Source organism: Paenibacillus sp. J31R120 (genome assembly GCF_056269225.1).
This window is the reverse complement of sequence record NZ_JBWDNN010000003.1, coordinates 511,022-626,364: the sequence shown is the minus strand read 5'-3', so window position 1 is coordinate 626,364 and position 115,343 is coordinate 511,022. Positions and strand designations below refer to the sequence as shown.

The 115,343-nt window shown below is 52.3% G+C and carries 115 protein-coding genes, 1 other RNA gene and 1 other annotated feature (2 of these 117 running past the window's edge); of the genes, 95 read left to right on the top strand and 21 right to left on the bottom strand.

Annotated features, from left to right (window positions below; translation table 11 throughout):
- A protein-coding gene (locus tag AC0YNW_RS15470) for an exonuclease domain-containing protein (protein WP_475832689.1) crosses the window boundary here: on the top strand, positions 1-104 show its final stretch. Its footprint begins 631 nt before the window's first position; 104 of the gene's 735 nt are visible here — the last part of the coding sequence; its start codon lies off the left edge, out of view; its stop codon occupies positions 102-104.
- Here AC0YNW_RS15470 and AC0YNW_RS15465 read toward each other — a convergent pair.
- A complete protein-coding gene (locus AC0YNW_RS15465) occupies positions 90-521 on the bottom strand; it encodes a M67 family metallopeptidase (RefSeq protein ID WP_475832688.1) in 432 nt (143 codons plus the stop codon). The genes AC0YNW_RS15470 and AC0YNW_RS15465 overlap by 15 nt on opposite strands.
- A 69-nt stretch (positions 522-590) precedes the next feature.
- Positions 591-1,805, bottom strand: a complete 1,215-nt coding sequence (locus AC0YNW_RS15460) for an MFS transporter (protein WP_475832687.1) — start codon at positions 1,803-1,805, stop codon at positions 591-593.
- Between the two features lie 105 nt (positions 1,806-1,910).
- Between AC0YNW_RS15460 and AC0YNW_RS15455 the strand changes: the two genes are divergently transcribed.
- Positions 1,911-2,471 carry a TlpA family protein disulfide reductase gene (locus AC0YNW_RS15455; RefSeq protein ID WP_475832686.1) on the top strand — a complete coding sequence of 187 codons (561 nt, stop codon included), beginning with the start codon at positions 1,911-1,913 and terminating at the stop codon, positions 2,469-2,471.
- A gap of 55 nt (positions 2,472-2,526) precedes the next feature.
- Here AC0YNW_RS15455 and cimA read toward each other — a convergent pair whose 3' ends face one another.
- Complete coding sequence (gene cimA, locus AC0YNW_RS15450) at positions 2,527-4,140, bottom strand: citramalate synthase (RefSeq protein WP_387474208.1); 1,614 nt, start codon at positions 4,138-4,140, stop codon at positions 2,527-2,529.
- Positions 4,141-4,516: 376 nt separating this feature from the next.
- Here cimA and AC0YNW_RS15445 point away from each other — a divergent pair, with 376 nt between their 5' ends.
- The 3 genes from AC0YNW_RS15445 to AC0YNW_RS15435 all read left to right on the top strand — a co-directional run bounded on the left by AC0YNW_RS15445 (position 4,517) and on the right by AC0YNW_RS15435 (position 7,670).
- On the top strand, positions 4,517-5,803 hold the full coding sequence (locus tag AC0YNW_RS15445; protein WP_475832685.1) for a DNA polymerase IV: 1,287 nt from the start codon (positions 4,517-4,519) through the stop codon (positions 5,801-5,803).
- A gap of 78 nt (positions 5,804-5,881) precedes the next feature.
- The gene (locus AC0YNW_RS15440) at positions 5,882-6,124 is read left to right on the top strand and encodes a ferredoxin (protein WP_119799274.1); all 243 of its coding nucleotides are present in this window, start codon (positions 5,882-5,884) and stop codon (positions 6,122-6,124) included.
- Between the two features lie 163 nt (positions 6,125-6,287).
- Positions 6,288-7,670, top strand: a complete 1,383-nt coding sequence (locus AC0YNW_RS15435) for a L,D-transpeptidase (RefSeq protein WP_475832684.1) — start codon at positions 6,288-6,290, stop codon at positions 7,668-7,670.
- 7 nt (positions 7,671-7,677) lie between these two features.
- Here AC0YNW_RS15435 and AC0YNW_RS15430 read toward each other — a convergent pair whose 3' ends face one another.
- A complete protein-coding gene (locus tag AC0YNW_RS15430; protein ID WP_387474201.1) occupies positions 7,678-7,818 on the bottom strand; it encodes a hypothetical protein in 141 nt (46 codons plus the stop codon).
- A 190-nt stretch (positions 7,819-8,008) separates the two neighbouring features.
- Here AC0YNW_RS15430 and AC0YNW_RS15425 point away from each other — a divergent pair, with 190 nt between their 5' ends.
- Together AC0YNW_RS15425 and yjbM are read left to right on the top strand one after the other, a co-directional pair.
- The gene (locus AC0YNW_RS15425; protein WP_475832683.1) at positions 8,009-9,106 is read left to right on the top strand and encodes a quinone-dependent dihydroorotate dehydrogenase; all 1,098 of its coding nucleotides are present in this window, start codon (positions 8,009-8,011) and stop codon (positions 9,104-9,106) included.
- A gap of 17 nt (positions 9,107-9,123) precedes the next feature.
- Positions 9,124-9,930, top strand: a complete 807-nt coding sequence (gene yjbM, locus AC0YNW_RS15420) for a GTP diphosphokinase (RefSeq protein WP_475832682.1) — start codon at positions 9,124-9,126, stop codon at positions 9,928-9,930.
- 108 nt (positions 9,931-10,038) lie between these two features.
- Here yjbM and AC0YNW_RS15415 read toward each other — a convergent pair whose 3' ends face one another.
- Together AC0YNW_RS15415 and AC0YNW_RS15410 are read right to left on the bottom strand one after the other, a co-directional pair.
- Positions 10,039-10,575, bottom strand: a complete 537-nt coding sequence (locus AC0YNW_RS15415; RefSeq protein ID WP_475832704.1) for a PCYCGC motif-containing (lipo)protein — start codon at positions 10,573-10,575, stop codon at positions 10,039-10,041.
- Entirely contained in the window at positions 10,575-11,099 is a 525-nt protein-coding gene (locus tag AC0YNW_RS15410) for a thioredoxin family protein (protein ID WP_475832681.1), read from the bottom strand. The genes AC0YNW_RS15415 and AC0YNW_RS15410 overlap by 1 nt, the downstream gene beginning before the upstream one ends.
- 431 nt (positions 11,100-11,530) lie before the next feature.
- On the opposite strand from AC0YNW_RS15410, the gene AC0YNW_RS15405 reads away from it, so the two are divergent.
- The gene (locus AC0YNW_RS15405; RefSeq protein WP_475832680.1) at positions 11,531-12,328 is read left to right on the top strand and encodes a pseudouridine synthase; all 798 of its coding nucleotides are present in this window, start codon (positions 11,531-11,533) and stop codon (positions 12,326-12,328) included.
- 56 nt (positions 12,329-12,384) lie between these two features.
- Positions 12,385-13,188 (top strand): Cof-type HAD-IIB family hydrolase, encoded by an 804-nt coding sequence (locus AC0YNW_RS15400; protein WP_475832679.1) that lies wholly within the window; start codon positions 12,385-12,387, stop codon positions 13,186-13,188.
- 151 nt (positions 13,189-13,339) lie between these two features.
- Here AC0YNW_RS15400 and AC0YNW_RS15395 read toward each other — a convergent pair whose 3' ends face one another.
- A complete protein-coding gene (locus AC0YNW_RS15395) occupies positions 13,340-13,429 on the bottom strand; it encodes a sporulation protein YjcZ (RefSeq protein ID WP_116045057.1) in 90 nt (29 codons plus the stop codon).
- A gap of 417 nt (positions 13,430-13,846) precedes the next feature.
- Between AC0YNW_RS15395 and murA the strand changes: the two genes are divergently transcribed.
- Positions 13,847-15,136, top strand: a complete 1,290-nt coding sequence (gene murA / locus AC0YNW_RS15390) for a UDP-N-acetylglucosamine 1-carboxyvinyltransferase (RefSeq protein WP_475832678.1) — start codon at positions 13,847-13,849, stop codon at positions 15,134-15,136.
- A 28-nt stretch (positions 15,137-15,164) separates the two neighbouring features.
- Entirely contained in the window at positions 15,165-15,830 is a 666-nt protein-coding gene (locus AC0YNW_RS15385) for an HAD family hydrolase (RefSeq protein ID WP_475832677.1), read from the top strand.
- Positions 15,831-15,881: 51 nt separating this feature from the next.
- Here the strand turns inward: AC0YNW_RS15385 and AC0YNW_RS15380 are convergent, their stop codons facing one another.
- Entirely contained in the window at positions 15,882-17,474 is a 1,593-nt protein-coding gene (locus tag AC0YNW_RS15380; RefSeq protein ID WP_475832676.1) for a DEAD/DEAH box helicase, read from the bottom strand.
- Positions 17,475-17,593: 119 nt separating this feature from the next.
- Here AC0YNW_RS15380 and AC0YNW_RS15375 point away from each other — a divergent pair, with 119 nt between their 5' ends.
- From AC0YNW_RS15375 to leuS, 7 genes are all read left to right on the top strand, one after another.
- Positions 17,594-17,794, top strand: coding sequence for a YwbE family protein (locus AC0YNW_RS15375; RefSeq protein WP_475832675.1), 201 nt, complete (start codon positions 17,594-17,596; stop codon positions 17,792-17,794).
- Positions 17,795-17,847: 53 nt separating this feature from the next.
- Positions 17,848-18,192, top strand: coding sequence for a hypothetical protein (locus tag AC0YNW_RS15370; RefSeq protein WP_475832674.1), 345 nt, complete (start codon positions 17,848-17,850; stop codon positions 18,190-18,192).
- Positions 18,182-18,937: a GNAT family N-acetyltransferase gene (locus tag AC0YNW_RS15365; RefSeq protein WP_475832673.1), complete on the top strand. Its 756-nt coding sequence runs from the start codon at positions 18,182-18,184 to the stop codon at positions 18,935-18,937. Before AC0YNW_RS15370 ends, AC0YNW_RS15365 begins: the two co-directional genes overlap by 11 nt.
- A 3-nt stretch (positions 18,938-18,940) precedes the next feature.
- The gene (locus tag AC0YNW_RS15360; protein WP_475832672.1) at positions 18,941-19,183 is read left to right on the top strand and encodes a hypothetical protein; all 243 of its coding nucleotides are present in this window, start codon (positions 18,941-18,943) and stop codon (positions 19,181-19,183) included.
- Positions 19,161-19,502, top strand: coding sequence for a hypothetical protein (locus tag AC0YNW_RS15355; protein WP_475832671.1), 342 nt, complete (start codon positions 19,161-19,163; stop codon positions 19,500-19,502). The genes AC0YNW_RS15360 and AC0YNW_RS15355 overlap by 23 nt, the downstream gene beginning before the upstream one ends.
- Positions 19,503-19,833: 331 nt before the next feature.
- Complete coding sequence (locus tag AC0YNW_RS15350) at positions 19,834-20,238, top strand: hypothetical protein (RefSeq protein ID WP_475832670.1); 405 nt, start codon at positions 19,834-19,836, stop codon at positions 20,236-20,238.
- A gap of 84 nt (positions 20,239-20,322) precedes the next feature.
- Positions 20,323-20,559 (top strand) — a binding site (T-box leader).
- 59 nt (positions 20,560-20,618) lie between these two features.
- Positions 20,619-23,057 carry a leucine--tRNA ligase gene (gene leuS / locus AC0YNW_RS15345; RefSeq protein ID WP_475832669.1) on the top strand — a complete coding sequence of 813 codons (2,439 nt, stop codon included), beginning with the start codon at positions 20,619-20,621 and terminating at the stop codon, positions 23,055-23,057.
- 52 nt (positions 23,058-23,109) lie between these two features.
- On the opposite strand, the gene comER is transcribed toward leuS, so the two are convergent.
- A complete protein-coding gene (gene comER / locus AC0YNW_RS15340) occupies positions 23,110-23,949 on the bottom strand; it encodes a late competence protein ComER (RefSeq protein WP_475832668.1) in 840 nt (279 codons plus the stop codon).
- Positions 23,950-24,061: 112 nt separating this feature from the next.
- Here comER and AC0YNW_RS15335 point away from each other — a divergent pair, with 112 nt between their 5' ends.
- From AC0YNW_RS15335 to holA, 7 genes are all read left to right on the top strand, one after another.
- Positions 24,062-24,622, top strand: a complete 561-nt coding sequence (locus AC0YNW_RS15335) for a ComEA family DNA-binding protein (protein WP_475832667.1) — start codon at positions 24,062-24,064, stop codon at positions 24,620-24,622.
- Positions 24,623-24,692: 70 nt separating this feature from the next.
- Entirely contained in the window at positions 24,693-25,988 is a 1,296-nt protein-coding gene (locus tag AC0YNW_RS15330; RefSeq protein WP_387474166.1) for a homocysteine synthase, read from the top strand.
- A gap of 121 nt (positions 25,989-26,109) precedes the next feature.
- Entirely contained in the window at positions 26,110-26,640 is a 531-nt protein-coding gene (locus AC0YNW_RS15325) for a deoxycytidylate deaminase (RefSeq protein ID WP_387474164.1), read from the top strand.
- A 132-nt stretch (positions 26,641-26,772) separates the two neighbouring features.
- Entirely contained in the window at positions 26,773-29,400 is a 2,628-nt protein-coding gene (locus AC0YNW_RS15320; RefSeq protein WP_475832666.1) for a ComEC/Rec2 family competence protein, read from the top strand.
- A 213-nt stretch (positions 29,401-29,613) separates the two neighbouring features.
- Complete coding sequence (locus tag AC0YNW_RS15315) at positions 29,614-30,162, top strand: RNA polymerase sigma factor (RefSeq protein WP_116045041.1); 549 nt, start codon at positions 29,614-29,616, stop codon at positions 30,160-30,162.
- On the top strand, positions 30,159-31,148 hold the full coding sequence (locus AC0YNW_RS15310) for an anti-sigma factor (RefSeq protein WP_475832665.1): 990 nt from the start codon (positions 30,159-30,161) through the stop codon (positions 31,146-31,148). Before AC0YNW_RS15315 ends, AC0YNW_RS15310 begins: the two co-directional genes overlap by 4 nt.
- Positions 31,149-31,357: 209 nt before the next feature.
- Complete coding sequence (holA, locus tag AC0YNW_RS15305; RefSeq protein WP_475832664.1) at positions 31,358-32,392, top strand: DNA polymerase III subunit delta; 1,035 nt, start codon at positions 31,358-31,360, stop codon at positions 32,390-32,392.
- A gap of 134 nt (positions 32,393-32,526) precedes the next feature.
- Here the strand turns inward: holA and rpsT are convergent, their stop codons facing one another.
- Positions 32,527-32,799, bottom strand: coding sequence for a 30S ribosomal protein S20 (rpsT, locus tag AC0YNW_RS15300; protein ID WP_387474155.1), 273 nt, complete (start codon positions 32,797-32,799; stop codon positions 32,527-32,529).
- A 267-nt stretch (positions 32,800-33,066) separates the two neighbouring features.
- Here rpsT and gpr point away from each other — a divergent pair, with 267 nt between their 5' ends.
- From gpr to AC0YNW_RS15215, 17 genes are all read left to right on the top strand, one after another.
- A complete protein-coding gene (gpr, locus tag AC0YNW_RS15295) occupies positions 33,067-34,008 on the top strand; it encodes a GPR endopeptidase (protein WP_387474284.1) in 942 nt (313 codons plus the stop codon).
- Between the two features lie 228 nt (positions 34,009-34,236).
- Positions 34,237-35,457, top strand: a complete 1,221-nt coding sequence (gene spoIIP / locus AC0YNW_RS15290; RefSeq protein WP_475832663.1) for a stage II sporulation protein P — start codon at positions 34,237-34,239, stop codon at positions 35,455-35,457.
- A 6-nt stretch (positions 35,458-35,463) separates the two neighbouring features.
- The gene (locus AC0YNW_RS15285) at positions 35,464-35,850 is read left to right on the top strand and encodes a hypothetical protein (protein WP_475832662.1); all 387 of its coding nucleotides are present in this window, start codon (positions 35,464-35,466) and stop codon (positions 35,848-35,850) included.
- Between the two features lie 79 nt (positions 35,851-35,929).
- Positions 35,930-37,747, top strand: a complete 1,818-nt coding sequence (gene lepA / locus AC0YNW_RS15280) for a translation elongation factor 4 (RefSeq protein WP_475832661.1) — start codon at positions 35,930-35,932, stop codon at positions 37,745-37,747.
- 75 nt (positions 37,748-37,822) lie between these two features.
- Positions 37,823-38,995: a radical SAM family heme chaperone HemW gene (hemW, locus tag AC0YNW_RS15275; protein WP_475832660.1), complete on the top strand. Its 1,173-nt coding sequence runs from the start codon at positions 37,823-37,825 to the stop codon at positions 38,993-38,995.
- Positions 38,996-39,085: 90 nt separating this feature from the next.
- Positions 39,086-39,556: an N-acetyltransferase gene (locus AC0YNW_RS15270; RefSeq protein WP_387474145.1), complete on the top strand. Its 471-nt coding sequence runs from the start codon at positions 39,086-39,088 to the stop codon at positions 39,554-39,556.
- 205 nt (positions 39,557-39,761) lie between these two features.
- Positions 39,762-40,787, top strand: a complete 1,026-nt coding sequence (hrcA, locus tag AC0YNW_RS15265; RefSeq protein ID WP_387474143.1) for a heat-inducible transcriptional repressor HrcA — start codon at positions 39,762-39,764, stop codon at positions 40,785-40,787.
- Positions 40,788-40,854: 67 nt separating this feature from the next.
- Entirely contained in the window at positions 40,855-41,424 is a 570-nt protein-coding gene (grpE, locus tag AC0YNW_RS15260) for a nucleotide exchange factor GrpE (protein ID WP_475832659.1), read from the top strand.
- A 246-nt stretch (positions 41,425-41,670) separates the two neighbouring features.
- Positions 41,671-43,515, top strand: coding sequence for a molecular chaperone DnaK (dnaK, locus tag AC0YNW_RS15255; protein WP_475832658.1), 1,845 nt, complete (start codon positions 41,671-41,673; stop codon positions 43,513-43,515).
- A gap of 92 nt (positions 43,516-43,607) precedes the next feature.
- Complete coding sequence (dnaJ, locus tag AC0YNW_RS15250; protein ID WP_475832657.1) at positions 43,608-44,735, top strand: molecular chaperone DnaJ; 1,128 nt, start codon at positions 43,608-43,610, stop codon at positions 44,733-44,735.
- 97 nt (positions 44,736-44,832) lie between these two features.
- A complete protein-coding gene (locus AC0YNW_RS15245) occupies positions 44,833-44,991 on the top strand; it encodes a YfhD family protein (protein WP_475832656.1) in 159 nt (52 codons plus the stop codon).
- Positions 44,992-44,993: 2 nt separating this feature from the next.
- Entirely contained in the window at positions 44,994-45,203 is a 210-nt protein-coding gene (locus tag AC0YNW_RS15240) for a hypothetical protein (protein WP_475832655.1), read from the top strand.
- Positions 45,204-45,320: 117 nt separating this feature from the next.
- Complete coding sequence (gene prmA, locus AC0YNW_RS15235; RefSeq protein WP_475832654.1) at positions 45,321-46,310, top strand: 50S ribosomal protein L11 methyltransferase; 990 nt, start codon at positions 45,321-45,323, stop codon at positions 46,308-46,310.
- Positions 46,311-47,033: a site-2 protease family protein gene (locus tag AC0YNW_RS15230; protein ID WP_475832653.1), complete on the top strand. Its 723-nt coding sequence runs from the start codon at positions 46,311-46,313 to the stop codon at positions 47,031-47,033.
- A 17-nt stretch (positions 47,034-47,050) separates the two neighbouring features.
- Positions 47,051-47,845, top strand: a complete 795-nt coding sequence (locus AC0YNW_RS15225; protein WP_475832652.1) for an RsmE family RNA methyltransferase — start codon at positions 47,051-47,053, stop codon at positions 47,843-47,845.
- A gap of 5 nt (positions 47,846-47,850) precedes the next feature.
- A complete protein-coding gene (gene mtaB / locus AC0YNW_RS15220; RefSeq protein WP_475832651.1) occupies positions 47,851-49,242 on the top strand; it encodes a tRNA (N(6)-L-threonylcarbamoyladenosine(37)-C(2))-methylthiotransferase MtaB in 1,392 nt (463 codons plus the stop codon).
- A 109-nt stretch (positions 49,243-49,351) separates the two neighbouring features.
- A complete protein-coding gene (locus AC0YNW_RS15215; RefSeq protein ID WP_387474123.1) occupies positions 49,352-49,783 on the top strand; it encodes an NUDIX hydrolase in 432 nt (143 codons plus the stop codon).
- 16 nt (positions 49,784-49,799) lie between these two features.
- Here AC0YNW_RS15215 and AC0YNW_RS15210 read toward each other — a convergent pair whose 3' ends face one another.
- Positions 49,800-50,780 (bottom strand): Na/Pi cotransporter family protein, encoded by a 981-nt coding sequence (locus tag AC0YNW_RS15210; RefSeq protein ID WP_475832650.1) that lies wholly within the window; start codon positions 50,778-50,780, stop codon positions 49,800-49,802.
- Positions 50,781-50,882: 102 nt separating this feature from the next.
- Here AC0YNW_RS15210 and AC0YNW_RS15205 point away from each other — a divergent pair, with 102 nt between their 5' ends.
- The 31 genes from AC0YNW_RS15205 (at position 50,883) to rnpB (ending at position 84,491) form a co-directional block, all read left to right on the top strand.
- On the top strand, positions 50,883-52,253 hold the full coding sequence (locus tag AC0YNW_RS15205; RefSeq protein ID WP_475832649.1) for a class I SAM-dependent rRNA methyltransferase: 1,371 nt from the start codon (positions 50,883-50,885) through the stop codon (positions 52,251-52,253).
- 39 nt (positions 52,254-52,292) lie between these two features.
- Positions 52,293-55,802 carry a helicase-exonuclease AddAB subunit AddB gene (gene addB, locus AC0YNW_RS15200; RefSeq protein WP_475832648.1) on the top strand — a complete coding sequence of 1,170 codons (3,510 nt, stop codon included), beginning with the start codon at positions 52,293-52,295 and terminating at the stop codon, positions 55,800-55,802.
- 4 nt (positions 55,803-55,806) lie between these two features.
- Positions 55,807-59,679: a helicase-exonuclease AddAB subunit AddA gene (gene addA / locus AC0YNW_RS15195; RefSeq protein ID WP_475832647.1), complete on the top strand. Its 3,873-nt coding sequence runs from the start codon at positions 55,807-55,809 to the stop codon at positions 59,677-59,679.
- A 42-nt stretch (positions 59,680-59,721) separates the two neighbouring features.
- A complete protein-coding gene (locus tag AC0YNW_RS15190) occupies positions 59,722-60,336 on the top strand; it encodes a hypothetical protein (protein WP_475832646.1) in 615 nt (204 codons plus the stop codon).
- Between the two features lie 70 nt (positions 60,337-60,406).
- Complete coding sequence (locus AC0YNW_RS15185) at positions 60,407-60,697, top strand: hypothetical protein (RefSeq protein WP_387474111.1); 291 nt, start codon at positions 60,407-60,409, stop codon at positions 60,695-60,697.
- A 121-nt stretch (positions 60,698-60,818) separates the two neighbouring features.
- A complete protein-coding gene (locus tag AC0YNW_RS15180; RefSeq protein WP_475832645.1) occupies positions 60,819-61,163 on the top strand; it encodes a histidine triad nucleotide-binding protein in 345 nt (114 codons plus the stop codon).
- 95 nt (positions 61,164-61,258) lie between these two features.
- Entirely contained in the window at positions 61,259-61,432 is a 174-nt protein-coding gene (gene rpsU, locus AC0YNW_RS15175) for a 30S ribosomal protein S21 (protein ID WP_005547957.1), read from the top strand.
- Positions 61,433-61,447: 15 nt separating this feature from the next.
- Complete coding sequence (locus AC0YNW_RS15170; protein WP_119799364.1) at positions 61,448-61,891, top strand: GatB/YqeY domain-containing protein; 444 nt, start codon at positions 61,448-61,450, stop codon at positions 61,889-61,891.
- A 116-nt stretch (positions 61,892-62,007) separates the two neighbouring features.
- Positions 62,008-63,411, top strand: a complete 1,404-nt coding sequence (locus tag AC0YNW_RS15165; RefSeq protein WP_475832644.1) for an NfeD family protein — start codon at positions 62,008-62,010, stop codon at positions 63,409-63,411.
- A gap of 38 nt (positions 63,412-63,449) precedes the next feature.
- Positions 63,450-64,451, top strand: coding sequence for a flotillin-like protein FloA (gene floA, locus AC0YNW_RS15160; RefSeq protein ID WP_387474104.1), 1,002 nt, complete (start codon positions 63,450-63,452; stop codon positions 64,449-64,451).
- 56 nt (positions 64,452-64,507) lie between these two features.
- The gene (locus AC0YNW_RS15155; protein WP_475832643.1) at positions 64,508-65,011 is read left to right on the top strand and encodes a hypothetical protein; all 504 of its coding nucleotides are present in this window, start codon (positions 64,508-64,510) and stop codon (positions 65,009-65,011) included.
- A gap of 416 nt (positions 65,012-65,427) precedes the next feature.
- Positions 65,428-65,706, top strand: a complete 279-nt coding sequence (gene yqfC, locus AC0YNW_RS15150) for a sporulation protein YqfC (RefSeq protein WP_387474100.1) — start codon at positions 65,428-65,430, stop codon at positions 65,704-65,706.
- Between the two features lie 19 nt (positions 65,707-65,725).
- Complete coding sequence (gene yqfD / locus AC0YNW_RS15145; RefSeq protein WP_475832642.1) at positions 65,726-66,919, top strand: sporulation protein YqfD; 1,194 nt, start codon at positions 65,726-65,728, stop codon at positions 66,917-66,919.
- A gap of 6 nt (positions 66,920-66,925) precedes the next feature.
- Positions 66,926-67,897 carry a PhoH family protein gene (locus AC0YNW_RS15140; RefSeq protein WP_387474282.1) on the top strand — a complete coding sequence of 324 codons (972 nt, stop codon included), beginning with the start codon at positions 66,926-66,928 and terminating at the stop codon, positions 67,895-67,897.
- Positions 67,898-67,914: 17 nt separating this feature from the next.
- Positions 67,915-70,161 (top strand): HD family phosphohydrolase, encoded by a 2,247-nt coding sequence (locus tag AC0YNW_RS15135; RefSeq protein ID WP_387474096.1) that lies wholly within the window; start codon positions 67,915-67,917, stop codon positions 70,159-70,161.
- Position 70,162: 1 nt separating this feature from the next.
- Positions 70,163-70,660 (top strand): rRNA maturation RNase YbeY, encoded by a 498-nt coding sequence (ybeY, locus tag AC0YNW_RS15130; protein ID WP_119799377.1) that lies wholly within the window; start codon positions 70,163-70,165, stop codon positions 70,658-70,660.
- Positions 70,660-71,025 carry a diacylglycerol kinase family protein gene (locus AC0YNW_RS15125; protein ID WP_387474092.1) on the top strand — a complete coding sequence of 122 codons (366 nt, stop codon included), beginning with the start codon at positions 70,660-70,662 and terminating at the stop codon, positions 71,023-71,025. The genes ybeY and AC0YNW_RS15125 overlap by 1 nt, the downstream gene beginning before the upstream one ends.
- A 19-nt stretch (positions 71,026-71,044) precedes the next feature.
- Positions 71,045-71,488 (top strand): cytidine deaminase, encoded by a 444-nt coding sequence (cdd, locus tag AC0YNW_RS15120; protein WP_475832641.1) that lies wholly within the window; start codon positions 71,045-71,047, stop codon positions 71,486-71,488.
- Positions 71,485-72,408, top strand: a complete 924-nt coding sequence (gene era / locus AC0YNW_RS15115; RefSeq protein ID WP_475832640.1) for a GTPase Era — start codon at positions 71,485-71,487, stop codon at positions 72,406-72,408. The genes cdd and era overlap by 4 nt, the downstream gene beginning before the upstream one ends.
- A gap of 90 nt (positions 72,409-72,498) precedes the next feature.
- Complete coding sequence (locus tag AC0YNW_RS15110) at positions 72,499-72,648, top strand: YqzL family protein (RefSeq protein ID WP_387474086.1); 150 nt, start codon at positions 72,499-72,501, stop codon at positions 72,646-72,648.
- Between the two features lie 56 nt (positions 72,649-72,704).
- Positions 72,705-73,448 (top strand): DNA repair protein RecO, encoded by a 744-nt coding sequence (gene recO, locus AC0YNW_RS15105; protein ID WP_475832639.1) that lies wholly within the window; start codon positions 72,705-72,707, stop codon positions 73,446-73,448.
- A gap of 332 nt (positions 73,449-73,780) precedes the next feature.
- Positions 73,781-74,659, top strand: a complete 879-nt coding sequence (gene glyQ, locus AC0YNW_RS15100) for a glycine--tRNA ligase subunit alpha (RefSeq protein ID WP_387474082.1) — start codon at positions 73,781-73,783, stop codon at positions 74,657-74,659.
- Position 74,660: 1 nt separating this feature from the next.
- A complete protein-coding gene (glyS, locus tag AC0YNW_RS15095; RefSeq protein ID WP_475832638.1) occupies positions 74,661-76,742 on the top strand; it encodes a glycine--tRNA ligase subunit beta in 2,082 nt (693 codons plus the stop codon).
- Between the two features lie 40 nt (positions 76,743-76,782).
- Positions 76,783-77,604 carry a pyruvate, water dikinase regulatory protein gene (locus AC0YNW_RS15090; RefSeq protein WP_387474078.1) on the top strand — a complete coding sequence of 274 codons (822 nt, stop codon included), beginning with the start codon at positions 76,783-76,785 and terminating at the stop codon, positions 77,602-77,604.
- A gap of 91 nt (positions 77,605-77,695) precedes the next feature.
- Positions 77,696-78,163, top strand: coding sequence for a YaiI/YqxD family protein (locus AC0YNW_RS15085; RefSeq protein ID WP_387474076.1), 468 nt, complete (start codon positions 77,696-77,698; stop codon positions 78,161-78,163).
- A gap of 65 nt (positions 78,164-78,228) precedes the next feature.
- Positions 78,229-80,058 (top strand): DNA primase, encoded by a 1,830-nt coding sequence (gene dnaG, locus AC0YNW_RS15080; protein ID WP_387474074.1) that lies wholly within the window; start codon positions 78,229-78,231, stop codon positions 80,056-80,058.
- A 35-nt stretch (positions 80,059-80,093) separates the two neighbouring features.
- Positions 80,094-81,227 carry an RNA polymerase sigma factor RpoD gene (gene rpoD, locus AC0YNW_RS15075; RefSeq protein ID WP_387474072.1) on the top strand — a complete coding sequence of 378 codons (1,134 nt, stop codon included), beginning with the start codon at positions 80,094-80,096 and terminating at the stop codon, positions 81,225-81,227.
- Between the two features lie 85 nt (positions 81,228-81,312).
- Positions 81,313-82,149 carry a hypothetical protein gene (locus tag AC0YNW_RS15070; RefSeq protein ID WP_475832637.1) on the top strand — a complete coding sequence of 279 codons (837 nt, stop codon included), beginning with the start codon at positions 81,313-81,315 and terminating at the stop codon, positions 82,147-82,149.
- Positions 82,149-82,922: a tRNA (adenine(22)-N(1))-methyltransferase gene (locus AC0YNW_RS15065; RefSeq protein ID WP_475832636.1), complete on the top strand. Its 774-nt coding sequence runs from the start codon at positions 82,149-82,151 to the stop codon at positions 82,920-82,922. Before AC0YNW_RS15070 ends, AC0YNW_RS15065 begins: the two co-directional genes overlap by 1 nt.
- Positions 82,898-84,019 (top strand): Nif3-like dinuclear metal center hexameric protein, encoded by a 1,122-nt coding sequence (locus AC0YNW_RS15060; protein ID WP_475832635.1) that lies wholly within the window; start codon positions 82,898-82,900, stop codon positions 84,017-84,019. Before AC0YNW_RS15065 ends, AC0YNW_RS15060 begins: the two co-directional genes overlap by 25 nt.
- A 67-nt stretch (positions 84,020-84,086) precedes the next feature.
- Positions 84,087-84,491: RNase P RNA component class A (gene rnpB / locus AC0YNW_RS15055), an RNA gene on the top strand.
- 79 nt (positions 84,492-84,570) lie between these two features.
- Here the strand turns inward: rnpB and AC0YNW_RS15050 are convergent.
- Positions 84,571-86,421: a S8 family peptidase gene (locus AC0YNW_RS15050; protein ID WP_475832634.1), complete on the bottom strand. Its 1,851-nt coding sequence runs from the start codon at positions 86,419-86,421 to the stop codon at positions 84,571-84,573.
- A 184-nt stretch (positions 86,422-86,605) separates the two neighbouring features.
- Between AC0YNW_RS15050 and AC0YNW_RS15045 the strand changes: the two genes are divergently transcribed.
- The 6 genes from AC0YNW_RS15045 (at position 86,606) to helD (ending at position 93,399) form a co-directional block, all read left to right on the top strand.
- A complete protein-coding gene (locus AC0YNW_RS15045) occupies positions 86,606-87,106 on the top strand; it encodes a YpuI family protein (protein ID WP_387474062.1) in 501 nt (166 codons plus the stop codon).
- A 54-nt stretch (positions 87,107-87,160) separates the two neighbouring features.
- The gene (locus AC0YNW_RS15040; RefSeq protein ID WP_387474060.1) at positions 87,161-87,373 is read left to right on the top strand and encodes a DUF1540 domain-containing protein; all 213 of its coding nucleotides are present in this window, start codon (positions 87,161-87,163) and stop codon (positions 87,371-87,373) included.
- Between the two features lie 5 nt (positions 87,374-87,378).
- Positions 87,379-87,804 carry a hypothetical protein gene (locus tag AC0YNW_RS15035; RefSeq protein ID WP_387474058.1) on the top strand — a complete coding sequence of 142 codons (426 nt, stop codon included), beginning with the start codon at positions 87,379-87,381 and terminating at the stop codon, positions 87,802-87,804.
- Positions 87,805-87,939: 135 nt separating this feature from the next.
- On the top strand, positions 87,940-88,731 hold the full coding sequence (locus AC0YNW_RS15030; RefSeq protein ID WP_475832633.1) for an ABC transporter ATP-binding protein: 792 nt from the start codon (positions 87,940-87,942) through the stop codon (positions 88,729-88,731).
- Positions 88,719-91,097, top strand: a complete 2,379-nt coding sequence (locus AC0YNW_RS15025) for an alpha/beta hydrolase family protein (RefSeq protein WP_475832632.1) — start codon at positions 88,719-88,721, stop codon at positions 91,095-91,097. Before AC0YNW_RS15030 ends, AC0YNW_RS15025 begins: the two co-directional genes overlap by 13 nt.
- Positions 91,078-93,399, top strand: coding sequence for an RNA polymerase recycling motor HelD (gene helD, locus AC0YNW_RS15020; protein ID WP_475832631.1), 2,322 nt, complete (start codon positions 91,078-91,080; stop codon positions 93,397-93,399). The genes AC0YNW_RS15025 and helD overlap by 20 nt, the downstream gene beginning before the upstream one ends.
- A gap of 8 nt (positions 93,400-93,407) precedes the next feature.
- Here the strand turns inward: helD and AC0YNW_RS15015 are convergent, their stop codons facing one another.
- Entirely contained in the window at positions 93,408-94,304 is an 897-nt protein-coding gene (locus AC0YNW_RS15015; protein ID WP_475832630.1) for a helix-turn-helix domain-containing protein, read from the bottom strand.
- 684 nt (positions 94,305-94,988) lie between these two features.
- On the opposite strand from AC0YNW_RS15015, the gene glgB reads away from it, so the two are divergent.
- The 5 genes from glgB (at position 94,989) to AC0YNW_RS14990 (ending at position 102,670) form a co-directional block, all read left to right on the top strand.
- Positions 94,989-96,896 carry a 1,4-alpha-glucan branching protein GlgB gene (gene glgB, locus AC0YNW_RS15010; RefSeq protein WP_475832629.1) on the top strand — a complete coding sequence of 636 codons (1,908 nt, stop codon included), beginning with the start codon at positions 94,989-94,991 and terminating at the stop codon, positions 96,894-96,896.
- 18 nt (positions 96,897-96,914) lie between these two features.
- Entirely contained in the window at positions 96,915-98,081 is a 1,167-nt protein-coding gene (locus tag AC0YNW_RS15005) for a glucose-1-phosphate adenylyltransferase (RefSeq protein ID WP_387474046.1), read from the top strand.
- Complete coding sequence (gene glgD / locus AC0YNW_RS15000) at positions 98,078-99,190, top strand: glucose-1-phosphate adenylyltransferase subunit GlgD (RefSeq protein WP_475832628.1); 1,113 nt, start codon at positions 98,078-98,080, stop codon at positions 99,188-99,190. Before AC0YNW_RS15005 ends, glgD begins: the two co-directional genes overlap by 4 nt.
- 73 nt (positions 99,191-99,263) lie before the next feature.
- Entirely contained in the window at positions 99,264-100,727 is a 1,464-nt protein-coding gene (gene glgA / locus AC0YNW_RS14995) for a glycogen synthase GlgA (RefSeq protein ID WP_475832627.1), read from the top strand.
- Positions 100,709-102,670: a glycoside hydrolase family 15 protein gene (locus AC0YNW_RS14990; protein WP_475832626.1), complete on the top strand. Its 1,962-nt coding sequence runs from the start codon at positions 100,709-100,711 to the stop codon at positions 102,668-102,670. The genes glgA and AC0YNW_RS14990 overlap by 19 nt, the downstream gene beginning before the upstream one ends.
- 51 nt (positions 102,671-102,721) lie before the next feature.
- Here AC0YNW_RS14990 and AC0YNW_RS14985 read toward each other — a convergent pair whose 3' ends face one another.
- Genes AC0YNW_RS14985 through AC0YNW_RS14965 form a run of 5 tightly spaced genes read right to left on the bottom strand, consistent with a single transcriptional unit; the run spans position 102,722 to position 104,585 of the window.
- Positions 102,722-103,183: a spore germination protein GerPE gene (locus tag AC0YNW_RS14985; RefSeq protein ID WP_475832625.1), complete on the bottom strand. Its 462-nt coding sequence runs from the start codon at positions 103,181-103,183 to the stop codon at positions 102,722-102,724.
- Positions 103,167-103,391: a hypothetical protein gene (locus tag AC0YNW_RS14980; RefSeq protein WP_475832624.1), complete on the bottom strand. Its 225-nt coding sequence runs from the start codon at positions 103,389-103,391 to the stop codon at positions 103,167-103,169. Before AC0YNW_RS14980 ends, AC0YNW_RS14985 begins: the two co-directional genes overlap by 17 nt.
- A 2-nt stretch (positions 103,392-103,393) precedes the next feature.
- Entirely contained in the window at positions 103,394-104,116 is a 723-nt protein-coding gene (gene gerPC / locus AC0YNW_RS14975; RefSeq protein ID WP_475832623.1) for a spore germination protein GerPC, read from the bottom strand.
- Between the two features lie 38 nt (positions 104,117-104,154).
- Positions 104,155-104,355 (bottom strand): spore germination protein GerPB, encoded by a 201-nt coding sequence (locus tag AC0YNW_RS14970; protein ID WP_116044940.1) that lies wholly within the window; start codon positions 104,353-104,355, stop codon positions 104,155-104,157.
- Positions 104,352-104,585: a spore germination protein gene (locus AC0YNW_RS14965; protein ID WP_119799427.1), complete on the bottom strand. Its 234-nt coding sequence runs from the start codon at positions 104,583-104,585 to the stop codon at positions 104,352-104,354. The genes AC0YNW_RS14970 and AC0YNW_RS14965 overlap by 4 nt, the downstream gene beginning before the upstream one ends.
- Positions 104,586-104,718: 133 nt before the next feature.
- Here AC0YNW_RS14965 and AC0YNW_RS14960 point away from each other — a divergent pair, with 133 nt between their 5' ends.
- The 10 genes from AC0YNW_RS14960 (at position 104,719) to AC0YNW_RS14915 (ending at position 112,664) form a co-directional block, all read left to right on the top strand.
- On the top strand, positions 104,719-105,147 hold the full coding sequence (locus tag AC0YNW_RS14960; RefSeq protein ID WP_475832622.1) for an Hsp20/alpha crystallin family protein: 429 nt from the start codon (positions 104,719-104,721) through the stop codon (positions 105,145-105,147).
- Positions 105,148-105,311: 164 nt separating this feature from the next.
- Positions 105,312-105,512 (top strand): hypothetical protein, encoded by a 201-nt coding sequence (locus AC0YNW_RS14955; protein ID WP_387474031.1) that lies wholly within the window; start codon positions 105,312-105,314, stop codon positions 105,510-105,512.
- Positions 105,513-105,551: 39 nt separating this feature from the next.
- Positions 105,552-105,776, top strand: coding sequence for a hypothetical protein (locus AC0YNW_RS14950; protein WP_387474029.1), 225 nt, complete (start codon positions 105,552-105,554; stop codon positions 105,774-105,776).
- Between the two features lie 75 nt (positions 105,777-105,851).
- Positions 105,852-106,289, top strand: coding sequence for a Fur family transcriptional regulator (locus AC0YNW_RS14945; RefSeq protein ID WP_387474027.1), 438 nt, complete (start codon positions 105,852-105,854; stop codon positions 106,287-106,289).
- Between the two features lie 17 nt (positions 106,290-106,306).
- On the top strand, positions 106,307-106,552 hold the full coding sequence (gene yidD / locus AC0YNW_RS14940) for a membrane protein insertion efficiency factor YidD (protein WP_475832621.1): 246 nt from the start codon (positions 106,307-106,309) through the stop codon (positions 106,550-106,552).
- A gap of 428 nt (positions 106,553-106,980) precedes the next feature.
- Positions 106,981-108,966: a methionine--tRNA ligase gene (gene metG, locus AC0YNW_RS14935; protein ID WP_475832620.1), complete on the top strand. Its 1,986-nt coding sequence runs from the start codon at positions 106,981-106,983 to the stop codon at positions 108,964-108,966.
- Between the two features lie 195 nt (positions 108,967-109,161).
- Positions 109,162-110,235 carry a metal ABC transporter solute-binding protein, Zn/Mn family gene (locus AC0YNW_RS14930; protein WP_475832619.1) on the top strand — a complete coding sequence of 358 codons (1,074 nt, stop codon included), beginning with the start codon at positions 109,162-109,164 and terminating at the stop codon, positions 110,233-110,235.
- 163 nt (positions 110,236-110,398) lie between these two features.
- Positions 110,399-111,124, top strand: a complete 726-nt coding sequence (locus tag AC0YNW_RS14925; protein ID WP_475832703.1) for a metal ABC transporter ATP-binding protein — start codon at positions 110,399-110,401, stop codon at positions 111,122-111,124.
- Entirely contained in the window at positions 111,108-111,914 is an 807-nt protein-coding gene (locus AC0YNW_RS14920) for a metal ABC transporter permease (RefSeq protein WP_387474278.1), read from the top strand. Before AC0YNW_RS14925 ends, AC0YNW_RS14920 begins: the two co-directional genes overlap by 17 nt.
- Before the next feature lie 36 nt (positions 111,915-111,950).
- A complete protein-coding gene (locus AC0YNW_RS14915) occupies positions 111,951-112,664 on the top strand; it encodes a cytochrome c biogenesis CcdA family protein (protein WP_387474017.1) in 714 nt (237 codons plus the stop codon).
- A 3-nt stretch (positions 112,665-112,667) separates the two neighbouring features.
- Here the strand turns inward: AC0YNW_RS14915 and splB are convergent, their stop codons facing one another.
- Positions 112,668-113,738 carry a spore photoproduct lyase gene (gene splB / locus AC0YNW_RS14910; RefSeq protein ID WP_475832618.1) on the bottom strand — a complete coding sequence of 357 codons (1,071 nt, stop codon included), beginning with the start codon at positions 113,736-113,738 and terminating at the stop codon, positions 112,668-112,670.
- A 226-nt stretch (positions 113,739-113,964) separates the two neighbouring features.
- Here splB and mntR point away from each other — a divergent pair, with 226 nt between their 5' ends.
- Positions 113,965-114,387 (top strand): transcriptional regulator MntR, encoded by a 423-nt coding sequence (mntR, locus tag AC0YNW_RS14905; RefSeq protein WP_387474013.1) that lies wholly within the window; start codon positions 113,965-113,967, stop codon positions 114,385-114,387.
- A 64-nt stretch (positions 114,388-114,451) separates the two neighbouring features.
- Here the strand turns inward: mntR and AC0YNW_RS14900 are convergent, their stop codons facing one another.
- Together AC0YNW_RS14900 and AC0YNW_RS14895 are read right to left on the bottom strand one after the other, a co-directional pair.
- Positions 114,452-114,769: a hypothetical protein gene (locus tag AC0YNW_RS14900; RefSeq protein ID WP_387474011.1), complete on the bottom strand. Its 318-nt coding sequence runs from the start codon at positions 114,767-114,769 to the stop codon at positions 114,452-114,454.
- A gap of 16 nt (positions 114,770-114,785) precedes the next feature.
- Positions 114,786-115,343: the 3' portion of a DUF1385 domain-containing protein gene (locus AC0YNW_RS14895; RefSeq protein ID WP_475832617.1), read on the bottom strand. It continues 411 nt past the right edge of the window; only the last 558 of its 969 coding nucleotides appear in the window; its start codon lies beyond the right edge, outside the window; it ends in the stop codon at positions 114,786-114,788.

Sequence of the window (115,343 nt, the reverse complement as noted above, 5' to 3'; positions counted from 1 at the left end):
ATTCACTCATGACCGCCCAGCTATGGCATGTCTATCTGCGGCGCATTGTCGAGCGGAATATTGTAACGCTAGGCGATATGTACGCTTATTTAAGCAAGCACTAACGGAATCGGCATGAACCTGCCGCCCCGCATCCGGTAAGGCTGGGTTACGGGACTGCCCGTCTCCTGCAAGGAGACGATCCAATACGTTATGCCTGCATGAGATGTAAAGCCGGCATAGTCGTGAATGGACGGCAGCGCTAATGAATGAGGATGGGAATGAAAGAAACCGACAAGCTGCTGTCGGTTTTTTTGTATGCCAAAAAACGTATGGGTCCACTCGGCGGGATGGAAGGCGAAGGAAACCTCAGGCTGCTTATGAACGTTCTGAATCGGCAAGACAATGTCGATCGATTCGGAAGTTTCGCTGCGCGCAAGCACACCGCATGCTTCATGGGGATAGGAGCGTGCGCATACCGCCAACAGCTGTTCATAAGCATCGACCGTGATTTTGGCATCAGGATACGTTAGCTTTGACATCTTAACACCTCGGTTCTACAATGATTCGTCACATGGATTTCTTCTATTGTATTATACCGATGGAGGAGCTTACCGTGAAGAAGAGGTCTTTGCTTGTGGTTGGCCGGGTCGAACAAATCGGGCAACGCCGAACAGGACGATAGCGCTTAGTATGGTAAGGGAGATGAACAGCCAAGTCACAGATCGGTCGGCAGCCCAGCTTAATAGAGGCGGACCGGCGGCAACGCCTAGGAAGCGCAAGCTATTGTACAAGGAGGTCACCATGCCGCGATGAGACTGGTCTACAGCTCCTGTAATCAGCGTATTAAGACAAGGAAGCAGCAGCCCCGTACCGACACTGCTAAGCGTAATGAAGCTGATCAGCGCGATGAATGCGGCATGCCATATGGAAGCGGCTATTAATGAAACCGTGACGACGGATAATCCGATTAGCATTAATTTGCGCATCAGCTCTTTATTTTTTTTGATCACTCGACCTGTTGTGTATGCGGTGATGACCAGCCCCAGCAATGGAATGGCCAGCACGCCGCCTTTGGCTACCCCATCAATGGATAAAGGCGGCTTCTCCATCATGTCGGACAGATAGAACAGCATGCCGAACAGGATAAAGAGGCCGAGCGATCCTGCCAAATAAGCCGTAATGAGCCATTTGCCATTGTTTCGGAAAATCTTGGCCATCCCTTGCAAATACTCCCCAAGCGGAACGTTCTTTCCTTTATGATCGGGCTCCTGAATGAGCCATAGCACAGCGGCAAAGGCAGCGGCGCAGAAGATCGGGAATGCGAAGAATGGAGCATACCATGACCAGAGGCCAAGAAGTGAGCCGAGAATGGGACTGATTACTTTGCCGAAGCCGTTCGAAGCTTCGATCAGTCCAAGCGCTTCGCTTTCCTCGCCATCCTTATACAGGTCGCCAACAAGCGCCATAGCGATCGGAGCAGTGCCTGCCGCGGCCATGCCCTGGATGATCCTTGCGACGACAAGTGTCGGGTAGGAATGCCACACCGCTCCAAATCCGGCGAGTATGCCGGCAGCACCGTAGACGGCTAGCGCGGGAAGGATGACCGTCTTGCGCTTCATTCGATCAGACAAATAACCGATGATAGGTATGAACAGCCCTGCAGATACCGAAAATAGTGTAATAACGAGGCTGGATTGCAGCTCGCTGATATTCATTGCTTTGGCCATATCCGGCAGGATAGGGACAAGCATGGAATTGCCAAGCACGAGCACAAGCGGTACGCTGGCGAAAGCCGCGTATTGCAGCCATTTGGACCTAGCCATAGTTAACCTCCGGTTGAATCAGGAATGGTGACGGTTTTATGGCTAATTTGCCCCCTGTATTGAGCTTCCATACGACGCATGATACGATGGAGGCAATTGTGTACAATGAATGAATTGGAAGCGAAGGGATGCCACATGAGAAAAGTTGCAGCATTAATGATTATCGCTATATTTTTCGCGGGCTTGGCCGTTTATCAATATAATCAGGATGATGCATCGGAAGCCTCGTCATCTCCCGATTTCAAGCCTAAAGCGGGCTTCGTGGCCGAAGCGTTCGAGCTGCCTGATCTGGAAGATAAGGCCATTGAGATCGGCGGCAAAAACGACAAGCTCATCTTTGTTAACTTCTGGGCGTCATGGTGCGGACCTTGCGAATTGGAGGCTCCTGACTTGCAGAAGCTTCATGAGAATTACGGGGATCGGATGATTCTGTATGGGGTGAACGCCACCAAGTATGACAAGGAGCGCGCAGCTCGTAAGTTTGTGGACGACCATGACTTTACGTTCCCGATTCTGATGGATCGTCCCGGTGATGTGACGAAGCAATATAAAGTAACGACGTTCCCGACAAGCTTCCTGATTGATGCAGACGGCGTCATCCGTGAGCGGATCAATGGCGTCATTACGTACGAGGAATGGGAGCGCCTTATTCAGAAATGGATATAAAAAAGCTGTCTCTACGGTTGCCGCAAGGCATCCGGGAGACAGCTTTTTTGCTTGCTTAATGATTGACTAAGCCTAACCGTTCGTGGGTACCTGGCAATCCGTGACCGACTTTGTCCATGCTTAGCAGCGCATAGCGGATACTGCCGAGCAGTGCTTCCCAGCTGGCTTCAATGACATTGCTGGAGACGCCCACCGTACTCCATGTATTGTCCAGTCCCGTCGATTCCACCAACACCCGTACCTTGGCCGCCGTTGCGTCCTTCTCATCAATGACGCGCACCTTATAATCGGACAGATGGATCTGCTCGATTTTCGGGTAAAACTGTACAAGCGCCTTGCGCAGCGCATTGTCGAGCGCATTGACAGGACCGTTGCCTTCGGCTGCCGTGTAGACTTGCTGGCCGTCCACGTTGATCTTGACGATCGCCTCGGAGATCATGACGCCGTTGGACTTTTCCATATGCATTTTGAACGATTCGACCGTAAAGATTTCCTTCATATCCGTGAAGGCTTCGCGTAGCAGAAGCTCAAGCGACGCGTCTGCGCCTTCGAATTGGTAACCTTGATGCTCCAGTTCTTTGATCTGGTCGATGATTTGCTTTGTCTTGTCATTGTTTGTATTCACATCAAGGCCAAGCTCGTGGGCTTTGGAGATGATGTTACTTTGACCGGCGAGCTCCGATACAAGAATGCGCTGCTTGTTGCCAACCAGCTCAGGCTGGATATGCTCGTAGGTTTTGGAGTCCTTCATAATCGCCGATACATGGATGCCGCCCTTGTGTGCGAATGCCGCATTGCCGACATAAGCCTGGCCGACAGGCATATGGACATTGGCGATCTCACTTACATAGCGCGCCGTATTTGTCAGTGTGCGCAGCTTCTCTTCCGGAAGGCAGTTATAGCCCATCTTGATCTGCAAATTCGGAATGATGGAGCAAAGGTTGGCATTGCCGCAGCGCTCGCCATAACCGTTGATGGTACCCTGTACCTGACGTGCGCCCGCTTGTACGGCGGAGAGTGTATTCGCAACCGCAAGCTCGCAATCATTATGGGTATGGATGCCGATCGAGGCTGTAAGCTCCGATCTGACACGCGAGACGATCTCATGAATCTCGCTCGGCAGTGTACCGCCATTAGTATCGCACAACACGAGCCAGTCCGCTCCTGCATCCTGCGCTTTGCGCAGAGCCGCCAGTGCATATTCCGGATTATGCTTGTAGCCGTCGAAGAAATGCTCCGCATCATACATGGCTTCCATGCCGTTCCGCTTCAGGAACGCGAAGGAATCGTAGATCATCGCAAGATTCTCTTCAAGCGTCGTCTGCAGGGCCGTATGCACGTGAAAATCCCATGCCTTGCCGACCAGCGTCGCAGCAGGCACGCCTGACTCCACAATACGCAGCAAGCTGGCATCCTGCTCTGCAGCCGAATGTTTGCGGCGCGTGCTGCCGAAAGCGGTAATGCGCGCATTCAGGTTCAGCGACTTTACGCGTTGAAAAAACTCGATATCCTTGCTGTTGCTTCCCGGATTCCCGCCTTCAATATACTGAACGCCCAGCGCGTCTAGCTTTAGGGCAATTTTCAATTTGTCGTCTGCGGACAGGCTGATGCCTTCTCCTTGCGTTCCGTCACGCAGCGTCGTGTCAAAGATCGAGATGTTAGCGGACATTTCTGATGACGCCTCCTTCACTGATAGCCAATACAAATCATAATTTATTATTATAACACTTTATCTATTTAAAGTAGAGGGGGAAAGTTATTTTTTTCACGGAGTTCTTCGCATTGACTTACCTCTATATCAATTATATGCTGGAGGAAAGGGGAACGGATATACGCATTTTTCTTTTTTAGAGGTAGTTCAAAAAGTCCATTTTTGATCACGAAGGGGATCAGGAAGTCTACTCGACATCGAATATGGCATTCAGCCGGAACTTACGGTGCTCAAGTGGCTTCCACTACGCTCCTTATTTCCTGGCTTCATCCCATCTTCTCGGTGCTGAAAACCGGACTTTTTGAACACGCACTTATAGGTGAGGTAGAGAGCCATGAGCGATGTGAAGGATCACTATCCGGTCAATGGGCGGGTCATTATCCACTTGGATATGAACGCGTTTTATTGTTCTGTGCATGAAGCGGAAGAGCCGGAATATTATAAGGATAAGCCTACTGCTGTATCCGGCAGCGTGGAGCAGCGCAAAGGAATTATCGTAACCTGCTCCTATGCCGCCAGGAAGAAGGGCATCAAGACGGGAATGGCCGTCAAGCAGGCAATGCGCATATGCCCGGAGCTCCTGCTGATCAAGCCGGACTTCAATCTATACCGAAAGTATTCTCACGGGTTCATGAGTATTGCCCGGCAGTTCACGCCGCTCGTAGAGCCAGTATCGATTGATGAGTGTTATATGGATATTACGGGCTCCAAGCTGCTTGGAACGCCTATGGAAATCGCGGAATCCCTTCAAAGCCGGATCAGGTCGGAATGGCAATTGCCTTGCTCCATCGGGCTTGCGCCTAATAAGCTGCTTGCCAAGATGGCATCGGATATGAAGAAGCCGATGGGACTGACCGTTCTGCGCTTGCGCGATGTCCCGAATATGCTGTGGGATAAGCCATGCGGCACCCTGTTCGGCATAGGAGGCAAGACAGCCGACAAGCTGTCGAAGATGAATATTCAGACGATCGGTCAGCTGGCGAATACGGAGGAAGCGCTGCTGATCAAGCAATTTGGCGTTATGGGCGCCTGGATGAAGTCTGCCGCTCACGGGATCGATCATTCCATTGTTAACCCCAATCGCGAGCAAAGCAAGTCCATCGGGCATACAACAACGCTGCCGAGCGATCTGACGGAGCAGGATGATGTTTTTCGCGTGCTGCTTAATCTTTCGGATCAGACGGCCCGAAGGCTTAGACGCCAGAAGCTAGTAGCCTCTACCGTTCAAATTACCATTCGCCGTCCCGACATGTCCACCATTACAAGGTCCCATACGATAAGCGCTCCTACGCAATCGACGGAGGAGATCAACAAGGAAGCCCGCAAGCTGTTCCAGCGGCATTGGAAGCTTGGAGACCCGATCCGCCTGCTGGGTGTCACGCTGCAGAACCTGGCTCCGGCAGATGAAACGGCCGTTCAACTGGATTTGTTCAGCTATGAGGAACAGCCCCGGAAGGAGGCTTTGACCAAGGCGATGGACGCTCTTCGCGACAGATTCGGCGAGGACGCAGTATTGACTGCGGGCATGCTGGGTGACGATCCGTCGACCCTGATCCGAAACAAGCGAATTCGGGGCACGTCCTTGCAAAAAGACGATACTTTGTTATATATTGATGAGTGAGGAACCACGCTTTAAGGCATCATACACACAGAAAGCGAACGGATTTATTCCGTATATTATAAGGAGGGAATGTAGACCATGGCTAAATTTACATGGGTAGAGAAAGATACTTGCATCGCGTGCGGAGCGTGCGGAGCGACTGCACCGGATATTTATGATTACGATGACGAGGGGATTGCGGAAGTCATCTTCCAGAATGACGGGAACACAGGAAACACTGAAATTCCTGAAGATATGTACGACGACCTGCAAGATGCATGCGACGGTTGTCCGACGGATTCCATCAAAATCGCCGACGAGCCGTTCAACGCTCCGGGCTAATGATATAGCCATCATAAGTTAACAACAAGCTCCCTCAAGACCGCGTGGACGGATCGAGGGGGCTTTTTTGATGCGTTTTCCACCTTACCGGAAGATTGATATCGATGATTTCGCATCCCCTGCCGATATACTTGATAGAGAAGAGCAGGCGGAGGGATTATAGATGGAAAAGCTGGAGGACATTATCTATCTGAAGCAATTCGTAAAACAGCATCCCGACAACAAGATGGGATGGTACTTGCTCGGGAAACATTATTTGCAAGCGGGCAAGGAAAGCAAAGCGAACTATTGCTTCATTCAGGCAGGCGATATATATGAAGCTTTCGAGCAGGAGACGCATCCGCTGGCGGAGCAGCAGCTGGAGGAGCTGAAGGAATGGAACAAGCAGCAGAAGAAAAAGAGGCTGGTTTGGAAAATCGTATTGGCAGCCATTCCGCTGTTATTGATTGCCTTGCTGCTGCCGCTTAATCCTTTCTGGCATAAGGAGCCTCAGGATACTGCGCCCGCTCCGGCAGATAAGAACGCGCCAGGTCTAGGCGTCGTATTCGTGCCTCAGAAGGAGGGCAAACCGATCGGTTATGCCATGAACGCTATTGTGGCTGCCGGCGGAGCGGCTCCAAAGCAGTCGCTGGCGGTACGTCTGGAAGAGAAGGAGGGCTGGAGACAATGGAACGGCCATTCCCGCTTCCTCTTGTCCTCAACCAAGGAAGCAAGCGGCAACCGCGCTGCATTATCCATGCTGGACCGCGATTCATGCGTATGCGAGCCGGGAGATACTAGCGGTGTCAAAAAGCTGTTCGCGAAATGGCGCGAGGAGCAAGAAATGCACTGGACGCTGGCTAGCGGCATTCATCAGTATTACCGCCTGTACGGGAAGTGGCCGCAGAAGCTTGACGACCTGATCCGGCCTTATCCGCATAATGTATTGTCTGGAGAAGGCGAAGGCATGAAGGAATGGTTCCCTTATGTTCTGGCGAAACTAAAGGATAAGCAGACATCTAATGGAAAGGCTGAGCAGGGCAGTGACGGGCAAGGCTCCAGCAATAAAGAGGCTCAGCCAGGCAACGCTATCGGCACTAACGGCATCTATCAGCAAGATTGGAGCAAGCCGCTGGAAATTGTGATCGACGTCTCCAACTACCGGCTTGCCGTCGTACAGGACAAGATGGTCGTTCGCAGTTACGAGGTGGGGCTTGGAGGCGAGAGGACGCCGGAGGGGAATTTCTACATCAGTGAGAAAGTAAGAGATCCCAATGGTACGGATGACGGCATGTTCGGCAGCAGAGGCATGACATTGTCGGGGACGCTGTACGCCATCCATGGAACGGATGAACCGGACAGCATTGGCAAGGACGAGTCGCTTGGCTGCATACGAATGAAGACAGCCGACGTTGAGGAGCTGTTCGACATGGTGCCTCTTGGAACAGCGGTGAAAATTAAAAACGGGACGCTCCCGTCAGATGCGAAGCCGCCAGCAGAAAGATTCAAGCTGGAGCCGCAGCAGAACGAGACCAATCCCGCCAAGGTGTATCAATGGTTGACGTAAACAAAGCTTACGAAGTGAGAATAAGAAGTGCGGCGATGGCAACGACTACGACTCCTACGATGCAGGCGATCCAGACCAACGCCTTCTTGTTCACTTCCTCCTTCGGTTTTGCTTTCAATGTGGCTGGCTTTCTTTTGGGTGCGCCCATTTTCAAATCAACCTTTCTATATCTGATTTCTGTGTCTTATCATATGCATATATTGTAATCGTTTTCGTCCAAAGCCGCAATACAACTTGGCCAATTGAAGCTTGCGCCTCCTTGCGCGAGCTCTTTTCTTTTTGCTCTAAAAGGGATAAACTGTTCGTTAGAGCATACATAGCGGAACGGAGTGAAAGCTTTGCTTTATTCATCGATTCTTAAACCCATTTTTTTCAAAATGGACCCGGAGAAGGCCCATCATCTAGTTATTGACGGCATGGCTGCAGGGAGCAAGATTCCCGGCATGACCGGCATTATGAACGCCATGTATGGCGTATCGGAGTCTCCTGAGCTGAGAACTGAGCTGTTCGGGCTGCAATTCCCTCATCCGATCGGGCTTGCAGCCGGACTGGACAAGAACGGCAAGGCGCCGGACGGATTCTCCAGCATCGGCTTCGGCTTTGCTGAGGTAGGCACAGTGACGCCCAAAGGACAATCCGGCAATGAGCTGCCGCGGCTGTTCCGGCTTCCGCCGGATGAAGCTTTGGTTAATCGGATGGGCTTTAACAATGAAGGCGCGGCGGCAATGGCGGCATCGCTGGCGAAACGCAAAATCCACCGCGTTCCCATCGCCGTCAATATCGGTAAAAACAAGGTGACGCCGAACGAGCTTGCGCATGAGGACTATCAAGCTTGTATTCGTGCACTCTATGATTATGGCGACTTCTTTGTGGTGAACATCAGTTCGCCGAATACGCAGGGCTTGCGAGATTTGCAGCACGGGGACGAGCTGAAGAAGCTGCTCGCTGCCGTTATGGACGAGGTGTCGGCGCAGGCGGGAGCGCGCAGACAGAAGCCGAAGAGCGTACTCGTCAAGATCGCGCCGGACATGTCGGAGGACCAACTGGAACATACCGTAGCGACGATCATGGAGAGCCATGTATCAGGCATAATCGCTACGAATACGACGTTGTCCCGTGAAGGGCTGGCTCATGCTAACGCGAAGGAATCGGGCGGCCTTAGCGGCTTGCCGCTAAAGGAGCGCTCCACGGAAGTCATCCGGTCCGTCTATCGCCAGACAGATGGGAAGCTGCCCATTATTGGTTCCGGCGGCATTTTTACTGCGCAGGACGCATACGATAAAATTCGCGCAGGAGCTTCGTTGGTAGAGATTTATACAGCATTAATCTATAAGGGTCCGGGCGTGTTGCGCGAGCTGACAAGCGGACTGAAAGAATGTTTGCGCAAGGACGGCTACCGTCATATTGCCGAAGCAGTGGGCGCAGATCATCGTTAGAAACAGGAGGCGGCCGGATGGACGGACGAGACTGGAGTCTATTTTTACAGCCTTACGAACAAGCAGTAGAGGAACTGAAAGTTAAATTCAAGACGATGCGCATGGAGCTGAAGCTAAGGGAAGCTTATGCCCCGATCGAATTCGTGACGGGACGGGTGAAGCGCGTATCAAGCATCTTGGAGAAAGCAAGGCGGCTGGGTGTCGCCTCGGATCAGCTGGATACGGGGATTGAAGATATAGCGGGCATTCGAATTATGTGCCAGTTCGTCGATGATATTCGGCGCGTGGCGGAATTGATCCGCAACCGCAAGGACCTTCAGCTTGTATATGAGAAGGATTATATTACAAACTTTAAGGATAGCGGATATCGAAGCTACCATATGATCGTGAAGTACCCGGTGCAAACTGCGCTGGGTTCGATGGACGTACTGGCGGAAATCCAGATACGGACACTCGCGATGAATTTCTGGGCGACGATCGAGCATTCCCTTCATTATAAATTCAAGGAAAGCTTGCCTGACGAAGTTCGCATCCGGCTTAAGAAAGCGGCAGAAGCCGCCTTCCAGCTGGATACCGAGATGACAAGCATCCGCAAGGAGATACTTGATGCGCAGACGGAGTTCGAGGAGCAGTCCAATGTCGTCTCGCGCGTGCTGAACGGCATTCAAGACCTGTACTTCTATCATCGCATCCGCGAAGCGGCTCAGTTCCAAATGAAATTTAATGAGCTGTTCGAGCATGAGGATTATGCCGGGTTGTCCGGCCTTGCCGGGGACATCAATCAGTCCATCGCAAAGGCGAAGAAGAACAGCGCCAGTGAATAAACACGCAGCATGAAGAAACCTCCGGCACTGCCGCATCGGGCGGCAGTGCCGGAGGTTTCTTGTTCGCTTGGGTATCGTAAGCAATGACTGTGCCGAAGGCTGGCAAAACTAGCTGGACGATTTCTTCGGTTGATAGTTGTCGTTAATATACTTCAGAATTTCCTCATCCGTCTTGCCTTGCTTGCTTAAGGCGATGACTTCCTCCATCTCTTTCTTGCAGATGCCGCAGCCTGTGCTATGATCCGTCCAGGTTACGCTGCCGTCATCTGCGGGATGCTCCGCCCAATAACAGCGCAGCAGCGAATCATGAGGCTCATCGAACTCGGTTCCTTGCATGCAGCCGCAATAACAAGGGATGCCGCTCAGCATATGCATGTGGCTGTGAACTTCGGAGTAGAGGTCCTTGGTCAGCTTGGTATGTGTTTTCAGAAAACCGGGCAGTGTCGTGACGGATGAAGTTGTCTCCCACATCTCCGATCCATGAAGATGCGCCTTGCCTTTGTCGTCGCTGGTGCCGCAAGCGGCCAGCAGCGTAATCAGGGCAAATCCTAATAGCAAAGCATACATGACGGATCTAGCAGTTCGGTTTTGGTCTGAGTTGTCTGCTTCGTTAGGCTCGGAAGATTGTACTCCGCTCCTTCTCATCACTGCGCATCAGCTCCCGCGTGTTTGGTGAAGAACGCTTTGAAATCATCAAGCGTATGTCCGACGGTCGTGCCTTCCTCGCGAAGACCGCCTTCCAGCCGGTCCACTTCTACGCCGTCTTTGTAATAAAGCAATGTTGGCGTAGATTCGACATTCAACCTCGTGCCGTATTCGTTGAACTCCAGCAGGTTGAACATCGGCATTTCAATTCCCATATCGTTTACGATAGGCATGATCTGAGGAGTCGTGTTCAGACAGTATTTGCAAGTCGAGGAAAAGGCATATACGAAGAAGTCTTCCTTGCTGTCAATCTTATTATCCATTTCTGCAGGCAATATGATATTCTGATAGTTAGGATTGTCCAGAAGCGAGCGTGTTGCGGGATTTAATTCGGAAGCGGGCATGCCGTAAAGCTTATTGTCTTTCTCCAGATTGCCTAAGACAAAGATAGACCCGAATAGAATGATGACAATACCGATGTAAACATAAATCATACTTACTTTTTTCTTTTTCTTCTTCATCATTTTAACCTCCGCTTTCGTTGTAATGGTCATGATATAGCAGGTCGTTCATGACTCACTTACTTTTTATTATATACCAAAGCGGAGTAGGTTTGTACATGCAGGATGTCCTAATGGACTGAGCGGGAGGAAAGGCGCAGAATGGGCAATATACCGGCAAAGTTTCTAGCAAAAATGCAAAATTTGCTTCAGGATGAATATGACAATTTTATGTCTTCCTTTGAAGCGCCGAACGGCTCGTGAGCTAGGAGCCGAGGCAGCGGACAGAATTGAAGGCACGGTAAGATGATGCCCTCATCTGCTGGAAGGAGAGGGGCATTACGACGCGGTGCTGCGCAAATGGGATCTGTGTGGATAGATTCCGCTCGGCTGAGGGAAATATATGGGCGGCATGCTGAAGAACGAGCTGTCGGCCGGATGGAGGCAACTGTAGAATGGCAGAGAAATTACGGATAGACAAGCTGCTTGCGCATATGGGCTTCGGTACGAGAAGCGAGATCAAGAGGGCGGTCAAACAGGGGAAAGTGGCGGTTGACGGGAAGGTCGTAAAGGACAGCGGGCTTATTGTTACACCAGACGAGCATACCGTCACCTATGACGGGGAGACCGTTGTCTATCGGGATGTTATTTATTTGATGCTGAACAAGCCTCAGGGAGTCATCTCGGCAACGGAGGATGGAAGAGAGCGGACTGTCATTGATCTGCTGGCCCCTGAAGACCGACTGCTGAATCCGTTCCCTGTCGGACGGCTGGATAAGGACACAGTAGGATTGCTGCTGCTGACCAATGACGGAGGGCTTGCACATGAGCTGCTCTCGCCACGCAAGCATGTGGACAAGACTTATGAAGCGCTTGTTCTCGGGAATGTGAACGAAGATGATGTGAAGGCATTCCAAGAGGGCGTTACGCTGGATGATGGATATGTGACACTGCCGGCGGAGCTGCAGGTGCTGAATCGCTCGCTGTCCCCTCGTCCGGAGGGATCAACTGCTGATTCATCGGGAGATCAATCTTCTCCTGTCCATTCGCTTATTCGACTCACAATCCGGGAGGGCAAGTTTCATCAGGTCAAACGAATGTTCGAAGCAGTGGGCAAAAAGGTGCTGACCTTAAAACGGGTGTCCATGGGCCCTTTAATGCTGGATGAATATTTGCCTGAGGGACATTACCGGGAGCTGACGGAGGATGAAGTTGAACAGTTGAAGGCTCATCGCGGCAGCGGCAAGAAATGACGGACTGTCATAGGCGTTAAATAGAGAATAAAAAAGAGAATGGGAGCGGTGATGAGATGAAACTGGGTTATGATTTGATCGCGCTTGATGTGGATGGAACGCTGCTTACGGATGATCATAACTTGCTGGAAGAAGTCAAGGAAGCGGTTCAGGAGGCGGCGCAAGCCGGAGCAGATATCGTGCTGTGCACAGGGCGGGGGCCGATGGGAACTTTCCCGGTACTGACGGAACTGGAGCTTAGCGGCATTCTGATCACCCATAATGGCGCGGCAACAATTCGATCGGAGGACCGTGAGGTTTTGTTTCAATATGATATTGACAGCGGAGAACTAATGGATATCCTTGACTACTGCAGGGTGAATCGCATTCATTTTGACTTGAGCACAACATTCGACATGTATGTGGAGGCTGTAACCGAAGAAGTCATGAAAATGTATGAGCATCATCAAGTGGAGCCCATTATGGGCAGCTTTGCTGAACGATTCCCGGATGGCATGGTCAAGATAACGCTGTTCGGATCGAAAGAGCAAATGGATCTTACCCAGACGTATTGGGAAAAGAGAAAGTCAAGTTTGCAATTCATCCGCAGCGGCGACTTTTTTATCGATGTGCAGAGCCCCAGCTCCAGCAAAGGGGTTGCATTGAAGCAATTGGCCGAAGTGAAAGGCATCGATCGAGCGAAAATATTAGCTATCGGCAATTATTATAATGATATATCGATGCTTGAATATGCCGGACTCGGCATTGCAATGAGCAATTCTCCGGAATCGGTGAAACAAGCGGCTGATCAGATCGCCGGTTCCAATAATGAAGGCGGGGTCGCAGCAGCGATCCGGCAATACGCCTGGCAACAAGGATAACCGCACAAGCTTGACAGCAAAAAAGGACGACTCGGCCCTGGCGGAGTCGTCCTTTTTTTCATGCTATGACATATGGAGAGTGCGATATGCAGCAAGCTTTTGGTTGCGGCACAATCCGCTCCTTCGTCTTAACAGATGCTAGGTTCGTTTATTACAGGAATACTCTCGTAATGATGACGAGCAGAATAAACAGAACCAGGATTACACCTGTCGTCGTGTAGCCTCCATACACACCGGACATGCCAATTCCTCCTAGACTGTAGTTACCGATAGGCGGGCCTGCAGGCGCTTGGTAGGGGCTTCCCCCACAATCGGTATACTGTATGGTATGCAATCCGGATCGTTTGGCTTGGACGGCTGTCTAGCAGATTTTGTATTTTGGAAGGGCTGCTAGGGACTGGCAGCCAGGGGTCATAAAGCAGCAGGGACAAGTATGAAAAAAAGTTCATAAAGAAAAGCGGGAGGATAGATTGACAATCATGAAACAAAATGAATAATATTGAAAGGATACCATGGGCCATTTATTATTTTTAAATATAAAAGAGCTACTATTTATCATACATCATATCGCATGTGAAGGCGTTCAGCTTTAATCGCCAGTTGGGATTGCGACATATCAGTTCAGACTATATCTACTTATTGCGGAGGTACGAAATTCATGAACGTTATTCAAGTGGAACGCTCTCCCGGGCTGCGCGGTTCGGTCAAAATTCCAGGCTCCAAAAACAGCTCGCTGGCTCTGCTGGCAGCAGCCTGCTTAACAGACGAGACAGTTATTCTGCACAATATCCCTGATATTGCTGATTACCGGGTGATTCGGGAAATTACAGCTGAGATCGGCATCTCCATGCAAGTGACGGGAGCGGGTACGGTAGTGATTAATCCCGCGGGCATTCGTCATGCCAAGATTGACCCGGTTAAGTCGGCGACATTCAGAACTGCCTATTATTTCATCGGCGCCTTGATTAGCCGTTGCGGAAGCGTATCCGTCGGCTATCCAGGCGGCGATGACTTCGGAGATCGTCCAATTGATCAGCACATCAAGGCATTAAAGGCTCTTGGCGCCGAGCTCTCCTTCTATGAAAAGCATTATGAAGCCAGCGCCCGTGTATTAAATGGAGCCGATATCTACTTTGACACCATTACGTCTGGAGCTACGATTAACGCTATGCTGGTAGCGGTGCGGGCCAAAGGCTCCACGGTGCTGCGAAATGCGGCGAAGGACCCAGAGGTGGTTGATACCGCTCAGCTGCTCATCGCGATGGGAGCGCGTATATCGGGAGCGGGTACGGACACGATCCGTATTGAAGGCGTTCGGTATTTGCACGGTTGTACGTACACGGCGGTGCCTGACCGGCTGATTGCGGGTTCTTTCCTCATCGCCGCCGGCGTAACAGGCGGCATGATAACAGTTGAAGATGTTATACCGGAGCATCTGGGCTCGACGCTTGCCAAGCTGAGGGAAATCGGCGTCCAGATTGAGACGAATAGTGATTCGATCACTGCGTACGGAGAAGGTCCACTGCGGGCGACTCGTGTGCGGACGGGGATGTACCCCGGGTTTCCAACGGATTTGCAACAGCCGCTGACTGCGCTTATGGCACAGGCGCCAGGCAAAAGCATCGTGACAGACAAAATTTATCCCAAACGGTTCGCACATGTGCAACAGTTGAAACGGATGGGGGCCGATATCGAGCTTCGCGCCGGTTCTGCATTTATCAAGGGTGGCATGCCGCTGCGAGGTAACCTGGTTCATGCATCCGATATTCGGGCAGGCATCTGCTTGCTGCTCGCAGGATTGGCTGCTGAAGGCACCACTCGGATAACGGGGGTCTATCATTTTGAACGCGGCTATGAGAATATTGTGGATTCTTTCCGTTCGCTTGGCGCGAAGCTGGAAGTTCGCGAAGCCCATGAAGCCGATATTGAATTGCCGCAAGTCAATTAACGGTTGAGACCAAGTCAGGGGGCCTTTGATGGGGGCTGTTTCGTGCATTTTGTTCGATTTGGACGGTACGCTGCAAGATAGCGAGAAGCTTGCGACGGAAGCGCAACGGTTCGGTTTCCGCTCTGTCCTGGAGCGGGAAGCAATGGAGGAAGAGCTGAGTCAGCTGAAAGGCAAGCCAGTCGCAAAAGTAATCGGTATTCTGTTCCCGGAGTATGGCACTCAGATCTTCGAACATGCAGTTCGCTATTACGATGCCAATTGCACGACTATCACGTTATACAGGGGCGTGCGGGATATGCTGGAGTCGCTGTCGGAGGCAGGGTATCCGATGGGGATTGTTTCATCCAAAAGGAAGGCCTATGTCCTGAGAGAGCTGGAGGCGAACGGTCTGCTTTCGTTTTTTGACTGCATAGTAGGTCAAGAGGATACCGGTGAGCATAAGCCGAAGCCAGCCCCTTTGCTGCTGGCCGCAGAGAAGATGGGTGTTCCCGTGGAAACATGCTTCTACATAGGCGATCAGGTTAGCGATATTCTGGCGGCTTCATCTGCTGGTATGGCAAGCTGCGCTACACTGTGGGGAGAGGGCGAGCGCAAGCTGCTTGAGCAAGCCCAGCCCGATTATGTGTTCGAGACGCCGGAAGAGCTTGTCTTGCATTTGCTGAGCGCGAACGACCTGCTGAATTCAGCAGGTTAACTTCATCACAAGAAACCCAGTCCGATGATCATCGGACTGGGTTTTTTTGAATTATCGTTTGCCGCGGCCGCCGGAGCGACTGCTAGAACGACCACTGCTATTTGGCTTGCCTTGCCCGCCTTGTTGTCCGAAGCTGCGTCCGCCGGAGCGCCCGCCGGCTTGCTGGCCTCTTGGGCTCTTCCCGCTAGTTGGCGCAGAACGCTTGGACCCGCGTTCAGAGGAACGTCCGCCTTCCCGGCGATTCCCCCCCTCACGCTGTTTGCTGCGCGTGCTTCCAGAATCGTCTGCTGTCGTCCACGGGTTGCCGTCGGCTTGAGCCGCTGCCGGTTTGCCGCCTCGCGGATTCGGTTTCACGGAGCCGCGACGGCCTTCACGTTGTCCGTTCTGGTCGCTTCCGCGTCTGTCCCGGTCGCTTCCCCGTCCGCCGCTTCGGCTTGACGGTCGGCCGGAGTCTTTGCTTCTGCCTTCTCTGTTTCGGCTGTTCTTGTCACTGCTTCGCTCCGTTCGGCGAACAGACGACAATTCGCCTTCTTGGTCAATCGCGCGATGTTCAAGGCGGGCATTGATACTCTTCTCAATCGCCGCTAATTTGGAAACGTCATAAGGCGTAGCGAGTGTGACAGCCATCCCATTGTGTCCGGCGCGGCCGGTTCTGCCGATTCGGTGAATATAGCTTTCGCCGTCAAGCGGCATGTCGTAATTGTAGACATGCGTCACGCCTTCGACGTCAAGGCCGCGCGCAGCGACGTCCGTCGCAACAAGCACTTGCAGACGCGCATCACGGAATCGCTTCATGACTTGCTCGCGCTTCGCTTGCGTCAAATCGCCGTGAAGCTCGTCCGATACGATGCCTACATCTTGCAACGCTTCGTTCAGCTTCTTGGCGCGAATCTTGGTTCTGCAGAAGATAACGGCCAAATAAGGGCGATGCTGCTCCAGCAGATGGATTAGCGCACGCTGCTTCCCGCGGTCGGTTGTATCCACGACAAGCTGCTTGATGCTGTCAAGCGTAATGTTGGCGCTGCGAATCTGTACATCCTCGGGCGCATTCATATATTCGGAAGCGAGTCTGCGAATCGCGTCCGGCATCGTAGCGGAGAACAGCATTGTCTGGCGGGCTCTCGGTGTCTGCGTAATGATGCTCTCTACCTCGGGAAGGAATCCCATATGCAGCATCTGATCCGCTTCGTCCAGCACCAGCATCGACAGCTTGCCCAGACTGACAGTACCGCGAGTCATATGGTCAATCAGACGACCAGGTGTCGCGACCACAATATGGGGAGCGCGCTGGAGCTTGCGAATTTGGGCATCAACATCTTGTCCGCCGTAAGCAGCCAGGACATTGGCGCCGATGGCCGGGGCCAGCTTCTTCATCTCGGCCGTAATTTGAATAGCCAATTCCCGTGTCGGAGTTAGAATTAGCGCTTGAACCTGCTCTTTATTTACGTTGATCCGCTCCAGAATGGGCAAGGCGAAGGCCAGTGTCTTGCCTGTGCCTGTCTGAGCTTGCGCGATCACATCTTTGCCGTTCATAAGCAGCGGTATAGTCTGCCGCTGTACAGGGGTCGGCTCGCTGATGCCAGCCTGTTTCAATAAGTCGTTCAGCTCCCGGGATACGCCGAGTGCTTGGAATGCGTTAGCCATGCGATAAGTTCCTCATTTCATGTCATATGATGCTAAGTATAACAGTTGCGGGGAACATGTGCATCTTCCAAATGCATATGCTATGCTTATAGCCATCATCAACGAAGAGGAATGAGAACATGCAGACATCAGGAACCAACCGCTCTATGATCAAGCCGGGACTGGAAGTACATATTGTGCTGAAACAAGATCAGCGGACCGGAAAGCTGACCAGAGGCGTTGTGAAAGACATCTTGACCAATTCTCCGCAGCATCCGCACGGCATTAAAGTAAGGCTGCAGGACGGAGCAGTCGGCCGCGTTAAGGAGATTTTGTCGTAATTCAATGGGTTTAAAGATCATGGGCTTAGCGGCAGGCAAGGAGGAGCGGCTTTATGGCATTCGGCATTACCCGCGTCGAGATGAAAGCATGGAAGGCGAGCGTATCGCGGGGGGAGATCGCCTTTTTGACTCATTATTGGCTGGACGACCGCTTTCCTGACGTACGAACCGTTACGAAAGTAGGCTGCTCGGATCTGGACAAGCTGGCCGATTGGTGCAGGGAGAACGGCTTGAACCCAATGTATATACATAAGCGGGCGGAATACCCTCACTTTGATCTGTTAGGGTATAAGCAGGCCGAGATCCTGACGAAAGAGAAACGTTACGACCAGTTGGAGCGATTCCGCATCCCTCCCTGCGAAGCGAGCAAGAGGGGAGAAGGAGATATTGGAAGATAGAGAACAGAGTGACAAACGGATAGAGGAAATGAGCCTGAACGGCTGGCCAGCCCTGCAGACGGTTCTGTACGATGGCTGGCTGCTTCGCTTTGCCGACGGCTACACCAAGCGATCCAACTCCGTTCAGCCCCTCTATGGATACAGCGGCAATCTGGATGAGCAAATCAACCGTTGCGAAGAGCTGTACCGTGCTCAAGGTCAGCCGACTGTTTTTAAAATAACGCCCTTTGCAGAGCCAGCGCATTTGGACGCGAGACTGGAGGAGCTTGGGTATGAACGGATTGATCAAACGCAGGTCAAGACGGCTTCAATCGTTGATCTACCTGTACCTAGACAGGGGGATGGATTTCACTGCTGGCCGGAATTGACGGATGAATGGCTGGATGCCATTGCTCGTTTCCAGGGTCTCAGCGACTGCCAAAAGGAAACGACACGGCGCATGCTGGCCGGACATCCCTTGCGAAGGGCTTTTGGTCTGTACAAACGTGAAGAGGTTCCGGTTGCAGCGGGATTGGTCGTGCTGGAGGACGGATACGCCGGATTATACGATATCGTAACGGACCCCACCGAGCGCGGGCGCGGTTATGGCGAGCGGCTGACCCGTGGTTTGCTGGGATGGGCGAGGGGACAGGGCGTCAGGATGTCCTATCTGCTTGTGGTGAAAAATAATACGGCAGCGAATCGACTATATGACAAGCTGGGATTCATGACGCGATATGACTATTGGTACCGTGTAAAGAAATAAAGCATGCTTAACAGTAATAGTCAGTCAGGTGAGCGCAAGCGCATCAGCAGCCTGAAGTCATCGGGGAAATCCGGAGGGCCGGCATGGCTGCTTGTATTAAGCATTATTCTGGTGGCGCTCGTATTGCGAGCCCCCATTACAGCGGTTGGACCGATTATTGACCAAATCCGTCTGTCGATCCTCAATACTGGCAGGCAAAAGAGCGAGCCAACGGGGGCTCGTCATGCTCACCTCCAGCCTGTTTAGCATGGGGTATCTTATTTTGCTTTTGGGCAATCAATCCTGGGTGTTCCTCAGTATGATCATTCTCGGGCTTGGTATAGGCGGAGGTTTTGGTCTTGGGTTAATGTTATTTGCGCTGTGCGCAAGCACTACGGAACAAGCCGCGGAGCTGTCCGGTATGGCGCAAGCAGTTGGATATCTGCTGGCTGCAAACGGTCCCCTATTATTCGGCCTTATTCATGATTGGACTGGGAGCTGGAATGTGCCGCTCTTGCTTATTATCGGTATCTCGGTTGTATACGGCTTGCTTGGATTATCGGCAGGGGCTGATCGCAAGGTCTGATGAAGACAGTCGAGATGAGATCGAAAAGAGATTGCATGTTGAGGTTCCCTTCGGGGGACCTTTTTTTTATGGACTAAGAAGGGGTGGATGGACAGCAGTTCAGATTGAAAAAATGAGACATGGTATGCAACCTGCAGGAGGTTGGACGCGTTAGAAAGATAGAAGTAGATGGAGATTCATGGAAAGCAAGTCATGAAGTTCGCAGATGAACGCCGGGAAGCATTCCGTGTAGTAGCCTATTGGATCATGAAGGCAGTGGCGGATGAAGAAGACGAATGAATATACTGACAGGTATCTTGATGCAAGCATTCGGTGTAAAGGAGCTATGAGTATGACACGTACCATTATCATATTAGCCGGAGCAGTATCGATTGCAGCAGGTTTGGCTTACATTGGAACGTCTTGGCTTGCCGCTGACTTTCTGGGATCAGAAGCGGGTTCGGAACGAGAGACTGTCCGGTTCTGGAGTATGTGCTCCATCGTCATCGGGGTCTTACTGCTGGGATTGATGGCTGCTCGCCGCTGGATGAAGGAAGGACTCAATGACGGCTTGCTTATTGTGGCACTTGCGGCGATTTTCCTTATTCAGATACCACCGTTCGGATTGTGGATGCTGGGCTTTATTGCGAGCGGTTATACGGCCATCTTAGGAATACTTATGCACGGTGCGCTTATGGCCATGGTATGCTTGACGTTTGTCTCAAACAGAAGGAGCTTGGCCAGAGAGACCGCTTGATATCGAATTATGAGCTGCAAGACCGATGTAGCTTGACATGCAAGAGCGGGGACTTATATAATCGGTAGTAATTGTTTGACTTATATCATGGCGTTGAAGAGGAACAGTACAGGCGTTGCATTGGATTAGAGAGCCGGCGGTTGGTGGAAGCCGGACCATGTGCGCAGGGAAGCTCGCCTCGGAGCCGAACGGGCAACCTTCAGGAAGCTGAAGGCAAGTCGTTCCGAATCGTCCGCGTTAGGGACGTCAAGTGAGCTAGGGCAGGGCATGCCTGATGCTAACTAGGGTGGTACCACGGGAGAATATCCTCTCGTCCCTAGCGTTAATCCGCTGGGGGCGGGAGGTTTTTATGTTTTTAAGACGATTAGGAGGAAGTACGAATGACTCAGGAACAGCAACGACACGGCTACAATCCGCTTGCGATTGAGCCGAAATGGCAGCAATACTGGGACGCGAACAAGTCGTTCCAAACAAAGGAAGAACCAGGGAAGCCGAAGTTCTATGCTCTGGATATGTTCCCGTATCCTTCGGGAGCGGGTCTTCATGTAGGCCATCCGGAAGGTTATACGGCTACCGATATCGTATCGCGCTATAAGCGAATGAAGGGGTACAATGTGCTTCATCCGATGGGGTGGGACGCATTCGGCTTGCCGGCTGAGCAGCATGCTCTGGACACTGGCCAGCATCCTAGAGATATTACGTTCAAAAATATTGACAATTTCCGCCGTCAGATCAAATCGCTGGGCTTCTCCTACGATTGGGATCGCGAATTCAGCACGACGGACCCGGATTATTATAAATGGACGCAATGGATTTTTATCCAGCTGTACAAGCGCGGTCTGGCATATGTAGCAGAAGTGCCTGTCAACTGGTGTCCAGCGCTTGGCACTGTACTTGCGAATGAAGAAGTGATTGATGGCAAGAGCGAGCGCGGCGGTCATCCAGTCGTCCGCAAGCCGATGCGTCAATGGATTCTGAAAATTACTGAATACGCAGATCGTTTGCTGGACGATCTGGAAGAGCTGGATTGGTCCGAGAGCATTAAGGATATGCAGCGCAACTGGATCGGTAAGTCGACGGGCGCGGAAGTAACGTTCGACATTGACGGGCATGAGGGCTCGCTGGTTGTCTTTACGACACGCCCGGACACGCTGTTCGGCGCAACTTATTGCGTGCTGGCGCCAGAGCATGAGCTGGTTGCCGCGATTACAACAGCCCAACAGAAAGCGGCGGTAGAGGCTTATCAGGAAGCGGCAGCCCGCAAGAGCGATCTGGAGCGTACGGATCTGGCGAAGGACAAGACGGGCGTCTTCACGGGTGCGTATGCGATTAATCCGGTCAACGGCGCTAAGACGCCAATCTGGATTGCCGATTATGTGCTTGCCGGTTATGGTACGGGCGCCATTATGGCGGTTCCGGGCCACGATGCGAGAGACTGGGAGTTCGCGAAGCAATTCGATCTGCCGATTATCGAGGTAGTGGCAGGCGGAGACATAACCGAGGAAGCCTATGCGGGTGACGGTGCGCATGTGAACTCTGATTTCCTGAACGGACTGAATAACGAAGAAGCGATCAAAGCGATCATCGGACGTCTGGAAGAGACGGGCAAGGGCAAGGCGAAGGTAACCTATCGCTTGCGCGACTGGCTGTTCAGCCGCCAGCGCTACTGGGGAGAGCCGATTCCGATCCTCCATCTGGAAGACGGCACGATGAAGCCGGTACCGGAAGATCAATTGCCGCTGCTGCTGCCGGATGTGGATGCAATCAAGCCTTCCGGCACGGGAGAGTCACCGCTGGCGAACGTGACCGAATGGGTCAACACCGTTGATCCGGAGACGGGCATGAAGGCTCGCCGGGAGACGAATACGATGCCTCAATGGGCAGGAAGCTGCTGGTATTATCTGCGCTTCATCGATCCGAAGAACGACAAGGAGATTTGCTCGCCGGAGAAGCAGAAGGAATGGCTGCCGGTAGACTTGTACATCGGCGGCGCGGAGCATGCCGTACTGCATCTTCTGTACGCGCGCTTCTGGCATAAGGTGCTGTACGATCTGGGCGTCGTTCATACGAAGGAGCCGTTCCAGAAGCTGGTGAACCAAGGCATGATTCTCGGCATGAACAATGAGAAGATGTCCAAGTCGCGCGGCAATGTCATCAATCCGGACGATATCGTGAACGAGTTCGGCGCGGATACCCTGCGGATGTACGAGATGTTCATGGGGCCGCTCGAAGCAACGAAGCCTTGGAATACGAATGGCGTGGAAGGCACCTACCGCTTCCTGGCTCGTGTATGGCGCCTGTTCGTGAATGAAGACGGAACAATCAGTTCCAAGATTGGCGACGGCGAGACGACCGATGCATTCAAGCGCACATGGCATCGTTCCATTAAAAAAATTACGGATGATTACGAGAACCTGCGCTTCAATACCGTAATCAGCCAACTGATGATCTTTGTGAACGAAGCGTATAAGACAGACGTGCTGCCTCGCGAAGCGATGGCGCAGTTCGTGCAGATGCTGTCTCCAATCGCACCGCATATCGCGGAAGAGCTGTGGGAGAAGCTTGGTCAGGAAGGAACGATCAGCTATGCGGCTTGGCCAACCTATGAGGAAGCATGGACGGTCGATCAGGAAGTGGAGATCGTTGTACAAGTGAACGGCAAAATCGTCGAACGTATATCGATTGCCGCGGATACGAACGAAGCAGACATGGAGTCGCTTGCGAAGGGTCTGGAGAAAGTGCAGGAGCTGATCGCAGGCAAGACGGTTCGCAAGGTAGTCGCAGTCAAAGGCAAGCTAGTTAATATTGTAGCCAACTAATCGAATCAAACTCGCAACCCAAAGAGGTGAGCGGGCTTTAGCTGAAGAACAGCTATTGTCCGTTCACCTCTTCGCCGTAAAATGCGGTAGAAACCTTTACGAGGTCTTCATTGAATTTGGCATGCGTCGTCCGAATAAGGCTGTTGAAGATGCCATCCGTCTCCCTCCGCAGCAGATTGAGCGCCTTCGCTGTGATGCCGCCGGGGACTGCGACGCGTTCCTGAATTTCTTCCGGGGTCATGCGCCCTTCGGTCAGCAGCAGCCCGGTGCCGAGCAGCATATTGCCCGCAACCTGCAGGGCAACGCTACGTGGGATGCCCGTCTCCTCTACCGCGGCATCGATAAATTGCTGCAGCAAAAAGGCCATGAATGCCGGACCGCAGCTGGACAGGTCGGAGACAATGCGCGTGTAATCCTCTTCGATGCGCAGCGGTTCACTAATATGGGAGAACAACGACTCCAGACGCTTTTTATCCTTTTCGCCCATGGTTTCGCCGTAGATGCATAGAGAGGCTCCGCTCCACACCAAATTGGTAATGCTGGGTATGATCTTAGCTACTTTACAGTCCAGCTCTCCCTCTAGATGGGAGACGAGAACCGGGCTGGTAATGGACACGATAATCTGTTCGGGCTGGATGAGCGGCTTGATGTCTTGGACGACATGGATGAATTCATGCGGCTTGACGCACAGGAAGACAATGTCGCTGCCGCGAGCCGCCTCCGCGTTCGTATATTCGGCTCTGATGCCGGGATACCGGTCCGCTATCGCCTGCGCTTTGGCATACGTGCGATTGCTGATGGCGATGTCTGCGGGCGCCAGGGCCCCGGAAGCGACAAACGCTTCAATTAGCAACGTTCCCATCGAGCCCGTTCCGATAAATCCTACATTCATACTAAGCCCTCCTATACCGATTACGCGTAATGTATGTTCTTGTATTCTATTCCGCAAGACTTGTTCCTTATGTCATCAATTACCATATTAATTGCCGAAAGGAGAAATTGCGATGTCGATTCGAATGATGGGACGGGAAGCCAGACGGATGAACAGGCTTCTGGCGGCTGCCTGCGTGGCGGGGGCTTTGCTGCTTATCGCGGCAGGCTTGATGGACGGCGCGCCAAAGCCTGAAGGAGAGTGGGTGCCACTTAATGAAGCGGTTCAGGTCTCCCTCGATACCTTGAACGGGAACGGCAATCCAGGAGATTCAGCGGATTCACCCGTACATATAGAGCAGTCGCGGGAGCAGCCAACAGGAGAAGGAGTAGGAGCGGTCAGTCTGGAGGTCGGGGCGAAGGAGCCGGATCATCAGGTATCCGAGATGGCGCCGTCCCAAGCGGCAGTACCTGTCATGACGAGCAGGGATGAGCTTGGCAGGCTGGATTTGAACCGCGCGTCGGCGGGAGAACTGGTGGAGCTGAAGGGGATTGGACCGTCCAAGGCGCAGGCGATTACAGAGGATCGGGAACGGAACGGAACGTTTGCAAGCGTAGATGATCTGATCCGCGTAAAGGGGATTGGGGAGAAGCTTTTGGCCGGGATCAAAGAAAGCGTTGTCGCCCGTCCATGAATGTGAGAGAATGGAAACGACACAGTCATATTTTACTAGATTTCGAAAACAATCGAGGAGGATTTTAAAGATGACAGAGGAAAGAAAATTCTCGCTAGAAACGCTATCCGTCCACGGAGGCCAAACCATCGACCCTACGACGCTATCACGCGCCGTGCCGATCTACCAGACGACTTCGTACGGATTCAAAGATACGGATCATGCGGCTAACCTGTTCTCGCTGCAGGAATTCGGCAATATCTATACCCGCATCATGAACCCCACGTCCGATGTGCTCGAGAAACGCGTAGCGGAGCTGGAAGGAGCGCCTGCAGCACTCGCGGTAGCTTCTGGCCAAGCGGCTATTACCTACGCCATTCTGAATATTGCGGGTTCTGGTGATGAGATTGTATCAGCAACCAGCCTGTACGGCGGTACCTACAACCTGTTCTCTACCACGCTGCCGAAGCTGGGCATTACGGTGAAATTCGTTGATCCGTCGAATCCGGAGAACTTCCGCAACGCTATCACGGACAAGACCAAAGCTGTATTCGCAGAAACCATCGGCAATCCGAAGGGCGATGTTATCGATCTGGAAGCTGTAGCCGCTATTGCTCATGAGAATGGTGTGCCTTTCATCGTCGACAACACATTCCCAAGCCCTTACCTGTGCCGTCCGATTGAGCACGGCGCAGATATCGTCGTTCATTCGGCAACCAAATTCATCGGCGGTCACGGCACTTCCATTGGCGGTGTCATCGTTGATGGCGGCAAATTCGACTGGAAGGCGAGCGGCAGATTCCCTGGACTTACGGAGCCGGACCCAAGCTATCATGGCGTAGTCTACACGGATGCGGTAGGACCTATCGCTTATATTATCAAAGCACGCGTGCAATTGCTGCGTGACATGGGGGCGGCATTGTCGCCATTCAACTCCTTCTTGCTGCTGCAAGGTTTGGAGACCCTGCACTTGCGCATGGAGCGCCATAGCTCGAACGCGCTTGCGGTTGCCGAGTTTTTGGAAGCGCATGAAGCGGTGGAATGGGTCAATTACCCTGGCCTGAAGAGCCATGCGTCGTATGAGCTGGCCCAAAAATATTTGCCGGATGGAAGCGGCGCGATCCTGACCTTCAGCATTAAAGGCGGCGTGGAAGCGGGCAAAAAGCTGATCAACGCTGTTAAGCTGTTCTCGCACTTGGCGAACGTGGGCGATTCCAAGTCTCTCATTATCCATCCTGCAAGCACGACTCATCAGCAGCTGTCGGCTGATGAGCAAGTGGCAGCCGGTGTGGCTCCAGGGATGGTTCGTCTGTCGGTCGGCACGGAAGGCATTCGCGATATCTTGGGAGATCTGGAGCAGGCGATTGCGGCAAGCCAACAAGGCTAATACCGCTTGGGACTGGCATCGGTGCTGACTTAGGATTACAATAGAATCACTAGTAAAGAACGAAGCGGGCATGTCCGTATCATCTGAGAATACGATAACAGCCAGAGACGGGGAGGAAACGATGACCTCAGCAACAAATGATGCCATCCGCAAGGATTGGGACACTTATTTCATGGATATCGCTTATATGGTATCGACGCGTTCGCGTTGTCCGCGCAGGCATGTCGGAGCGGTGCTTGTGCAAGGAAAGAAGCTGCTCGGAACGGCGTACAACGGAGCCCCGATGGGCGCGCATGATTGTTTGGAAGCAGGCTGTATGATCTCGGAAGAGGTCGAGGTGAACGTGGTGAACGGAGCCGAGCAGGTCGTGCGCAAGCAGCGCTGCATTCGTACCATTCATGCAGAGCAGAATTTGCTGCTCTTCACGGACAGGGCGGATCGCGAAGGCTCTGTCGTCTATGTCACCGACCAGCCCTGCTGGACATGTGCCAATATGCTGGCGAACAGCGGTGTAGAAGAAATCGTCTACCATCGCGGTTATCCGAAGGATAGTGAAAAGGTGTATGCGTTAATGGCTCAGCAGGGCATCGCGTTCCGGCAGGTGGAGAATTATACGCCGCCAGCCCAAGCAGGAATGGAAGTAACGCAATAAGCGGTACGACGGATGCAGCTTAGCTGCAAGCCTTTATAGGAAGATGTATCGTGAGGAGGAACCTCCAATCGCATGAAGTCATGCGGCTGGAGGTTCTTTTTTTATTTTCGGCGCAGGGGGGTTCGTGAAGGGATGGCTATGAATAGAAGGCCGCTTGTATGGTTTTCTTTAACTTTTGTGCTTGGCAGCTGCGCAGCTGCCGGACTCGGCTGGCGCGGCACGCTGTATGCGGGAGGGGCGGCGTTCCTGCTGGCGGTTGCCGCTGTAATTGGCAGGCAGGCGAGCAAAGGGCTGGCGATCATTTGTCTGCTCGGATTTTGTGTGGCTGCTGGCGAGCGGCTGTGGGCGGATTCACGCAATGTGACGGAGCTGCAGGAGCTGCTGGCGGTTGCTGAGTCGGATGGACCAAGAGCAGCCTACAGCGTCCGCGTAAGCGGCACAATCATTTCTGCGGTCGAGGTGGATGGAGACCGAGCGCAATTCCGCTTGGAGGCTGCGGCCATCCAAGTGGCAGATGAAGAACCGCTCATTATGCGCGGCGAGCGGCTTATGGTTCAGCTTCGGCTCGCAGCGCAGCCGGAGCAAGCGATCGCCGCGGCTTGGCAGCGCGGCGATCAAGTGCGCATCGACGGCGAGCTGTCGCAGCCGGCGACGGCAACCAATAGCGGCGGCTTCGACTATCGCCGCTACCTCAGCAGCCAGGGCATCCACTGGCTGTTGAAGAGTAAAGGCGCAGCCGCCCTCGCCGTAGAGGCTCCAGCGGCCGAAGCCCTCTCCGCGGCCGCCATATATGGCCGCGTCGACGCCGCGCGCGCTTGGCTGGGCGCGCGGCTGGACTTCATGTATCCGGCAGAGCAAGCCGGCTACATGAAGGGGCTCGTCCTCGGCATCCGCGAGGACCTCGACCCCGAGCAATTCAACCAATTCGCTCGTCTCGGCTTGACGCATATATTGGCAATATCGGGCCTGCATGTCGGCGTGTTCATGTACGCCTTGACTAGCATACTCAAGATGCTGCGTCAGCCGCGCGAGCGCATCTTGCTCATCTTGATGACGGCTGTTCCTTTCTATGTGCTGCTGACGGGAGCGTCGCCCTCGGTGCTGAGAGCGGGACTAATGGCTATGCTTGGCCTGGTTGCTGCCCGGATGGGCAAGCTGAAGGACGGCTTGCATTTGATCGCGGCGGCAGCAGTCGTCCTGCTGCTCTTCAATCCTTATTTTCTCAATGATGTCAGCTTCCAGCTGTCCTTTATCGTTACCTTGGGCCTCATTATCGGAGTGCCGCCATTCAGGCGCGCCCTGCCGAGATGGCGGCGGGGAGGCTGGGTATTGGATCTGATTGCGGTCACGGTGGTCGCCCAATTGGTATCCTTTCCGGTTACCATCTATTACTTTAACCAGTTCAATCTGCTGTCTCTTCTGGCGAACTTTGTGCTTGTTCCATTCATTAGCATGATCGTGATGCCGGCAGGGGCGGCTGCGCTAGTATTGTCGATGCTATGGCCCTGGGGCGCCAAGTTAATCGCGAATGTATCCGTCATTGCCAACGATGGATCATTTGCCATTATTGAATGGCTGGCCGATCAAGCCCTGTTCAGGCAGGTATGGGGAACACCGCCTTTATGGTGGGTGGTGGTCTGGTTATTGCTGATGGGAGTGGCTTTTCGAAGGCTGGGCAGAGGGGATGCGAGCATGGAGCAAGGGCGGCTTTCGGCAGCGGATTCGGAACACAGTGAGGAGACGGCTCCTATACAGGCGGAGGAAACTAAGCATTTCGGGGATGTAAAACCTTATCTTAGTGACTCTACAATTATGGAAACACGCAACCGTCTCAGCGTGTATAAGCCGCTGATCCTTCATGCGCTTGTTGCGATGCTGCTCCTTGTCTATGCTTATATGCCCGATGCGTTCGACGGGACGGCGACAGTCAGTTTTCTGGACGTTGGACAGGGGGATGCCGCGCTTATTCGTACCGCAAGCGGCAAGCATATTCTCGTCGACGGAGGCGGAGCGCTTTCGTTCCGCAAGCCTGGCGAGGAGTGGAGGAGTCGCAGCGATCCGTTTGAGGTCGGAAGCAAGGTGCTGGTTCCTTTATTAAGAGACCGAGGGGTTCATCGCATTGATTTGTTGATTCTCTCGCATATGGACACGGATCATATAAAAGGGTTGATAGCGGTCATTAAGGAGATTCCCGTCACCCGAATATGGTGGAACGGCACTCTGAGATCATCGGAAGATTCAAGCCGGCTAATGGAAGCGGCGCTTCGAGCCGATATTCCACTGTACGCTCCGATAGCGGGCGAGAGTTGGTCGCTTGACAAAGAGACTCGTCTGGACGTATTATGGCCGGCGGAACGCATGTCTGACATTCCCGTAATAAAAGATCAGAATGAGCTTAGCCTCGTTGTCGCCGTACAGCTTTACGACAGCCGGTTCCTGTTTACAGGCGACATCTCTACCCGGACGGAGAGTGCGATCGTCCGAATGACGAGAGAACGGATTCTTGTACCCCAAGAGCCAATCGATATGATGAAGGTTGCCCATCATGGCAGCCGTCATTCCACGGGCAACGAATGGCTGGCATACTGGCGTCCGTCCGGTGCGGTGGCTTCAGTGGGCGCCACCAATACATACGGCCATCCTCATCCAGATGTGCTGGGACGTCTGGAAGCGGCAGGAGTTGTATTATGGAGGACAGATACCGGCGGGGAAGCGAGATTCCGGGTAAGCAGCAAGGGGATATCGGCGTTCCAAAAATGAATAGCTATACGGATATCTATTAATTTGGTATTCTTTAATGTGGAGTTCTCTATTTTATTAAGAGAAGGGGCTCTGATTGCACATTTCCACAAAAAAAGACAAAATGATATAAATCCATGATTTTTATTAAAAAAATAAAAAATTCGTTTTAACGACCTGCAACATTTAACGCAACCCGTCCGTCAGTAAGGTTGCAAGAGAGGAGGATCCTTCGTGGTTGAGCCCGGCCTTATTAAAGCCGCCCAATCGGGAGATCGAGACGCTTTAATTACTCTGTTGCGTGAGATTGAAACCCATGTTTATCGGACAGCCTATTATATATTAAATAACGAGCAAGACGCGATGGATGCATCGCAAGAGGCATTAATCCGCATCTATACGAAGATCGGCTCTTATGAAGAGAAGGCGCAGTTCAAGACATGGATACAGCGCATTGTAACTAACATATGCATTGACAAGTTTAGACGAAGCAAGCCTACGGTATCTATCGATGAGCATGAGATGGTATTCCGGGAGAAGCAGAACGTGGAGGACGAGGTATTATCCGCGTATGCCCTTCAGGATATTCGAAGTGCCATCGACAAGCTCCCGGAGCACCACCGTACGGTTGTCGTGCTTCGCTACTTGCAGGATTTCTCGTATAACGAAATTGCGGATTCGCTTGACCTGCCGCTTAATACGGTAAAGTCTTACTTGTTCAGGGCTAGGCAACAGCTGCAATCTTTACTCCATGATTATCAGAAAGGTGGTGTCCGGGGATGAATTGTCAAGAGGTGATGGAACTCATGCAAAGACAGCTAGATGACGATCTCAGTGACGCCGAACTGGAGGTCTTGATGAACCATACAAGACAATGTCCGGACTGTGCAGCCATGTTCGAGCGGATGAAGCAGTTATCTGCAGATCTCACTGCCTTGCCCAAGGTAACGCCCAGCTACAGCCTCGTGGATGCGATTATGCCCGAGCTGGAGAGGCTTGATCGTCTTGCCGCCAGCGCTGCGTCTCTCGCAGAACCATCATCCGTCATACCAGCGAGAGCCGCTGCTGAGCCGCGCCGCATGCCGCGCAAGAGACGCTGGACCACTTGGAGCGCTATTGGGAGTGTCGTCGCAGCGGGTGTTGTGGCCGGATTTTTTATCTTGAACGATCCTGCTGCGATCAACGACAATGCTGGAGGCAAATTGTCCTATTCGGCGGATATGCCTGCGGATTCGGAGGGAGCAACTGCGAATTTGTTCAGGCAGACAGATACGATATCAGGACAGTCTGAAATTGAATTCAGAGCCAATGAAAAAGAATCGGCACAAGGGCTGGCTGCCGAGGGGGATCACAATCCTGAAGCCGGCGGCGACGTGAGCGTCAGCGGAACGGATGTCACTGTTACCGGAAAAGGCATCGTGGCGGACAAGACGGAAGTTGTCGACCAATCTGGTACTCCAATAGAAGCTCCTGGCGAATCCGACGTTCAGAAGGAAGATCATCCTGGTCTGGGCATTGTCGCTGCCAACGCGTTCCCTTCGCCGGACGGTCGCTATGTAGCGCTGCTGGATCAGCATGCCATTTCAATTGTGTCAGCAGATGACAACAAGACGGTAATGCAGACATCCCGCAAGAACGGACAGCATACCGGGATTGCATGGTCCGATGACAGCAGCCAGCTTACGTATGAGGTGCAATTGGATCGGGGAGCTGCTGAGAAATACGTCATTGAGGCTTTGAACTGGAAGGAAAAAAAAGCAACGCATTAATTGGTGGATTCGCGCACATCCGGCCGTGATCTGCCGTATGATAGAGCAAGAGTTCAGTCTGCGACGTTACCGCGACGTCGTTAGACCATTCGCTTAGGCAGTGCCATGGAGCTGCCGGCGGGTGTTAATATAAAGACAAAGGGATGGCCAATCGATGGCTCATCCCTTTGTTGCCGTTCATTACATCATTGAAGTGGGGGAGCAAACGCATGGATGTAAAGGAAGCCGTCAAAGAAATCAAGTCCGGCAAGTTCAAGCCGGTTTATGTGCTATACGGCAAGGACCGATACCGGATGGAGCAATTCATTGGAGCGCTGACCAATGCGATGTTCCAAAGCGACGAGAGAGAAATGGGCGTCATGAAGTACGATACGTCAGAGACGCCACTGGAGGAAGCCGTTATTGAGGCGGAGTCTCCGCCATTCTTCCTGGAGCGAAAGCTGGTGCTTGTGCGAGATGCGTCGGTTATGGCAGCTGGAGGCAAGGAAAATGCGAAGCTGGAGCATCGTCCGGAGTCGTTGCTGCGCTATATCGAGTTCCCGCTTGAGACTAGCGTTATCGTTTTTGCCGTATATGCGGATAAGCTTGATGAAAGACGCAAGCTGGTCAAGGCGCTAAAGGACCGCAAAGCGCTGATCGCATTCCCCGAGCTGGATACGCCGGAGCTGATGCGCTGGATGATACGCAGGGCGTCGGAGCAGCATCGCCAATTGACGGAAGGAGCGGCGGAGCTGCTTCTATCCCGGGTCGGCGTCAATATGGGACAGCTTGCCCAAGAAGTGGACAAGCTCTGTCTGCATGCCGGTGAGGGCGGCGTTATCGAAAGAGAGACAGCCGCTATGCTTACTGCGGCTACGGTGGAAGAGGATGTGTTCGCACTGGTAGATGCCATTGCAGAGCTGCGGATCGGCAAAGCGCTTGAGCTGTACCGCCAGCTGCTTATTCGCCGGGAGGAGCCGATCAAGATCGCGGCCTTAATCGCCAGGCAGCTGCGCATCATGCTGCAGATTAAGGAGCTGGAGCAGCATCATTATTCCCCGCAGCAGATGGCCGGTCAATTGGGCCTGCATCCTTATGCGGTCAAGCTTGCAGCCGAGAAGAGCCGCAAATTCAAAACAGCTACGCTCGGACGCTTGCTGTCATCCTTGGCTGATCTGGATTACGGCATGAAGACAGGGACCATTGACAAGACGTTCGGTCTGGAGATGTACCTGCTGTCCTTAAGCGCGGATAAAGGGGCTTAGGTTCGAGCCCCTCCGAATCTGTAAGGGGACGTGACGTAACCAATCGAGAGGACAGTCAACTAACAGAATGGACATGCAAAAAGGCTTCGCCCTCTAAGAGAAGGCGAAGCCTATTGTTGTCTTGTTGAATGAGCTTACGCTTGAGCGGACAATGCGTTCAGGCGTTTAGCAAGACGGGATTTTTTGCGGGAAGCCGCATTTTTATGGATCAGGCCTTTCGTTACTGCTTTGTCCAATTTTTTCGAAGCTGTGATCAGAGCCGCTTTAGCAGCATCTACATCAGTGCCAGCGATCGCTTGGTCAGCAGTTTTAACGGCCGAACGAAGTGCGGATTTTTGGGATGCGTTCAAAGCGCGACGTTTCTCGCTTGTTTTTACGCGTTTAATCGCGGATTTAATGTTTGGCATGGATTTCACCTCCTACATGGTTCTGTGCAGAACTACAACACAACTTAAAATATATTATCATGCGACTGCCCAAAAAGCAATAGTAACCAATATGCCGAACATGGGGCGGAGCAAGGAGTTGCACTATGCAATACAAGTATGAAATTACGCCAGCTGCGAACAATAACGGGAGATTGTACATATGAAGGGAGAATCGTGGCTGTGGAGAAAGATCTTGATTTGCAGAAATTCAATGTAAGAACTGATTTGGCGCTGGAAGCCAAGGAGATGGCAGAGCTTCCCGGTTCCGGACCGATCCCGGGCATTCATTCCGATACGACGGAGGATGACGGCATCACGATTACGACGCTGCATGTGCAGAATGAGCAGGGCTCGCAAGCGATCGGCAAGATGATCGGGCAATACATTACCCTTGAGGTACCAGGATTGCGAGAAGGCGATACAAAGCTGCAAGATCGGGTGGCAACGCAATTTGCCAAGCACTTCGAGACGTTCCTGCAGCGGCTGAATATCTCCAAAGACTCCCGTGTACTAATTGTTGGTCTGGGCAATTGGAATGTAACGCCTGACGCGCTTGGGCCGCTGGTTGTCGAGAATGTGATGGTCACCAGGCATTTCTTCGAATTAATGCCGGATCAGGTTGCGCCAGGCTATCGCTCTGTCAGCGCAGTTGCGCCGGGCGTGCTAGGCATTACTGGCATAGAGTCAAGCGAGATTGTGCAGGGCATTGTCGACCGCTCAAAGCCTGATCTGATCATTGCGATTGACGCGCTGGCCTCGAAAGCCATTGAACGCGTCAATACGACCATCCAGATTGCCGACACCGGCATTCATCCCGGCTCGGGCATCGGGAACAAGCGTAAAGGGCTCACCCGTGACATATTAGGCGTGCCTGTCATTGCAATCGGGGTGCCGACTGTCGTCTATGCTTCAACGATTGTAAACAATACGTTCGAAATGATGAAGTCGCATCTGGAGAATCAGAAGGGCGATACGAATCAAATTTTTGGTCTCATGAACCAGATGGACGAGCACGAGCGGCTTCAGCTTGTTCGGGAGGTGCTGAGCCCGATCGGTCACGATCTGCTGGTCACGCCGAAGGAAGTGGATCAATTCATCGAGGATATCGCCAACATTATTGCAAGCGGACTTAACGCATCGCTGCATGATGCTGTGGATACGGATAATGTAGCTGCATACACCCATTAACGTTGTTCGTCCAGGTGTGATATTAGGGTTGTCGGAGCGAAGCGGATGCGAATGAAGCATCCGCTTCGTTTTTTTATGCTGGAATTATAAGGCGGAATCTCCTGTGAAGATTCTATGACCTAGCAGCATAGAAATCTATTGGTTCTATGAATCCTGCTTGTCTCATAGATTGATAGTAGATTAGAGCGGCATAACTATCGCGTCAGCGGATAATAGGAGGTACACAAAATGATGAATCGCAAACCAGAGTGGCTGAATCAAATGGGTGATCGCACAAAAATGAAGCATCTGCTTGTCACGGGGAGAGCCTTCTCCTTTTTATCATTGAGCTCCATGATTTTTTTTATTGTGTTAGGTGCAGCGGGTATTCTTCATCAGCAATCGACGAGCTCGCCTATCCATTCGATGAAAGGATTCTCAGCTGCGGTTTCGAGCGGTTTTTTCGGGGATATGATGGAGATGGAGATGCCTGCATTCCATAGCGGCCTGGAATCGGACTCATTCACGAACAGGGAGATCAGCACATTCCTGATGCGCACGCTGACGAGCATTAATCCGAACGATCCGTCAGGTGTCCTTTCTGCGGAGCTGCCCGGTATGCATAATGATTCCTTCCTCATTCGGAGGGGAGTAGGGACCGATACGAACAATGGTCCGCAGGATCATCTTCCTATTATCGATCCTGCAAGCGGCGCTCATGAAGACGACGAACCGCCTCTAGCGACAGAAGGACCTGAGGAAGAGCCTTCGCCAGAACCGGAGCAGTCGCCTGATCCAAAGCCGCCGGCTCCATCGGACAAGCCTGATACCGGCAAAAGCAAAGTAGCCTTTATCTACCACACCCATAATCGCGAATCATGGCTGCCGGAGCTGGAGAAGGACACGAAGGACGTCAGCTCCACGACGAAAAACATAACACTGGTAGGAAAGCGGCTGGCAGATAAGCTTGAGGAGGAAGGCATAGGCGCTCTGCACTCCGATACGGATTATCCTTCAACCGTCAAAGGCTTTAATTATGCTTACAGCTACAAATATTCCAAAAAAACGGTGAAAGAAGCGATGGCCAGCAGCGGCGATCTCAAGCTGTTCTTCGATCTTCACCGGGACTCGCAAAAACGCAAATATACGACAACCGAGATTGAAGGAACAAGCTATGCGCAAGTTTATTTTGTCATCGGCAATAAAAATCCGAATTGGAAAGAAAACGAAGCTTTTGCAACCAAGATTCATAATGCACTCGAGAAAAAGTATCCCGGTATTTCTAGGGGAATATGGGGGAAAACTACGGGTAATGCGGAGTATAACCAATCGTTGGCTCCTGAAAGCGCACTGATCGAAATCGGCGGAATCGAGAATACGCTTGAGGAATGCTACCGGACAGCAGATGCTTTGGCGGAAGTGATCTCATCGATCTATTGGGATGCGGAGAAAGTATCGGGAAAGGAGTAGACGGCCATGAAAGGTAACGCTTGGAAGTGGCTTGCGATCGGAGGCGCGATTGCGTTGCTGGTCATGTTCGGACTTGAGATGTCGAATACGGGGATTGAGCGCATCTACGGCCCGATCGACGGCGAGGAGTATACAGTCGGATCCGGCACGGCTGAATATGTAACGGAGACGGACAAGCGAATTGCCGAGCTGGAGCGGGAGCTTGAAGAAATCCGGCGTATCGCATACGGCAACGGTTATGAGGGAGAGGGAACACGCTTGCCGGGCATGCCAAGCGAGAATGGCCAGCCGGCTGTCAACAAGCTTGCCGATTCGACATCCGGTCTGCTGCAATCAGCATCCAGCAAGGGCATTCGCTTTGTTGTGGGTCTGTTCGACGGCTGGATGAACTAAACCTTCATTGCTGACATTCCTTCGAACTGGTATAATAGGAGGAATGATTGGAATTATTGGAATGTGTGGGGGCTCAAGCATGACTGACGTTCGTGACCGGCAGAAGAAAATAAGAAATTTTTCCATTATCGCTCATATTGACCATGGCAAGTCAACGCTTGCGGACCGGATATTGGAATTTACCGGAGCATTAAGCTCTAGAGAAATGCAGGCGCAGGTTCTGGACAAGATGGATCTGGAGCGTGAACGTGGCATTACGATCAAGCTTCAGGCGGTTCGTCTCAGCTACCGTGCCGACGATGGCGAGGAATATTTGCTCAATCTGATTGACACGCCTGGGCATGTCGACTTTACATACGAAGTGTCACGAAGCATGGCTGCATGCGAAGGTGCGCTTCTCGTAGTTGACGCAGCGCAAGGGATTGAAGCCCAGACGCTGGCCAACGTATATCTGGCGCTCGACAATAATCTCGAAGTGCTGCCCGTCATTAACAAGATCGACCTTCCGAGCGCCGAGCCGGATCGGGTGAAGCAAGAGATCGAAGATGTGATTGGACTGGACGCAAGCGATGCAGTACACGCTTCGGCCAAAGCCGGTATCGGCATTAAAGAAATATTGGAGCAAGTCGTAACAAAGGTGCCCGCACCTAACGGCGATCCGGACCAGCCTTTGAAGGCACTTATATTCGATTCTCACTATGATGCATACAAAGGCGTAATTGTCTATGTCCGCGTCGTTGACGGGCACATCCGCGCAGGCAAGAAGATCAGATTTATGGCGACGGGGGCAGAGTTCGAAGTCATCGAGGTAGGTGTGTTCAAGCCGAGCATGACAATTGTAGACGAACTGTCCGTTGGGGACGTTGGTTTTGTTGTCGCAGGCATCAAGAACGTGAAGGATACACGCGTAGGCGATACGGTGACCGATGCGAAGCGTCCGGCGCCTGAGCCGCTTCCAGGCTATCGCCGGATCAATCCGATGGTTTACTGCGGTCTCTATCCGATTGAGACGCAGGACTACAATGACCTTCGGGATGCGCTTGAGAAGCTCGAGCTGAACGACGCATCACTCCGTTACGAGCCGGAGTCTTCCACGGCACTCGGCTTCGGATTCCGCTGCGGATTCCTCGGACTGCTGCATATGGAGATTATCCAGGAACGCATCGAGCGTGAGTTCAATATCCCGCTCATCACTACCGCGCCAAGCGTTATCTATAAAGTTACGTTGACGAACGGCGATACGATGGATATCGATAACCCGTCCAACTACCCGGAATCGGGCAAGCTGGATTATGTGGAGGAGCCGTACGTAAAGGCTTCCATCATCGTGCCGAACGATTATGTAGGCACAATCATGGAGCTTTGCCAAGGCAAACGCGGCGACTTCATCAATATGGAGTATCTGGATGCGAACCGTGTCACGATTACGTACGATATGCCGCTGTCGGAGATCGTATATGACTTTTTCGACCAATTGAAGTCCAGAACAAAAGGTTATGCTTCATTCGACTATGAGCTGTCGGGTTACCGCAAGTCGAGCCTCGTGAAGATGGACATCATGCTGAACAGCGAGCAAGTCGATGCCTTGTCGGTTATCGTTCACCGGGATAAGGCTTATCATCGCGGACGGCTAATTTGTGAGAAGATGAAGGAGCTTATTCCGCGCCAGATGTTCGAGGTGCCGGTACAGGCATCCATTGGCACCAAGGTTATCGCGCGCGAAACCGTCAAGGCGATGCGCAAAAACGTTCTTGCCAAGTGTTATGGCGGCGATATCAGCCGGAAGCGCAAGCTGCTTGAGAAGCAGAAGGAAGGCAAGAAGCGGATGAAGCAGGTAGGCAGCGTCGAGGTTCCGCAAGAAGCATTTATGGCGGTTCTGAAAATCGACGAAGATTAAACGATACGTTAAATACGTTCACGGGGGAGAGCGAACGCTCTCCTTCGTTTTTTGTAGAAGGAAGGAGAGAGCAGGATGAACAGATTGCAAGCGGCTCCGAAGGCGCTTTATATACACATTCCTTTCTGTACGAACAAATGTCATTATTGCGATTTTACCTCTTATATTCTGAAGGGACAGCCTGTCGATCAATACCTGGATGCGCTGGAGGAGGAGATGAAGCGAACGGTAGCTTCGCTTCCGCCGGAGCGCATTGAGACGGTGTTCGTAGGCGGAGGCACGCCGACCGTATTGACTCCTCCGCAGATGGAGCGGTTTTTGCAAGCGGTGTTCAAGCATTTCCCTATTGCGGATGATGCAGAAGTGACGATGGAGGCCAATCCGGGTACAACGGATCTCGAAAAGCTTCAGGCGATGCGCAGCGGCGGTGTGAACAGGATCAGCTTTGGGGTCCAATCCTTTGACAATGGGTTGCTGGAGCGAATCGGCAGAATCCATAATGTGGACGATGTCTATCTTAGCTTGGACAATGCGCGCAAAGCGGGGTTCGATAATTTGTCGATCGACCTCATGTTTGGCTTGCCGGGACAGACGCTGGAGCATCTGTCCGACAGTGTAGACCGTGCGATGGCGCTTGGTTTGCCACACTATTCGCTGTACAGCCTGAAGGTGGAAGAGAACACGCTGTTCCATAAGCTGTATGAGCGTAACGAGCTCCCGCTGCCTCCTGAGGAAGAGGAGTTCAACATGTTTCTTCTATTAATGAAGAAGCTGAAGGAAAACGGCTACCGCCATTACGAGATCAGTAACTTTGCCAAGCCGGGTTACGAGAGCCGGCATAATTCCACGTACTGGCGCAATGAGCCTTATTACGGGCTTGGCGCTGGAGCCCATGGCTACGCCCGGGGAACACGACATGTCAATCTGAAGGGCGTACAGCCTTATATTGAGGCTAACCGCGAACGATTGCCGCGGCTTGAGGTGTACGATATTCCGGAAGCTGAAGCGATGGAAGACTTTATGATGGTTGGCTTAAGGCTGCTTGAAGGGGTTAAGACGTCCAAGTTTGCAGAGCAATTCCCGGGACACAAGCTGGAGGAACGCTTTGGTCCAATCATCCATAAACTGCTTGGCAGCAAGCTGCTGGAACGACTGGAGATGGATGGCGATACCGTGTATCGACTGACTGATCAGGGTGTTCTACTGGGCAATGAAGTGTTCGGCGCCTTTATTACCGTAGAGGGATAAATTCCGCTTGTGTATTAATACGTTTTGATGTATATTTATTCATATTCAAAACGAACATTGAATCGGGAACATGCGGGGGTGGAGGCAGTTATGCAAGCAGTGGAAGTGTTATGCAGGACAGCAACGACGGATGATGTGGAGACGTTATATCAATTAATTCAGGGTTATGCCGACAAGGGTGTTATGCTGCCTCGATCACGCGAAGTTCTGGCCCATTTAGTAGATACATTCGTGGTAGCGGAAATAGGCAAAGAGGTTGTCGGCTGTGGGGCGCTTACCAAGCTTGGCGACAACTTGGTGGAGATCCGGTCGCTAGGCATTACGGATGGATACAAGAGCCTTGGTATCGGCAGCAAGCTGGTCGATAAGCTGCTGGAGCAAGCCAAAGAACAAGGCATTACGAAAGTAATGGCGCTGACGTATGCCGTGCCTTTCTTCGAACGGAACGGATTTCAGATTGTGGAGAAAGAAATTTTTCCGGAGAAGGTATGGAGAGATTGCGTGAACTGCCCGAAACAGCATGCATGCGACGAGATTGCTGTACTCAGGGAATTGGCGTAAACGTACTGAAATCATGGAATGATTGAATAATCGATTCTATAAAAAATAAAGTTCAATTGAAAATGTTAGCTGAAAAATACCGAACCGACTTGACAATGACAAAGCTGGTTTGGTATTTTTGTATTAGTGATTAGCACTCATTGGAGTTGAGTGCTAACGATGGGTCAACAGAGGGATAGTGGATTACAAACGGGGAGGAATTGGAATGCTTACGGATCGACAACGTATGATATTGCATGCCATCGTAGATGATTATATTCGTTCGGCTGAACCTGTTGGTTCGCGAAGCATATCCAAGCGTGGCGACGTCGCGTTCAGTCCGGCTACAATCCGGAATGAAATGGCGGACCTGGAGGAGCTGGGTTTCCTGGAGCAGCCCCATACGTCCGCAGGCCGAGTGCCTTCCACCAAAGGCTATCGCTATTATGTTGATCATTTGATTCAGCTTAAGGAAATGAAGGAAGATGATCTTGGCTTTGTGCGGTCATTCGTCACAGAGAAAATGAGCCAGATGGAGCAGGTCATTCAGCAAGCAGCGACTGTCCTGTCGAGCTTGACCAACTACACGTCGATCCTGCTCGGACCGGAGCTGTTCCATACGTCTTTGAAGCATTTTGGGCTAGTTCCACTTAATGCGTCGTCTGCAGTTGCAATTATCGTAACTAATACAGGCCATGTGGAGAATCGTACCATAACGGTTCCGCCGGAGCTGAATATGGACGATATGCAGAAGGTCGTCAACATTCTGAATACAAAGCTGGTCGGCGTACCGCTTGTTCGTCTCAAGGCGAAGCTGTATAGCGAGGTCGGTCAGGAGCTGGAGCGTCATGTCGATCATTATGAAAGCTTGATCAGCGTGCTGGACAGCGCGCTTCAGAACGATGACGAGCAGCGCGTATTCATGAGCGGCGCGACGAATATGCTGACTCAGCCCGAATTCAAGGATGTCGACAAGGTGAAGACGATCCTGGATTTGCTGGATGAGACGCCCACCATTATGAAAATGTTCTCTTCTCTCCCTTCCGGAATACAAGTGAGGATCGGAACAGAAAATGACCATAAGGCAATCAGCGATTGCAGCTTGATTACGGCAACGTATTCCATTGATGGGGAATCGCTTGGCACAATCGGCATCTTGGGCCCCACACGAATGGAGTATGGCAAAGTGATAAGCATGCTTGACTTAATATCCAAAGATATGAGCGTCTTGCTTAGCCGGTGGTATAGATAAGATCCATGGAATTGCTTAGTGGATTTTCTTTGCTGCAAGAAGGCAATTTTATGAGGAGGTGAAACAAATGAGTGCAAAAGAAACACATAACGAAACAACGGATACCGTATTAGACGAGGCTGTTGAAACTCAGAATGGGGCCGAGGAAAGCGCTCAGACGGAAGAAGCGAACACAGAGGGGACAGAGGACCCGCGTTACGCTGAACTGGAGAAGCAAGCCGAGGAATCGCAACAGCGTTACTTACGCGTACAAGCGGACTTTGACAACTTCCGCCGCCGCACAATGAAAGAAAAAGAAGAACTGGCACAATACGCATCTATGAAGCTGATCGAGCAACTGCTTCCGGTTGTAGATAACTTCGAACGCGCGATTGCCGCATCCAGCGCCAATAGTGATTATGAATCGTTAGCTAAAGGCGTGGATATGATATTCCGCCAGCTTAGCCAAACGCTGGATTCGGAAGGTTTGAAGCCGATTAATGCGGTAGGCGAGCCGTTCAATCCGGAATTCCACCAAGCGATCATGCAGGTGGAAAGCGATGAGTATGAAGAAGGCATCGTCGTAGAAGAAGTACAGAAGGGCTATATGCTCAAGGAGAAAGTGCTTCGTCCTGCGATGGTTAAAGTTAGCGGCTAACGAGCTGCGACGCTATAGATGAAGAATTCAAAACTTTAAGTTAATGCTTACGAAGTAAGTTTGCTTCACACCGCTAATCGCGGCTCCAATCACAAAACTTTAGAAGATGCTTACGAAGTAAGCTTTGCTTTAACCCGCTAATCGCGGCTCCAATCACAAAACTTTAGATGATGCTTACGAAGCAAGTTTGCTTCAATAAACGAAATATTCGTTTATAAAATCACAAACTTTTTAGGAGGATAAACCATGAGCAAAGTTATCGGTATTGACCTGGGTACTACGAACTCTTGCGTAGCCGTTATGGAAGGCGGCGAAGCAGTTGTTATTCCAAATCCGGAAGGCAACCGTACGACGCCGTCCGTTGTCGGCTTCAAGAAAGACGGAGAGCGCGTTGTCGGCGAGACGGCAAAACGCCAGGCGATCACGAATCCAGATCGCACAATCATCTCGATCAAACGCCATATGGGTACCAACCATAAGGAGAAAATCGACGATAAAGAATTTACGCCGCAAGAAATTTCGGCAATTGTACTGCAAAAGCTGAAAGCTGACGCTGAAGCCTATTTGGGTCAGACGGTTACACAAGCGGTTATTACGGTTCCGGCTTACTTCAACGACAGCCAACGTCAAGCGACAAAAGATGCGGGCAAAATCGCTGGTCTTGAAGTTCTGCGTATCGTCAACGAACCAACTGCTGCAGCGCTTGCATATGGTATGGAGAAATCCGAAGACCAAACGATTCTTGTCTATGACCTTGGCGGCGGCACATTCGACGTGTCCATTCTGGAACTGGGCGACGGCTTCTTCGAAGTAAAAGCGACTAGCGGCGACAACAAGCTGGGTGGCGACGACTTCGACCAAGTCATCATTGATTACCTGGCAGCTGAATTCAAGAAAGATCAAGGCATCGACCTTTCCAAAGATAAAGCAGCTGTACAGCGTCTAAAAGATGCGGCTGAGAAAGCGAAAAAAGAGCTTTCTGGCGTTATGACTTCTACTATTTCTTTGCCGTTCATCACGATGGTTGACGGGGTGCCTCAGCACTTGGAGATGAACCTGACTCGTGCAAAATTCGAAGAATTGTCCGCGGCTCTCGTAGAGCGCACGCTGGGCCCGACTCGTCAGGCTTTGAGCGATGCCGGCATGACTGCAAATGACATCGATAGAATCGTACTTGTAGGCGGTTCGACTCGTATTCCAGCTGTACAAGAAGCCGTGAAGAAACTTACAGGCAAAGATCCGCATAAAGGCGTTAACCCTGATGAAGTGGTTGCCCTTGGCGCAGCTGTTCAAGCTGGCGTATTGACTGGTGATGTGAAGGATGTCGTTCTCCTTGATGTAACGCCTCTATCGCTCGGAATCGAGACAGCAGGCGGTGTGTTCACGAAGATGATCGACCGCAATACGACCATTCCGACAAGCAAATCGCAAGTGTTCTCCACTTATGCTGACAATCAGCCAGGTGTTGAGATTCACGTCTTGCAAGGCGAGCGCTCCATGGCGGCAGGCAACAAAACGCTTGGTCGCTTCACACTCAGCGATATTCCGCCAGCACCGCGCGGCGTGCCTCAAATCGAAGTCACATTCGATATTGATGCGAACGGTATCGTTAACGTATCTGCTCTGGATAAGGGCACTGGCAAGAGCCAAAAAATCACAATCACATCTTCAGGCGGCTTGAGCGAAGCCGATATTGAACAAATGATGAAGGACGCCGAGCTGAATGCAGAAGATGACCGCAAGCGCAAAGAGCTAGTTGAAGCGAAAAACGCGGCGGATCAACTCGTGTATTCCACGGATAAAACGTTGAAGGACCTTGGCGACAAAGTGGATGCTTCCGAGATCGAAAAAGCGAACGCGGCGAAAGAAAAAGTAACAGCAGCGCTTGCTACGGATGATCTGGAGCAAATCAATGCGGCTACTGCCGAGCTGACGGAAATCGTACAGCAGCTGTCTGTTAAGCTGTATGAGCAAGCTTCTCAAGAAGCAGGCGCAGATCAAGGCGCGCCTGAAGGCGATGCAGCGGGTACAAGAGGCAAGGACAATGTAGTTGACGCAGACTACGAAGTTGTCGACGATAACAAGAAGTAAGAACAACTGGCGAGGGGTCAAAGAGGGGCTTGCCCTGTCTTTGACCTCCTTTCGTGCGTCAATACAATAAATGGTAGCGGGGGTGAGATCGGATGGCTAACAAACGCGATTATTATGAAGTGCTGGGTGTCGGCAAGGATGCCTCCGCGGAAGATATTAAGAAATCATACCGCAAGCTTGCCAGGCAATATCATCCCGATGTGAACAAGGCGGATGATGCAGAAACGAAGTTCAAGGAAGTGAAGGAAGCGTATGACGTGCTGAGCGACGACGGCAAACGGTCGACCTATGACCAGTATGGACATGTCGATCCGAACCAAGGCATGGGTGGAGCAGGCGGCGCGGATTTTGGCGGCTTTGGCGATATCTTCGATATGTTCTTTGGCGGAGGCGGCGGGCGCCGCGATCCGAATGCGCCGCAGCGCGGCAACGATCTTCAATATACGATGACGGTGGAATTCAAGGAAGCCGTCTTCGGCAAGGAAACAGAGATTACGATTCCGAGAACGGAATCTTGCGATACTTGTCACGGCTCCGGCGCCAAACCAGGCACGAAACCTGAGACATGCTCGACATGTCGGGGAAGCGGACAACAAGAGGTTGTGCAAAATACGCCATTCGGCAGGATGGTCAACCGCCGGGCGTGTACGAATTGTTCCGGTACGGGACGCATTATCCGCGACAAATGCGGAACTTGTCATGGCGCAGGGAAAGTCAAAAAGCAACGGCGTATTAAAGTCAACATTCCTGCTGGTGTGGATGACGGTGCGCAAATCCGCATGTCCGGCGAAGGTGAAGGCGGCCTCAGAGGCGGACCAGCGGGTGATCTGTACATTGTGCTTCGTGTGAAGTCCCATGAGTTCTTCGAGCGCGAGGGCGATGATATTTATTGCGAAGTGCCGCTGACGTTCGTTCAAGCTGCGTTGGGTGATGAGATCGAGATTCCTACGCTGACAGAGAAGGTTAAGCTGAAGATTCCTGCCGGCACTCAGACGGGTACGTACTTCAGGCTTAAGGGCAAAGGCGTGCCGAAGCTTAGGGGTTATGGGACGGGCGATCAGCACGTCAAGGTAACGATTGTAACGCCTACTAGTCTGACCGATGATCAGAAGGATTTGCTTCGTCAGTTTGCCGGATTGTCCGGTGAATCGACTAGCGAGCAAGGCGAACATCATGAGTCGATTTTCGATAAAATGAAAAAGGCGTTCCGCGGCGAATAGCGCGGAACGTTTTTTTGTGCATAGATTCACTTCCGGCCACGCATGCTAAAGCGGTGAAAAACGAAATCGCATAATGGATGAGAAGGAGTGATTCAGCATGACCAATGAACAAAATGAGCTGGAAAATGTTAATTTCGGCCAGCTGCCTACCGGTAAAAACGAAGATGTGGAATTCTCGGAGGAGCTTGCCGACGAAGCGGACCGTAAGGCCCAGCAGCGTGCGAAGGAAGCGGACGAGCGGGCGCAGGAGCTATAAACATGTCAACTGTAGAAATTCATGCATCATTCCAAGACGAGCAGTCTGCCATGGAGGCGTTACATAAGCTGCAGGCGCTTCGTGTTGTCGACGTAGACGGCCTGTATGCGCAAGGGCGCCTTACTGCAACGATCGAGGATACGTTAGCGGACCGTGCAATAAGGTTGATCGAACAAGTTGGCGGGAGCATAACGTCAGGGCAGCAAGATTGACTAAATGGAGAAATGACGCAAGAAGCAGACCGCTTTTTGCGTCATTTTTTTGTGCATCGCCCTGAGATTGGTGTACAATAGAGGATAGGCATTTTTGATATTTGGGAGGCATTACATATGAAATGGCATGAAATCACAATAGGTACAACTGAAGAAGCGACGGAGATGATCTCTAACTTCTTGCATGAAATGGGAGCGGGAGGCGTATCGATCGAGGAGTCCGGCACTTTGAACAAGCCGCGCGACACGTCCCTGGGACAATGGTACGAGCTGCCGCTTAACGATATTCCGGAAGGCCAGGCAGTAATTAAAGGATATTTCCCTGAAGGAACAGATACAGTTGAACTGATTGCCGCCCTTAAGCCAAGGGTTGAGGAACTGAAAGAATTCGATATTGATACAGGCGTTGTGACATATGAAGCCATTGAAGTGGACGATGAGGACTGGGCTACGGCTTGGAAGCAATACTTCAAGCCGCTTCGGGTATCGGATACGTTGACAATCAAGCCTACTTGGGAAGAGTACGAGGCCGGAGAAGGAGAACGGATTATCGAGCTTGATCCCGGCATGGCTTTCGGTACGGGCACGCATCCGACGACCGCGCTATGTTTGCAGACGCTGGAATCCGTCGTCAAGGGCGGCGAAGAAATGATCGATGTCGGAACTGGTTCCGGCATTCTCGCAATTGGAGCATGCCGTTTAGGTGTGAAGGGTGTGCTTGCACTTGATCTGGACCCGGTTGCGGTATCCAGTGCGACAGAAAACGTACGTCTGAACAGCTTGTCCGATCAAGTGGAAGTCAAGCTTAGCGATTTGCTTGGCGTACTGAAGGCCGGCGAAGCTGCTTCCGATGGAGCCAGCGGGTTGCGCGTGACTGTACCGGTCGATCTGGTCGTAGCCAACATACTGGCCGAGATTATCCTGCTCTTCATCGACGATGTCTATCAATCGCTGAAGCCGGGCGGAATCTATATTGCTTCTGGAGTGTACAAAAATAAAGAGACGGATGTGGAGGAAGGCTTGATCGCTTCCGGCTTCCGCATCGTCGAAAAACGCCGCGACGAGGACTGGATTGCCTTTGTTGCGGAAAAACCGCAGGAGGGATAAATGGAGCGATTTTTATGGTTTCCCCTTGAAGACCTGCCGTTTATAGTGATCGTGCTTATGCTCGTATTTACAGTCCATGAGTTCGCACATGCTTACAGTGCATACAAATTCGGGGATGATACGGCCTACAAGGAAGGCAGAGTAACGCTTAACCCCATGGTGCATCTGGACTTGTTTGGCTCTATCCTGCTTCTGGTGGCCGGTTTCGGCTGGGCCAAGCCGGTGCCCGTCAACACAAGCAAGTTCAAAAATCGCCGCTTAATGAGCATCATCGTCTCGGCCGTTGGTCCGCTCAGCAATTTGCTGATGGCCTTTGTCGGGATGTTGATTTTCTACATTTTGCATGAAACAGGTCTGCTGTATTCCGCTTCGCATGGCGTATATATGGCGCTTGTCCATTTCTTTTGGTATTTAATTATTATTAACTTGCTTTTGTTCGTCTTTAACTTTATTCCGCTGCCTCCGCTAGACGGCTACCGCATTGTAGCCGAATTGCTGCCGATGCGCATTCGTTACAAGATCGAACAAAATATTCATTGGGCGATGATTATCTTTTTGCTGTTTGTTTTCATTCCGCCGCTGCGCGCGGTGACGCTCGATCCGATTTTGAGCCTGCAAGGGCCGATTTTCTTAGGACTCATTAATTTCTTTGACGGCATCTTCTCGCCGCTTAATTGGTATGACATTGCAATGGATTTCAGTGGTCAAAACATGCTAAGATGAAGGATGGATTTACGTCTATGCAACGATATTTTGTAGCGCCGGAGCAGTTCAGGGACGGCGTCATTACGATAACGGGCGAGGACGCCCATCATGCAGCGCGGGTTATGCGCATGAAGGCGGATGACCAATTGATCGCATGCGACGGCTCCGGCCGTTCGGCTCTTGCGGTTGTGCGCGAGGCAACTCCCCAGGAAGTGAAAGCGGAAGTGCTGGAGCTGCTTGCTCCGGACAGCGAGCCGGCATGGGCAGTCACGATCGCCCAGAGCTTGCCTAAGGGCGACAAGATGGAGCTGGTGATTCAGAAAGGGACGGAGATTGGAGCGGTTGCGTTCCTTCCGTTCGAATCAGAGCGGATGATCGTCCAGTACGATGCCAAGAAGGAAGCGAAGCGGCTGGAGCGCTGGAGCAAGATCGCGAAGGAAGCTGCGGAGCAGTCGCATCGTCACCGCATTCCGTCTATCCTGCCGCTTGCAAGCTGGAAGAAGCTGCTTGCTGGCATCCCGGAATACGATCTGGCTCTGTTTTGCTATGAGCGCGAAGGTGATCGCGCGCATGGACAGGGCATTGGAGACGTTGTCCGGGCATGGAAGCGGGAGCGTGAAGAGGAAACGGAATCCGCAAGCGGAAAGGAGCCTTCGATCCTGCTGATCGTCGGTTCCGAAGGCGGCTTCACAGAGCGCGAAGCGGAGGAGGCGCAGGCGGCCGGGGCAAGATTGGCCGGACTGGGCAAGCGAATATTAAGGACGGAGACGGCGGGGCTGGTTGGCTTGACCTGCCTGCTATATGAATCTGGAGAAATGGGAGGAGCGTGACCACTATGCCAACAGTCGCGTTTTATACACTGGGCTGCAAAGTAAACTTCTACGATACGGAAGCGATTTGGCAGTTATTCAAAAATGAGGGATACGAGCAGGTTGATTTTGAGACGACCACGGCGGACGTCTATTTGATCAATACATGCACCGTTACGAATACAGGAGACAAGAAGAGCCGTCAAATTATCCGGAGAGCGATCAGACGCAATCCGGACGCAATTATTGCGGTAACAGGCTGCTACGCGCAGACATCTCCTGCAGAAATTATGGCTATTGAGGGTGTCGATCTTGTCATTGGCACGCAAGACCGGGACAAGATTATGACGTTCGTGAAGCAAATTCAGGATGACCGCAAGCCGGTCAATGCCGTGCGCAATATTATGAAGACACGCAGTTTCGAGGAGCTGGATGTGCCGGATTTTGCGGAACGCACGCGTGCCTTCCTGAAAATTCAAGAAGGCTGCAACAACTTCTGTACGTTCTGCATCATTCCGTGGTCGCGCGGCCTGTCGCGCAGCCGTGAGCCACAGAGCGTGCTTGAGCAAGCGAAGGCGCTTGTGGCTGCGGGCTATAAGGAGATCGTTCTGACGGGCATTCATACCGGCGGATATGGCGACGAAATGGAAAATTACAATTTGACGAGCTTGCTATGGGATCTGGACAAAATCGAAGGTTTGGAGCGTATTCGGATCAGCTCGATCGAAGCGAGCCAGATTGACGACGCCATGATTGAAGTGCTGAACCGTTCCAGCAAAATGTGCCGTCATCTGCATATTCCGCTTCAAGCAGGAGAGAATTCCGTGCTTAAGCGGATGCGCCGGAAATATACAACGGAGCAATTCGCCGAGAAGATTAAGCGCCTGCATGAGGCGATGCCGGGCGTTGCCATTACGACGGACGTCATTGTCGGATTCCCGGGCGAGACGGATGAGATGTTCGAAGAGGGCTTCCGTTTCATGGAGGAGCTGAAATTCGCAGAGATGCATGTCTTCCCTTACTCCAAGAGAACAGGTACGCCAGCAGCACGCATGGACGACCAGGTGGATGAAGAAGTCAAAAACGAGCGCGTCCACAAACTGATCGATCTGTCCGAGAAGATGCAGCTGGAGTATGCGCAGCAATATGTCGGCACTGTGCTGGACGTGATTCCGGAGCGCGAATACAAAGGCGCGCCTGGCGAAGGTCTTGTCATGGGCTATACAGACAATTACCTGCAAGTCATCTTCGACGGCACGGAGGAGATGATCGGACAGCTATGCCGCGTGAAAGTAACGGAAGCGGGAGTGAATGAGTGCCGCGGCCAGTTCTTGCGCGTATTGGATTCCAGACTGACTTCTCAGGAGCAGGAGACGGAATCCTTTGTCTATGAGCGTCCAGAGGCGCTGCGAGCTTAACGATGAGATTATAGCGGGATTCCCTATTCTTTTTACGTTAGAGGGTGAAAAGATGAAGGAATCCTTTGCTGCATATACTAATGCGTAAATGTTGCTAGGGGGAATAGACATGTTGGAAATTTCAGCGGGTGGAGTCGTGTTCCGCCACAATGAGCAAGGACTGCTCCAAATTCAGCTCATTCAGGACCGTTACGGCAAAGTGTCGCTTCCGAAGGGCAAGATGGAAGCAGGCGAGACGGTAGAGCAGACCGCTCTCCGGGAGATTGCCGAAGAAACCGGGCTGGAAGGCAAAATCGTCGCCCCGATCGACCAAATCAAATACCAGTACGAGCATGCCGAATACGGTACAGTGAACAAAGAAGTTCATTATTATCTTGTCGAAGCAGTTGGCGGCAAGCATCAGGCGCAGGTGGAGGAAATTCGCGGCGTCGATTGGTTCGAGCCGATGGAAGCATGGCGCCGCCAAAAGCAATCCGGCTATGACAACAATCACCGGATTGTGGCAGGCGCACTGCAGCTTCTTGGATTGTCCGTCCATTGACCGCTGAGCTACCCGTTTAACGAAGCTCAATCGTATCGAGACGACGCCATGCCCTCATATAGCACAGCGGAAGTGCCAGCACGGAGCAAGCGATGTTGAAGATCGTTTGGGCATGTGCAATCTGCGAGGCTGGAGAATGAGACAGCCAGTCGGATACAGCGGTCAGCTCGCTGATAAGCGGCAGGAACAGAAGCGCACCGCCTATGTTCAGAATCGTATGGGCATAAGCAACGTATTGTCCGGATCTGGAGCCGCCGATGGAGGCGAGCAGTGCGGTTACGCATGTACCGATATTGGCTCCAAGTACAAGGGCAACGCCCAGCTCCGGCGGCATGGCGCCGATGGTGACGAAACCCATCACGAGCCCGATGACGGCGGCGCTGCTATGAATAGCGGCGGTCAATATGGCTCCGGCGGCCAGTCCCCACCATACGCCGGTGACGGCTTTATCGATGAACCAGTCGAACATGGCGCTTTCTTGAACGGCCGGTCCGATCGTCTGCATAAGCGTTAAGCCGGCCAGCAGCAGCCCGAATCCGCATACTGCGACAGCGGCAGAACGAACCGGCTCCAGCCAGCGCGGATTGCCAAGCCGCGGCCAAATTCTCACTTCGCCTAATAGCGCAGTGAGGAGCCATACGGCAATGGAAGCCGTCAGCAGCGGGGTAGACAGCGACTGAATATTGAGGCCGATCAGCTCCGTTGTTAGACAAGTGCCGATGTTGGTGCCCAGAATTATGCCTAGCGTACGCGGGAATGAGAGAAGTCCGGCGTTTACGAGGCCGATAGAGATGACAGTGACGGCGGTGCTGCTCTGTAAAAACGCGGTCGATACGGTACCGACTGCAAGACCGTGCAGCGGTGTTTTGGTCGTACGCTGCAGCGCTTGAGAGAGATAGGGGCCTGCAAGCCGGTGCAGGGCAAGCTCCATCAGCTTCATGCCGCACATAAAGACGGCAAAACCGAGCAGCACAGGTACGACAATGGATTGAATCATGTCCAGGCTCTCCTTCTGCATGCTGAGAATTGATATAGTTATGGTTATGCCGCAAGCGAGACAGGCATGACAAGCCTTATACATAGAGAGGACGACTGAACGGTGAAAGAGCAAGCTAGAATCGTGCTGAACAAGGCGCGTAAAAAAAGAATCGAGCAAGGCCATCCTTGGGTGTTCGCAAGCGAGATTGACAAGCTGGAAGGGGAGGCCCAAGCTGGCGGCCTGGTTCATGTTGTGAACCATCAGGGTCGGTACTTGGCTACGGGCTATTGGAATCCCCGTTCTCAGATTACGGTGCGAATCGTCTCTTATGATCCGCTGGAAGTGATGGATCAAGCTTTCTTCGTCGAGAAGCTGCAACGATGCAAAGAGCATCGTGAGCGGTTCGTGGCGGATCGCGATTGCCGGCTTGTATACGGAGAGGCGGATCAGCTGCCTGGCCTCATCGTTGATCGCTTCGGCGAAGTGCTTGTGGTCCAGTTGTTGACGCTGGGGATGGATGCCGTTCGAGAGGCCCTCATTGCTGCGCTTGTTGAGGTGTTTGATCCCAAGGGGATCTATGAACGAAGCGATGTTAGCGTTCGCGGCCTGGAAGGTCTGGAAGAGCGGAAGGGTGTCTTGTACGGAGAGTGCCCGCCTATTATCGAGATCGAAGAGAACGGCTTGAAGCTTGAGGTCGATATCGTGGAAGGACAGAAAACCGGTTACTTCTTCGATCAGAGAGAGAATCGGGCTTCCATTGCGCCGCTTATGAAGGGCTGGGGCGCCAGAAGCGGCATCAAGCTTGCGGAAGATCCGAGCGGCGGAGATGCTCTTGTGCCTGTGAATGCGAATGGCAAGACCGTATCATTCCCTTATTGGGATGGCGCGACGGTTCTGGAGTGTTTTGCCCATACAGGCAGCTTCACGCTTCATGCCTGCCAATACGGAGCCAAAAAGGTAACTTGTCTGGATGTATCGCAGCATGCGATTGACACTGCGAAGCGCAATGTGGAGAGAAACGGATTCACTGATCGCGTAGAGTTCGTCGTAGCGGATGCATTTCAATATTTGAGAGAGCAGGCGAAAGGACTGGAGGAGCGGAAGCTGCGTGCGTCAGGCGGCGTCGACACATCGAAGAAGCTGGAGCAGACCGCCCGCACATGGGATGTCGTTATTCTGGACCCGCCTGCCTTCGCCAAGACAAGAAATGCGGTAGCCGGTGCTTGCAGAGGATATAAGGATATTAATTTGCAAGGCTTGAAGCTTGTGAATGAGGGGGGCTATCTGGTGACGGCAAGCTGCTCGTACCACATGCGCCCGGACTTGTTCCTGGAGACGATTCACGAAGCGGCGATTGATGCAGGCAAGATTCTGCGCCTCGTCGAATGGAGGGCTGCGGGGAAAGATCATCCTCAGCTGCTTGGCGTTGATGAAGGTCATTATTTGAAATTTGCGATTTTCGAAGTGAGAAGCAGATCGGCTGCGAAGTAGAACGAGCCGCAGGCTCGGGAAGACAAGGGAGGAGAGCATATGCCGCTAAGACTGATTATTGGACGAGCCGGTACCGGCAAGACAACCTATTGTCAGGATGAGATAAGAGAGCAGCTGCGGGGAGAGCCGGACGGCCCTCCGCTCATTATGCTCGTTCCCGAGCAAGCGACGTTCCAGAGCGAATATACCTTGCTTCGCAGCGGAGAATTGCGGGGTTCGCTCAGAGCCCAAGCGTTAAGCTTCCGAAGGCTTGCTTTCCGGGTCATGCAAGAAACAGGCGGCACGGCTCTCGTGCCGATCGGCGATACGGGGAAATCAATGCTCCTGTATAAAATCGTTCATCGTCTATCCTCCAGGCTGCAGCTCTACCAGAGCGGTGCTGAGCAAGCGGGGTTCATCGAGAGGCTGTCCGAGCTTCTCACAGAGTGGAAGCGCTACGGTGTAGATGCGGAAGGCTTGCGCAAGCTGGACGTCGGCCTGAGTGGCGAAGAGCGCCAAGAGGGTCTTCTGGACCGCAAGCTGCATGATCTGTCGTTGATTTATGAAGAGATGGAAGCCAGTCTTGCCGGCCGCTACGTGGACGCTGAGGACTATTTGGCTTATTTGTCGCACAGCTATTCTGAAGCTCCCTCCATGAAGGATGCTTGCCTGTGGGTGGACGGCTTCCACGGATTTACGCCAACGGAGTACGAAGCGCTTGGTACCTTGATGAAGCATGCCAAGCAAGTGAATGTCACGCTTACGCTGGACCGCCATTACGGCGCCGGCGAGCGGCCGCATGAGCTTGATCTGTTTCATCCTGCAGCGGAGACGTGTATCAGGCTGATGGAGCTGGCGGAAGCCCATGGCATCGAGGTCCTTCCGGTATTGGATATGAATGGGGGAGGCAGCATTCCGCATCGCTTCAGCGAAAGTCCCTTGCTGGCTCACCTGGAGAAGCATTACGACAAGCGGGTGCCCATGCTAAGCGGCCGCCAGAGCACTCCCGCTGGCGACGGGATCAGGCTCTTGTCTGCTTCAGGCAGAAGAGCGGAGGTCGAGGCGGTAGCCCGCGATATCAGGTCACGCGCGCGAAACCAAGGCTTGCGCTGGAGAGAAATTGCCATTCTTACCCGCAATTCGGACGATTATGCCGATTATTTGTCGCTCATATTGGACGATTACGGGATCCCTCATTTTGTCGATCAGAAGGAACAGGCTCATCACCATCCGCTGGTGGAGTTTATGCGTTCCGCGCTGGAAACGGTGTTAAACGGATGGCATTACGATGCTGTATTTCGCTGCGTCAAAACCGAGATGCTGTTCCCGATGGACGGAAGCTTGCCACGAGACTGGTTCGACAGACTGGAAAATTATGTGTTGGCCGCGGGAATTGACGGATGGAAGTGGCTGGACGCAAGGAGTTGGAAGCCAATAGCGTCTCTCTCGCTCGAGGAAGAAGATGAGATGGAGACGAAGGTATCGGCTAAAGCGCAGCAGGAGTTCGATATTGCGACAGCTGCGAGAGACGCTATCACTCCTCTGCTGAAGAGATTCGAGGAGGAGATTCGCAGAGCTTCAAGCATACGAGAGATGTGTGAGGCGTTGTACAAGCTGCTGGAACACTGTGATGCAGCAGACCGCCTGGAGCGCTGGAGCCGTGAGGATATGGAGCGTGGCAATGCCCAGCGCGGACGGGCTCACAGACAGCTGTGGGACAGCGTGATGGTCCTGCTTGATCAGCTTGTTGAACTGGCGGGAGACGAGAAGGTATCTCCGGAGCTGTTCGCCGGCATGGTCGAGGCAGGGCTTGACAGCTTGAAGCTGGCAGCCGTGCCGCCTGCGCTTGACCAGGTGCTGGTCGGCTCCATGGACCGGACCCGGTCAGGGCGGATACGGGCTTGTTACGTGCTGGGAGCCAATGATGGCATTATGCCTATGCGAGTTAATGAGGACGGCATCTTGACCGAGGCTGAGCGCGATACGCTTGTTGCGGAAGGCATGGAGATGGCGCCTAGCGTGCGCAGAAGGCTGCTGGATGAGAGATTTATGATCTATAACGCTCTGACTACGCCTAGCGACTTGCTATGGATTAGCTGGGCCGAGGCTGATGAAGAGGGCAAAAGCCTGCTGCCTTCCGAGATCATCCGGAATATTCGGAGCTTATTCCCCGGCTTGCCGACGCGCGGAATCGGGACAGAGCCGTCTGAGAGCATGCCTGCTGAGGAGCAGAAAGAATATGTGCAGCATCCCGGCCGCACTTTGACCCATCTGATTGCCGCGCTTAGAAGCTGGCAGCAAGGCGGAAGGATCGCTCCGTTCTGGTGGGATATGTACAACTGGTATGTCGCACGGCCGGAGTGGCAGCCGAAGCTGCAGCTCTTATCCGGATCGCTGACCTATCATAACCGGGAGAGCAGCTTGCCGGTAACCTTGGCGAGGGAATTGTATGGCGAGCGGATGACCGTTAGCGTCTCTCGAATGGAGCGATTCGTCTCTTGTCCGTTCCAGCACTTTGCCATCCATGGCCTCAAGCTTCGGGAGCGGAAGCTGTATCGGCTGGAGGCGCCTGATGTTGGCCAGCTGTTCCACGCTGCGCTCAGCAAGCTGGCAAGCTCGCTTGGCGGCAACTGGGGCAAGCTTACCCGGGAAGATGTAAAGCTTGCGGCTGCAAAAACGGTGGATGAGATTGCGCCCAAGCTGCAATCCCAGATTCTGCTGAGCAGCGGCAGATTCCAATTCATCGCCCGCAAGCTGAAGGAAATTGTAGCTCAGGCCGCGGTTATTCTCGGCGAGCATGCGAAGCGGGCTCACTTCCAGCCGGTCGCCACGGAGCTGGACTTCGGTCCTGGGGGCACGTTGCCTTCCTTGGTGCTGCCCCTGCCGGATGGAACGGAGATGGAGGTTGTCGGCCGGATTGACCGCGTCGATGCTGCGGAGACGGAAGAGGGGCTGCTTCTGCGCGTGCTGGATTATAAGTCCAGCGCCACGACGCTTAAGCTGGAGGAAGTGGTGCATGGCCTGTCGCTGCAAATGCTTACCTATCTGGATGTATTGATTACGCATGCCGAAGGCTGGTTAGGCCAGCCTGCGTCTCCAGCAGGTGTCTTGTACTTTCATGTGCATAACCCCTTGCTCGCCCTATCGAACGGCTTGTCAGCCGAGGAAGTGCCGAATCAGATCTTGAAGCGCTATAAAACAAAAGGGCTGTTAACGGCTGACGCCGAGGTAGCCCGGCTGATGGACGGGGAACTGGATGCCGGTTATTCGGATTTGCTTCCGGTTGCGCTGAAGCGGGACGGCAGCTTCTATAGCAGCTCATCCGTTGTGACGCCTGATCAATGGACGACGCTGAGGCGGTCTGTCCGTGGCATGATCAGCCGAATTGGCGGAACGATTATGGAGGGTGACGTCTCGATTGAGCCATACCGCCTGGGGGCGAAATCGCCATGCCAGTTTTGCGATTATAAGGCTGTCTGCCAATTCGATCCGCTATTCCAAGGCAATGACTACAAAAAACTGACGAAATCGTCCAGAGAGGACGCTTGGCGCCAGCTTGAGGGGGTGTAAGACGATGACTATGCAGCGCGCGCCGAAGCCGGCGGATAGCACATGGACGGATGACCAGTGGGAAGCCATTGTGACGGGCGGCAGGAATGTGCTGGTCGCAGCTGCGGCGGGCTCCGGCAAAACAGCGGTGCTCGTGGAGCGCATTATTCGCAAAATATCGCTCAGCACGGACGTCGACCGGCTGCTGGTCGCTACCTTTACGAAAGCGGCTGCCGCAGAGATGAAGGACCGTATTCGCCAGGCGCTGGAGAAGCGGCTGGCAGCGGACCCAGAGAACGAGCATCTCCGAAGGCAGCTGGCATTAATGGGCCGCGCCTCCATTACAACGCTCCACTCCTTCTGTCTGGATGTCATTCGTCGTTATTATCCGCTTATCGGACTTGATCCCGGCTTTCGGATTGCGAATGAAACCGAAAGCGAGCTGATGCGTCTTGACGTCCTGGACGAGCTGTTCGAGCATCGGTACAGCGGTGAAGCGGAGGGCAGCGGCGACTTTCTGACGCTGGCGGACCGTTACGGAGGAGAACGCGGAGATGAGCCGCTGTATCAGCTTGTACAGGGGCTGTATGACTTCGCCCAAAGCCATCCCTGGCCCGAGCTGTGGCTATCCCAGACTGCTGGCGCCTTCGAGGCTGAATCCCTGGATGAACTGGAAGCAAGCGATTGGATTGCCAGCTTGAAAGAAGACGCTTTGCTTGGTCTCGATGGCGCGATTGCCCAGCTGCGGCAAGCGCTGGAGCTGGCGAATCGACCTGCCGGTCCTGCTCCATACGCTGGTGCGCTGGAGGAAGATTTGCTCATGGTGCAGGGGCTCCGGGACACGGTGCAGACAACCGGCTGGCGCTACTGGGCGGCTCCGTTCAGGGCGGCGGCGTTCGGGAAACTGAAAGCGGTGCGTGGCGATGATTACGACAAGTCGCTTCAGGAGCAGACGAAAGAGCTGCGGGAAAATGCAAAGAAGTTGGTGAGCGGACTTGCGAATGAACTATTCGGTCGCGATGCAGAGCAGTTTCTGGAGGAGCTTGCGGCGTTGGCGCCGCTTATGCGCACGCTCTCCGATCTAGTCATAGATTTCGGCAGAAGGTACGAATCTGCGAAGCGGGCGAAGGGCCTTCTTGATTTCGGCGACCTGGAGCATTATTGCCTGCGCATTCTTCGAGATGCGACTTCCACTCCAGAGCAAATCGTGCCGTCCGTCGCGGCTCTGGACTATCAGCAGATGTTCGACGAAATTCTGCTGGACGAATACCAGGACACCAATATGGTGCAGGAGGCGATCGTTTCCTTAATCGAACGTCCCGGCAGCGGCAACCGGTTCATGGTAGGAGATGTGAAGCAGAGTATTTATCGATTCCGTCTGGCGGAGCCAAATTTATTTCTGGCCAAATACAAAGCCTATCGCACGCAATCCAATTTAAAAGAGCAGCATGATTCCGCAAGTTCCTCAGGGCAAAGAATCGATCTCGCACGTAACTTCCGGAGCCGACGTGAAGTGGTCGACGGTGTAAATGGGGTATTTCGCGGCATCATGAGAGAGAACGTCGCCGAGATGGACTACGATGACAGAGCGGAGCTTATCGCAGGAGCCGCATACCCTGAACCGGAGAAGCCAGGCAGTTGCAATATTCAATTCGCTGTGCTGGACCGCGGATCGGGCGTAGCCGATGATGGGATTTTGGGGGAAGACGAATCTTTTGGCGAAGAACAAGAGGACGCGTTGCAGCGGGCGGAGGAACTGGCAGAGCTGAATGTCGCCCAGCTTGAAGCAAGATGGATCGCCGGACAGCTCAGTGAGCTGGTGGGCAGCGGGTACCAGGTCTATGACGGGAAAAGCGGCAGCTACCGACCGATGGAGTGGAGAGATGTCGTCATTTTGCTGCGGGCGACGAAGCAGTGGTCTCCGATTCTGATCGAGGAACTGCAGGCTAAAGAAATTCCAGCCTACGCGGAGCTGAGCAGCGGATACTTCGAAGCGACGGAAGTGGAGACGATGCTGTCGATTCTGCGCGTCATTGACAACCCGCATCAGGATATTCCGCTGGCGGCGACGCTTCGTTCTCCGGTGTTCTCCATGACGGCCGAGGAATTGGCCCGTATCCGCATCCAATCCGTCAATGCCAGCTACTACGATGCGCTATTGCATGCGGCGGGCAGCGAGAGCATGCCGGAGAGCGCCAGACTGAAGCTTGCGAGATTTCTGGAGCGACTGGAAGGGTGGAGATCGGAGGCGAGGCAAGGATCGCTGGCAGACCTGCTTTGGCGCATTTACCGCGATACCGGCTATTATGATTTTGTCGGCGGGCTGCCGGGCGGTACGCAAAGGCAGGCGAATCTAAGGGCGCTTCACGACCGTGCCAGGCAGTATGAATCGACGTCCTTCCGCGGACTGTTCCGCTTCCTCCGGTTTATCGAGCGGATGCGGGAGAGCGGCGGCGATCTGGGAACCGCTCGCGCAGCAAGCGAAGGCGAGGACGTTGTCCGCATCATGTCGATTCATAAGAGCAAAGGCCTGGAGTTTCCGGTAGTTTTTGTCGCGGGTATGGGTAAGCTCTTCAATCAGCAGGATACGCGAACATCGTTTCTGAAGCACAAGGAGCTGGGCTTTGGTCCCCGCTACGTCGATTCTGAGCTGCGGATCAGCTATCCTACCCTGCCGTTTCTGGCCATCAGAAAGAAGCTGAAGATGGAGCTTCTGGCGGAAGAGATGCGGATTCTTTACGTGGCGCTGACCAGACCGAAGGAGAAAATGTTTCTGGTTGGAACGGTATCCGATTCGGTTAAAGCGATGAATCGCTGGTTATCCGCTTTGGATGAGTCGGGACAAGTTACGGACTATCATGTCGCTTCGGCGCGGTCTTATCTGGATTGGGTAGGTCCGCTCGTGGTGCGGAAGCTGGCGGCTGAGACGGAAGGGAGTCCGGCTGAGCTGGCGGCCCGGACTGTATCGATCGGTATCGATCAATGGGAAAGCGGGATTGTGCCTGCTGTCCTGCTTGGCAGCGAAGCTGCGGCTGCTCTGGAGGAAGAGCTTGCAGAGGAGCCTGGAATCAGTCAGCTGCGCATGGAGGCGATTGAATCGCTTGCGCTCATTGAGGATACGGAAGTTGACACAGAGCTTCGTGCTCGCATGGAATGGACCTATCCGCATCAGGTGTCGCAAGGCATAGCGGCAAAAACCTCCGTTACCGAAATGAAAAGGCTGCATGCAGAGCCTCTGGAGGACGCTGAGACGCTTGAAGCGGTCCAGGAAGTCTCAAGCATGCAAGAGGCTAATCGCATGCCAGGAGACGAGAGAGACGGTGCAGGAGGCTATACGCTGCGTCTGCGCAGGCCTTCCTTTATGGAGGAGAAGTCGTTGACTGCGGCGGAGAAAGGCTCCGTTCATCATTTGCTCATGCAGCATGTCCCGGCGGCAGGCACGGTGGACAAGAGCGTCATCGAGGCGACGCTCGCGGCGATGGTGGCGAAGCGGCTGCTGACCGTGAAGCAGGCGGAAGTGATCGATGCAGATACGATCCTTGGTTTCTATGAGAGCGAGCTTGGCCAGCGTCTCGTTCGGGCTGACTGGGTCAGAAGGGAAGTTCCGTTCAGCTGCATGTTCCCCGCCAGCCGGGTTTATGGCAAGCATGACAGCGAACTGGACGACGAGCCGATTCTGATTCAAGGCGTGATTGACTGTCTGTTCGAAGACGAAGACGGCATTACGCTGCTTGATTACAAGACGGATCGTGTCTATAGGAAGGATTGGGAGCGGGCAGCGGAACGGCATCGCTTCCAGCTGGAATTGTATGCCGAGGCGATCGAGGCGGTGCTGAAGCGAAAGGTAGACGAAAAATATGTTTATTTCTTTGACGGCTCCACGGTAATCAAGCTGTAATACGGACCGAAAGCTGTCAACGTTAATTCGGGAGGGAGAAGCTTGGAACAGCAACAAAACGGCAAGCGCTCTTGGGCGCTGCCCATCACGCTCGTCTTACTCGTCTTTAGCTTAATGGGCAACATCTTGCTTTATACCAAACACATCGAGCATACGCGGGGCGATATCGTACGTACCGGAGAAATGATCTTCCAAGGGTTTAAAGAGGGGCAGGAGCAGCTTGCCCATTGGAGTGCGTACATGGAGGAGATCCAGCAGCACGCAGACACAGAGCCGGGATTGGCCCGACTGGCAGCCAAGTATTTCAACATCAGCGTGGACCGAGAGCAGGCGGGATTGGCCGTTCTGATGGCGCAAGCGGCTGAAATTGATTCCGCGGCATACAGTCATGCTTCCGAGACTTACGATGCCTATGAGGAGAAGCTAAAGGCGATGCTGCAGGGCATTGGGGCGGGCAGCGGAGCATTGTCAGAAGCCGAGCGTGCAGCAGTGAGCGAAGCACAGTCGTCCTTTGTTAACCTCACCGAGCTGATGTCCGCGTTCCACTATGCGATGGAGGGCGACCGCAACTCAATGGTCCGTCTGACGGGCGGCCATGATTGGATTGATATTGCCTCAGAGCTTCAGAAGGCGCTTAAGGACTACGCCGGGTCTTAAAAAAATCATGGCCTGCTTAGTAGCCATTCGCCTACCGCTGCATAGGATGTTGTAACGGAGGCTGATGACAATGAGCAATGTCAATCAACATTTGACACATAACAAAAATGTTTGCGAGAAACATCTTAACCGCTATGTGGTGATTCAAACTAACGACGGCCAATATCATGACGGAATCGTGGAAAGCGTAGATGAGGAAAACGTGTATCTGGCGGTTCCATTCTGTCCGGGGGACGAAAGAGCGTTTTTCCCTTATGGCGGTTACGGCTACGGCGGATTCTACCCTCGCAGGCGCTTTTACCGCAGAGGATTTCCGCTTGGAGGCTTGCTTGCTCTTTCTTTATTGCCGTTTTTTATCTAGTAAATATCCGTACGATTTGCGCCGAACATGGGATTGCCCATGTTCGGCGTTCTTGCATTGGACTAGCGCTCATTTTTTTTGTATGATAGTAGGTAGGAAATGGTGAGGAGGTAGAAGAAAAATGGACTGCATTTTCTGTAAAATCGTTGAAGGTTCCATCCCGTCGACAAAAGTGTTCGAAAACGACAGTGTGCTGGCGTTCCAGGATATTCAGCCGGCGGCTCCCGTACATATATTGATTATCCCGAAAAAACATATTCCGACGATGAACGATGTCGCGGATGAGGATAACGAATTGATCGGAGAGCTGTTTGCCGTTGCCAGGCAAATCGCCAAGGAGCAAGGCATTGCGGAGGCGGGCTACCGCCTGATTAACAACGTGAACAGCGATGGCGGGCAAGTCGTCTACCACCTGCATATCCACTTGCTGGGCGGTAAGAAGCTTGGCGCATTAATTGCAACCTAACGGAAGTTGACACTGGGTTTTAGTTTACTTTATAATGAAGTTTGATAAACCGTGTTATAGCTCTGGACGGTCTGTTTCGGAGGGAGGGAAAACTGGTGTCTGAAACTAAAGTTCGCAAAAACGAAACTATTGATGCTGCGCTTCGCCGCTTTAAACGTTCCATCGCTAAAGACGGTGTGCTCGCTGAGGTGAAAAAACGCAAGCATTATGAAAAGCCAAGTGTAAAGCGCAAGAAAAAGTCCGAGGCTGCGCGTAAGAGAAAGTTTTAGGAGGAGCCTTGCATAATGAACCTGAGCGAACGATTGACCGACGATATGAAGCAAGCCATGAAGAGTCAGGACAAGTTCAAGCTGACCACAATTCGTATGATGCGTGCGGCAGTGAAAAACTTGGAGATTGATTTAAAGCGACCCCTGGAAGATAATGAAGTGCTTGATATATTGAGTCGTGAAATCAAAATCCGTAAAGATTCCCTCCAAGAATTTAAAAAAGCCGGCCGTGATGATCTGGTAACAGGTCTTGCAGCAGAAATTGAAATTATTAGTCAATACCTTCCCGAGCAGCTGACTGAAGAAGAGATTCAAGAGATAGTAAGGCAGACCATCCATGAACTCGGTGCTTCTTCCAAAGCCGATATGGGGAAAGTGATGGGCGCCCTCATGCCTAAGACAAAGGGACGCGCAGACGGTAAACTAGTAAATCAAGCAGTTATGCAATTTCTGCAATAGCATACGATGCGGACACAAAACACCCCTTTATTGGGGTGTTTTTTTCTAATTGTTGAAACAAATCGAACATTGTTACGTAATACAGGGAATACTATCTCGAAAAAAGGAGGACGCCAATGGTAAAACAACGACGAATATGGCTGCATACAAAGACGCTTCTGCTTCCTTTGATGCTTATAGCTGTACTTACCATTTCGTTAACGTCAGTCATGCTTCCCGCTGCGCTTGCTTCATCCCAGGAGACCACTTCACAGGGCGATGCCGGAACGGCTGTCGTCATCGTGCCTGTGAAGCAGACGGTGGAGCAGGGACTGCTTTCCTTCCTGGAGAGAGCCTTCAAGGAGGCACAGGAAGCGAAGGCTGAGCATATTGTGCTTGTCGTGAATACGCTTGGCGGCCGCGTCGACAGTGCAAGCGATATCGGAGAGCTGATTCGCACCAGTCCGATTCCGACTACCGCATTCGTGGAGGCCAAGGCGGTATCGGCAGGAACGTATATCGCGCTGAATGCCAATCATATTGCGATGCAGCCGGGCAGTACAATCGGAGCAGCTGCCGTCGTAGACGGAAGCGGGACGCTCATGGAAGATCCCAAGACGATATCGTTCTGGGTCGGACAGATGACGGAAGCAGCGAAGCTGCATGGCAGAGACCCCAATATCGCTGCGGCCATGGTGGACAAGTCTGTTGCCGTTGATATGACAGATAAGATTGGCCGGGAGAAGAAGCCTGGAGAAATATTGTCCCTGTCCGCTTCCGAAGCGGAGAAGGTGGGATATTCCGAGCTTACGGCCAATAGTGTGGAGGATGTCGTCAAATGGCTGGGGCTGGACAATCGTGCGATGATCGAAATCAATCCTTCCGTAGCGGAGGAAGTGGCACGCTTCCTGATTAGTCCCGTCGTATCGACGATTTTGCTTATTCTCGGTATTGCAGGCATTGCAATTGAGCTGTTAGTACCTGGCTTCGGCGCTCCGGGCATCATAGGATTGCTATGCTTCGGTCTCTTTTTCTTCGGCTCCTATGTATCGGGACTGGCGGGCATGGAATCAATGGCTCTGTTCATCATAGGTATCATCTTAATGGTGATTGAGTTATTTGTACCAAGCTTCGGCATCCTGGGACTGCTTGGCAGCGCATCGCTCATAGCTGCGGTCGTGATGTCGGCGCCAAATCCGAAGACCGGATTTATTTCACTAGGCGTTGCGGTTGCAGCGGCTGCGGTCATCGTAGCTTTATTCGCGAGAACCAATAAAGGCCGGGGCATCTGGAACAAATTTATACTGAGAGACAAATTGGGTACGGAAGAAGGTTATTTGTCAGCGGACGTCCAGAATTCGCTAGTAGGAGAGCATGGAATAGCCCTGACAACGCTGCGCCCTTCGGGGACCGCGCAAATCGGAGATAGACGTGTCGACGTCGTGACGACGGGAGAATTTATCGATTCGGGCAAACCGGTTGTGGTAACCAAGGCCGAAGGAACATGGGTTGTTGTGAAAGAAGTTAAGCATGAAATATAATGGTCCCCTGCTAGTAGGGGGAAATGGAGGTTATCGATATGTTCGCTGATTTGGATCCTGTTGTATCGTTTTTGATTATCGCCGTATTGGTCATTATTTTGCTTTCGGTATTCCTGAGCTTTTTCCCGTTCATGCTCTGGATATCCGCACTCGCGTCGGGCGTACGCATTAGCATTATTACGCTGGTTGCCATGAGATTGCGCCGGGTCGTTCCGAGCCGAATTGTCAACCCGCTCATTAAAGCGACCAAAGCTGGCCTCGGACTTAACATTAACCAGTTGGAAAGTCACTTTCTTGCAGGCGGTAACGTCGACCGGGTCGTCAATGCGCTAATCGCAGCGCAACGTGCCAACATTCCACTGCAATTCGAGCGTGCGGCAGCTATTGATCTTGCGGGCCGTGATGTCTTGCAAGCCGTACAAATGAGCGTTAACCCGCGTGTGATTGAGACGCCTACTGTTGCAGCTGTTGCAAAAGACGGTATTGAAGTAAAAGTTAAAGCGCGTGTAACGGTTCGTGCCAACATCGATCGACTCGTCGGCGGCGCCGGCGAAGAAACGATCATTGCCCGCGTAGGCGAAGGTATCGTTACAACGGTCGGCTCGTCGAATTCCCATAAAGATGTATTGGAAAATCCTGATCTAATCTCGCGTACCGTACTAGGTAAAGGCCTTGATGCAGGTACGGCATTTGAAATCCTGTCTATCGATATCGCGGACGTGGATGTAGGCAAAAACATTGGCGCCCACTTGCAAACGGAACAAGCCGAAGCCGATAAAAAAATCGCTCAGGCGAAAGCTGAGGAACGCAGAGCAATGGCCGTTGCGCAGGAGCAGGAGAACAAAGCCAAGGTCGTGGAGATGGAAGCAAGAGTTGTTGAGTCTGAGTCCCAGGTTCCGCTTGCCATGGCAGAAGCGCTCAGAAGCGGCAAGCTTGGCGTCATGGACTACATGAACTTGAAAAACATCGAAGCGGATACAAAAATGAGATCTTCCATTGGCGAAGCGGATGGTCTGACCGATGGGGAAGACGGACGTTAAAGCTGCCGAGAGCTTAGCCTTATCAATGGCGAGCTGTCTTATGGAGGTGAAGCAACGTGGATATCATTGAGTTTTTGACCAAAAACTTTTATTTCATTTTGATTGCATTATTTTTTGTAGCCAGATTGTTCAGCAACTCCGGGAAGAAAGGCAAACCTCCAAGGGGAATGCCGGACTTCGGCGGGGAACCGCGAAATGACGGTCCGCAAGAGCGGACTCCGGAGCAGCAAGCGCGGCCGGTGTTGCAACAGAATCGCCCAGTGCTTCAGGAGCGTTCTGACACGGTTTACCGCACGCAGGCGAAAACGGAGGAGCAGGAGGTAGATGCATTCCCCCGTGCCCAACAGTCTGCCGACAATCGGCCTGCCGGGCAGTATAGGGCATCTGCGCCGACGCGCCAGACTCGTCCGTCATCCCCCCCTAGAAGAGCTTCTAATCCCGATGGCGGGATGATTGCCAGTCCAACCAAAGGGCTTGCGAAGGAGGATCTTCGCAATGCATTTATCTGGTCGGAGGTGCTTGGACCGCCTAAGGGCAAGCGACCGTATCGCCGATCATAAGCAGAATAAGACCTTCGTTCCATTCTATGGAATCGAGGGTCTTTTTTTATTGCCTTTGCTTCTATCCGCCAATCCCCCGTTTTTCATCAGTAATCACATAATTAGCCTGCGCCGAGCATATTTTGGTATAGCACATCTATAACGTCATAGCTATGTTTTCGACGCTATGTCGTTAGGTTTGCCTTCAGCAAACCTAAGCTTATGCTTACGATGCCAGGTTTTCTCCGAAAACCTAAGCTCATGCTTACGATGCCAGGTTTTCTTCGAAAACCTTAAGCTAATGCTTACGAAGCTAGGTTTTCTCCGAAAACCTAAGCTAATGCTTACGAAGCTAGGTTTGCTTCCAGCAAACCTAAGCTTATGCTTACGATGCCAGGTTTTCTCCGAAAACCTTTGAGGAGGGGCTCATTCAATCCATGCGACATCTGAAACGGAAATTTCATAAGCTGACGGCCGAACTGCTTGATATGCCTCAAGATGTCGTATATGACCTTCCCCGGCTTACCATGATTGGCGACAGGCAGCTCTATATCGAAAATCATCGTGGCGTCGTCCACTTTTCCAGCGACCGCCTGAGACTGGCTTTGAGCAAGGGAGAGCTGGAGGTAACCGGCAGCTCGCTGGTCATTCGGACAATATGGACGGAAGAAGTATTCATCGAAGGCGTGATTACTAATATACAGTTGCTTCCATAATGAATAGGGGGAGAACGTTGTGAGGGAAAAAGGGGTATTATGGTTGAAGGGTGTCGTTGTGGTAGAGACGAGGGGCGGCAAGCCTGAGGAGCTCGTGAACAAGGCGATGGCAGGCGGGCTTGGCCTGTCCGCCATTCGTTGGACAAGCAAAGGTAAGCTGCAATTTGAACTATCAGTTGGCGACTTTTTTCGTCTTCGTCCGTATTTAAAAGAGACAGGCTGCCGGGCCCATGTCACGAAGCGCATAGGTCTGCCCTTCTGGCTTGTGAAAGCCGAGAAGCGAATCTGGTTCTCCGTCGGCATCGTTTTGTTTTTTGCGATGATCTTTATGCTCTCCTCGCTCGTATGGAACGTAGAGGTCGAGGGCAATGTGAAGCTGACGGACGAGCAGGTGCTGCAAGCAGCCAAGCAGGAAGGACTTTACCCGATGCAATGGTCCTTCAGGCTGCAGGATGCGGACATCATCTCCAAGAAGCTGGTCAACTCGCTGCCGGGCACAACCTGGGTCGGCGTGGAGAAAAAAGGGACGAAGGTTCGCATTCAGGTTGTCGAGATGACGCTGCCTGAAACGCCGTCGCTTCAAAATCCCCGCCATTTGGTGGCTACCGCAGATGGTGTCGTGACGCAGATTATTGCGGAAGCGGGCAAAGCAGTCGTGAAGAAAAATACGCGCGTCAAAAAGGGACAGACCCTCATCTCCGGCTTGATCGGCTCCGAGACGAATTCCAAGGTGGTGGTCGCCAAAGGAATCGTACGCGGCCTGGTCTGGTACGAATTTAAGGTGGAGGCGCCTCTTGTCCAGCAGGTGAAGGTATACACAGGCGAGAAAAAGTCGAAGTGGTATGCGGTACTGGGCTCCAGAGGGCTTCAGGTGAGCGGATTCGGAGGGGGCGAGTACGAGCATTCGGAGATGATTACGCATGAGGAACGCATTTCCTGGAGAAAATGGTCGCTGCCGATTGGCCGAATGAAAGAAACGGTCATGGAGACGGAGCTGCAGGAGCGGACGCTTACCGTGGAGGAAGCGAAAAGCGTCGGATTGCTGCAAGCCAAAGCGGATGTCATCGAAAAAGCAGGCCGGGATGCCGTCATCGTCGATGAAATTGTTTTGCATGAAGAGGCTGACAATGGTAAAGTTTATATGAAAGTTCTTTTTGAAGTAGAGCAGTCATTGGTCACAGAAATGCCATTAGTCCAGATGCAGGGAGACTGAGTATTGTTGCAAAATGAATCGACTACAGTAAAAGTTCCGCTCGAGAATGCTGCTGAAGGCTTAGCTGTTTTCGGGCCTCAGGATAAGTTTTTGCGATTTGTGCAAGAAAGCGTCGAATCGACGATCGCCACGCGCGAAGCCGAGATTGTCATTACTGGCCCCGTGAAGGAAACAGAATCACTGGAGCAATTGTTCCGCGTGCTGCTGCAGCTCGTTCGCGGCGGCTATAACCCGACGGAACGTGATATCGCTTATGCGCTGGAGCTGGCTCGCACCATGCAAGCGGAGGAACTGCTGGATCTCTTCAAGAAAGAAGTAGCAACGACCTTCCGCGGCAAAAAGATCATGGTCAAGACAATTGGACAGCGTCATTACGTAAAGACGATAAGGAAAAAAGATATTGTGTTCGGCATAGGCCCGGCAGGCACAGGCAAAACCTATCTGGCTGTCGTACTGGCTGTTGCCGCATTGAAGGAAGGCTCCGTCAAGCGTATTGTGTTGACGCGTCCCGCTGTGGAAGCGGGTGAGAATTTGGGCTTTTTGCCAGGTGATCTGCAAGAGAAGGTAGACCCTTACTTGAGACCGCTCTATGATGCGCTCCATGATGTGCTTGGACCAGATCAGACGGTCAAGGCAATGGAACGCGGCCTGATCGAGATCGCTCCGCTGGCGTATATGCGCGGCAGAACGCTGGATGACTCCTTTATCATTCTGGATGAGGCGCAGAATACGACGCCTGAGCAGATGAAGATGTTCCTTACACGTCTGGGCTTTGGCTCCAAGATGGTCATTACGGGCGACGTGACGCAGATCGACTTGCCAAGGGGCAAGACGTCGGGCCTCATTGAAGCGCAGCGTATCCTGAAGGGGATCGAAGAGATCGGGCTTATTTATTTCACCGAAAACGATGTTGTGCGTCACTCCCTCGTTCAGAAGATTATTATGGCGTATGATGTGCATGCCGAGAATAAAGCCTAGAGAGGATGGATAGCCGCATGAACCAGAACGGGACAAGCAAGCAGGCCACCGTAAAATCAGCCAGGCTGCAAGGCTGGAGACAAAGTCCTGCTGTAAGATGGACGCTCATGGCCATGTTCGTGCTGCTATTCTATATCAGTCTTGCGCCGCATGTCATACCGGAGACGTATGATATAGCGGAAGGTTCAGTCAGCGAGAAGGACATCAAGGCTCCTTTCCAGATCAGGGACGATAAAGCTACCCGTCAGGCTGAGGAAGAGGCGGCCAACCGGATCGAGGATGTGTATCCTATCGTCGTCCTGAAAAACGAAGCGCTGGTCGAGCAGATTTTGTACCGCATCGAGCAGCTCAATATGGACGATCAGGTCACGAATCAGAATAAGATCGAAATATATCGCGGAGAAATACCAGGCCGCTATAACGAGCATATCGATACGTTCGTCAAGCTGAATAAGGGCAAAGGTACATATTCCGATACGCTTCTGGAGGAAATGTCTACCGTAGCGAAGGAACAGAAGTATGTCATTCCGGAAGAAACGTTCTACAAGATGCCGCAGCTGACGAGCGAGCAGCTGATCGAGATGCGTATCGTAGCCATGAATATCGTCAAGAAGCTGATGACCGAGCAATTAAGGGAAGCGGAAACGGCACGGACACAGGTGGCGGAGCTGGTCAATGCGAGCTCGCTCTCTAACCGGACCGCAAGGGAAATTGTGCAAGAGCTGGCGCGGTTTGCGATTATGCCGAACAAATTTCTCGATAAGGAAGCGACGGAAGAGGCGCGGGTATTAGCGAAGCAGAATACGCCGCCAGTCGTGATCAAGGAAGGCGATATATTCGTCAAACGGGGTCAGACGATTACACCGGAGCTGTACAAGCTGTTATCGGATTCGAATTTGCTGCAGGATAAGAAGCATTATTGGCCTCAAATGGGCTTGCTTATGCTTTCCCTGATGTTCATTATTGTTATTTACGTCTATCTTTATCAATCGGGCAGCATCAATGGGTTGAAGCCGCGTTACGGTAACGCTCAGCTGCTTATGTTATGGTTGATTTATCTGATCAATACGATTACGATTCAGATTATCGGTTTTACGCAGACGGATAATGCCTCATATGTAGGATATTTGGCGCCAGCCGCGCTGGGTGCGATGCTGATCACGTTACTGCTGGACATGCATTTAGCGATTATTGGTTCGTTCATCTTTGCGATAATGGGCAGCGTGATCCTGAATACGCATTCCAGCCAGCTGTTCGATTTCAGATTCGGATTTTTTATTATGGTCGTATCTCTGGCAGCTGTATTCGCTATCCATCGGGCAAGCCAACGATCGGCTATTCTGAAAGCCGGGATTATGGTCAGCTTATTTGGATCATGCGCTGTAGCAGCTATCCTGCTGATGTCTGAACAACTGGACCGGATACCGTTTATCTACTCGCTGTCCTTTGCGTTCGCAAGCGGGTTGCTGACAGCCGTCCTTGTCATCGGCCTTATGCCGTTCTTCGAGGTTGCGTTCGGCATCCTGTCCGCGCTGAAGCTGGTGGAGCTGTCGAACCCTAACCATCCGCTGCTGCGCAAGCTGCTGACGGAGACGCCTGGCACGTATCATCACAGCGTCATGGTAGGCAATTTGGCGGAAGCGGCGGCCGAGTCGATCGGGGCGGACGGTCTGCTGTGCCGAGTCGGCTCCTATTATCATGACATCGGCAAGACGAAGAGACCGAACTACTTCATCGAGAATCAGACCAATATCGAGAATCCGCATGATACGATCGACCCTAAGCTAAGCAAATCAATTATCGTTGCTCATGCCAAAGACGGATCGGAAATGCTGAAGGCGCATAATATACCGAAGCCGATTCGGGATATTGCCGAGCAGCATCATGGGACAACGTCATTGAAGTACTTCTACCACAAGGCGCTTAAGCAAGCGGAGGAGCAGGGCATCGAGCCTAACTTTACGGAAAATGACTTCCGTTATCCGGGTCCCAAGGCGCAATCCAAGGAAGCCGCTATTGTCGGCATCGCGGATTGCATTGAGGCGGCGGTCCGCAGTCTGCGCAATCCAACAGTGGAGCATGTAGAAGCGATGATTAACAAAATTATTAAAAGCCGATTGGATGACAATCAATATAATGAATGCGATTTGACTATGAAAGAATTGGACAAGGTCGCACATTCGTTGAAGGAAAGCATTATCGGGATCTTCCACTCCCGGATCGAATATCCGGATGACGTGAAGGCGAAGGAGCGGACAAGTTAGCATGAGCTTGCAATTGGATTACAGCAACGAGCAAGATAAGATCGATATACCGGAAGAATGGATCGGCCTCCTGACTGAGCTGCTGCAGCTCGCAGGAGAAGCCGAAGGGATGTCGGAAGGCGAAGTGACGTTAACGTTTATCGATGATGAGGGCATTCATGCTCTCAATCGCGATTATAGAGGAATTGACCGACCGACGGATGTATTGTCCTTTGCGATGCAGGATGAAGGTACGGACGAGCTGGATATCATCTTTGAAGTGGAAAGCGAGGATGAACCGGACCCTATATCGGGCATGTTAGGCGATATTATTATTTCTGTGGAGCGTGCGGTTGCCCAAAGCGAGGATTACGGTCATTCACTTAAGAGAGAGATCGGATTTTTGTTCGTCCATGGATTCCTGCACCTTATTGGCTATGATCATCAGGATGAGGAGTCCGAAGCGGTTATGACTGCCAAGCAGGAGGCCGTTCTTCAGAAGGCGGGCTTGACCAGATAATGGTCAAATTCTTGAGAAGCGTAGGAATCGCGATTTCCGGAATCAGCTTCGCCATCCGTACGCAGCGTCATATGCAAATTCATTGTATAGCTGCCGTCCTAGTCATTGGACTTGGATGGCTGCTGTCATTATCGGCTGTTGAGTGGGTGCTTATCCTGTTCGCAATAGCTTTGGTCATTAGCCTGGAGCTGGTTAATACAGCCATCGAGCAAGCAGTGGATCTGGCAAGCCCGGAGCGTCATCCCGTTGCCAAGGCAGCCAAAGATACAGCGGCAGGCGCAGTGCTTGCGGGGACAATCGGCGCAATTGCTATTGGTGTCATCATTATGGGGCCGCCCTTGTGGCGGCTGTTATTCGCTTCGTAAGGAAGGAGATTTGTAACATATGGAATATACAGGGCTATCTCAATCCTATACAACGCTCATGCGCGCCGCCGAGGAAGTAATGCGGCGCGCTTATGTGCCTTATTCGAGATTTCAAGTTGGCGCAGCATTGCTGGATGCAGACGGTCATGTGCACGAGGGCTGCAACGTCGAGAATGCCGCATATGGTCCCACGAACTGCGCTGAGCGTACCGCGCTGTTTCGGGCTATTGCCGATGGGAAGCAAGCAGGTACGTTCAAGGCTATTGCTGTTATCGGGGATACAGATGGACCGATCTCGCCATGCGGCATTTGCCGCCAAGTATTGGTGGAGCTCTGCCCGCCTGATATGCCGGTTATTATGGGGAATACAAAAGGCGACTGGTCGATCGCGACTGTATCGGAGTTATTGCCAGGGGCTTTCACGCCCGCATTGCTTCATAAGGAGGAACAACTAGATCAATGAATCAATCTACCAGTAACACTAAAGGCGGAAACAAATTTCGCTCCGGCTTCGTAGCCATAATCGGAAGACCCAACGTAGGCAAGTCGACACTTATGAACCATTTGATCGGGCAGAAGATAGCGATCATGTCGGATAAGCCGCAAACCACACGGAACAAAATTCATGGCGTCTATACGACAGAGGATACGCAAATCGTATTTCTGGATACGCCAGGTATTCATAAGCCGCAGTCCAAGCTGGGCAATTATATGATGAAGACTGCGGAGAGCGCCCTGAAGGAAGTAGAGGCGGCGCTATTCCTGGTTGATGTATCCGAAGGAATCGGCGGCGGCGACCGTTTCATTATCGAGCAGCTCAAAAAAGTAAATACCCCGGTATTTCTGGTCATGAACAAAATCGATAAGATAGAGCCCGAAAAGCTGCTGCCTATGATTGCGCAGTATAACGAGCTGTACAAATTTGCGGAAGTTGTGCCAATCTCGGCATTGAACGGCAATAACGTAAACACGCTGTTGGAGCAGATCAGCCGTTACTTGCCAGAAGGCCCGCAATACTATCCAGCCGATCAAATTACGGACCACCCGGAGCAATTCGTCTGCGCTGAGCTTATCCGGGAGAAGATTCTTCATATGTCTCGTGAAGAGATTCCGCATTCCATTGCGGTCACGATTGAAGATATGAAAGTCCAGGAGAATGGCGTTGTCTACATCGGAGCAGTCATCTTCGTGGAGCGCGATTCTCAGAAGGGGATCATTATCGGGAAGCGCGGCGACTTCCTGAAAGAAGTGGGCAAGCAAGCGCGGAGGGATATTGAAGCGCTGCTTGGTTCCCGCACCTTCCTGGAGCTATGGGTGAAAGTGAAGAAGGACTGGCGGAATCAGGATCGAGTGCTCAAGGACCTTGGCTTCCGTCACGACTGACGTTTTTTGCTAAGGATACGGGACCCCGAACTGTCACATCCTATAATGTCTGGAGCAGCAGCATTTCCGAGGCGAAAGGGATGAATACGTATGCGAGATTTTTCGTGGAAGTATTTTACGTTGACCGGGGATGTCGAATCCTTCATGCTTTATAAGGAAATGGATCAGCACGGATTATCCGCCCATCCAAGCGCTGCAGAGGGCTTGGATGAAGAGCTGGCGGGAGAAGAATTGGAGTAAGGACTAGGGCAGCCTAGGCGGCCTGTTAGGGCTCGTTTCATGGGGGAGACGAAGGGATGCTTTATCGGGTAGAAGGAATCGTCATTCGCAGCATGGATTATGGGGAAAGCAATAAGATTGTCACTTTGCTGACGAAAACAAACGGGAAAGCGGGCGTTCTTGTCCGCGGCGCCAAAAAAGTGAAGAGCCGGCATTCTTCGCTGGCACAGCCCTTCACATACGGCGAATACCAATATTTTCGAAGCCAGGGCCTCGGAACGCTTAATCATGGTGAGATCATTGAATCTCACCATGATTTGCGTATGCAATTGGATCTCTCCGCCTACGCATCTTATGCGGCAGAGATGACAGATCGTATTATTCAGGATGATGAGCCCACGGGTTTTCATTTTGAGCAATTGAAGGCATTCCTGTCCGCTATGGATGCCGGGAAAGATCCGCAGATTGTGACTCATCTGTATGAGATGAGAATATTGACACTGGCCGGTTATGCGCCAGAGATGGAAGAATGCATATCATGCGGAAATCGGGTAGGTCCTTTTCGCTTGTCAGCGCAAGGCGGGGGCATTCTGTGCGGAAGATGCGTCAATCGCGATCCATCAGCTCCAATGTTGAGCGAAGGAGCGTACAAGCTGCTCAGATTGTTCAATAAGCTGGACATGCGCAGACTGGGCTCCATCGCGGTAAAGCCGGAGACGAAGCTGGAGTTAAAGCATGTTATGCGCCAGCTGATGGATATTCAGCTTGGCTTGCAGCTAAAATCTCGTAATTTCCTTGATCAGCTTGATAAATTAGTTTGACTTTTGCAACCGAGATGAATACAATAGTAAATTATGAATAGCGGACAATGATGGAGAAAGTAATCTTGAATAGTCGACATGCTCAGCGAGCCGGGGAGAGTGGAAGCCCGGTTGGACATTCATGATGAAAGGCGCTCCGGAGTCCGATCGAACTAAGGCGGGTTGTCTTGTAATAGCAAGATAGCCAAGTAGGGTGGAACCGCGGGAATGACAACTCTCGTCCCTACGTCTGTGAGCAGACGTAGAGGCCGGGAGTTTTTTGCATGCCGCTGCCAATACATAAGTTGCTCAGAGTCCTGATTGGACAAAAAACGAAAAAGGAGTCGAGCCGAATGAATTTTCAAGGTATGATTTTGACGCTGCAGCAGTTTTGGGCGGAACAGAATTGCATTTTGGTCCAGCCATACGACGTAGAGAAAGGCGCGGGTACGATGAATCCGATGACCTTCTTGCGATCGATCGGCCCTGAGCCATGGAATGTGGCTTATGTGGAGCCTTCACGTCGTCCTGCAGACGGACGTTACGGCGAAAATCCAAACCGTCTGTATCAGCATCATCAATTCCAGGTTATTCTCAAGCCTTCACCAGACAATATTCAGGAGCTGTATCTGGAGAGCCTTAAGCGTCTGGGCATTGACGCTAAGGATCACGATATCCGTTTTGTCGAAGACAACTGGGAATCCCCGACGCTTGGCGCTTGGGGCCTTGGCTGGGAAGTATGGCTGGATGGCATGGAGATTACGCAATTTACGTACTTCCAGCAAGTAGGCGGCATTGACGCCAATCCGGTTGCGGTCGAAATTACGTACGGCATGGAGCGTCTTGCTTCCTATATCCAAGAGAAAGAAAATGTATTCGATCTGGAATGGGTGGATGGCGTAACCTACGGCGACGTATTCCGGCAGCCGGAGTACGAGCATTCGAAGTATACGTTCGAGACGTCGGATACAGCTATGCTATTCACTTTGTTCAACATGTACGAAGAGGAAGCCAAAAAAACGATGGAGCATCACCTGGTGTTCCCAGCATATGACTATGTGCTGAAATGCTCGCATACGTTCAATTTGCTGGATGCGCGCGGCGCAATCAGCGTTACGGAAAGAACGGGTTATATTACGAGAGTTCGCAACTTGGCCAGAGCGTGTGCGGCTACGTATCTGGAAGAACGCGAGCGTCTTGGCTTCCCGTTGCTGAAGAAAGGAGCGGAATAGGATGGCAAAGGATCTGTTACTGGAAATCGGATTGGAAGAGGTGCCGGCGCGTTTTGTGCGGGCGGCTATGAACCAACTAAAGGATAAGACGGAGAAGTGGCTTGCAGATTCCCGTATCCCGCATGGTGAGGTCGAGGCCTTTGCAACACCTAGAAGGCTTGCCGTGCTGGTGAAGGACGTTGCGGAGAAGCAGGCGGACAGCAATGAAGAAGCAAAAGGCCCTTCCCGTAAAATCGCACAAGACGAAGCGGGCAACTGGAGCAAAGCTGCGCTTGGCTTCGCCAGAAGCCAGGGCGTAGAGCCCGACCAGTTCTACTTTCAGGAGCTGGCTGGCGTTGAGTATGTCTATGCGAGAAAAAGCAGCATCGGAGCCGAGACGGCTGGTTTGCTGCCTGAAGGCTTAAGCCATCTGATTACGTCCATGTCCTTTCCGAAAAACATGCGTTGGGGCAGCTACGAGCTTCGTTTCGTTCGCCCGATTCGCTGGATGGTCGCTTTGTTCGGAGGGGATGTTATTCCGTTTGAAATTACAGGCGTGCCAACCGGCAACATCTCGCGCGGCCACCGCTTCCTGGGTGTTGACGCTGTAGTCCGGGAACCCGGACAATACCGTGAAGCGCTGCGCGAGCAGCATGTCATCGTCGATGTGAAAGAGCGTGAGGCGCTTATTCTGAAGCAGCTGGATGAGCTTAAAGCAGAGAAGGGCTGGACAATCGCCGTTAAGGGGGATTTGCTGGAAGAGGTACTGTTCCTCGTCGAGTATCCGAATGCGCTATACGGCTCGTTTGATCCTTCGTTCCTTCATATTCCGCAGGAAGTTCTGATTACCTCCATGCGTGAGCATCAGCGTTACTTCCCGGTGCTGGATGAGCAGGGCAAGCTGCTTCCTTACTTCGTCACGGTGCGCAACGGCGATCTTCGTTCTATCGAGCTGGTTGCCAAAGGCAACGAGAAGGTTCTTCGCGCTAGACTGTCCGATGCGAAATTCTTCTATGAGGAAGACCATAAGCTGACGATCGAGCGTGCGAACAGCAAGCTGGAGTCCATCGTCTATCATGAAGAGCTGGGTACAGTTGCAGATAAGGTGCGCCGGATTACAGCCGTCTCTGAGACGATCGCAAGCAAGCTTGCGATCGGGCAAGAAGCAGCTTCGCAAGTATCCCGTGCCGCATCGGTGTGCAAATTTGACTTAGTGTCGCAAATGGTCTACGAGTTCCCTGAGCTGCAAGGCATCATGGGCGAGGACTACGCGCGCAAGCTAGGCGAGAGCGAGCAAGTAGCCAAGGCAATTAACGAGCACTATCAGCCAAGATTCTCCGGAGATGCGGTTCCGTCCGAAGTTACGGGCGCCATCGTCAGTCTGGCGGACAAAATCGACACGATCGTCGGATGTTTCTCCATCGGTATTATACCGACGGGTTCGCAGGACCCTTACGCATTGCGCAGACAGGCGGCAGGCATCGTTCATATTTTGCTTGCTTTCGATTTCAAGCTTCAGCTTACGGAGCTGTACGATATTGCGCTGAATGTGCATAAAGAAAGAGGATTGAAACGTTCCGAGGCCGACGTACGTAAAGAATTGAACGACTTCTTTGCGCTGCGGGTGAAAAACTGGCTGTCCGAGCAAAGTTATCGTTACGATGTTGTTGATGCGGTCATGGCGGCAGGCTTCGATGATCTGGTTCAGACGTCGAATCGCGCTTCGGCAGTAGCGGCATCTACGGCGGAAGAGTCGAGAGCGGAATTTAAGCTGGTAGTAGAGCAGTTCAACCGGGTTAGCAATCTTGCATCTAAAGCAACAACGGATAAGGTTGAGCCATCATTATTCGCGGAGAGCGCGGAGGGCAGCCTGTACGAGGCATGGCTTGCACAGCGTGATGCCTGCCAGGCAGCCATCGCGGAACGGAATATGGAAGAAGCGCTTCAATCCTTGTCTTCACTGAAGCCTGCGATTCAAGCTTACTTCGATAGTGTAATGGTTATGGCACAAGACGAGAAGGTTCGCGACAACAGACTCGCGACGCTGAAGAGCATCGCAGACGATATCGCGCAAGTCGCAGATTTCTCGAAGCTGGTTTGGTAATACAAGCTCATCTTAATGCCAAAGGAAAGGATGAGGGAAGATGACGGAAGCAAGCCATAGGCCGGAAGTGATTGTCTATGTTGTATCCGATGCGGCAGGCGACACCGGCGAGCTGGTCGTTCGCGCCGCAATCGCGCAATTCCATCCGATCCATGCGGAGATTCGAAGAACCCCTTTCATCACGGACGAATCGGCCTTGCAGCGAATTACGGAGCAAGCGAAGCTCGCGCAGGCAATCGTCCTGTACACGCTGGTCATGCCGCATCTCCGTGAAGGCATGAAGCGGCTTGCGGAAGACAGCGGCATTGCTGCCATTGATTTGCTCGGTCCCTTCATTGAGACACTGGAGCAGAAGACGGGACGCAAGTCCAGACAAGAGCCGGGACTTAATCATGTGTTGGACGCCGATTACTTCCGCAAGGTCGAAGCTGTCGAATTCGCAGTCAAATATGATGATGCAAGAGATACCTCCGGCGTGCTGAAGGCTGATATCGTATTGGTTGGTGTTTCCCGGACGTCTAAGACGCCATTGTCCATGTATTTGGCCCATCAGAAGTATAAGGTGGCGAATGTGCCGCTTGTACCGGAGCTGAAGCCTCCAGATGAGTTGTTCAAGATTCCGAAGCAAAAGATTATTGGACTTACGATCAATACTTCCTACTTGAACGTCATTCGGAAGGAGCGTCTGAAAGCGCTGGGTTTGCCTAATACAGCTGCATACGCTACGACAGACCGGATCGAGAAAGAGCTGCGGTACGCCGAGGACATCATGAGCAAGCTGGATTGTTTCGTCATTGATGTCTCGCATCGGGCAGTTGAAGAGACGGCTAGTCTCATCATGGAATATGTCCGAAGCCATTGATGGCTGCGCGAGCAGGATTTTTTCCCGAAGCCGCCGTATATAATAGATATAGTGGCAGATGCAGTATGCAGATCGAGCGGTGATGATCCTAATGAGCAAAAAACCGACTATTGTGGTAGATGCCGACGCTTGTCCGGTGAAAACGGAAATCGTCGCTGCGGCAAGAGAATATGGCGTTCCCGTATGGATGGTCGCTTCATACGACCATCGTATGGAGCCGGGTGAAGGCGTGAGGGTTGTACAGGTCGATCGGAGCAGTCAATCCGTCGATCTGTATATCGTTAACCACGTCTCGGCCGGGGATATTGTGGTGACGCAGGACTTTGGACTTGCCTGCATGGTGCTGGGCAAGGGCGCCGTTGTCCTGTCGTCTCGAGGGGAGCAGTATACGGACGCCAATATTGACTATTTGATGGAGCGCAGACATGAAAGCGCAAAGTGGCGGCGCGGCGGGGGCCGTACAAAGGGGCCTCGCGCGATGACGCAAGACGATCGAGATGCGTTTCAACAAAAGATGACAAAACTTTTGAAAATCGAGCAGGAGAACCATGACGTTTAGCGAATATTATTTAGGACCTACTAAAGTCTATAGCGTTCTCTTGCTGGATGAAGGTGTGATGAACGATGACATACGGTAAAATACCGGAAGAAGTTATAGACGCGGTTCGCAAGCGTCATGACATCGTAGAAACGGTCGGGAAATACGTTCATCTTACGAAGCAGGGCAAATACATGAAGGGGTTATGTCCGTTTCATTCGGAGAAAACCCCTTCATTCACCGTTACGCCGGAGTTGCAGATTTTCCATTGCTACGGCTGCGGCAAGAGCGGCAATGTCATACGGTTCGTCGAGGAGATCGAGGGTTACTCGTTCCCCGAGGCGGTCCGGATACTTGCGGAGGAAGCGGACATTCCCGTTACCTGGATTTCTGAGAGCGGCAAAGCGCAAGCCCAGGATCCGAATCGGCAAAAAATCGTAGAAGCACATGAGCTGGCCATCAAATTTTATCATTACCTGCTGAACAATACGAAGCAGGGAGACCGGGCCAAGCAATATTTGCGGGAGCGAAGCATGTCGGATCGGCTCATTGATCATTTTATGATCGGCTTTGCGCCTGACGAGTGGGATGTGCTTACCCGGTTTTTGACGGGCAGAGGCTTCGACCCGGCGCTTATGGAGAAGGGCGGTTTGTTATCGGCGAAAAATGACGGCAGCGGTTATGTTGACCGATTCCGCGGACGAATTATGTTTCCGGTATGGGATGGCAACGGCAAAGCAACGGCTTTTGCTGCACGTATCATTAACGACGGTTCGCCGAAGTATCTCAATTCACCCGAAACGATGCTGTTCACGAAAAGCAGAACGCTTTACAACCTGCATTATGCGAAACCGGCTATTCGGAAGAGCAAGCAAGTTGTTGTGTTCGAGGGCTACATGGACGTCATCAAGTCATGGAACGCCGGTGTCAAGAACGGCGTTGCGACGATGGGTACGGCATTAACGGAAGAGCATTGCTCCATATTGAGGCGACATGCCGAGGAGGTTTTGCTTTGCTACGATGGCGACGACGCTGGACAAGCGGCCGCATACAAGTCTATTCCGATGCTTGAGGCGGCTGGGCTGAAGGTAGAGATCGCAATATTGCCGAAAGGCAAGGATCCAGATGAGTATATAGGTGAATACGGACCGGAAGCGTATATGCGGGAAATCGTGGACGAGCCCGTCTCCGTTACAAAATTTAAGCTTATATATTCAAGGAAAAACCATATACTGCTAAAAGAAGAGGGTCGTAAAAACTATCTGATGGAAGCGGTAGAAATCGTGGCCGGACTTGACTCCTCTACGGAACGCGAAGTGTATTTGAAGGAATTGTCCCGGGAGTTCGATATTTCGCTGGACGCGCTGAAGCAGGATTGCCACAGCATCCGGATGGAACAGCAAAAAAAGAAACCCCTCGGGGATAATAACGACAATTCGTGGAATAATGGTAGGAATGAAAAGCGCCGTACGTCTAGGGCGCCTAAGCTTCTGCCGGCATACACGTACGCGGAGCGGAGATTGCTGCATGTCATGATGCGGGATCGCGATGTGGCTGGAGCCGTACATGAACGGATTGGCGATTCCTTTAATGTAGAGGATCACGCAGCGCTTGCTGCTTATTTATACGCTTATTATGCAGGCGGATACGAGCCGGATGCCGCCCGGTTTATCGAGTCATTGCATGATGATCGTCTAGAGGAGACGGCTTCCTCCATCTTAATGATGGATAGTGACTTTCCTTTCGACGAAAACGTAATGGATGCTTATATCGATACGGTGCTGAAGGTTCCGAGGCTTCGTGAGATTGAAGGCAAGAAGGAAGAAATGGTGCGCGCCGAGCGCGCTGGCGACACCATGAGGGCAGCGCGATTAGGTCTTGAGATTATAACCCTAGAGAGACAGCTTAAAGGTTGACTTCATGATTGGTTCTAGGGAGGAGGGAGTCGGAAATGGCGAACGATCAACATACTGAATTAGATACCGAACAAAGGCTGGATCATGTCAAGGATCAGCTGATTGAAATTGGCAAGAAGAGATCCTCCTTAACGTATAAAGAAATTATGGAGAAGTTGTCTCCCTTTGATCAAGACCCAGAACAGATTGACGAGTTTTTCGAGCAGCTGGACGACTTGGGCATTGAAGTATTGAATGAGAATGAAGAGGAAAATCCGCTTCGGGTGAACAATGAGGAAGGGGAGCGCGAAGGAGGAGACGACTTCAACTTCGATGACGATCTGGCTCTTCCGCCGGGCATCAAAATCAACGATCCGGTACGGATGTACCTGAAGGAAATTGGCCGTGTCCCGCTCTTGTCCGCCGACGATGAGATCGAGCTGGCTATTCGGATCGAGAATGGCGACGAAGAAGCGAAACGCAGACTGGCTGAGGCGAACCTGCGTCTGGTTGTCAGCATCGCCAAGCGTTATGTAGGCAGAGGTATGCTGTTCCTTGACCTCATCCAGGAAGGGAACATGGGCCTGATCAAGGCTGTCGAGAAATTCGACCACCAAAAAGGTTTCAAATTCAGTACGTACGCGACATGGTGGATCAGACAGGCGATTACTCGCGCAATTGCGGACCAAGCACGTACGATTCGTATCCCTGTTCATATGGTGGAAACCATTAATAAGCTAATTCGCGTTTCCCGTCAGCTGCTTCAAGAGCTGGGGCGCGAACCGACACCGGAAGAGATTGCGGTTGAGATGGAGCTTAGCACGGAAAAAGTACGGGAAATTATGAAAATTGCGCAAGAGCCGGTATCCCTTGAGACACCAATTGGTGAAGAGGACGATTCGCATCTGGGCGATTTTATCGAGGATCAGGAAGCGCTCGCTCCAGCCGACGCGGCTGCGTACGAGCTTCTGAAGGAGCAACTGGAGGATGTGCTGGATACGCTGACGGAGCGTGAAGAGAATGTGCTTCGCCTTCGCTTCGGGCTTGACGATGGACGTACCAGAACGCTGGAGGAAGTCGGCAAGGTATTCGGTGTAACGCGCGAGCGGATTAGGCAGATCGAAGCCAAGGCGCTTCGCAAGCTTCGCCATCCAAGCCGGAGCAAACGATTAAAAGATTTCCTAGAATAAAGTAGTTCTTATGACCTTTCTGCTCAAAGCAGCGAGGTCTTTTTTCCAATGAGCGACGTATTCAGACGGAGAGGAAGCCGACGAAATGAATCAAGAACGCAGGCAAATCATTGTAAGGGAAATTGATCATTGGCGAAGAAGCAAGCTTCTTCCAGATCAATACTGCGATTTTCTGCTGAACCTGTATGCGGACCCCGAAGAAGAACCGAGGGCAAAGCCTTCCACACATGCAGTAGGGAAAGCCATCGCAGCCGTTCAGAAGGCGACCGGCAAGCAATGGTTGCTTACATTTGGTGCTTTTACCTTAATTTCCTTCGTTGTGCTTTATTTTAGCCGTTTTCATCCCGCAATGCAAATTGGCGTAGTAATTGGCGTTGTAGCTGCTTTTCTATGGATAGGGAACCGATTCCGGGCGCGTCACGAAGCTGTTGGCTTGACGCTGATGAGCATCGGCATGCTAACGATGCTGGGAGGCGGCTTGCATATTCTTGATCTGCATGGCCTCACGCAGTGGGGCTGGAAGATGGGGATGGCATCGCTTAGTGCGCTGTTTTGGATCATATACGGCATCAAAGCCCGGATACACGGTCTGCATTTGTGCGGCTGGCTGACTGCTCTGCTTGTCTATGGTTGGCTGCTTTCCCGTTTCACGCAAGATCCGGTATGGTACGAGGTTCAGCTCTATTGGCTGCCGCTTGCGATTCTGTTTGGCTGGAGCTGCTGGTTCTTCCACCGATGGACAAAGCCGGTATCCGCCATATTGTTCGTGACTTGCGCGCTGGCATGGTTTATGCCTGAGCTGTATACGCTCGTTGTTGTACATAATTCAGCTTGGCTGCAAGTGCAGCTTCTTATTAAAATCGCAATCGGCGGAGGGCTCCTCTTCGCCTTGCGCAAGCAATGGATGGTGTGGGTAGCATAATGATTAAATTATCAAATCGTCTGCAGCGAATTGCAGACTATATTACGTCAGGCAATCGGGTAGCGGATATTGGTTCCGATCATGCTCTTCTTCCGATTTATTTGCTTCAAAGCGGGAAAGTCCCGACAGCGATTGCTGGTGAGCTTAACGAAGGACCGTATCAGGCTGCTAGAAAAGGCGCAGCCGATGCGGGCTTGCAGCAGCGCCTTGAGGTTCGCAAGGGAGATGGCCTGTCGGTGCTAAGCGGCGGTGAAGCCGACAGTGTCACGATCGCAGGCATGGGCGGCAGCTTGATGAGCATGATATTGGAAGCAGGCGATCAGGCGGGCAAGCTGCAAGGCGTCACGGAGCTGGTGCTGCAGCCGAACGTCGGAGAAGACGAGGTGCGGCTGTGGCTTCTCGGGAAAGGCTGGATGCTGTGCGAGGAGTCGATCCTGGAGGAAGACGGGAAGATCTATGAGGTATTGCATGCCAGACGTGCGGATCATGCGGCAGCATCCAATGAGGAGCTATATGACGGTTCTTTTTTGCCGCTTGATTGGGATAGAGGAGAGCTGAAGGGACTTTTGGTGCGTATGGGTCCTCATTTGCTTCGCAAGCCAACTGCGGTCTTAATCGAGAAGTGGAGGCTTGAGATCGAGAAGCTGGAGCGGATATGCAGACAGTTAAGCGGTTCGGAGCTTCCGGAATCCGCTTTGAAGAAAACACAATTCGAGCGAGATATTAGACGGATCGAGGAGGTGCTGGGATGTTTGCCAACGGAGCTACAATAGTACAGTATATGGAGCAGCTGGCTCCCAAGCATTACGCGGTTGAGAATGACAAGATCGGCTTGCAGCTGGGTACGCTGAACAAGACGGTCAACAAAGTGCTGGTTGCGCTTGATGTGACCGATGAAGTGGTCGAGGAGGCAATTGCCGAAGGCGCTAATCTCATTATTGCGCATCATGCCATTATCTATCGCCCGCTCGCGAAGCTGGATACATCCACGCCTGCTGGCAAGCTATATGAGAAGCTGATCAAAAATGATATTGCCGTATATATTTCCCACACGAATCTGGATGTGGCAGACGGCGGTGTCAACGACTGGCTGGCTGATCAGATCGGTATTCAAGCAGATGGACGCGCTTGTCTGGAAGAAATTCATACGGATAAGCTGTATAAGCTGGTTGTCTTTGTGCCGGAGAGCCATCATGAGGCAGTGCTGGAAGCGATATGGCGTACCGGAGCAGGAGAGATCGGCAATTATGGCTGCTGCAGCTTCAATATCAAAGGAACCGGGACGTTCAAACCAGGCGAGGATACGCAGCCATTCATCGGAAGCGAAGGCAAGCTGGAGCGCGTAGATGAAGTGCGTATTGAAATTATTGTTCCGTACAGCATTCATCGCAAGACGGTTAGCGCTATGCTGAAGGCACATCCTTATGAGGAAGTAGCTTATGATCTGTATCCGGTTGATCTGAGGGGCAGATCATTTGGTCTAGGCCGTGCAGGCAAGCTGGAAGAACTGACGACGCTTGGCGAGCTTGCGCTGCGGCTTAAGGCGGCATTTGACGTTCCGATGCTGCGCATTGTCGGTCCAGCGGATCATCCCATCCGCAAGGCAGCAGTTCTTGGCGGATCGGGTGCTCGCTACGTCAGGCACGCCATTTTTGCCGGAGCAGATGTATTGGTAACAGGAGATATTGATTACCATACGGCCCATGATGCACTTGCTGCGGGCATGACGATCATCGATGCCGGCCACAATATCGAGAAAGTGATGAAGGAAAAAGTGGCGGAATGGCTAAATGCCAAGCTGAAGGATAGCAAATCGGATACGGTAGCTGCAGCCTCTAAGCTTGCAACAGAACCATTCACCTTTGTGTGACCCTGAACTGGCAATAAATCAGGGTTGAGCTTTCGCCTCAAACCTTGTATACTAAATCGTGCATCGGAAAGTTTGACAGACAATCGCTGGCAGCTTGGCTGCGAGAGGAAAGTCCGGGCTCCACAGGGCAGGATGCTGGATAACGTCCAGTCAGCGCGAGCTGAAGGATAGTGCCACAGAAATGGACCGCCGATGGCTGCCGCAAGGCATGCACAGGCAAGGATGGAACCGTGGTGTAAGAGACCACGAGGAGCGCAGGTGACTGCGTTCCTGGTAAACCCCATCTGGAGCAAGACCGAGAGGACGCGGCAGCTTTCGAGGCTGCAGCCTTAGCCCGAGGCGCGTCCGGGTTGGTTGCTGGAGCCATGCAGCAATGTATGGCCTAGATAGATGATTGTCGCTTCACAGTGGGAGGGTCGTTCCCGTTCATACCACTAGAAGTACAGAACCCGGCTTACGGCAAGCTTTCCGCACGGAATTCTAACATTCATAACCATGTATAAGAGGCCGTCTGTCGGATGACAGACGGCCTCTTTGCGTTTACTGTTTTTCTATTTGAGGATAGAGTCAAGGCGGCGTTTCACTTGCTTGGGATACGTCTGCAATGTACCGCCATAGCTGGTCGCAGCATTCAGTGCCTTCACAATATCGATCTCGCCATATCCGAAGTAGATGTCCTTGCCGCTTGTGCCCAGATCGCGGGCCGATGTTCGCATAATTTCCATCACTTCTTGATTGGACAGCGACGGATTAGCGGATCGGATCAAGCCCGCCAGCGCAGCAACATGCGGACTGGCCATGGATGTGCCGGACAATGCGGCGTATTGGCTGCCGGGATACGTGCTTGCGATGCTGTCGCCTGGCGCCGCAACGTCAATATAATCGCCGTAATTGGAGAAGGAAGCTTTCTCTTTATTATTATTGGTCGCAGCTACGGCGAATACTTCCGGATAAGCTGCCGGATATCCAGGCCGCTCGGTATTATCGTTGCCGCTCGCCGCAATCAGAACGACATCACGTTCATAGGCGTATTTGATCGCATCATGCAGGAAATCGGCTTGGGCATAGTTGCCTAGGCTCATGTTGATGACTTTGGCGCCATTGTCAACCGCCCAGATAATGCCTTGCGCGACTGAATAAGTGGAGCCAGCGCCGCTGCTGTCCAGCACCTTGACCGGCATAATTTTGTTGTACCAGGAAATTCCAGCTACCCCTTCGCCATTATTGACGGATGCCCCGATAATGCCGGCGACATGTGTGCCGTGACCGACGTCGTCGTCCGGTGCCTTGTTTTTATCGACGATGTTCGTGCCGCTGAGGAGCTTGCCTTGTAGATCGGGGTGACTGCTTTGGACCCCTGTATCAAGGACGGCGATAATGACGCCTTCATCGCCCTTGGAGACGTTCCAGCCCTTCTCCGTTTCAATGGAAGGCAAATTCCATTGGTATTTGGAGTAGAGCGCATCATTCGGAATGATCGGGTCGGCCGCAGCTCCGGCGTTTTCATTCGTCAAGTACAGATAATGAGGCTCCGTATAGCGCGGGTTCCATTTCTGCTTGAAATATTGCATGAGCGCTTTGGTCTCCAGCGACTTGGAACGGAATACGAAGGTATCGCCAATCTGCTGCATGGATTCAAAATTGATGTCTTTGCGAATACGATTCATATCCGCCTCGGTCAAGTCGCGGTTGAAATGAACGACGACATCGCGGATATGATAATGACTCGCATTGCCGTTATCCTCGCCTGTGCGTACGGTGGTATCGACTGTCGAGTTGGGCTTCACGGATTCGATCCGGTAGTTGCCTTCCGCTGGATAAGGAATGAGCCGCAAATTCCGTTTCTGATGCATTTCCACCTGCTTGATAATATCCTGTTTGACGATGCCGACTACGCCGGTTCCAGGATGCTGCTCATCAGGCACACCTAACACGATATAACGGCTTCCGTCTTTGCCTTCGAACGGAGGCGATTCATAGGTTGCGCCTTTCGCTACGTGAGAGCTTGCTTCTTGCGCATAAGAATGGGATTCGTTGCTCTTGCTTGGCGGCAGTTGTCCCTTGTGATGTGATTTGCCATCGGAGATCCAATCCAGGTATCCGATGTGGGAGTGCTCCTTCAGCAGGTTGTCCATCGCCTGGAGAGCTTTCGCTTCGGATTCGCCGCCCGCGTTCATAATATTGCGGAAGTCCTTAGCGGTCTCCGTTGCAACAAGCAGAGCCGTTGCGTTCATGTCGTTCTGCAACGCGGCCAGCTTGTGCTTCTGCTCATGATGAACGGAGAGCGGGGCGGGCTGGGATGGCTCCTCCTGTTCTTTCGGAGGGGCATAGAATGGCGCTGCGGGTATAAGCAGCGCCGCTAACGCTATAAGTGTAAAGGCGGCTATCCAAGATTTTCGCATGCTGCATCCTCCATATTCCAATGTGTTCAAAGTGGTTCAATTCATGTCCTTCTTAGATTCCGAATGAAGGGATCAAATTATGCGGCCATTTCGTGAAACGCCAGTACCGTTTCCTTGGAATTTGTGGTACTATGTGTGTTGATATAGTTTTTTTGCTTGGAATTAGGAAAGGGGATCTACCACCATGCCATCGACAAATGTTAAAGCGCTAGCTGAATCCACACGCGAAAAATTAAAAGGAGCGGTTGCGCAGCTGGAACCGTTTCTCAATGACTACTCCTTACCCCAGCTGACAGGCGAAGACGGCGGAGAAGATGCCACGATCTTCTATAAAGGATTGCTTGCTGACCTTCGTCATTTGCTCGTATATTCTGAAGTTTCGGTAGAAAAACTGGGTGTTCTGCTCAGAAGACCTAATTTCGATATGGAATTTGGCGAGCGTGCGCTGTACGAAGCGTACCACCAATGTGTCAATGCGTTCTTCTATCCTAAAAATGAATGTTATTCGGAAGACGGCCGTTACGCCTACACCGGCCAGGACGCCATCCGCTTCAGATTCAAGCCGATACGAGAAGCGCGCAATATCGTGCTGGGGGTATCGAAGGTGTTCGAAGAGCTCCGCGACGATCTGGCGTATTATGAAAGCGACTATATGACCCAGCGCCGTATGCAAGGCTCAAAATAAGGCAGAATGAATCACTTCCGCACGAGGAACAATGTGTAGCGGAGGTGATTTTTTATGCCGAAGGGCGTATCTTGCAGCGTTGCCAATTGCAGCTTCTGGGAAGAAGGCAATAATTGCGGCGCAAGAGAAATTATGATCGATATCGACCAGCATGCCAAAGGCTCGTTCCAAGTGGAATTTGCCGGTGATGAATTAGGTCTGTTCCATCAAGACCAAGCGACGGAATCCGCTGCTACGTGCTGCCACACCTTTAAGCCAAAGGAGTGATTGGGATGGATCGGAATAGAGACAATGAAGTGGAATACCGCAGGTCTTCCGAGAAGGAAACGGAAGCTAACTTCGCGCCAACCAACAGCGGACAGCCCAATCAAATGGCCAATGTCAATGAAGAGATGGGCGCCGATTTCGCTTACGGTATGCCGGTGACGCATACCGAGCGTATCGCAAGCCGTCACGAGCGTGACGGTGAGGATGCCGTAACGGAATCCAATGGTTATGCGCTTGGCTGGGTATCGCTTGTATTCGCTATTGCGTCCTGGTTTATCTGGCCGGTGCTGATGGGCGTGACATCTGCCGTGCTTGGTTTTATCGCGTATCGTCAAGGGGCAAAAGCGCTTGGCGCTTGGTCCATGACGCTAGGTCTGATCGCAGTCGTGCTTAATTTGGTCATCGTTCCCTTTTATTATGCTTTAACGTAGCCATCATAAAGATGATGCAAGGCTCCTCCGGTATCGGGGGGGCCTATCTTTTACGCCAGCTGGTATTCGGTGTATGATATTGATAGAATAGATATCCATGATTGCGATAGAAAGAGAAGCGGGAGGGGAAAAACGATGATAATCGATATATCCCATGTGACATGGGAACGCGGTGACGACATGATCCTGAATGATGTGAGCTGGCAAGTGGGCGAGCGTGAGCATTGTTGCCTGCTGGGACTGAATGGCTCGGGGAAAACGACACTTTTAAATATGATAAACGGGTACATATGGCCAACCAGCGGCAAAATCAGCGTCATGGGTCATACCTTCGGCGAATACGATCTGCGCGAGCTGCGCAAAAGCATCGGTTGGGTAAGCACATCGCTGCAGCAGAGGCTGTATGGCAGCCAAACAGCCCTGGAGATCGTACTAAGCGGCAAGTTCTCCACCATCGGCGTATACGATAAGCTGGAGGAGGAGGATATAGAGCGCGCTCGCTCGCTGATGGATTCCTTAGGCTGCTCATCCTTTACAGCACGCACTTATGATACCTTGTCTCAAGGCGAACGCCAGCGTGTGCTGATTGCCAGGGCGCTGATGAATTCTCCGAAGCTGCTTATTCTGGACGAGCCATGCACGGGTCTGGATATATTTGCGAGGGAAAGCCTGTTGTCCATGATTGACGCCATTGCGAAGCAAGATGATGCGCCTACGCTTATCTATGTTACCCATCATGTGGAAGAGATATTGCCGTGCTTTACGAAGACGCTGCTGCTGAAAAAAGGTCAGGTCTACGCATCGGACACAACAGTAAACCTGATGACTTCGGAGGGAATGGGTACGTTTTTTGACGTGCCGGTTCACATTGAGAATCAATTTGGGCGATATTGGCTTTCAGTGAAGGGGAACGCATGGACCATATAACAGAGCCGCGTTCGCGCACGCGCAAAGCGGCGAGCTGGTTCAAGAGCCGCCATGCCCAGCGGCTGAAGCGTGAAGGCTTTGTTACCCGATTTGCCGGCGGTATATGTATGCTGTTCAGCTCCGTATCCATGTCTCTTGCTGTTCTTGGCATGCCGACTGGTTTAGGGGTGTGGATCGATCTGTTGCTATTCCTGGCGGCCAATGCAATGCTCATGGCGCTGCTCGGTTATGTAGTGTCGTCGCTTCTGAGCTACCTGTATGTGCCGCTTCCTCGAAAGCTGACGGCATATGTGCTGTACACAGGTGCTCAGAGCGCAGTCGTTCTTTTTTTCACTGAACTGGGCACGATGATTTCTATTTTGTTTGGCGCGGCATATGCAATAGCTGCGTTGATCGTCGGACTGTTGTTCGGTTTTGTGCTGAGCCTGAAGGTTCCGCGTACCGCCAAGGCTGCGTTGACTATCGCATTTGCCATGCTGATTGCATCCGTGCCGTTCTATTCGGGCTGGCCCGCTCCGGCCAAGCAGCCGGAACGCGTCGAGGCGGCTTCACAGGACCGCATGGAGCCATCTGTCGAGCCTGCGCTAATCGATGCGGAGAATCCCGCCGAGGCTGGCAAATACAGCGTCCAATCCTTCAGCTATGGAAGCGGGCAAGACAAGCATCGCGATGTGTTCGGGAAGAATGTCGATGTCGTGACGGGGTCAATCGATGCTTCCGATTATATAACAAGCTGGTCGAAGCTCAAGACTTGGTTTTGGGGATTCGATGAGCATAATCTTCCTCTGAACGGCCGGGTATGGATGCCTGTGGGAGAGGGGCCTTTTCCGCTTGTCCTTATTGTGCATGGCAATCATCTGATGGAGTACTTCTCCGACGGCGGGTACGCCTACCTGGGCGAGCTGCTGGCCAGCCGGGGGATGATCGCCGTATCGGTAGACGCCAATTATATGAACTATTCGGTATGGTCAAGCCTGCCCAATGACGATATGAAAATTCGCGGCTGGCTGCTGCTGAAGCATCTCCAGCAAATTCAGACCTTGGCCGCAGACAAGGAAACGCCGTTTGCCGGCAAGGTCGACTGGGACAAGATTGGTCTGATTGGCCATTCACGCGGCGGCCAAGCTGTCGCAATTGCGGCTGATTCAGAGCGCTGGTTCGCAGAGGATGAGTCCTTGGACAGCATCCGCGGTATTCGTATTCAGTCTGTCGTCGCGATTGCGCCGACGGACAAGCGTGTAGACGATAAATCGGCTCAGCTGCGCGATACGAACTATTTTACGATCCAAGGAGCCATGGATGCCGATGTGAACAACTTCTATGGCGAGCGGCAATATAGCCGCGTTACATTCAGCGGAGAATCGGATCGGTTCAAGGCTCAGCTGTATCTCTCTCATGCCAATCACAGCCAGTTCAACACCGATTGGGGAACGATGGACGAGCGATTGCCGGGAGGGTTGCTGCTCAACCAGGAAAACCTGATGAATCCGGAGGACCAGCGGGAGATTGCCAAAGTATTTATTTCCGCCTTTCTGGAGGCAACGTTGCATGACCGTGTGGAGTATAAAGCTTTATTCCAGGATTATCGGTCCGGCCTTCAGTGGCTTCCGCAAACCGATTATGTGAGCCGCTATGAAGGGGCTGATTTTGTTCGGTTCGTCCACTACGATGCGTTTAACCGGTTTATCGGCCAGACCGCATACGAAGGGATGGTAGCCGGAGAGAAGGAGAAGCCTAAAGACCGGGATGGCAATACGAAGGGGACGTCGGGCATGTCGCTGCAATGGGAAGAGCCGGGGGCCATCTATGAGCTGGAGCTGTCATTAGCCGCAGTCCATGAGCTGGAGAAGGTGGAGGAAGGCAGCCTCGTGTTCTCCCTGTCCAATCTGGAATGGGATCTGGTATCGGAGGAGAAAGAAAAAGAGGGATTGCCCGAGGATGCCGGTGATGCAGCGCAGGATCGCGATGAATCTCCCGCAATAGATGGAGAAGCAGAGCTTCCGCCGCTGCCAAGCATCGAGATTGTGCTGACGACCGACTCCGGTGAAGAGCTGTCGGTTGAGCTTGAACAATTCATGAGCGTGCCGGAGCCCGCATACACTTCTTTTTTGAAGATGGGATTTCTGGAGGACAGAGTTAAAAACAACAAGTATCGAAATCCGGTAGAAGCCGTCTATCAGACCTTTATTATCCCTATCGAGCTTTTTGGTTCGTCGGATGAAGAAACGGATGAAGACAGCGAGCCCCTTACGCCGCAAGAAATTAGCGGAATCCAGTTCCGCTTTCAAAGCGAGCGCGGCAAGGTAATGCTGGATGATATCGGATTTTTGCCTAGAGGAGGTTCCTATGTCGAATATCGAAAATGACCACAATGAAGAACAAGCTCGCGTAGACAACCTGACAGGATTGATTCGAGATAGAATAGAGACGTTAAAGGAAAAAACCGGCGGCATCCGGGGTGAGATTGTCGACATCCGGCGCGATTTCTGGGATGATGTCACGGTGAATTTTGAGGACTCAGCCGAGACAGCAGAAACGTATGCCAGCATGAAGCAGCAGGCTGAACTGCTGTCGGAGCGGGAGAGAAGCCATCGTCATATGACGGAACAGCTGGCTACGCTGGAGCGGCTTAAGACATCCCCTTACTTCGGCCGCATTGATCTTATCGATGAAGCTGATCCGGGAGTAAAGCCGGATGTGATTTATCTGGGCGTAGGATCGTTGCTGGATGATTCTGGCGAGGAATATTTGATCTACGACTGGCGGGCGCCAGTATCCAGCGTCTATTACGATTATGGGCCAGGGCCGGTCTGTTATGAGACGCCAGCCGGCACCATACGCGGCGAGATGACGCTGAAGCGGCAATATATGATACGGGGCGGCGTCATTCGAAGCATGTTCGATACTGGCGTCACGATTGGCGATGAGCTGCTGCAGGAGGTGCTGGGCAGTGGCTCCGATGCAGCCATGAAGACGATTGTGGCCACGATTCAACAGGAGCAGAACGCGATCATCCGCAACGAGCGCGCAAGACTGCTTATTGTGCAGGGTGCGGCGGGCAGCGGGAAAACATCCGCAGCGCTGCAGCGTGTTGCGTATTTGCTGTACCGATATAGGGGTGTGCTTAGCGCAGACCAAATTGTGCTGTTCTCGCCCAATCCGATGTTCAATAGCTATGTATCGACGGTATTGCCAGAGCTTGGCGAGAAAAATATGAATCAGACAACTTACCAGCAATATCTGGAGCATCGGATCGGCAGAGATTTCACCCTGGAAGATCCGTTCACCCAAATGGAATATACGCTTACGGCGATGACCGATAAGGATTACCGCGCACGCTTGGACGGAATTGGGCTGAAGTCGAAAGCGGACTATATGGAGCTGATGGACCGGTATGTAGCGCAGCTTGGCGAATCTGGCCTTGTATTTAAGTCTATCGTCTTCCGGGGGCATACGCTCATTAGAGGCAAAGCGATGGCAGAGAAGTTTTACGAGATGGATCGCACGATCTCGATCCCGAACCGGCTTCGATCTTTAAGCATCTGGCTGCTTAAGGAATTAACGAGTCTTGCCAAGCTGGAGCAGAAGAAGAAATGGGTAGATGAAGCGATTGAGCTGCTTGACAATGAAAGCTATGCCCTGGCTTATCAAGAGCTAAGGGGAAAAAATAAATTTACCGAGCATTCTTATGATGATTTTGACTCCGAGCGCAATTACTTGGCGGCCAAAATGGTCCAGGAGAAGTTCAAAAAGCTGCGTCGCCGTGTGAAGCAAGGCGCGTTCCTCGACGTTCCAGCCATCTATAAGGCGCTCTACCGCCCTAATGCAGCGGCAGTGAAGGGAAATAGCCTCTCCGGTGAATGGAGCCGTATAAGCGCGATTACGCTGGAGCGGCTGGAGGCTGGGTTCATGCCTTACGAGGATGCAACCCCCTATTCTTATTTGAAAGAAAAATTGGAAGGCTTCCGTACGCATACGACAGTGAGACATCTGTTCATCGATGAGGCCCAGGACTACTCGGAGTTCCAGTACCGGTATTTAAAACGTTTGTTCCCAAACAGCAAATTCACGTTGCTTGGAGACTTTAATCAATCGATCTTCGCCCATTCGGGTACGGGTGAAATATTCCATACGATAAGCGCTTTGTTCGAGCAAGGGGAGACCGAGCGTATTACCTTGTATCGCAGCTACCGGTCAACTAGGCAAATCGTGGAGTTTGCCAGCCGCATCATCGAAGGCGGCGAACGCATTGAGCCTTTCAACCGGAACGGAGCGGAGCCGACATTCACGCAAGCCGCTTCTCAGGAAGCATTACCGGCTGTAATCGCCGAGCGGCTGCGGCTGCTGGAGAAAGCGGGGTATGAGTCCGTTGCTATCATTTGCAAGACGGCTGAGGAGGCTAAGCGAATCAGCGAGCAAATGGCGCCGGTCTACCCAGGGCTTCGACTGATCGAAAAAGAAACGGTAACCTTCGAGAAAGGAAATGTCATTATTCCTTCTTATTTGGCAAAAGGCGTAGAGTTCGACGGCGTCATTATTAGCGACGCATCGCAACAAGTCTATTCGCGGGAAAGTGAGAGGAAGTTGTTCTATACAGCATGCACTCGCGCTATGCATGAGCTGCATCTCTGCTACACAGGACAGCTTACTCCGTTTCTGAAGGCGTAGTTCAGGCGTTACTTGCGAATGGAAGGCCATATGTGATGGACATCCACACGAAGCTCCGAGGCGATCAGCTCTGCTGTGAGCCTCTGGGGCTTTTCGATTTTTCCGTTCCTCAGCTTGGAGATCGTCTGCAAGGAAATGCCGGTGGATGCAGCGAGGTGACCCGCCGACATATCGCGCTTGGCCATCCATATTTTCAGCTTCGTGGCGGAATCGACAGCTTGATCGTTGGCAGGACGGAGGTCCCATACGACAAAGGCCAGCTCGCTGCAATGACCGAAGCTGTCCAAAACAGGATAATAAGTCAGCTCCAGCTCCAGCTCGATTCCGCTTAATTTGCTTGTATGAATGGTTACGTTTTGTTCCTTTTGCAGCCGGGAGGTTTCCTGGAGGATCTCCATCATGCGCGGGCGTTCATTCTCGGCGATGAATTGCAGAAGGGTCTCATCCTCCATTGTGGTATCCGGCTCGAACAGGAGCGGCGCCATATTGTCGCGCAGAAACCGGATATGCAGATGCTTGTCGACAACCCCGCTGATGAGTACCTTGCCTTTGTCGAGCTGACGGTCAATCCACTTGTACGCAGTCAAGTCCTCAAAGATGAGGAAGGCCCGGATCCAAGGATCATCCGTCTGCGCGGGAAGCGGGATCTGCTCGATCCGGACAGCTAATTCGTTTTTGCGTTTAGTCTGCATCATGATTTCGCGCTTTACGATGCGTTTCTGCAAATCAATGCCGTATTGGCTTTTCAAATACTGGCTATTAGTCGCCTGCAGATGGGACAGAGGGTATCCGGTCAGCTTCATAAACGCTTCATTGGCATCTACCACCTGAACAATTCCGTCATGTTCCTTCAAGATGAGCATCGGTTGGTTCAATAAATGAAACAGTTGTTGATGAACAGACAAAAATGACCCCCCTCTATTTACCAGTTTCTCGTATATAATTGAATTAAAGTATATGATACCGCTTATCGGTTCACAAGGTCGGCACAGGCAGACACAACCAACAGAGTTACATTATGTTTAATTATTTAAACTTCAGCGCCGAAATGGGGCTTACGGATAGCATGAGGTGTTTTGGGTTGTCTTTATCCCTTGAAATGGGACTACAGTCAGCTTTATTCTGTACACATTTCCCGCTAATATTAATTTCGAGCCGCTAAGCAGCGATGTCGCATGACTAGCATTGCATACAACAGGGAGGAACATCGAGTGAATAGCTGCAGCATTGAAGATTGCATGAAGCCGGTAAAAGCGAAGGGGCTTTGCGCCATGCATCATCAACGTATGTTAAGACATGGGGACCCTAACATGGTTAGACCCCGACGTGTGAAGAAATCTATCGAATGCAAGTGGGTCAATTGTGATGAAGAAGCCGTTTCGAAAGGATATTGCTCGAAACACTACTACATCCAACGGGTAATGAATTTGGTGTAATGTAAAGATTTCATTAAAATTACGTCGAAAAGTGAGGTATTGTGACATATACCTTCTCTTTTTGGTTAGATTTTATGAAAACAGACTGTTTTATTTTCACGACAGCATGTATAATGAGCGTAAATCCTTTTTCCAGCGGAGGTGAAGCTGCGCATGGCAGAAGCGGCGCTTGTCGGCTTGTCCGAAGAAGACGTCTATTTGTTCAACCACGGATCGTCTTATCACAGCTACCGGTTTATGGGAGCGCATTTTGCGGAAGCGTCCGGCATAGCCGGCGTCCGGTTTGCGGTATGGGCTCCCAGCGCTAGAGAAGCAAGGGTCATCGGCAGCTTTAATGGCTGGGACGGGAGCGGTCACGTCATGCGCCGAATCGGCACTACGGGCGTGCATATGCTGTTCATCCCTCATTTGACGGAGGGAGCACTGTACAAATACGAATTGGTCACCGAAGACGGCACACCAATCAGGAAGGCCGATCCGTATGCCTTCAGCTCCGAGAGGCGGCCGGGGACAGCCTCCGTCGTAACGTCTCTTGGGGGCTTCGACTGGAATGACCGTGAATGGAATCTGCATAAGAGCCGCCATACGCCATACGCCAGCCCGCTTCTGATCTATGAAGCTCATGCGGGCTCGTGGAAGATTAAAGGGAAAGAAATTTTTTATACATACGAGGAGCTGGCTGATGAGCTGGTTCCTTATGTCGCGGAGCTAGGCTATACCCATATCGAGCTGATGCCGCTCGCTGAGCATCCGCTCGATCAATCCTGGGGCTATCAAGTTACGGGCTTCTACAGCGCGACGAGCCGCTACGGCAGCCCCAAGGGCTTGATGCGCTTCGTGGATGCCTGCCACCAGCATAGCCTGGGCGTCATCCTGGACTGGGTGCCCGGACACTTCTGCAAGGACGATCATGGTTTGCGCCTGTTCGACGGGTCGCCACTCTACGAAGGTTATGATACGAACCGGGCGGAGCTGCCGTTATGGGGCACGCTTGCCTTTGATTTCTCACGCCGGGAAGTGATCAGCTTCCTGATCTCGAGTGCACTCTTCTGGATGGACCTTTACCACATCGACGGCCTGCGTGTTGACGCAGTCGCCAATATGCTGAATTTGCATATGGATAAGCCGCCTCACATGCACACCTACAACGAATTTGGCGGAAGAGACAACCTAGATGCTCTTCGCTTCCTCAAACGATTGAACGAGATGGTATTTCACTACTACCCCGACGCATTGATGCTGGCGGAAGATTCCTCCGCATGGCCTGCCGTAACCTCCCCGACCTATCAAGGGGGACTCGGCTTTAACTTCAAATGGAATATGGGCTGGATGAATGACATGCTTCGCTATATGTCGCTCCACCCGAATGATAGACCACATCATCACCATCTCATTACATTCTCCTTATGTTATGCCTTTTCCGAAAATTATGTTTTGCCGCTCTCGCATGATGAAGTGGTCCATGGCAAGCGCTCGCTCCTGAACAAGATGCCTGGCAGCTACGAAGAGAAATTTGCTCAGCTTCGGCTGTTCTACGGCTACTGGATGACCCACCCGGGTAAAAAATTACTCTTCATGGGAGGTGAATGGGGACAATTCGACGAGTGGAAGGACGGCGATATGCTGGACTGGATGGTGCTCGGTTATGACAGCCACAGAGACATGCTCGGCTATGTGCGAGCCCTTAATAATGAGTACCGCTCCCTTCCCTCACTGTGGGAGAAGGATGCGGAACCGGAAGGATTCCAGTGGATCGACGTTCATAATGCGCAGCAATCTGTCATATCCTTTATCCGTCGCGGCCGATCGAGCTTCTCTGTTATTATTGCCAATTTCTCTAACCGCGATTATCGCGATTACCGTATCGGCGTACCCGATCCGGGCGAGTATGAAATTCGGATTCATAGCGGAGGAATCCTGTCAGGCGCCGCTGCGTCGCCACCGCCGAACGGCTATTGCACGGAGGACGTCAGCTGGCATGGCCAAGACCAGAGCATCTCGATTCATCTTCCCCCCTATACCTTCATGCTGCTTGCACCTCGCACGGGGGACACATTATAACCAAAGGAGTTGGTGTCCATGGGCCGTAAGGAAATGATCGCTATGCTGCTAGCAGGAGGCGAAGGTAAGAGGCTGGGGGTGTTGACCAAAGATTTGGCCAAGCCTGCTGTCTATTTTGGCGGCAAATACCGCATTATTGATTTTACGCTTAGTAATTGCGCCCATTCAGGCATTGACACCGTCGGAGTACTTACCCAGTACCAGCCGCTTGAGCTGAACCGGTATCTCGGCATTGGCAGTCCGTGGGGACTGGACCGCAGAGATGGGGGAATGACCATCCTGCCGCCGTACATGAAGCAAAAGGGCGGGGTGTGGTATAAAGGCACAGCCAATGCCATCTATCAGAACATGGCCTTCATAGAGCGGTACAATCCGGAGTATGTGCTCGTCATTTCGGGCGATCACATTTATAAAATGGATTATGAGCTGATGCTTCAGCATCATAAGCGATGCGGAGCGGATGTCACGATAGCGGGAATAGCCGTGGACTGGAAGGAGGCCAGCCGATTCGGCGTGATGCATGTCGATGATGAGGACCGGATCACGGCTTTCGAAGAGAAGCCAAAACATCCGACCAGCAATATCGCGTCTATGGGCGTCTATATTTTCTCCTGGAAGCTGCTCCAGAAATATTTGATCTATGACGAGGCGAGCCGCGTCTCCAGCCATGACTTCGGCAAGGATGTCATACCGGCCATGATGCGGGACGGACTTCGCCTGCATTGCTATTCATACAAAGGGTATTGGAAGGATGTCGGGACGATCGAATCGTTGTGGGAGGCCAATATGGACCTGATCGCCGATGAGCCGGAGCTATGCCTCTACGATCCCAAGTGGCGGATCTACTCGGTTAACCCGAATATGCCCGCGCAATTAACAACCGAGTCTGCACAAGTAACCTCTTCGTTCGTCACGGAAGGCTGCATACTGGAAGGGACAGTGGACCGTTCGGTTTTGTTCTTCGGGGTGCACGCGGAGAAGAGCAGCTACATCTCGGAATCTGTCATTATGCCCAATGTCCGCATCGGAGAAGGGGCTCGGATTCATCGGGCCATTATCGGCGAGGGCGCCGTCATACAAGCAGGAGTCACGATCGGCGATCCCATGGATGATGCGATTACAATTGTGGCGGTCGATCAATATGTCGCTGCCGATCACGAGCTGCTGGAGGTGGAGCCGTCATGAAGCATAAGGTGCTTGGCGTTATTAATTTGATCCATGAGACAGACGAGCTGGAGCGGCTGACGCAGAGCCGATGCCTGGCTACCGTTCCGTTCGGAGCCAGATACCGGCTGATTGACTTTACCCTCTCCAGTATGGTCAATTCCGGCATTAGCCAAGTGGCGGTATTCGCTCATACCAAATTCCGGTCGCTGATGGACCATCTGGGCTCGGGCAAGCATTGGGATCTGCAGCATCGTCAAAGCGGGCTGTTCATCCTTCCGCCGGCAACGGACGATATTCAGGAAATTAGCAGGGGAGACCTGTACCACTTCTACCAGCACCGGGATTACTTCGAGCGATCCTCGTGGGAGTACGTCGTCATTACGCGCAGCCATATGGTGTGCAATATCGACTTTGAAGCGGTCATCAGCCATCATTTGGAGCAAGAAGCCGATATTACCGTGGTGTGCAAGCGGGAGACCCAGCCTTCTCCGGGCAAAGCGCGCAAGGTGAAGATGGCGGAGGATGGACGAATCACGTCCATCCAGGATCATTATGGACGCATGCTCAGCGACATCGTCTCGATGGAGATGTACGTGATGCGCAAGGAGATGCTTATGGAGCTGGTCGAGACTTCACTATCAGAGGGCCAGGACCATCTGGTGCGGCATGCAATCTTCTCGCGGCTAGGCCAATTGAAGGTGCATGGCTATATGTACGAAGGTTATCTGGGCGTAGTCAATACGCTATCCAGTTATTATGATCACAGCATGTCGCTGCTGCAGCCGAAGGTGTGGAAGGAGCTGTTCAACCAGCCAGGCCCCATCTATACGAAGGTCAAGGATGAGCCGCCTGCCCGTTACTCGTCGGGCTCCCGCGTATCCAATTCGCTCATTGCCAACGGCTGCAGGATCGAAGGTACTGTCCTGAACAGCATCTTGTTCCGAGGCGTGCATGTAGAGAAGGGCGCGCTCATCAAGGACAGCATTATTATGCAGAACGGACGAATCGGAGTGAACAGCTTTGTGACGAACTGTATCTTGGACAAAGACGTGCTGGTAGAAGAAAATCGCGATTTGCGAGGTACGGAAGGCACACCGTTTTTGGCAGGGAAAAAACGCGTGATATAGCACGGCTGCAGCGGGCTTGGAGCTGACGTGCTGCGATAAGCCCCTGCTGACCGGATAGGAGGCGTTCATTCGGATGAATGTGCTGTTCGCAACATCGGAGGCGGTGCCGCTTGCCAAGAGCGGAGGCTTGGCGGACGTAGCCGGCGCGCTGCCCAAAGCGCTTAACAAAAGAGGTCTGGATGTCAGAGTCATTATGCCGAAGTACGAAGAAATACCGGAGGAGTACTTGTCTGAATTTACGTTTGTTGCCGCTTTCCAGGTATCCTTTGGCTGGCGAAATCAATATTGCGGCCTGCTGACCGCCGTCATTGACGGGGTTGTCTATTATCTGATCGACAACGAATATTACTTCAGACGCAGAGGACTCTATGGTTATGGCGACGATGCGGAACGGTTCGTATTTTTTTGCTTTGCCGTGATGGAAGCTGCCCGCTATATGGACTTCAAACCGCATATCGTGCACGGCCACGACTGGCAAACGGGACTTATTCCGTTTCTGCTGCGCACGAGATATGCCTTTGATCCTGCATGGGCTTATGTGAAATCGGTGTTCACGATTCATAATTTGAAGTATCAAGGCTTATTCGGCATTGAGCTGATGAAGGAGCTGACGGGGGCCGGAGATGACATGTTCGCGGCGGAGAGTCTGGAATTTCACGGCGCGGCCAGCTGCATGAAAGGCGGCTTAGTCTACAGCGATCTCTTGACGACTGTCAGTGAATCGTACGCCTCGGAAATCCAGACCGCCTACTACGGCGAAGGGCTGGAGGAGCTGCTTCGCTATCGAAGCGGTGATTTGACGGGTATTGTCAACGGCATTGATGAAGAGTTGTTCGATCCTATGAACGATTCGGTCTTGCATACGCCTTATCGGAGCTCTCTGTCACGCAAACGCAAGAACAAAGTGGATCTCCAACTCGAGCTGGGCCTGCCAGCATCGGCGGATACACCGCTTATCGGCATCGTATCGAGGCTGGTGGAGCAGAAGGGCTTCGATCTGATCGCAGCTACGCTAGACGAGCTGCTTCGGGAGGAGGTGCAGCTGGTGGTGCTCGGCTCCGGTGAATGGAGCTACGAAGAGCTGTTCAGAGAAACAGCCCGCAAGCAACCGGACAAAGCGGTATTCTGGCATGGCTACAGCGATCGAATGGCCCGGCGCATCTATGCAGGCTCCGATCTTTATGCGATGCCCTCGAAGTTCGAGCCATGCGGACTGAGCCAATTGATTGCGCTGAGGTACCGTTCTGTTCCTATCGTTAGGGAAACGGGCGGGCTCAGGGATACCGTCCAGGCTTACAACGAATATACTGGTGAAGGCAATGGCTTCAGCTTTGCCAATTATAATGCGCATGACTTTTTGTATACAGCCAGGAGGGCGCTGGCGCTGTACCGTCAGGAAGAGGTCTGGAAGCGAATTGTGGACAACGGGGCGCGCATGGACTACAGCTGGGACAGCTCCGCAAAGGCTTATATCAATCTGTATGCGCGATTGTTGACTGAGCGAAAGGAGAACGAACCATGGCCCGTCATCTTGTAATCGGCAACGGAAAGCTGCTTCTGAATTTGGACCAGCATTGCTTCATTCGCGACATCTATTATCCCTATGTAGGTCAGCTTAACCATGTCGGAGGACATTACTGCCGTCTTGGCATTTGGGTGGAAGGCGTGTTTTCGTGGCTGGATGAGCCGGAATGGCGCTTTGATCTGGATTATATCGAAGAATCGCTCGTGACGAATATTACCGCCAGGAATGAGGGGCTTGGCGTAGAGCTCCATATGAACGACGGCATTCATCAGCGGGAATGCATCTATATCAAGCGCGTATTGGTACGCAATAAGCGTGATGAAGCCAGGGAAGTGCGGCTGTTCTTCCACCAGGATCTTATGATTGAAGGTTCGGAGGTAGGAGATACCGCTGTCTATTACCCTGACAACCATACCCTTTATCACTATAAGCGCTCCAACTACTTCATGTTCAACGGCTTCTCCGACGAGGGGGGCATGATGCAATATTCGACCGGCATCAAGCGGTTTCAGTCGGCGGAGGGCACATGGCGCGATGCGGAGGACGGCGTGCTGATGGGCAATACGATTGCGCAGGGCTCTGTGGACAGCACAATCAGCTTCCGCTCGCGTGTGGAAGGACATTCGGAGAAAACGTTCTATTACTGGATGTCGATCGGCCGGAATCTGGAGGAAGTGAAAGAGCTTAACCACTATGTGCAGGAGAATCATCCCGAGAAGCTGCTAAGCCGGATGGTGGTGTACTGGAATCATTGGCTGCGACGAGCAGAGACGGAGTTCGGCGACCTCCCGTCCCAAGTGGTGAAGATGTTCAAACAAAGCCTGCTGCTTGTCCGTACACAGGTGGATGAAAGAGGGGCCATTCTTGCAGCCAATGATACGGACATCCTTCAGTACAACCGCGACCATTACAGTTATATGTGGCCAAGGGACGGGGCGTTAATTGCGGATGCGATGTCGATGGCCGGCTATCAGAGCGTAATCGCCCCATTCTTCCACTTCTGCGCCACAGCGCTGGCGCCTGACGGCTACTTGTACCACAAGTACAATCCGGACGGAACGGTAGGCTCCAGCTGGCATCCTTACATCGTTCAAGGCAGCAAGCGGATTCCGATTCAGGAAGACGAGACGGCGCTTGTCCTGTTCGCGCTCTGGAAGGACTACTCCCGCAACGGCGTCATTGAGCTTCCCCAGTCGCTCTACAGCAGCCTAATCCGCAAGTCGGCCTCCTTCCTGAGCGAATATATCGAGCATTCGCTGTCGCTGCCGAGGCCGAGCTACGATCTGTGGGAGGAGCGGTATGGCATCTGGACCTATACGGCGGCCTCCGTCTATGGCGGACTGATGGCGGCGTCATTCTTCACCGACCTATTCGGCGATTATGAGCGGAGCGATCACTACAAGAGTACGGCCCAGACGATCAAGCACGGCATTCTGACCCATCTGTGGGATGAGGAGACGGGAAGGTTCGCACGCGGATTGATCCAGAAGGATAACCGCTGGGTCAAAGATATGACGCTGGAGAGCAGCTTGTTCGGTGTATTCGAATTCGGCGTGCTGCCTGTGGATGATTACCGTGTTGCCCAGACGATGAAGGCAATCAAGCACGATCTGCGCGTAAAGACGGAAGTAGGCGGGATCGCCCGGTACACAAACGACTATTATTTTCAGCAATCCGGCGATATTGAGAAGGTGCCGGGCAATCCGTGGATTATATGTACGCTCTGGGTGGCCAATTTCGAGATTGATGCCGCAAGTTCGCTGGAGGAGCTGGAGGAGCCGCGGCGGACACTGGAGTGGGTCGCAAGCCATGCGCTCTCAAGCGGCATGCTGCCGGAACAGCTAAATCCTTATGACGGTACGCCGTTATCTGTCGCACCGCTCACCTGGTCCCATGCGACCCTCGTGCAAAGCGTGTGCAAGTATGCAGAGAAATATCGCAAGCTTTCCCGTTAAAGGGGCGGAACATGAAGCAACCGGCTATGGCGATGCCATAGCCGGTTGCTGTTAGTTTGGGGTCCCGGGCGGGACGATGCTTTCCTTCGGATATTGCCGGATGTGCTTGATGCGGGAATTGCCGGTTACGCATTGGCCGTTCCCGATATGGATGCTGGAGGAATTGCCTGCGGCGATAATGCGGATGAATCCAACACGGATACAGGGATCGCAGTTGATGCGGCTCATGCGAATGACGCGCCCCTCATCGAATGCGGGATCGACCAGGATCGGATCGGGCCGTGAGAAGATACGATAGGATTCGAAGTATACATCCCCGGACTTGGCGTGATCCTCCTTCCGCTGAACGGCAAGTGCTATCAGCCGCGCATCCGTCCTGCAGCGGTCGCCGAACTGAACGGCGGTGGAGGATGATGCGCTGATGATACAGACCGCGCCGACCTGCGACGAACGGGTCGGATGGTGTATACAGCCTGCGCTTTCGTTCTCGGAATGATTATGTCGTATGGACATTAGACTCACCTATCGCGTCCCTTGCGCCCTCAGGCTCGGGTAGCGGAGCCAGGGGTCCGACAACGACTGATTCGGGCGGGGTATCGAACATGGAATACAGCGCTACACAATCGGTATCGCCTACCTGGAACATAGCAGAACTGGATATGCCAAGCACGTCAATCTGTCCAACGGCCAGCGAATGATTCGTTACATGGAAGTGAAGCATAGTTAAGCTCCTCCGTTCATTGGATTGCCTGCTTTCAAGCTTCTCATATAGGCGTCAATAGCGGTCTCCGCATCGCGCCTGGTCTTGTCAAAAACGCGATCGGCGATCAGATCTGGATATAACCCTGCCGTATCGGTGCCGTCCTTCGTCTGCATCTGCCAATAAAATTGGATGCGCGTAGGCATCTGCTTCCGGACATCCTCCAGAATAATCCGCCGATGATAGGGATCAAGCGGCAAATCCAGCTCCTTCTCATGCTTCTGCAGGATCTGGTGGGCTTCGGTATCGAGATATCGGGTTATCCGCCGATAAATCGTGTTGTAAGACTCGGGCGGCGGCGTAATAGCGGGACCGGCTGACGGAAAGACGTTGCCGCTGCCTTGACCGACGGAAAATTGATCAATATTGCCGGAACCGCCATTGTTGCCATTGCCCCCATTTCCGCCGTTGTTTCCGTTGCCCTCTTCGCTTCCGAACGCGTCGGTGTCCGGCAAAGACATGCCGATGTTCAGCGTCCCTTCCAGCTTCTCGACCTTGAGCTGATCGAAGTGGTATTGGATGTTCTCGATGGTATAAGCGGGCTTGGATTCAAGCTTCTTCAGTTGTTTGCACAGATCGTCAACCGTGCATTCCAGCCGTTCAATCCGCTCCTGCTGAGACTTCAGCTTCTTCATCACCTCGAAGGACCATGCCTGCCACGGAGACAGCTGGCTTTCATCTTTCATCCGATCCATCTCCTCTCCTCTTGCGGCGGGTTAAAAAGTTAAGCCGGATTGGGAAGCGGCACGAAGGAGAGCGGATTCTCCTCCAGCATCGGGGCCGGACCTGTGAATCCGCCTGTATTATACAGCTGAGAGAGGGAGCGAATCGCTCCCGCGCTTCCAATCTGCAGAACGGAACTGTTGGATACGCTGTCTACCCGAATCTGGTGAATCGTGATCGTCTGGTTTATCGTCCAGCTCATACCAGATTCGCTCCGTTCGGCACATTGGTATTGTCCTGAATATCGGGGTCAATGGAATTGGTAGAGCTGACGGCATTGTTGGAATTGGTTAGGCTGCCTGTCAGGAAGGAGCCTGAACCGGCATAGGTCTTCGTATTGCTGGATGGCGTGACTTGCAATGTATCTCCGAACTGGACGATGGAAGCAGAACCGACGCTTACAATTTTGACAAATCCGACAACAGCTGGCATGAGCTTCACTCCCCGCAAATTTTCTTGGATATCGTATCTTATGACGGCATTCGCCCAGAGGTGAATGGGGATCAAGTATCCTGCTGCTAGGCGCTGGCATATGGTATAGGGAATGGGGAAGGAGGAATACCCTATGGCTTCGAACTGGGATGATCTGGAGCGCTGGATGGAAGGACAACAGCTGCCCCGGGGATTCGAGGTGCTCCGCGAGCCCGATTGGGTCGAGAAGTTCGTGAGAAGGATGATGACGAAGGCACTTCCGGATGTTGCAGGACATATGACGGGTACGAAGGCAGCGCAGACTACGGAATCAAAGCTTTATATTGGCGTCAAGTTCAAGCTGCCTTCTGGATGCGACAAGGCGTTGCTGCGACTCAGGGTGAAGGAGGACGCGCTGCGCATTGACGGACTGCCCGGCGGGAAGCATGAAATCGTTAAGCTGCCGAAGCTTGTCAAGCCAAGGATCTGCCAGGCTGCGGTAAAGGGCGGAACCTTGCATGTGAAGCTGCGGAAGCGGCCGATGAGCCGAACCTATCATGAGCATTCCATCTATTGGCCATAGCGGCGCAGGTGAACGGGAGCAAAAGGCTCTGCTGGGAGCCTGCGTTACTTATTTTGTCACGAAAAAGTTCGTTTTTGCCCCTTCTTGCTGCTGGCTAACGGACGAGCTTTCCCTTATAATTATTTATTGGAATATACATATTGTCTCGCAAAGGGAGTGTCGACGTGTCGTTAGTTGATGTAAGCAGCGTTTCTCCTTCGCTATTTATATTGGGAGTCGTCTTTATATTGCTTGTATTCGGTCTTCTTAGCTTGGGCATTCTGCGCATGTTCCAGCAAAGGTTCAAGTACGGATGGTTTTGTTTTGCGGGTGCAATCGTCAGCTTCAGCGTATTCATGTACGTGTTGAATCGATGGTATGCCTAGAGCCGGCCAAGCTTAAGACGAAGAACCGGGGGTATGGACTTGTACTGGACTGCAGTTTGGTTTATCACAAATATGTTGTTTGTGGCATCGATTATCGTGTTTTTATTTATGCATCGGTTTGTCACCCAGGGCCAATTGCAGGGAGCGGGAGCAGACCGAATCGGGACGCTGAAACGCCGGCGGGCGGTTATGGGCGTAGTCAGCATCTTGACGTTTATTGCGATGTGCGCCAGCTTTGTAATCAATATGAAGGTGAACGGATAAAGGGGCTCTCATTGACGAGAGCTCTTTTTTTCGGCATTATGGAAGATAGAAACTTTCAAATTCGGAGGTTCGGCTATGCATACAATGGAAGAAATCGTCGGGCGAATGTCGAGCCGCGGGCTGCGGGTAACAGATCAGCGAAAGACGCTGGCCAAGCTGTTCGCAGATACGCCTGGTTACCTATCGCCAAAAGATGTCTATGAATATATGGGGAAAACCTATTCCGGTCTCAGCTTTGATACCGTCTACCGAAACCTGCGCGTTATGGAGGAGCTTGGCGTGCTGGAGCAGGTTGTGTTCGAGGAAGGTGTGAAGTTCAAGCTGCATTGCAGGGAAGAGCATCATCATCATCATTTGATTTGCCTCCAATGCGGGCATACGTATCCCATTACTTTCTGTCCGATGGAGCAGACCGCAGTTCCTCAGGACTTCCGCGTGGTGAAGCATAAATTCGAGGTGTTCGGATATTGCAAATCATGCGAGCAGGAAGAAGCGGCGGCTAGCGAGGCATGAAGCCGGAGCGGCGATTCATGAGGCGAACGCTGCAAGCGCCTATTCATGTCTACCGTAAATATATTTCGCCGCTGAAGCCGCCTAGCTGCCGGTTCTACCCCACTTGCTCCGCCTATGCGCTGGAAGCGATCGAAGTGCATGGAGCGGCGATGGGTGCTTGGCTGGCGGCTAAGCGGATCGGCAGATGCCACCCCTTCCATCCAGGGGGATTCGATCCGGTTCCAGAGAAGCTTCCGGCTTCCAAGGACCGGAGCGGAAAGTAACCAGGTCATAATGCATGCCGCCTTGACAGGCGGGGAGCAGATTGGGTATATTTTATAAAATAGCTTCATGCCAATGAATGGATGAGTACAGCGGAGCAGTCCTATGCAGAGAGCCGGGCGAAATGGTGCAAGCCGGCAAGGAGCGAAGCTGGAAGATGGTCCGGGAGGCACTGCTTTCGAGCCGGAGAATGATCAGTCCGGTAAGGGAGCGGCGTAACGTCCGCGTTAAGGGCATGCCGTCGGCAGACGGCCTACGAAGCGGCAGTGCGGCCTTGCACCAACCTTGATTGGGTTGTGTGGCAAGGGAAAGATGCGCAGCCGGAATTTGGGTGGTACCACGTGAGTATGAACTCTCGTCCCATGTTGGACGGGAGTTTTTTGCGTTTTTTCCAGAACAATCGCCAGAAGGCGGCAGGAGGAATAGGAAGATGTCTGACAAAAAATCATTTTATATTACGACACCGATTTATTACCCGAGCGACAAGCTGCACATCGGCCATGCCTATACGACAGTTGCCGGTGACGCAATGGCCCGTTACAAGCGTCTTCGCGGATATCATGTATGGTACTTGACCGGGACGGACGAGCATGGTCAGAAAATCGAGCGTAAGGCGAAGGAGAAGGACAAGACGCCACAGCAGTTCGTGGACGACATTGTTGTCGGCATCAAGGAATTATGGTCGAAGCTGGAAATTTCGAATGATGATTTCATCCGCACGACGGAAGATCGCCATAAGGTTGTTGTCGAACGCATCTTCAAGCAGCTGCTGGAGCAGGATGATATTTACAAGGGCGAATATGAAGGCTGGTATTGTACGCCTTGCGAATCGTTTTTCCTGGAGCGCCAGCTTGTGAACGGCAATTGTCCAGATTGCGGCAGACCGGTGGAGCTGGTGAAGGAAGAAAGCTATTTCTTCCGGATGAGCAAATACGCAGACCGCTTGCTGAAGCACTATGAGGACAATCCGGACTTCATTCAGCCGGAATCCCGCAAGAACGAGATGATCAACAACTTTATCAAGCCTGGCCTGGAGGATTTGGCGGTTTCCCGCACAACCTTCGATTGGGGTATTAAGGTGCCGGGCGATCCTAAGCATGTCATTTATGTATGGATCGACGCATTGTCCAACTATATTACCGCGCTTGGCTACGGCGAGGAAGGAAAGGACGCGAAGTACAATCAATTCTGGCCGGCGGACGTTCATCTGGTCGGCAAGGAAATCGTCCGTTTCCATACGATCTATTGGCCGATCATGCTGATGGCGCTTGGATTGCCGCTGCCGAAAAAGGTGTTTGCCCACGGTTGGCTTCTGACGAAGGAAGGCAAAATGTCCAAGTCTAAAGGTACAGTCGTTGATCCCGTTGTATTGATCGACCGCTACGGTCTGGATGCGCTTCGTTACTACCTGCTGCGTGAAGTGCCATTCGGCTCTGACGGCGCATTCACGCCGGAGAACTTCGTCGAGCGCATTAATTTCGATCTTGCCAATGATCTCGGCAATTTACTTAACCGTACGGTGGCGATGATTGGCAAATATTTTGAGGGCAATATCCCTCCATTCGCAGGATCGGTTACACCGTTTGATTCCAGCTTGCAGCAGCTTGCCGGCGAGACGATTACGTCGGTGGAAAATGCGATGGAGCGTATGGAATTCTCCGTGGCACTGACGTCACTATGGCAATTCGTCAGCAGAACGAACAAATATATTGATGAGACACAGCCGTGGGCGCTGGCGAAGGATGAAGCCAAATCTGCCGAGCTGGCTTCCGTTATGCATCATCTTGCAGAGTCGCTGCGCCTCATCTCCATCATGCTGCAGCCGTTCCTGACTCATGCGCCTCGTGAAATGTGGCGCCAGTTGGGCCTTACGGAAGGCGAGCTGACCTCATGGGACAGCATGCGCATGTTCGGAAGAACCCCGGGCGGTACGACGGTCAGCAAAGGTACGCCGATCTTTCCGCGTCTGGAGACGGAGGAAGAGGCAGCATTCATCGCTTCATCGATGAGTGGAGGCACACCTGCGGCGAGCCAGACGGAAGCGCCGGCAGCAGCGCCTGCCAGCAGCGGCGGACCGGAGCCGTCGGATAAGGAAGAGATCGGCATCGACGATTTCGCCAAAGTAGAGCTTCGCGTAGCCCAGGTACTGGCTGCGGAGCCGGTGCCGAAGGCGGATAAACTTCTGAAGCTTCAGCTGGATCTTGGTTATGAGCAGCGCCAAGTCGTATCGGGCATTGCCAAGTATTATAAGCCAGAGGAGCTTGTCGGGCGCAAGGTTATCTGCGTCACGAACTTGAAGCCCGTTAAGCTGCGCGGGGAGATGTCGCAAGGCATGATTCTGGCTGCTTCTCATGACGATCAGTTAACGCTTGCGACAGTGCCGGATGGCATGCCGAACGGCGCCGTTGTGAAATAACAGCTTATTGAATTTGAAAAAGTCGTTCCGCTTCCTGAACAGGAGGTATGGAACGACTTTTTTTGGCGTATGGCTTGTAAGTAAACGGCTGATTGGTGCTGGCAAAGAAAAGTTGGTTGACAGAGTAAAAAGGCGGACGTATAATATTAAACGTAATCATAACGATTACTATAAAGAGAATCGGAGAGTATACACATGCTGAAAAGTAAACGCGGTAAATGGTTGAATCTGTTCGTAATGTTGATGTCGGTCGTACTTATAATAAGTGCATGCGGGAAAGGCAATTCTAGCAATCAAGGGGCAAGTCCGTCGGCGGAGCCATCTCAGACTGCAAGCAATGATACAGGCAACGGGGGAGAGACCACTCAGTCCAAGCTGAAGGTCGTGACGAGCTTCTATCCCCTCTATTATTTGGCAAGCGAGATTGGCGGGGAGCATGTAGAGGTCGTGAATTTGATTGCAGCTGGTGTAGAGCCGCATGACTGGACTCCGAAGAGCAAGGATCTGAGCACAGCGTCGAATGCGCAGCTGCTGCTGTATCACGGAGCAGGACTTGAATTGTGGATTGATCAGTTTCAGAAAGGCCTATCGAAGGACAGCAAGGTCGTGACGAAGGAAATGAGCGCCGGTATTGCGTTAATTAGCGGTGAGGGTCATGACCACGATCATGACGGTGATGCCCATGATCACGACCATGACAGCGATGACCATGATCATGATGCAGAAGAAGGACATTCACATTCGCATGATATCGATCCCCATACATGGGTAAGCCCGAAATCGTCTATTATACTAGCTGAGAACGTGAAGACCAGCTTGATTGAGACGGACCCTGTACATGAGGACTACTATAATGAACGTTTTGAAACGTTGAAGAACGAGCTGGTTCAACTGGACCAGAAGTACACAGAGGTGCTGGAGAAAGCACCACAGAAGAATCTGGTCGTATCGCATCAGGCATTCGGATATTTGGCGAGAGACTATGGACTTACGCAGACAGCAATCATGGGCCTTAGCCCGGATGCGGAGCCGCGGGCGCAGGACATTCTGAAGATTGCAAAGTTTGTGAAGGAGAATGGCGTCAAGTATATCTTCTTCGAGGAATTGGTGTCGGATCGCCTGGCGAAGACGCTGGCGAGCGAGGCTGGTGTGGAGACGATGGTGCTCAATCCGCTGGAAGGTCTGACGAAGGAACAAGAGAAGAGCGGAGCGACTTATCTGACGCTGATGGAAAGCAATTTGCAAAACTTGACGAAGGCATTACAATAGAATAGATTAAGGTTGGCGAAAACGGAGCCCGGATGGCTCCCTTTTTGCGCTAAGGAGAGGTACAATGCTTCTATCAAACGAAAAAAACGAGAGTTCGCAAGGCTGTCATCGCGAAGTGGTCGGCGTAGACGGCGTGTCGTTCTCCTATCAGCATAAGTCGGTTATGACGGATGTATCGTTCAGCGTCAAGGAACGGGATTTCATCGGACTTATCGGTACGAACGGAGCGGGCAAAACAACCCTTCTGCGGATGATCGTCGGTTTGCTTCGGCCAACTGAGGGACAAATCCGGCTGTTCGGTGTGCCTGTGGAGAAATTCAAGGATTGGGACCGGATTGGCTACGTGCCGCAAAAAAATTCACTTAATCCCCAGTTTCCCGCAACGGTGCGTGAAGTCGTGATGTCCGGGCTGTATGGACGCAAGCGCTTGTTCCGGCCGATCGGCAAAGCAGACCACGTCAAGGCGGCGGATGCGCTTGAGGCGATGGGCATATCTGATCTAGCCGAGAAGCGGATCGGGCAATTGTCCGGCGGGCAGCAGCAGCGCGTATTTTTGGCAAGGGCGCTCATTAATAATCCCTCGCTGCTCATTCTGGACGAACCAACGGTAGGCATTGATGCCGAGACGCAGCAAAGCTTCTTTCATATGATCAAGCATATGCATCAGCATCATAATATGACGTTTCTGATGGTATCGCATGACATGGAGATGATCCGGGCTTATCTGGGACAAGAGCCGGCGTCCAAATCGGGCAAACTAAATTTTTATATCCGGCATTCGCATGATACGCAAGACTGCGTAGAGCATAACTTGGCGCATAGCTTGCGAGGGCTTCGGGAGCAATTGGAAAGCGGGAGAGAGGTTGTTGGCATTGGAGATCGTAACTAGCGAGTTTTTTCAGAGGGCGCTCATTGGCGGCGTGTTAATCGGCATAACCGCCCCGCTTATGGGACTGTTTCTTGTTTTGAGGAGACTCTCAATGATAGGGGATACCTTGTCCCATGTGGCAATTGCGGGGGTAGCGCTGGGCTATATTATCGGCGTCTATCCCATTGCAGCGGGACTTGTATTCGCCATTGCCGCATCCTTCGCGATAGAGAAGCTCCGCAAAGCCTATAAGACGTATGCGGAGCTGTCGCTCGCCATTATCATGTCAGGCGGGATCGCGCTCGCCTCCTTGCTGTTCACAATGGGGCGCAGCTTCATGGATGTGAACAGCTACCTGTTCGGAAGCATCTATACGCTGGATGGAACCGATCTATATACGATCGGGGGTGTTACGCTTGTCGTATTGCTTGTTGTCGGCTTGCAGGCGAAGGAGTTGTTCCTTCTGTCTTTCGACGAAGAGGCGGCAGCGGTAAGCGGCTTGCCCGTGCGATTCTATAATGTTATGATTAGCGTGCTTACCGCACTAGTCATTAGCGTAGCGATCAAGATCGTAGGCGCGCTGCTTGTATCTGCCTTGCTGACGATTCCGGCTGCATGCAGCCTTATTATCGCCCGCAGCTTCAAGCAGAGCATCGTAACCGTCGTCCTGATCGGCGAGTTGGCCGTAATCGGGGGGTTAATGATTGCAGGCGTATGGAATCTGGCGCCAGGCGGAACGGTCGTATTGCTTCTGATTGCGATTCTGCTTGTGCTGCTTATGTTCCGGCGCACCCTGAGACTTGGCGGTTAGCATCAGCCAATAGGTATCGCGAAAGAGGTGCATATCTTGTCAGACATTAATATTTGGCTGGCGTTCGGAGCGGGCTTCGCTTCGTTTATTTCGCCATGCTGCTTGCCGCTTTATCCGTCATACCTGTCGTACATAACCGGCATCTCTGTATCGGAATTGAAGGATGCTCAGCTCACGAACAAAAAACGTATGCTCATGATGACGCATACGCTGTTTTTTGTACTCGGTTTTTGCACGGTTTATTATACGCTCGGATACGGAACGAATGTATTCAGCGAGTTCTTCAGCGAGTACAACGTACTGATACGTCAATTATCCGCCATACTGATCATATTGATGGGTCTGTTCCTGATGGGCATCTTCCAGCCAAAGCTGCTCATGAAGGAACGCAGAATGAACCTGATGCCTAAGAAGGTCAATTACCTCAGCTCGTTTATTTTCGGCATCGGTTTCTCGGCAGGCTGGTCGCCATGCATCGGACCTGCCTTGACCGCTATTCTGGGGTTGGCCGCAGCGGAGCCAGGCACATGGTTCGGCCTAACCTCGGCCTATGCATTAGGCTTCGCTATTCCGTTCTTTATTCTTGCTTTTTTCCTAGGCACGGCTCGCTGGATTCTGAAGTATTCCAGCATTGTCATGAAGATCGGCGGCGGCGTTATGATTCTGATGGGCGTACTGTTGTTCACGGATCAAATGACCAAAATCACCATTTGGCTCAACCAAATTACACCGGAATTTTTGAAGTTTTAATATTTAGGTAAAGTATTCGATTTTGGAATCCGGAAAATGTTCAAAGACGCGCTCCGATATGAATAAGCGGAGCGCGTCTGCTTGTTCATCGGGGTAGACGTATTTGCCCTGTCCCCAGCGGCCCCACTTATATTTGCGCTTTTCGATATCCATTTCGAGCTTGGTTTTGGGGTAACGCTTTTCGATTACGCCTTTCGCCGTCTTTGTGAACCGGTGCTGGATCAGCTCGAACGTCAGGTCGCCTCTGACGTCTTGGGGCAAAGCAGCATCCAGCGCTGCCAGCAGCTCCCCATAGCCTTCCTCCCAGCCGTCATGCCATATAATCGGGGCTATGATGAAACCGATCGGGTAACCCGCCTTGGCGGCCTTCGCAGCGGCCTCAATCCGCTGCTCGAAGCGGGAGGTGGACGGCTCGAAGTGTTTGATGACGTATTTGCTGTTCACGCTGAACCGGATGCGCGTATGGCCGTTATGGTTGGCGTCCAGCAGGGAATCCACATGGTGAAACTTGGTGACAAAGCGCAGCCTGGCCAGCGGCTGCTGCCCCATATATTCGATGAGTTCACGAAGGCTGCCCGTTATGGGCTCCAGGCCGACAGGATCGGATGTACAGGCAGCCTCGAAGCGTGTAATTTCGGGAGCTCGCTCGTCGATATAGCCTTGTGCTGCATCCAGAATGTCATGGATATTGACATATACACGGATATAAGGCTTTGCGCCAAGCGTTGTCTGCAGATAGCAATAATGGCAGTGAGCCATACAGCCTGTTGCGATTGGAATCGCATATTCGGCAGAAGGCTTGGATGTATCGAATTTAAGCGTCTTGCGAAGGCCAACCACGAGCGTCCGCTTGGCGATTTTATATTGCTCCAGCTCGGAATTGCCGGGCAGGTTGGTGATACGGTTATGCGAGGTGGTCATACGGTAAGGGATGCCTTCTTTTTTTACCCATTCAAATATTCGCTTGCCCTTGGGATAATCCAGCGCTGCCGGTTCAAAATAAACAAGCTCCGGCACGAAGGACAGAGTCGTTCGGTCAACTCGGGGAGGACGGGATAATGTCTGTTGGGTCATGAAAAAGCCTCCTGATTAGAAATCGAGTAGTTTGAATAACGTAAGAATCATTTCGATATCAGCTAGGATTCCGTATATAGGGTCCGGGTAAACAGGTAAGATCACCAACTGCTGAGATTGCCGTCCAAATTTGTCGGACGGGTTGCAGATGATCTATCGAACAGTGTATGATACATAGAGTAAAGCCGAGCAATTGGGTAATGAAGCAAGGTAAGGAGGTTCTTGGGTGCCGACTCCGAGCATGGAAGACTACTTGGAACGAATCTATAAGCTCATCGATGAGAAGGGCTACGCGCGCGTATCGGATATAGCCGAAGGGCTGGAGGTCCATCCGTCTTCCGTAACGAAGATGATTCAGAAGCTGGATAAGGACAATTATCTCATATACGAGAAGTACCGCGGTCTGGTCCTCACCAACAAAGGGAAAAAGATGGGGAAACGGCTGGTTGACCGTCATCAGCTGCTGGAATCATTTTTGACGATTATCGGTGTGCAGGACGATAATATCTATAAAGATGTGGAAGGTATTGAGCATCATCTGAGCTGGGATTCCATTACTTGCATCGAGACGCTGGTGGAATATTTCCGCAGGGATGAATCCAGGCTGGCAGATTTGAGAGCTTTGCGTTCCCAATTGGATACAGAATAAGTTACATAACACAAAAGGTCAGCGGAATCTGTTCCGCTGACCTTTTGTTGTATCAAACATTCAATTAATGATATTTCGGCATGTCGTCGTCATCCTTGCCGCCTTCGATTACTCGGAAAGGGACAGTCTTCGAACGCGGACGATCACGCTTTGGCTTAGCCGAAGTTCGGTTATGTGTCACATGCGTTCGCGATTGGCTACCGCCGCGCCGGCCGCTTAGGAAGGCCGGGGGGTATTTGTAGAGCAGAAAGATGCCGCCAAGGATGACAATGGGCAAAATCAGGGAGAGCGCGAATCTCGCAAAGCCCACGACAATGCCGATTGCCAGTAGAGCAAATATGATTATGGCGCCGGGGCTCCATCTTTTTCCACGATTGTACATCCTCATCACGCCTTTATTAAGATTTAGACATTTGCTGGTCCAGCTCGCGCATCCGGTTGAAGGAAGCGATCGATACGGCAACCTGCTCGTCTTTCGGTTCTTTTGTTGTCAACAGCTGCAGCCATAGGCCAGGGTAGCCGAGGAAACGCAGGAAAGGTACTTCGCGTACAGCGTTTGTTAATCTTAACACTTCATAAGAAACGCCAAGAACGAGAGGCAGCAACGCAAGACGGATAATAATGCGGTCCCATAGTCCTTGCCATACAAAAATCGGCAGCGAGTAGATCACGACACCCACGATAATCGTGAACACCATAAAGCTGGAGCCGCAGCGGTAATGCAGCCTGCTGTACTTCTGCACATTGCGTATTGTCAGCTCTTCGCCCGCTTCATAAGCGCTGATGACTTTATGCTCTGCTCCGTGGTATTGGAACAGGCGCTTAATAAGCGGAGTCATGGATATAAAGTACAGGTATGCCAGCAATAAAATAATTTTGATAAGTCCCTCTAATAAATTATGACCGATGGAGCTTTCGAATAACCCGCTGAACAATAATTCTTCCAGTGCCGCTGG

Coding starts and splice junctions, on each gene's coding strand:
- AC0YNW_RS15465 (WP_475832688.1), bottom strand. CDS start 521: ATGTCAAAGCTAACGTATCCTGATGCCAAAATCACGGTCGATGCTTAT.
- AC0YNW_RS15460 (WP_475832687.1), bottom strand. CDS start 1,805: ATGGCTAGGTCCAAATGGCTGCAATACGCGGCTTTCGCCAGCGTACCG.
- AC0YNW_RS15455 (WP_475832686.1), top strand. CDS start 1,911: ATGAATGAATTGGAAGCGAAGGGATGCCACATGAGAAAAGTTGCAGCA.
- cimA (WP_387474208.1), bottom strand. CDS start 4,140: ATGTCCGCTAACATCTCGATCTTTGACACGACGCTGCGTGACGGAACG.
- AC0YNW_RS15445 (WP_475832685.1), top strand. CDS start 4,517: ATGAGCGATGTGAAGGATCACTATCCGGTCAATGGGCGGGTCATTATC.
- AC0YNW_RS15440 (WP_119799274.1), top strand. CDS start 5,882: ATGGCTAAATTTACATGGGTAGAGAAAGATACTTGCATCGCGTGCGGA.
- AC0YNW_RS15435 (WP_475832684.1), top strand. CDS start 6,288: ATGGAAAAGCTGGAGGACATTATCTATCTGAAGCAATTCGTAAAACAG.
- AC0YNW_RS15430 (WP_387474201.1), bottom strand. CDS start 7,818: ATGGGCGCACCCAAAAGAAAGCCAGCCACATTGAAAGCAAAACCGAAG.
- yjbM (WP_475832682.1), top strand. CDS start 9,124: ATGGACGGACGAGACTGGAGTCTATTTTTACAGCCTTACGAACAAGCA.
- AC0YNW_RS15415 (WP_475832704.1), bottom strand. CDS start 10,575: ATGAGAAGGAGCGGAGTACAATCTTCCGAGCCTAACGAAGCAGACAAC.
- AC0YNW_RS15410 (WP_475832681.1), bottom strand. CDS start 11,099: ATGATGAAGAAGAAAAAGAAAAAAGTAAGTATGATTTATGTTTACATC.
- AC0YNW_RS15405 (WP_475832680.1), top strand. CDS start 11,531: ATGGCAGAGAAATTACGGATAGACAAGCTGCTTGCGCATATGGGCTTC.
- AC0YNW_RS15400 (WP_475832679.1), top strand. CDS start 12,385: ATGAAACTGGGTTATGATTTGATCGCGCTTGATGTGGATGGAACGCTG.
- AC0YNW_RS15395 (WP_116045057.1), bottom strand. CDS start 13,429: ATGTCCGGTGTGTATGGAGGCTACACGACGACAGGTGTAATCCTGGTT.
- murA (WP_475832678.1), top strand. CDS start 13,847: ATGAACGTTATTCAAGTGGAACGCTCTCCCGGGCTGCGCGGTTCGGTC.
- AC0YNW_RS15385 (WP_475832677.1), top strand. CDS start 15,165: ATGGGGGCTGTTTCGTGCATTTTGTTCGATTTGGACGGTACGCTGCAA.
- AC0YNW_RS15380 (WP_475832676.1), bottom strand. CDS start 17,474: ATGGCTAACGCATTCCAAGCACTCGGCGTATCCCGGGAGCTGAACGAC.
- AC0YNW_RS15375 (WP_475832675.1), top strand. CDS start 17,594: ATGCAGACATCAGGAACCAACCGCTCTATGATCAAGCCGGGACTGGAA.
- AC0YNW_RS15370 (WP_475832674.1), top strand. CDS start 17,848: ATGGCATTCGGCATTACCCGCGTCGAGATGAAAGCATGGAAGGCGAGC.
- AC0YNW_RS15360 (WP_475832672.1), top strand. CDS start 18,941: ATGCTTAACAGTAATAGTCAGTCAGGTGAGCGCAAGCGCATCAGCAGC.
- AC0YNW_RS15355 (WP_475832671.1), top strand. CDS start 19,161: ATGCTCACCTCCAGCCTGTTTAGCATGGGGTATCTTATTTTGCTTTTG.
- AC0YNW_RS15350 (WP_475832670.1), top strand. CDS start 19,834: ATGACACGTACCATTATCATATTAGCCGGAGCAGTATCGATTGCAGCA.
- leuS (WP_475832669.1), top strand. CDS start 20,619: ATGACTCAGGAACAGCAACGACACGGCTACAATCCGCTTGCGATTGAG.
- comER (WP_475832668.1), bottom strand. CDS start 23,949: ATGAATGTAGGATTTATCGGAACGGGCTCGATGGGAACGTTGCTAATT.
- AC0YNW_RS15335 (WP_475832667.1), top strand. CDS start 24,062: ATGTCGATTCGAATGATGGGACGGGAAGCCAGACGGATGAACAGGCTT.
- AC0YNW_RS15330 (WP_387474166.1), top strand. CDS start 24,693: ATGACAGAGGAAAGAAAATTCTCGCTAGAAACGCTATCCGTCCACGGA.
- AC0YNW_RS15325 (WP_387474164.1), top strand. CDS start 26,110: ATGACCTCAGCAACAAATGATGCCATCCGCAAGGATTGGGACACTTAT.
- AC0YNW_RS15320 (WP_475832666.1), top strand. CDS start 26,773: ATGGCTATGAATAGAAGGCCGCTTGTATGGTTTTCTTTAACTTTTGTG.
- AC0YNW_RS15310 (WP_475832665.1), top strand. CDS start 30,159: ATGAATTGTCAAGAGGTGATGGAACTCATGCAAAGACAGCTAGATGAC.
- holA (WP_475832664.1), top strand. CDS start 31,358: ATGGATGTAAAGGAAGCCGTCAAAGAAATCAAGTCCGGCAAGTTCAAG.
- rpsT (WP_387474155.1), bottom strand. CDS start 32,799: ATGCCAAACATTAAATCCGCGATTAAACGCGTAAAAACAAGCGAGAAA.
- gpr (WP_387474284.1), top strand. CDS start 33,067: ATGGCAGAGCTTCCCGGTTCCGGACCGATCCCGGGCATTCATTCCGAT.
- spoIIP (WP_475832663.1), top strand. CDS start 34,237: ATGATGAATCGCAAACCAGAGTGGCTGAATCAAATGGGTGATCGCACA.
- AC0YNW_RS15285 (WP_475832662.1), top strand. CDS start 35,464: ATGAAAGGTAACGCTTGGAAGTGGCTTGCGATCGGAGGCGCGATTGCG.
- lepA (WP_475832661.1), top strand. CDS start 35,930: ATGACTGACGTTCGTGACCGGCAGAAGAAAATAAGAAATTTTTCCATT.
- hemW (WP_475832660.1), top strand. CDS start 37,823: ATGAACAGATTGCAAGCGGCTCCGAAGGCGCTTTATATACACATTCCT.
- AC0YNW_RS15270 (WP_387474145.1), top strand. CDS start 39,086: ATGCAAGCAGTGGAAGTGTTATGCAGGACAGCAACGACGGATGATGTG.
- hrcA (WP_387474143.1), top strand. CDS start 39,762: ATGCTTACGGATCGACAACGTATGATATTGCATGCCATCGTAGATGAT.
- grpE (WP_475832659.1), top strand. CDS start 40,855: ATGAGTGCAAAAGAAACACATAACGAAACAACGGATACCGTATTAGAC.
- dnaK (WP_475832658.1), top strand. CDS start 41,671: ATGAGCAAAGTTATCGGTATTGACCTGGGTACTACGAACTCTTGCGTA.
- dnaJ (WP_475832657.1), top strand. CDS start 43,608: ATGGCTAACAAACGCGATTATTATGAAGTGCTGGGTGTCGGCAAGGAT.
- AC0YNW_RS15245 (WP_475832656.1), top strand. CDS start 44,833: ATGACCAATGAACAAAATGAGCTGGAAAATGTTAATTTCGGCCAGCTG.
- AC0YNW_RS15240 (WP_475832655.1), top strand. CDS start 44,994: ATGTCAACTGTAGAAATTCATGCATCATTCCAAGACGAGCAGTCTGCC.
- prmA (WP_475832654.1), top strand. CDS start 45,321: ATGAAATGGCATGAAATCACAATAGGTACAACTGAAGAAGCGACGGAG.
- AC0YNW_RS15230 (WP_475832653.1), top strand. CDS start 46,311: ATGGAGCGATTTTTATGGTTTCCCCTTGAAGACCTGCCGTTTATAGTG.
- AC0YNW_RS15225 (WP_475832652.1), top strand. CDS start 47,051: ATGCAACGATATTTTGTAGCGCCGGAGCAGTTCAGGGACGGCGTCATT.
- mtaB (WP_475832651.1), top strand. CDS start 47,851: ATGCCAACAGTCGCGTTTTATACACTGGGCTGCAAAGTAAACTTCTAC.
- AC0YNW_RS15215 (WP_387474123.1), top strand. CDS start 49,352: ATGTTGGAAATTTCAGCGGGTGGAGTCGTGTTCCGCCACAATGAGCAA.
- AC0YNW_RS15210 (WP_475832650.1), bottom strand. CDS start 50,780: ATGATTCAATCCATTGTCGTACCTGTGCTGCTCGGTTTTGCCGTCTTT.
- addB (WP_475832648.1), top strand. CDS start 52,293: ATGCCGCTAAGACTGATTATTGGACGAGCCGGTACCGGCAAGACAACC.
- addA (WP_475832647.1), top strand. CDS start 55,807: ATGACTATGCAGCGCGCGCCGAAGCCGGCGGATAGCACATGGACGGAT.
- AC0YNW_RS15185 (WP_387474111.1), top strand. CDS start 60,407: ATGAGCAATGTCAATCAACATTTGACACATAACAAAAATGTTTGCGAG.
- AC0YNW_RS15180 (WP_475832645.1), top strand. CDS start 60,819: ATGGACTGCATTTTCTGTAAAATCGTTGAAGGTTCCATCCCGTCGACA.
- AC0YNW_RS15170 (WP_119799364.1), top strand. CDS start 61,448: ATGAACCTGAGCGAACGATTGACCGACGATATGAAGCAAGCCATGAAG.
- AC0YNW_RS15165 (WP_475832644.1), top strand. CDS start 62,008: ATGGTAAAACAACGACGAATATGGCTGCATACAAAGACGCTTCTGCTT.
- floA (WP_387474104.1), top strand. CDS start 63,450: ATGTTCGCTGATTTGGATCCTGTTGTATCGTTTTTGATTATCGCCGTA.
- yqfC (WP_387474100.1), top strand. CDS start 65,428: ATGCGACATCTGAAACGGAAATTTCATAAGCTGACGGCCGAACTGCTT.
- AC0YNW_RS15135 (WP_387474096.1), top strand. CDS start 67,915: ATGAACCAGAACGGGACAAGCAAGCAGGCCACCGTAAAATCAGCCAGG.
- ybeY (WP_119799377.1), top strand. CDS start 70,163: ATGAGCTTGCAATTGGATTACAGCAACGAGCAAGATAAGATCGATATA.
- AC0YNW_RS15125 (WP_387474092.1), top strand. CDS start 70,660: ATGGTCAAATTCTTGAGAAGCGTAGGAATCGCGATTTCCGGAATCAGC.
- cdd (WP_475832641.1), top strand. CDS start 71,045: ATGGAATATACAGGGCTATCTCAATCCTATACAACGCTCATGCGCGCC.
- era (WP_475832640.1), top strand. CDS start 71,485: ATGAATCAATCTACCAGTAACACTAAAGGCGGAAACAAATTTCGCTCC.
- AC0YNW_RS15110 (WP_387474086.1), top strand. CDS start 72,499: ATGCGAGATTTTTCGTGGAAGTATTTTACGTTGACCGGGGATGTCGAA.
- recO (WP_475832639.1), top strand. CDS start 72,705: ATGCTTTATCGGGTAGAAGGAATCGTCATTCGCAGCATGGATTATGGG.
- glyQ (WP_387474082.1), top strand. CDS start 73,781: ATGAATTTTCAAGGTATGATTTTGACGCTGCAGCAGTTTTGGGCGGAA.
- glyS (WP_475832638.1), top strand. CDS start 74,661: ATGGCAAAGGATCTGTTACTGGAAATCGGATTGGAAGAGGTGCCGGCG.
- AC0YNW_RS15090 (WP_387474078.1), top strand. CDS start 76,783: ATGACGGAAGCAAGCCATAGGCCGGAAGTGATTGTCTATGTTGTATCC.
- AC0YNW_RS15085 (WP_387474076.1), top strand. CDS start 77,696: ATGAGCAAAAAACCGACTATTGTGGTAGATGCCGACGCTTGTCCGGTG.
- dnaG (WP_387474074.1), top strand. CDS start 78,229: ATGACATACGGTAAAATACCGGAAGAAGTTATAGACGCGGTTCGCAAG.
- rpoD (WP_387474072.1), top strand. CDS start 80,094: ATGGCGAACGATCAACATACTGAATTAGATACCGAACAAAGGCTGGAT.
- AC0YNW_RS15070 (WP_475832637.1), top strand. CDS start 81,313: ATGAATCAAGAACGCAGGCAAATCATTGTAAGGGAAATTGATCATTGG.
- AC0YNW_RS15065 (WP_475832636.1), top strand. CDS start 82,149: ATGATTAAATTATCAAATCGTCTGCAGCGAATTGCAGACTATATTACG.
- AC0YNW_RS15060 (WP_475832635.1), top strand. CDS start 82,898: ATGTTTGCCAACGGAGCTACAATAGTACAGTATATGGAGCAGCTGGCT.
- AC0YNW_RS15050 (WP_475832634.1), bottom strand. CDS start 86,421: ATGCGAAAATCTTGGATAGCCGCCTTTACACTTATAGCGTTAGCGGCG.
- AC0YNW_RS15045 (WP_387474062.1), top strand. CDS start 86,606: ATGCCATCGACAAATGTTAAAGCGCTAGCTGAATCCACACGCGAAAAA.
- AC0YNW_RS15040 (WP_387474060.1), top strand. CDS start 87,161: ATGCCGAAGGGCGTATCTTGCAGCGTTGCCAATTGCAGCTTCTGGGAA.
- AC0YNW_RS15035 (WP_387474058.1), top strand. CDS start 87,379: ATGGATCGGAATAGAGACAATGAAGTGGAATACCGCAGGTCTTCCGAG.
- AC0YNW_RS15030 (WP_475832633.1), top strand. CDS start 87,940: ATGATAATCGATATATCCCATGTGACATGGGAACGCGGTGACGACATG.
- AC0YNW_RS15025 (WP_475832632.1), top strand. CDS start 88,719: ATGGACCATATAACAGAGCCGCGTTCGCGCACGCGCAAAGCGGCGAGC.
- helD (WP_475832631.1), top strand. CDS start 91,078: ATGTCGAATATCGAAAATGACCACAATGAAGAACAAGCTCGCGTAGAC.
- glgB (WP_475832629.1), top strand. CDS start 94,989: ATGGCAGAAGCGGCGCTTGTCGGCTTGTCCGAAGAAGACGTCTATTTG.
- AC0YNW_RS15005 (WP_387474046.1), top strand. CDS start 96,915: ATGGGCCGTAAGGAAATGATCGCTATGCTGCTAGCAGGAGGCGAAGGT.
- glgD (WP_475832628.1), top strand. CDS start 98,078: ATGAAGCATAAGGTGCTTGGCGTTATTAATTTGATCCATGAGACAGAC.
- glgA (WP_475832627.1), top strand. CDS start 99,264: ATGAATGTGCTGTTCGCAACATCGGAGGCGGTGCCGCTTGCCAAGAGC.
- AC0YNW_RS14990 (WP_475832626.1), top strand. CDS start 100,709: ATGGCCCGTCATCTTGTAATCGGCAACGGAAAGCTGCTTCTGAATTTG.
- AC0YNW_RS14985 (WP_475832625.1), bottom strand. CDS start 103,183: ATGTCCATACGACATAATCATTCCGAGAACGAAAGCGCAGGCTGTATA.
- AC0YNW_RS14980 (WP_475832624.1), bottom strand. CDS start 103,391: ATGCTTCACTTCCATGTAACGAATCATTCGCTGGCCGTTGGACAGATT.
- gerPC (WP_475832623.1), bottom strand. CDS start 104,116: ATGAAAGATGAAAGCCAGCTGTCTCCGTGGCAGGCATGGTCCTTCGAG.
- AC0YNW_RS14970 (WP_116044940.1), bottom strand. CDS start 104,355: ATGAGCTGGACGATAAACCAGACGATCACGATTCACCAGATTCGGGTA.
- AC0YNW_RS14965 (WP_119799427.1), bottom strand. CDS start 104,585: ATGCCAGCTGTTGTCGGATTTGTCAAAATTGTAAGCGTCGGTTCTGCT.
- AC0YNW_RS14960 (WP_475832622.1), top strand. CDS start 104,719: ATGGCTTCGAACTGGGATGATCTGGAGCGCTGGATGGAAGGACAACAG.
- AC0YNW_RS14945 (WP_387474027.1), top strand. CDS start 105,852: ATGCATACAATGGAAGAAATCGTCGGGCGAATGTCGAGCCGCGGGCTG.
- yidD (WP_475832621.1), top strand. CDS start 106,307: ATGAGGCGAACGCTGCAAGCGCCTATTCATGTCTACCGTAAATATATT.
- metG (WP_475832620.1), top strand. CDS start 106,981: ATGTCTGACAAAAAATCATTTTATATTACGACACCGATTTATTACCCG.
- AC0YNW_RS14930 (WP_475832619.1), top strand. CDS start 109,162: ATGCTGAAAAGTAAACGCGGTAAATGGTTGAATCTGTTCGTAATGTTG.
- AC0YNW_RS14925 (WP_475832703.1), top strand. CDS start 110,399: ATGACGGATGTATCGTTCAGCGTCAAGGAACGGGATTTCATCGGACTT.
- splB (WP_475832618.1), bottom strand. CDS start 113,738: ATGACCCAACAGACATTATCCCGTCCTCCCCGAGTTGACCGAACGACT.
- AC0YNW_RS14900 (WP_387474011.1), bottom strand. CDS start 114,769: ATGTACAATCGTGGAAAAAGATGGAGCCCCGGCGCCATAATCATATTT.